At 65.8% G+C, this 88,086-nt stretch carries 80 protein-coding genes and 1 pseudogene; 44 read left to right on the forward strand and 37 right to left on the reverse strand.

Features of this window, described 5'->3' with window-relative positions; all coding sequences use genetic code 11:
- From DIE22_RS27990 to DIE22_RS28010, 5 genes are all read left to right on the forward strand, one after another.
- The coding region (locus DIE22_RS27990; protein WP_260426781.1) for an AHH domain-containing protein at positions 1 to 605 on the forward strand (605 nt) is incomplete at its 5' end.
- Positions 606 to 660: 55 nt separating this feature from the next.
- A complete protein-coding gene (locus DIE22_RS27995) occupies positions 661 to 1,191 on the forward strand; it encodes an imm11 family protein (protein WP_260426782.1) in 531 nt (176 codons plus the stop codon).
- Positions 1,192 to 1,240: 49 nt separating this feature from the next.
- Positions 1,241 to 1,609: a hypothetical protein gene (locus DIE22_RS38340; RefSeq protein WP_185640702.1), complete on the forward strand. Its 369-nt coding sequence runs from the start codon at positions 1,241 to 1,243 to the stop codon at positions 1,607 to 1,609.
- A 5-nt stretch (positions 1,610 to 1,614) separates the two neighbouring features.
- Positions 1,615 to 2,199 carry a hypothetical protein gene (locus DIE22_RS28005; RefSeq protein ID WP_124606548.1) on the forward strand — a complete coding sequence of 195 codons (585 nt, stop codon included), beginning with the start codon at positions 1,615 to 1,617 and terminating at the stop codon, positions 2,197 to 2,199.
- Positions 2,200 to 2,405: 206 nt separating this feature from the next.
- Complete coding sequence (locus DIE22_RS28010; RefSeq protein WP_124606549.1) at positions 2,406 to 2,723, forward strand: hypothetical protein; 318 nt, start codon at positions 2,406 to 2,408, stop codon at positions 2,721 to 2,723.
- Between the two features lie 87 nt (positions 2,724 to 2,810).
- Here the strand turns inward: DIE22_RS28010 and icmH are convergent, their stop codons facing one another.
- The 3 genes from icmH to tssJ form a co-directional block, all read right to left on the reverse strand.
- Positions 2,811 to 3,593: a type IVB secretion system protein IcmH/DotU gene (gene icmH / locus DIE22_RS28015; RefSeq protein WP_124500730.1), complete on the reverse strand. Its 783-nt coding sequence runs from the start codon at positions 3,591 to 3,593 to the stop codon at positions 2,811 to 2,813.
- A complete protein-coding gene (tssK, locus tag DIE22_RS28020; RefSeq protein WP_059449792.1) occupies positions 3,590 to 4,936 on the reverse strand; it encodes a type VI secretion system baseplate subunit TssK in 1,347 nt (448 codons plus the stop codon). The genes icmH and tssK overlap by 4 nt, the downstream gene beginning before the upstream one ends.
- Positions 4,937 to 5,038: 102 nt before the next feature.
- A complete protein-coding gene (gene tssJ, locus DIE22_RS28025; RefSeq protein WP_124500729.1) occupies positions 5,039 to 5,650 on the reverse strand; it encodes a type VI secretion system lipoprotein TssJ in 612 nt (203 codons plus the stop codon).
- 378 nt (positions 5,651 to 6,028) lie between these two features.
- On the opposite strand from tssJ, the gene DIE22_RS28030 reads away from it, so the two are divergent.
- From DIE22_RS28030 to DIE22_RS28100, 15 genes are all read left to right on the forward strand, one after another.
- The gene (locus tag DIE22_RS28030; RefSeq protein ID WP_124500728.1) at positions 6,029 to 6,670 is read left to right on the forward strand and encodes a M48 family metallopeptidase; all 642 of its coding nucleotides are present in this window, start codon (positions 6,029 to 6,031) and stop codon (positions 6,668 to 6,670) included.
- Positions 6,671 to 6,714: 44 nt separating this feature from the next.
- On the forward strand, positions 6,715 to 7,230 hold the full coding sequence (tssB, locus tag DIE22_RS28035) for a type VI secretion system contractile sheath small subunit (RefSeq protein WP_044845930.1): 516 nt from the start codon (positions 6,715 to 6,717) through the stop codon (positions 7,228 to 7,230).
- Positions 7,231 to 7,245: 15 nt separating this feature from the next.
- Entirely contained in the window at positions 7,246 to 8,736 is a 1,491-nt protein-coding gene (tssC, locus tag DIE22_RS28040) for a type VI secretion system contractile sheath large subunit (protein WP_039320274.1), read from the forward strand.
- 70 nt (positions 8,737 to 8,806) lie between these two features.
- Positions 8,807 to 9,310 carry an Hcp family type VI secretion system effector gene (locus DIE22_RS28045; RefSeq protein ID WP_006477093.1) on the forward strand — a complete coding sequence of 168 codons (504 nt, stop codon included), beginning with the start codon at positions 8,807 to 8,809 and terminating at the stop codon, positions 9,308 to 9,310.
- 62 nt (positions 9,311 to 9,372) lie between these two features.
- Positions 9,373 to 9,858, forward strand: coding sequence for a type VI secretion system baseplate subunit TssE (gene tssE / locus DIE22_RS28050; RefSeq protein ID WP_124500727.1), 486 nt, complete (start codon positions 9,373 to 9,375; stop codon positions 9,856 to 9,858).
- A 77-nt stretch (positions 9,859 to 9,935) separates the two neighbouring features.
- The gene (gene tssF / locus DIE22_RS28055; protein ID WP_124500726.1) at positions 9,936 to 11,771 is read left to right on the forward strand and encodes a type VI secretion system baseplate subunit TssF; all 1,836 of its coding nucleotides are present in this window, start codon (positions 9,936 to 9,938) and stop codon (positions 11,769 to 11,771) included.
- The gene (gene tssG / locus DIE22_RS28060) at positions 11,735 to 12,835 is read left to right on the forward strand and encodes a type VI secretion system baseplate subunit TssG (protein ID WP_124500725.1); all 1,101 of its coding nucleotides are present in this window, start codon (positions 11,735 to 11,737) and stop codon (positions 12,833 to 12,835) included. Before tssF ends, tssG begins: the two co-directional genes overlap by 37 nt.
- 44 nt (positions 12,836 to 12,879) lie before the next feature.
- Positions 12,880 to 15,549, forward strand: coding sequence for a type VI secretion system ATPase TssH (tssH, locus tag DIE22_RS28065; RefSeq protein ID WP_124606550.1), 2,670 nt, complete (start codon positions 12,880 to 12,882; stop codon positions 15,547 to 15,549).
- A gap of 39 nt (positions 15,550 to 15,588) precedes the next feature.
- On the forward strand, positions 15,589 to 16,710 hold the full coding sequence (tssA, locus tag DIE22_RS28070) for a type VI secretion system protein TssA (protein ID WP_124606551.1): 1,122 nt from the start codon (positions 15,589 to 15,591) through the stop codon (positions 16,708 to 16,710).
- Positions 16,711 to 16,776: 66 nt separating this feature from the next.
- Positions 16,777 to 19,338: a type VI secretion system Vgr family protein gene (locus DIE22_RS28075; protein WP_124606552.1), complete on the forward strand. Its 2,562-nt coding sequence runs from the start codon at positions 16,777 to 16,779 to the stop codon at positions 19,336 to 19,338.
- Positions 19,338 to 20,360, forward strand: a complete 1,023-nt coding sequence (locus DIE22_RS28080; RefSeq protein ID WP_124606553.1) for a DUF4123 domain-containing protein — start codon at positions 19,338 to 19,340, stop codon at positions 20,358 to 20,360. Before DIE22_RS28075 ends, DIE22_RS28080 begins: the two co-directional genes overlap by 1 nt.
- A gap of 13 nt (positions 20,361 to 20,373) precedes the next feature.
- On the forward strand, positions 20,374 to 21,177 hold the full coding sequence (locus tag DIE22_RS28085; RefSeq protein WP_124500720.1) for a DUF3304 domain-containing protein: 804 nt from the start codon (positions 20,374 to 20,376) through the stop codon (positions 21,175 to 21,177).
- Between the two features lie 188 nt (positions 21,178 to 21,365).
- On the forward strand, positions 21,366 to 22,142 hold the full coding sequence (locus DIE22_RS28090; RefSeq protein ID WP_124500733.1) for a DUF3304 domain-containing protein: 777 nt from the start codon (positions 21,366 to 21,368) through the stop codon (positions 22,140 to 22,142).
- Positions 22,135 to 24,426 (forward strand): DUF2235 domain-containing protein, encoded by a 2,292-nt coding sequence (locus tag DIE22_RS28095; protein WP_124500719.1) that lies wholly within the window; start codon positions 22,135 to 22,137, stop codon positions 24,424 to 24,426. The genes DIE22_RS28090 and DIE22_RS28095 overlap by 8 nt, the downstream gene beginning before the upstream one ends.
- Positions 24,427 to 24,542: 116 nt before the next feature.
- A complete protein-coding gene (locus tag DIE22_RS28100; RefSeq protein WP_124606554.1) occupies positions 24,543 to 25,349 on the forward strand; it encodes a DUF3304 domain-containing protein in 807 nt (268 codons plus the stop codon).
- Between the two features lie 191 nt (positions 25,350 to 25,540).
- On the opposite strand, the gene DIE22_RS28105 is transcribed toward DIE22_RS28100, so the two are convergent.
- From DIE22_RS28105 to DIE22_RS28125, 5 genes are all read right to left on the reverse strand, one after another.
- Positions 25,541 to 26,116, reverse strand: a complete 576-nt coding sequence (locus DIE22_RS28105; protein WP_124500717.1) for a DUF3592 domain-containing protein — start codon at positions 26,114 to 26,116, stop codon at positions 25,541 to 25,543.
- Between the two features lie 138 nt (positions 26,117 to 26,254).
- Positions 26,255 to 27,205 (reverse strand): OmpA family protein, encoded by a 951-nt coding sequence (locus DIE22_RS28110; RefSeq protein ID WP_124606555.1) that lies wholly within the window; start codon positions 27,203 to 27,205, stop codon positions 26,255 to 26,257.
- A gap of 4 nt (positions 27,206 to 27,209) precedes the next feature.
- Complete coding sequence (gene tagF, locus DIE22_RS28115; protein WP_124500715.1) at positions 27,210 to 28,199, reverse strand: type VI secretion system-associated protein TagF; 990 nt, start codon at positions 28,197 to 28,199, stop codon at positions 27,210 to 27,212.
- Positions 28,196 to 32,140, reverse strand: a complete 3,945-nt coding sequence (tssM, locus tag DIE22_RS28120; RefSeq protein WP_124606556.1) for a type VI secretion system membrane subunit TssM — start codon at positions 32,138 to 32,140, stop codon at positions 28,196 to 28,198. The genes tagF and tssM overlap by 4 nt, the downstream gene beginning before the upstream one ends.
- Before the next feature lie 301 nt (positions 32,141 to 32,441).
- Positions 32,442 to 33,287 carry a M15 family metallopeptidase gene (locus DIE22_RS28125; RefSeq protein WP_124500713.1) on the reverse strand — a complete coding sequence of 282 codons (846 nt, stop codon included), beginning with the start codon at positions 33,285 to 33,287 and terminating at the stop codon, positions 32,442 to 32,444.
- 121 nt (positions 33,288 to 33,408) lie between these two features.
- Between DIE22_RS28125 and DIE22_RS28130 the strand changes: the two genes are divergently transcribed.
- Together DIE22_RS28130 and DIE22_RS28135 are read left to right on the forward strand one after the other, a co-directional pair.
- Positions 33,409 to 34,359, forward strand: coding sequence for a phage tail protein (locus DIE22_RS28130; RefSeq protein ID WP_124500712.1), 951 nt, complete (start codon positions 33,409 to 33,411; stop codon positions 34,357 to 34,359).
- Positions 34,360 to 34,566: 207 nt separating this feature from the next.
- Positions 34,567 to 35,595 carry a transporter gene (locus DIE22_RS28135; RefSeq protein WP_124500711.1) on the forward strand — a complete coding sequence of 343 codons (1,029 nt, stop codon included), beginning with the start codon at positions 34,567 to 34,569 and terminating at the stop codon, positions 35,593 to 35,595.
- Positions 35,596 to 35,726: 131 nt separating this feature from the next.
- Here DIE22_RS28135 and DIE22_RS28140 read toward each other — a convergent pair whose 3' ends face one another.
- Positions 35,727 to 37,895, reverse strand: coding sequence for a M1 family metallopeptidase (locus tag DIE22_RS28140; protein WP_124500710.1), 2,169 nt, complete (start codon positions 37,893 to 37,895; stop codon positions 35,727 to 35,729).
- A gap of 645 nt (positions 37,896 to 38,540) precedes the next feature.
- On the opposite strand from DIE22_RS28140, the gene DIE22_RS28150 reads away from it, so the two are divergent.
- The 4 genes from DIE22_RS28150 to DIE22_RS28165 all read left to right on the forward strand — a co-directional run bounded on the left by DIE22_RS28150 (position 38,541) and on the right by DIE22_RS28165 (position 41,780).
- Positions 38,541 to 39,035, forward strand: coding sequence for an LEA type 2 family protein (locus tag DIE22_RS28150; RefSeq protein WP_124500708.1), 495 nt, complete (start codon positions 38,541 to 38,543; stop codon positions 39,033 to 39,035).
- Positions 39,036 to 39,201: 166 nt separating this feature from the next.
- Entirely contained in the window at positions 39,202 to 39,534 is a 333-nt protein-coding gene (locus tag DIE22_RS28155; RefSeq protein WP_124500707.1) for a YegP family protein, read from the forward strand.
- Between the two features lie 132 nt (positions 39,535 to 39,666).
- Positions 39,667 to 40,800, forward strand: coding sequence for a class I SAM-dependent methyltransferase (locus tag DIE22_RS28160; RefSeq protein ID WP_148092763.1), 1,134 nt, complete (start codon positions 39,667 to 39,669; stop codon positions 40,798 to 40,800).
- Positions 40,801 to 40,889: 89 nt separating this feature from the next.
- Positions 40,890 to 41,780: an SAM-dependent methyltransferase gene (locus DIE22_RS28165; RefSeq protein WP_124500706.1), complete on the forward strand. Its 891-nt coding sequence runs from the start codon at positions 40,890 to 40,892 to the stop codon at positions 41,778 to 41,780.
- 55 nt (positions 41,781 to 41,835) lie between these two features.
- Here DIE22_RS28165 and DIE22_RS28170 read toward each other — a convergent pair whose 3' ends face one another.
- Together DIE22_RS28170 and DIE22_RS28175 are read right to left on the reverse strand one after the other, a co-directional pair.
- On the reverse strand, positions 41,836 to 42,408 hold the full coding sequence (locus tag DIE22_RS28170; protein WP_124500705.1) for a DUF1415 domain-containing protein: 573 nt from the start codon (positions 42,406 to 42,408) through the stop codon (positions 41,836 to 41,838).
- Positions 42,409 to 42,490: 82 nt separating this feature from the next.
- Entirely contained in the window at positions 42,491 to 43,114 is a 624-nt protein-coding gene (locus DIE22_RS28175; RefSeq protein ID WP_124500704.1) for a TetR/AcrR family transcriptional regulator, read from the reverse strand.
- A gap of 217 nt (positions 43,115 to 43,331) precedes the next feature.
- On the opposite strand from DIE22_RS28175, the gene DIE22_RS28180 reads away from it, so the two are divergent.
- From DIE22_RS28180 to DIE22_RS28190, 3 genes are all read left to right on the forward strand, one after another.
- On the forward strand, positions 43,332 to 44,615 hold the full coding sequence (locus DIE22_RS28180) for an MFS transporter (protein WP_124500703.1): 1,284 nt from the start codon (positions 43,332 to 43,334) through the stop codon (positions 44,613 to 44,615).
- 158 nt (positions 44,616 to 44,773) lie between these two features.
- Positions 44,774 to 45,379: a nitroreductase family protein gene (locus DIE22_RS28185; protein WP_124500702.1), complete on the forward strand. Its 606-nt coding sequence runs from the start codon at positions 44,774 to 44,776 to the stop codon at positions 45,377 to 45,379.
- Positions 45,380 to 45,574: 195 nt separating this feature from the next.
- The gene (locus DIE22_RS28190; protein WP_124500701.1) at positions 45,575 to 46,825 is read left to right on the forward strand and encodes an Hsp70 family protein; all 1,251 of its coding nucleotides are present in this window, start codon (positions 45,575 to 45,577) and stop codon (positions 46,823 to 46,825) included.
- A 100-nt stretch (positions 46,826 to 46,925) separates the two neighbouring features.
- On the opposite strand, the gene DIE22_RS28195 is transcribed toward DIE22_RS28190, so the two are convergent.
- Complete coding sequence (locus DIE22_RS28195) at positions 46,926 to 47,129, reverse strand: cold-shock protein (RefSeq protein WP_006477070.1); 204 nt, start codon at positions 47,127 to 47,129, stop codon at positions 46,926 to 46,928.
- 419 nt (positions 47,130 to 47,548) lie between these two features.
- Here DIE22_RS28195 and DIE22_RS28200 point away from each other — a divergent pair, with 419 nt between their 5' ends.
- Positions 47,549 to 49,147, forward strand: a complete 1,599-nt coding sequence (locus tag DIE22_RS28200; RefSeq protein ID WP_124500700.1) for an APC family permease — start codon at positions 47,549 to 47,551, stop codon at positions 49,145 to 49,147.
- Between the two features lie 106 nt (positions 49,148 to 49,253).
- Here the strand turns inward: DIE22_RS28200 and DIE22_RS28205 are convergent, their stop codons facing one another.
- From DIE22_RS28205 to DIE22_RS28235, 7 genes are all read right to left on the reverse strand, one after another.
- The gene (locus tag DIE22_RS28205; RefSeq protein WP_124500699.1) at positions 49,254 to 50,045 is read right to left on the reverse strand and encodes a class III extradiol ring-cleavage dioxygenase; all 792 of its coding nucleotides are present in this window, start codon (positions 50,043 to 50,045) and stop codon (positions 49,254 to 49,256) included.
- 218 nt (positions 50,046 to 50,263) lie between these two features.
- On the reverse strand, positions 50,264 to 50,860 hold the full coding sequence (locus DIE22_RS28210; protein WP_124500698.1) for a UbiX family flavin prenyltransferase: 597 nt from the start codon (positions 50,858 to 50,860) through the stop codon (positions 50,264 to 50,266).
- A 13-nt stretch (positions 50,861 to 50,873) separates the two neighbouring features.
- Positions 50,874 to 51,185: a Grx4 family monothiol glutaredoxin gene (grxD, locus tag DIE22_RS28215; protein WP_011883132.1), complete on the reverse strand. Its 312-nt coding sequence runs from the start codon at positions 51,183 to 51,185 to the stop codon at positions 50,874 to 50,876.
- Positions 51,186 to 51,252: 67 nt separating this feature from the next.
- Positions 51,253 to 52,095: a peptide chain release factor N(5)-glutamine methyltransferase gene (gene prmC / locus DIE22_RS28220; RefSeq protein WP_124500697.1), complete on the reverse strand. Its 843-nt coding sequence runs from the start codon at positions 52,093 to 52,095 to the stop codon at positions 51,253 to 51,255.
- Positions 52,096 to 52,102: 7 nt separating this feature from the next.
- The gene (prfA, locus tag DIE22_RS28225; RefSeq protein ID WP_124500696.1) at positions 52,103 to 53,185 is read right to left on the reverse strand and encodes a peptide chain release factor 1; all 1,083 of its coding nucleotides are present in this window, start codon (positions 53,183 to 53,185) and stop codon (positions 52,103 to 52,105) included.
- A gap of 81 nt (positions 53,186 to 53,266) precedes the next feature.
- Positions 53,267 to 54,565, reverse strand: a complete 1,299-nt coding sequence (gene hemA / locus DIE22_RS28230; protein WP_124500695.1) for a glutamyl-tRNA reductase — start codon at positions 54,563 to 54,565, stop codon at positions 53,267 to 53,269.
- Between the two features lie 26 nt (positions 54,566 to 54,591).
- Positions 54,592 to 55,353 (reverse strand): response regulator transcription factor, encoded by a 762-nt coding sequence (locus DIE22_RS28235; protein WP_124500694.1) that lies wholly within the window; start codon positions 55,351 to 55,353, stop codon positions 54,592 to 54,594.
- A 171-nt stretch (positions 55,354 to 55,524) separates the two neighbouring features.
- Here DIE22_RS28235 and DIE22_RS28240 point away from each other — a divergent pair, with 171 nt between their 5' ends.
- The 4 genes from DIE22_RS28240 (at position 55,525) to DIE22_RS28255 (ending at position 58,846) form a co-directional block, all read left to right on the forward strand.
- Positions 55,525 to 55,779, forward strand: coding sequence for a hypothetical protein (locus DIE22_RS28240; RefSeq protein WP_124500693.1), 255 nt, complete (start codon positions 55,525 to 55,527; stop codon positions 55,777 to 55,779).
- 18 nt (positions 55,780 to 55,797) lie between these two features.
- Positions 55,798 to 57,612 (forward strand): aminopeptidase P family protein, encoded by a 1,815-nt coding sequence (locus tag DIE22_RS28245; protein ID WP_124606557.1) that lies wholly within the window; start codon positions 55,798 to 55,800, stop codon positions 57,610 to 57,612.
- A 62-nt stretch (positions 57,613 to 57,674) separates the two neighbouring features.
- Positions 57,675 to 58,226, forward strand: a complete 552-nt coding sequence (locus DIE22_RS28250) for a cysteine hydrolase family protein (RefSeq protein ID WP_057924700.1) — start codon at positions 57,675 to 57,677, stop codon at positions 58,224 to 58,226.
- On the forward strand, positions 58,223 to 58,846 hold the full coding sequence (locus DIE22_RS28255) for an HAD family hydrolase (protein ID WP_124500690.1): 624 nt from the start codon (positions 58,223 to 58,225) through the stop codon (positions 58,844 to 58,846). Before DIE22_RS28250 ends, DIE22_RS28255 begins: the two co-directional genes overlap by 4 nt.
- Before the next feature lie 125 nt (positions 58,847 to 58,971).
- Here the strand turns inward: DIE22_RS28255 and ettA are convergent, their stop codons facing one another.
- From ettA to gcvA, 3 genes are all read right to left on the reverse strand, one after another.
- Entirely contained in the window at positions 58,972 to 60,639 is a 1,668-nt protein-coding gene (ettA, locus tag DIE22_RS28260; RefSeq protein WP_124500689.1) for an energy-dependent translational throttle protein EttA, read from the reverse strand.
- A gap of 187 nt (positions 60,640 to 60,826) precedes the next feature.
- A complete protein-coding gene (locus DIE22_RS28265) occupies positions 60,827 to 61,135 on the reverse strand; it encodes a DUF3761 domain-containing protein (protein WP_124606558.1) in 309 nt (102 codons plus the stop codon).
- Between the two features lie 107 nt (positions 61,136 to 61,242).
- Positions 61,243 to 62,160 (reverse strand): transcriptional regulator GcvA, encoded by a 918-nt coding sequence (gene gcvA, locus DIE22_RS28270; RefSeq protein ID WP_124606559.1) that lies wholly within the window; start codon positions 62,158 to 62,160, stop codon positions 61,243 to 61,245.
- Between the two features lie 203 nt (positions 62,161 to 62,363).
- On the opposite strand from gcvA, the gene DIE22_RS28275 reads away from it, so the two are divergent.
- The 3 genes and pseudogenes from DIE22_RS28275 to gabP all read left to right on the forward strand — a co-directional run bounded on the left by DIE22_RS28275 (position 62,364) and on the right by gabP (position 65,608).
- Positions 62,364 to 63,626, forward strand: coding sequence for an MFS transporter (locus DIE22_RS28275; RefSeq protein ID WP_124606560.1), 1,263 nt, complete (start codon positions 62,364 to 62,366; stop codon positions 63,624 to 63,626).
- Between the two features lie 103 nt (positions 63,627 to 63,729).
- Positions 63,730 to 63,810: pseudogene (locus tag DIE22_RS28280) on the forward strand (MmcQ/YjbR family DNA-binding protein); the annotation flags it as partial.
- Between the two features lie 406 nt (positions 63,811 to 64,216).
- Positions 64,217 to 65,608 carry a GABA permease gene (gene gabP / locus DIE22_RS28285; protein ID WP_124500685.1) on the forward strand — a complete coding sequence of 464 codons (1,392 nt, stop codon included), beginning with the start codon at positions 64,217 to 64,219 and terminating at the stop codon, positions 65,606 to 65,608.
- 165 nt (positions 65,609 to 65,773) lie between these two features.
- On the opposite strand, the gene ychF is transcribed toward gabP, so the two are convergent.
- The gene (ychF, locus tag DIE22_RS28290) at positions 65,774 to 66,868 is read right to left on the reverse strand and encodes a redox-regulated ATPase YchF (protein ID WP_124500684.1); all 1,095 of its coding nucleotides are present in this window, start codon (positions 66,866 to 66,868) and stop codon (positions 65,774 to 65,776) included.
- Between the two features lie 248 nt (positions 66,869 to 67,116).
- On the opposite strand from ychF, the gene DIE22_RS28300 reads away from it, so the two are divergent.
- From DIE22_RS28300 to DIE22_RS28315, 4 genes are all read left to right on the forward strand, one after another.
- Positions 67,117 to 68,295 carry a UbiH/UbiF family hydroxylase gene (locus DIE22_RS28300; protein ID WP_124500682.1) on the forward strand — a complete coding sequence of 393 codons (1,179 nt, stop codon included), beginning with the start codon at positions 67,117 to 67,119 and terminating at the stop codon, positions 68,293 to 68,295.
- A 90-nt stretch (positions 68,296 to 68,385) separates the two neighbouring features.
- Positions 68,386 to 69,114, forward strand: a complete 729-nt coding sequence (locus tag DIE22_RS28305; RefSeq protein WP_124500681.1) for a DsbC family protein — start codon at positions 68,386 to 68,388, stop codon at positions 69,112 to 69,114.
- Between the two features lie 115 nt (positions 69,115 to 69,229).
- A complete protein-coding gene (locus DIE22_RS28310) occupies positions 69,230 to 71,029 on the forward strand; it encodes a M61 family metallopeptidase (RefSeq protein WP_124500680.1) in 1,800 nt (599 codons plus the stop codon).
- Between the two features lie 163 nt (positions 71,030 to 71,192).
- The gene (locus DIE22_RS28315) at positions 71,193 to 71,789 is read left to right on the forward strand and encodes an FMN-dependent NADH-azoreductase (RefSeq protein ID WP_124500679.1); all 597 of its coding nucleotides are present in this window, start codon (positions 71,193 to 71,195) and stop codon (positions 71,787 to 71,789) included.
- 112 nt (positions 71,790 to 71,901) lie between these two features.
- Here the strand turns inward: DIE22_RS28315 and DIE22_RS28320 are convergent, their stop codons facing one another.
- The 8 genes from DIE22_RS28320 to rpe form a co-directional block, all read right to left on the reverse strand.
- Entirely contained in the window at positions 71,902 to 72,816 is a 915-nt protein-coding gene (locus DIE22_RS28320; RefSeq protein WP_124500678.1) for a uracil-DNA glycosylase, read from the reverse strand.
- A 13-nt stretch (positions 72,817 to 72,829) separates the two neighbouring features.
- Positions 72,830 to 73,456 carry a CYTH domain-containing protein gene (locus tag DIE22_RS28325; RefSeq protein WP_124500677.1) on the reverse strand — a complete coding sequence of 209 codons (627 nt, stop codon included), beginning with the start codon at positions 73,454 to 73,456 and terminating at the stop codon, positions 72,830 to 72,832.
- On the reverse strand, positions 73,456 to 74,241 hold the full coding sequence (trpC, locus tag DIE22_RS28330) for an indole-3-glycerol phosphate synthase TrpC (protein WP_124500676.1): 786 nt from the start codon (positions 74,239 to 74,241) through the stop codon (positions 73,456 to 73,458). The genes DIE22_RS28325 and trpC overlap by 1 nt, the downstream gene beginning before the upstream one ends.
- 29 nt (positions 74,242 to 74,270) lie before the next feature.
- Positions 74,271 to 75,302, reverse strand: coding sequence for an anthranilate phosphoribosyltransferase (trpD, locus tag DIE22_RS28335; RefSeq protein WP_124500675.1), 1,032 nt, complete (start codon positions 75,300 to 75,302; stop codon positions 74,271 to 74,273).
- 13 nt (positions 75,303 to 75,315) lie between these two features.
- On the reverse strand, positions 75,316 to 75,915 hold the full coding sequence (locus DIE22_RS28340) for an aminodeoxychorismate/anthranilate synthase component II (protein ID WP_124500674.1): 600 nt from the start codon (positions 75,913 to 75,915) through the stop codon (positions 75,316 to 75,318).
- Between the two features lie 13 nt (positions 75,916 to 75,928).
- Positions 75,929 to 77,422 (reverse strand): anthranilate synthase component I, encoded by a 1,494-nt coding sequence (gene trpE, locus DIE22_RS28345; RefSeq protein ID WP_124500673.1) that lies wholly within the window; start codon positions 77,420 to 77,422, stop codon positions 75,929 to 75,931.
- A gap of 358 nt (positions 77,423 to 77,780) precedes the next feature.
- Complete coding sequence (locus DIE22_RS28350; protein ID WP_124500672.1) at positions 77,781 to 78,536, reverse strand: phosphoglycolate phosphatase; 756 nt, start codon at positions 78,534 to 78,536, stop codon at positions 77,781 to 77,783.
- Between the two features lie 4 nt (positions 78,537 to 78,540).
- Entirely contained in the window at positions 78,541 to 79,227 is a 687-nt protein-coding gene (rpe, locus tag DIE22_RS28355) for a ribulose-phosphate 3-epimerase (protein WP_006752695.1), read from the reverse strand.
- Between the two features lie 177 nt (positions 79,228 to 79,404).
- Here rpe and apaG point away from each other — a divergent pair, with 177 nt between their 5' ends.
- Positions 79,405 to 79,779 (forward strand): Co2+/Mg2+ efflux protein ApaG, encoded by a 375-nt coding sequence (gene apaG, locus DIE22_RS28360; protein ID WP_048249739.1) that lies wholly within the window; start codon positions 79,405 to 79,407, stop codon positions 79,777 to 79,779.
- A gap of 14 nt (positions 79,780 to 79,793) precedes the next feature.
- Here the strand turns inward: apaG and DIE22_RS38975 are convergent, their stop codons facing one another.
- Positions 79,794 to 79,937, reverse strand: a complete 144-nt coding sequence (locus DIE22_RS38975; protein WP_006758475.1) for a hypothetical protein — start codon at positions 79,935 to 79,937, stop codon at positions 79,794 to 79,796.
- Between the two features lie 28 nt (positions 79,938 to 79,965).
- Between DIE22_RS38975 and DIE22_RS28365 the strand changes: the two genes are divergently transcribed.
- Positions 79,966 to 81,090 carry a murein transglycosylase A gene (locus DIE22_RS28365; RefSeq protein WP_260426786.1) on the forward strand — a complete coding sequence of 375 codons (1,125 nt, stop codon included), beginning with the start codon at positions 79,966 to 79,968 and terminating at the stop codon, positions 81,088 to 81,090.
- A gap of 185 nt (positions 81,091 to 81,275) precedes the next feature.
- Here the strand turns inward: DIE22_RS28365 and paaK are convergent, their stop codons facing one another.
- The 5 genes from paaK to paaN form a co-directional block, all read right to left on the reverse strand.
- Entirely contained in the window at positions 81,276 to 82,574 is a 1,299-nt protein-coding gene (gene paaK / locus DIE22_RS28370) for a phenylacetate--CoA ligase PaaK (RefSeq protein ID WP_124500670.1), read from the reverse strand.
- A 38-nt stretch (positions 82,575 to 82,612) separates the two neighbouring features.
- Positions 82,613 to 83,065 carry a hydroxyphenylacetyl-CoA thioesterase PaaI gene (paaI, locus tag DIE22_RS28375; protein WP_124500669.1) on the reverse strand — a complete coding sequence of 151 codons (453 nt, stop codon included), beginning with the start codon at positions 83,063 to 83,065 and terminating at the stop codon, positions 82,613 to 82,615.
- 1 nt (position 83,066) lies between these two features.
- Positions 83,067 to 83,858, reverse strand: coding sequence for a 2-(1,2-epoxy-1,2-dihydrophenyl)acetyl-CoA isomerase PaaG (gene paaG / locus DIE22_RS28380; protein ID WP_124606561.1), 792 nt, complete (start codon positions 83,856 to 83,858; stop codon positions 83,067 to 83,069).
- A gap of 45 nt (positions 83,859 to 83,903) precedes the next feature.
- On the reverse strand, positions 83,904 to 85,106 hold the full coding sequence (gene pcaF, locus DIE22_RS28385) for a 3-oxoadipyl-CoA thiolase (RefSeq protein WP_124606562.1): 1,203 nt from the start codon (positions 85,104 to 85,106) through the stop codon (positions 83,904 to 83,906).
- A gap of 87 nt (positions 85,107 to 85,193) precedes the next feature.
- Positions 85,194 to 86,900, reverse strand: coding sequence for a phenylacetic acid degradation protein PaaN (gene paaN, locus DIE22_RS28390; protein ID WP_124606563.1), 1,707 nt, complete (start codon positions 86,898 to 86,900; stop codon positions 85,194 to 85,196).
- 129 nt (positions 86,901 to 87,029) lie between these two features.
- On the opposite strand from paaN, the gene DIE22_RS28395 reads away from it, so the two are divergent.
- Positions 87,030 to 87,806 (forward strand): enoyl-CoA hydratase, encoded by a 777-nt coding sequence (locus DIE22_RS28395; protein ID WP_006762438.1) that lies wholly within the window; start codon positions 87,030 to 87,032, stop codon positions 87,804 to 87,806.
- Positions 87,807 to 88,086: the final 280 nt, after the last annotated feature.

Raw genomic sequence — 88,086 nt, forward strand, 5'->3', positions numbered from 1 at the left:
GATTTCTTCATGACAAGGTCTCTCCTGCGGCCTTGCCACTAACTTTACAGTGGGATACTTCAGAGGGGAAAGGTCACTATGATTCGAGTATCGGACGGTTCGTATCGAAAGACCCGATCGGGCTCGCTGGCGGGATCAACGTCTATCAATACGCGTCGAACCCGGTCGAATGGGTCGATCCGTTGGGGTTGGCGCCCCGCCGTCCTGCCCATGAAGCCAGCATTCAGCGAAAAGTTACCTGCCTCAAGTCGCAGGGGTTCCAAGAGCACCACATTATCAGCGACAAGAATTCGCAGACGAAGAATCACCCTCTAATTGCGCTTGCAGGCTTTGACCTTCAATCTCAAGCCAACAAAATCTATCTCCCAGATGACGAAAGCCTTCATCCGACTCGCTCGATCCACAACGGGCGTCATCCGAACATTGTAAGCACCAACCTGTCCAGACAAATGAACGACGTTGTGGCGATAGGAAAGCAGCAGGGTTGGGGCCAGAAACAGTATGACGAGGCTCTGCGTGGAATCATTGCGCGAGAGCGGGTCGAGCTGAAAGCAGGGAACCGGATGCTCAACAAGAACCATCGACCATGGGCGTGTCCAAACTAAGCGAGGAAATATGACGAAAATCTGGACCACGGAGGCGGACTATCCGGAAAGTCGGATGGCACTCTACGATGAGGCAAAAAATGGGGTGGATCGCTTTGAGTTGCAGGCGGCAGCGCGCGTCGTAAGATCCGATCCGTTGGTATTCGAGCTTCCAAAAAATGGTCTGTCAAAGATTCAAGACTACGGTGTCATCTGGTCAGACATCCTGATTCCGCTCGTAAGTGAAGCGGTGCGTATCGCGATTGAAGCGCTGACGAATGACGATGACGTACAGTTCATCCCGGCAGTTATTGAATCGAACGGAAAAGCTATTGATGGATCGTACTTTCTTCTTAATCCGATGAGGAAAGTTGACGTGGTTGATCATGACGCTTCTGAGCCGATAGTGGTGAAAATCTCAGGATTTCCTGATGCCAAAGTCGGCTTCAAAAAGATGGTCTTGCGCTCAGATTTCTCTGCCAATGGCATTGGCCGGCAATATGACTCCCCGACATACATTGTCGTGGGGGACCGACTGGCCGACGCTGTATTGCGCGCCACGAAGAAGGGAGTCAGATTCACTACTGGTATCCCTCCGGCCGGTTGATGTCGAACTGATCGGCAGTACCCGAGCAGAGAGTAAGACGATGTCGTCCGTGAATCGACTGCATACGTTTATCCGTCAAATGTTGGAGTGGGAAACGAGCTTTCACGCTGAAAAGAGGAGTGATGCGTACAAGCAAGATCAGAATTGCCGGGAGCAAGTCAATCAAGATGCTAAGCTCAAATTGAAGGAGATTTTCTCTGAAAATCTCAGCGCGAAGGCGTTGAGTGCCTTGGGCGCGGCGAGACTCGATACTTTGGGGGCAGGGCAGCCACCAGAGTATGGCCAGATTGTTTTGGTTGACACCGAGGCATACGCGGGGAATAGGATCAATATCGAGGCGGTTATCATGGAGTTGAGGCAGGCGGTTGCCCGCTTTCTCCTGCCTCGCTATTTAATTCAGCTCGTACTTCGAGTCTAGTTGCTATGCGAACCATTCCCGTAATTTTTATCCTCTTGTCGCTTGCAACAGCATCGCATGCCGACGATTTTCGGCCGAGAGCTGCAGCAACCCCTGACCTGGCGCATCCGAAGCTCTTCAAGGCCAACGGTCTGAACTTCCAGTTTCCGGCCGACTGGAAGATCACGGCAAACGATCGACTCCAGGACACCGATGGCCGGGGAGTCAGTATCGAAGCCGACAAATCCGCATTCGAAGTTCTGAATTTGGACGTCGTCGTTCAGGTGCTGCGAACCAAGGTCGCGCCTTCTTTCGAAGGCACTGCGCAGTACCTGTACGAGCGCCAAGTGGACGACAAGCCCGCCCAGTACACGAAGCCGGACTTTGCACAGTTCATGCTGAACGACAAATCTCCGGCGCTTGCTTCGCGCTATACACACACGATCTTCAATCAAGACGAGCTCTACGCGCATCGTCTCGATCTTGTTACAAGCAAGGTCTGCGGCAAGGGTTGGACCTGCGTAGTCTTCTCGTCCGGATTGGCTGCGAACGAGAGCGCCGCTAAGCAGGGCATGGCCAAGATCTATGAAACGATCCGCTACGAACCCTGAAGGGCCGTCCGACGCGGGAAATTAGACGCAATCTCGAATGGTAGTATTGCGTCCGTTAACCGACGACAGCAACCACTGAGCCAACCTCGTGCATGCGGAATTGGCATAATCACGGCTCGCCGATACGATCGTCGAGGCGCAGGCACGTCGTGCAGCTGCCGCCGTTCCGGCGCATTGATTCCAGTCCAGTTACCGCCGCAATACCCATGTCGACCACCCCCACGACCACCGCGTCGCTGCAACACATTCTCGAGCACCCCGGCGATTTCTCCGGATGGCTCTGCCTGCCGCCAACGCCGTGGACGCTCGATACCGAGGGCGCATTCATCGAATACGCCGACAACACCGAAGCCGATACGCCACCCACCACCGCACCGCACCCCGGCTGGCGCGTCACGCTGAACATCGCGACGATCGAGGACATCGTGATCAATGCGCATGACCAGGTCGACGAACCGAGCGCTGCACAATTGTTCGACGCGTTCGTGTTCTACGTCGACAACGAGGAATACATCCTGCTGTGACAACGCACGTCACAGTAAAAAAGGACCGCTCGGCGGTCCTTTTCCCTGAAGCGGCGGCACTCGAGCGACGCGCGTCGCTCAAGCTACTCAAGGCAACGAAATCGTCAAATTCGCCGACTCCGGTCCCACCTTGATCACCTGCGAGTAAGGCGCCAACGCCTGCAGCGTCTTGTCCTTCAGATAGGTATTGAGCCCGAGATACCCAAGCAGCGCCACAAGCGCAAACACCGCCCCGATCGCCCAAACCGGCACTTCACGCTTCAACCGATGCGCGATCTGATCCGGCAACGGCCAATGCGGCGCGAACGGTGCGCGCTTGCCCTTCATATGCGCGATCTCGTCGCCCAGCCGTGCGGTGAGGTACGCGAGCTTCTCCGGCCCCTCGAGCAGATACTTGCCCTGGAACCCGAGCAGCAGGCACATATGAAACACCTCGAGCGACTGCAACCGCGCCGCGCCTTGCGCGCGACATTCCTCGAGATACTGAAAGAACTTCTCCCCCGCGAGCTGCTCGCCGAACAGCACGAGCTGCAGCGGCCGGCGTTCCCAGTCCGTCCGGATCTTGAACTGCGACGACAGCACCATTTCGTCGACGGCCGCACAGTACGCGAACTTCGCGCCGTACACGTCCTCGGCAGGAATATTGAGCTTCTTCGCCCCGCGCTCGAAATCCGACAGGAATTCCTGGATTTTCGTGCTGAACTCGCTCGCGCTGTCCGGCTCGCGGCCGTTCTTGAGCAGGAACAGCATGAAGAACCCGTCGTACAGCAGGTCGAGCAGCGAACGGGCCTGGAACGCGGCGTCGGTCGACGCCGGGGTCTGCAACGGGGCCGGCGTGTTGTCGCCGAACAAGGAGGGCGCGTAGCTCATGATGTGACCGCGATCAGTTCGAACTTCAGGTCATTGATGCCAGTCGGCGCGTAGATCATCGCGGACTGGGCCTGCAGCATGCGTTCGTACAGCGCGCCGCGCGAATCGAGCTGGAAATAGCACGCGCCGGGCCGCACCGGGATCGCGGGCGGTACCTGCGGCATGTACGACAGCCGCACGCCAGGCATCGCCGACAGCACGAGCTTGTCGACGTCGTCGGGCGCGCCGACCTTGAACCGGGCCGGCACCGCATCGATGAGCTCGACGTTCGGCATGTCGGCGGACACCGCCAGATAGAACTCGGTCTTGTCGTCGATCTTGCCGGAATCGAGGCGGCCGAGGTGGAACGACGGACGCACTTCGTCGAGCGTGATCGCGAAGTAGCGCGTCGAGATCACGGTGTCGAGCAACTCGCGCAGCATCAAATCGAGACGTGCGAAACTCGGGCCCGGATCGTCATGGCGATACACGGGCAGGTCGGCGAGCGTATAGCCCTTCGAGAACGTCATCAACTGGCCCGCCAGGCGCAGCAGTTCCTGGAACAGCCGCTCCGGATGCAGCGCCGCGTGCTGGTGCAGGTGCGCGAGCGTCGCGAACGCGGCGTTCGCGGTGTGCAGCAGCCAGAACGACGCGATGTCGCCCGAGCGGAACTCGATGATGTTCTTCGACGGCTCGCGGTGAAAACCGTACAGCGCGTTCACCTTCGCCTGCAGTGCGTCGATGAGCTGGCGCAGCCGCTGGTGCAGGATCGGCGACGCCTCGATCGCGAGGCACGGCGGCACGAAGCTGTCGTCGATCTCGAAACCGGAAGTCGCGGTGCGGCGCACGCGCACGAGCGGCACCGACAGCAGCTGGTCGCGCGGCTCGCTGTGCGCGATCAGCTTGACCTGCGTCTTCAGGAACGTGATGTCGGCTTCGGCCGCGTCGGTGAAGTTGTCGGCGACGCTCGTCTGCTCGCTGACGAAACGCGTCATGAAGCCGGCGGCCGGGTCGTCGCTGTAGTTGGTGCCGTTCTCGCGCAGCGGGTGCAGCGCGAGGTAGAACACGAATTCGTTGATGCCGTCGGGCAGCGTGTCGAGCGCGATCGGCGGCGGCAGGTCGTCGGCCTGCGGCGCGGCATACAGCGCGCCGTCCGGGAACACGAGCGCGAGCTCGGCCACGCGCAGCACGTTGCTGCCGAGCGCATCGCGGTCGATGCGCACCGAGCGCACGCCCCAGTTGTACGGCTGGATCGCCTGGATCGATTCGAACAGGCGCGCCTCGTGGTAGGCGTCCTGCCGCTGGAAGTGTTGAGGCCGGAGGAACAGCCCTTCCCCCCAAAGCACCTTGGCCGAATAACTCATGTCAAATCCGGTTAATGTGACGTTGCGATGTAATCGATTTGGTCGTGCCCGAATTAATCGCCAATTTGTTAACTCTTGTTAATTGACACTCGTGCGTCATGTTTAACCGCAGGTGATCGACGAAAGCAAATTCAGCGGTTGCGAAGGCGCACCCTGTTGCGGTGCGATGACGGAGCCATCGGTGACCGTCATCGCGCAATTATGCAGGCCGATGATTATGCCGGATTTCTCCGACTTCGCCGGGTCGAACGCCAGTTTCCATCGCTGGATTGCGGGATCGCGGAACAGCGCGACGATGCCGAAGGCCTGCGCTTCGCGCGATACCTTTTCGGTCGCCGTATAGCGCTGGCCCGGAATCAGCGTGATTTCACGCACGTTGAGCAGATCGGCGCCCAGCGCGGCCTTTTCCTTGGTCGGATCGGTGAACGCATCGAATGGCGCCTGCTGGAACGAAGTCGGATCCTTCAGTGCGTAGAGTCTTACCACTAATGCGAGCGGCTTGCGGTCGTTCGCGGCATTCAGGTTGGGCGCGGCGGCGAGCGTGAGCCCGATGTTGCGCGGCGGCTTCTGGGAATCCGGCAGTTCGGGCTTGCCGACGCCGGCCGCCTGCAGCACGGCGCTCGCGGCCGAGCCGAGCAGCGGGGCGGCCGCGCATCCGGCCAGGAGCGCGCAGGCGATCAGCGGCAGCGCATAGCGAATCATGGACGATCTCATCGTATTTCCGGCGTGCCGCCTTTAACTCCCCTGTCAAAACTACCGGGCTTTTCCGCGTTCGCCGCGCATGCCCGGCGGATATGCCGTTCAACTATTGAGCACACATGCGAGGCATCGCGTCTTCGGAAAATTTTTCCGTCATCCGGGCGATGCGTTACCCTGCAAGTAAAACTTGCGCTTCCCGATCGATGGAAAAGCTGCCGTCGGGCCGCAGCCAGACGCGTTTCGAGGGGGTAGCGCACGGTTTTAAAAGGAATTACTCTGCACGCAGCGATTGAATTATGAAAAATTGATCGGTACTATACCCGCGCGCTTCTTGCAAAGCAAAAGAACCAGATTCTCAACGATTTTAATACTCACGCGCCGGTGGATATAACGATGAAAGACCGTCTCTTCGCAAAACTTTCTGGGGTAGTGCTGGCTTGCGGCGTGATCGCCGGTTGTGCGAGCCAGCCGCCGGCGCCGCCGACTGCCGAGGTGTTCAACAAGTCGCTGGCCGATGCAGACGCCGTTGCGAAGTCGGGGGACCAGGACAAGGCGCTCGGCCTGTACCAGCAACTCGCGAAGTCGGATCCGACGCGCGAGGAGCCGTGGTCGCGCATCGCGCAGATCCAGTTTGCACAGAACCACTATGGCCAGGCGATCGTCGCCGCGCAGGAAGCACTGCAGCGCGATGCGACCGACCGCCAGGCGAAGAGCGTGCTCGCCGTTGCAGGGCTGCGGATCGCGACGCAGTCGCTCGGCGAATTGCGCCAGGATGCGTCGCTCGCGGGTGACGCGAAGTCCGATGCGCAGGCGCTCGCGAAGCAGTTGCGCGACACGCTCGGCGAGTCGGCGCTGTTCCCGCCGGAGCAGCGGGCCACGAAGGCGCGCACGCCGCGCCGCATCGTTCATCGTCCGAAGGCCGGCACCGCACCGGCCGCTGAGGCGGCAACGACCGCGCCGACGCCGTCTGCGCCGCCGCAGGCCGCCGCGGCGCAGAAGGGCGGCGCCGATCCGTTCAGCGCGCTGCGCAACTGACCGCAACTGACGCGATAACCACAACTAACCTGGGAGCCGTCGAGATGGCCAAGAAAGAAAGCATTCAGAAAAGCTTGCAGAAGATACGGCCGCCGCGCGTCCAGCTGACCTACGAGGTCGAGAAGGGCGACGCGATCGAGGTGAAGGAACTGCCGTTCGTCGTCGGGGTCGTCGGCGATCTGGCGGGCCAGTCGGAAGTCGAGCAGCCGAAGCTGCGCGACCGCAAGTTCGTCAACATCGACCGTGACAACTTCGACGACGTGATGAAGGCGATCGAGCCGCGCGCCGCGTTCCAGGTGGAAAACCGCCTGAGCCCGGAAGGCGGCAAGTTCGCGGTCGACCTGAAGTTCCGTTCGCTGTCGGATTTCAGCCCGGACGAAGTCGTCGAGCAGGTCGAGCCGCTGCGCCGCCTGCTCGAGGCGCGCTCGAAGCTCGCCGACCTGCGCAACAAGCTCGCCGGCAACGACAAGCTCGAGGATCTGCTGTCGGAAGTGCTGAAGAACACGCAGCAGCTGCAGGAGCTCGCGAAGGGCACGGGCGGCGACAAAGACGGCGAATGACGACGGAGTGTTGAGATGAACCAGCAAACGGCTGCGGCCCAAGCGAGCGGCGCGGAATACGCCGCCGGGACTTCGCTGCTCGACGACATCGTCGAGAAGAGCAAGGTCGCGAAATCCGATTCCGAGCATGCGCGCGCGAAGGACCTGATCGGCGAGCTCGTGCACCAGGTGCTCGACGGCACGGTGATCGTGTCGGACAACCTGTCGGCGACGATCGACGCGCGCGTCGCGGAACTCGACCGCCTGATCTCCACGCAGCTGTCCGCGGTGATGCATGCACCGGAATTCCAGCGCCTCGAGAGCACGTGGCGCGGGATGGACTACCTGGTCAAGGAAAGCAACACCGGCCAGACGATCAAGATCAAGGCGCTGCACGCACCGAAGCGCGACCTCGTGCGCGACTTCAAGGGCGCGAGCGAGTTCGACCAGAGTGCGCTGTTCAAGAAGGTCTACGAAGAGGAGTTCGGCACGTTCGGCGGCTCGCCGTTCGGTGCGCTGATCGGCGATTACGAGATCTCGCGCCAGCCGGAAGACATGTACTTCATCGAGCAGATGTCGCACGTCGCGGCGGCGGCGCACGCGCCGTTCATCGCGTCGGCGTCGCCGGAGCTGCTCGGCCTCGAGTCGTTCTCCGACCTCGGCAAGCCGCGCGATCTCGGCAAGGTGTTCGACACGGTCGAATACGCGAAGTGGAAGTCGTTCCGCGATGCCGAGGATTCGCGCTACGTCGGCCTCACGCTGCCGCGCTTCCTCGGCCGCCTGCCGTTCAATCCGAAGGACGGCCAGACCGCGGAGAATTTCAACTTCGTCGAGGACGTCGACGGCACCGAGCACGACAAGTACCTGTGGTGCAATGCAGCGTGGGCCTTCGCGGCACGCCTGACGGCCGCGTTCGACGACTTCGGCTGGTGCGCGGCGATTCGCGGCGTCGAAGGCGGCGGCCTCGTCGAGGATCTGCCGACCCACACGTTTAAGACCGACGACGGTGAAGTCGCGCTGAAGTGCCCGACCGAAATCGCGATCACCGATCGCCGCGAGAAGGAGCTGAGCGACCTCGGCTTCATCCCGCTCGTCCATTGCAAGAACTCGGATTACGCAGCGTTCTTCGCCGCGCAATCGGTGCAGAAGCCGAAAAAATACAGCACCGACAGCGCGAATGCGAATGCCGTCCTGTCCGCCCAGCTTCAGTACATCTTCTCGGTATCGCGCGTCGCGCACTACCTGAAGGCGATGATGCGGGACAAGATCGGCAGCTTTGCATCGGCGCAGAACGTGGAGACTTTCCTCAACCGGTGGATTTCGCAGTACGTCCTGCTCGACGATAACGCATCGCAGGAACAGAAGGCGCAATTCCCGCTGCGCGAGGCATCCATACAAGTGTCGGAGATTCCGGGCAAGCCGGGCTCGTATCGTTCGGTCGCGTTCCTGCGCCCGCACTTTCAGCTCGACGAACTCTCGATTTCTCTGCGACTTGTCGCTGATCTGCCCAAACCGGCAAATTCATAAGCGAGTAAATCGCCCGGGCGGGCCGCCTGGGTAGGACGTTAAAACCACCTCTTTGGGGAGTCGAAGGGCCATGTTACATATGCACTTGCAGTTTGGTAGTCCGGCGGTGAAGGGCGAATCCGCGGACAAGGACCATCAGGGCTGGATCGAACTGAAATCGTGGGATCACTCGATCGTTCAGCCGCGTTCGGCAACGGCATCGACCGCAGGCGGTCACACGATGACGCGCTGCGAGCACGGCGACATGATCTTCACGAAGGAAATCGATTCGTCGAGCCCGCTGCTGTACCAGCACGCATCGGGCGGCACCACGTTCGATGAAGTGACGGTCCATTTCTCGCGCGCAGACGGTGAAGGCAAGCGCGTGCAGTACCTGGAAGTGAAGCTCAAGTACGTGATCATCTCGAGCATCGCGCCGAGCGTCCGCGAAGAAGGTCTGCCGCTCGAGACGTTCTCGCTGAAGTACGCGGCCGTGCAGTGGAAGCAGACCCAGCAGAAGATCGGCGGCAACCAGGGCGGCAACACGCAGGGCGCCTGGAGCCTGACGAAGAACGACAAGACCTACGCGGTCTAAGGTCGGTTGCGGCAACGGGGCGTTCTGCGTCCCGTTGCCGTTTTCGCTGTACACGCCGGCCGATGAAACGATTCGAACCCAGTTTTCTCGACAAGCTGTTCGACGACGAACCGCATCTTCCGGCCTCGGCCGCGATGCGGCAATTGTCGCTGGACGAGCTCAAGAACACGGTCGCCCGCGACGTCGAGGCGATCCTCAACACCCGTATCGCGCACACCGAAATCGAACTGGCCGCGCTGCCGGAATGCCAGAAGTCGGTGCTGACCTACGGGCTGAACGATTTCGCGGGGCTGAGCCTCGCGAGTCACTACGACCGTGCGTTTATCTGCAAGTCGATCCAGCAGGCCATCGCGCGCCACGAGCCGCGACTGCAGCAGGTGCAGGTGACGTTCGAGCTGAACGAGCAGTCGACCAACGCGCTTTACTTCGCGATCCAGGCGCTGCTCGTCGTGCATCCGGCCGAGGAGCCGGTGAGTTTCGACGCGATGCTGCAGCCTTCGACGCTGCAGTATTCGGTCACGCGCGCACGCGCGGCAAGAATGCCGTAAATCAAGCCGCCGAGCGGGCCGGACCGCCCGGTGGTGGATCAGGGTCCGGCAGGAAATATTGAGGTTCGGGGTCGTCGATGGAAGAATTGCTGCCGTATTACGAGCGCGAATTATCGTTTTTGCGGCGCTATTCGCGAGATTTCGCCGAACGCTATCCGAAGATCGCCGCGCGGCTCGCGTTGTCCGGCGAGCACTGCGAGGATCCGCACGTCGAGCGGATGATCGAGTCGTTCGCGCTGCTCGGCGCGCGCATCAACAAGAAGCTCGACGACGACTACCCGGAATTCACCGAAGCGCTGCTGGAAGTGCTGTATCCGCACTACCTTCGGCCGTTTCCGTCGTGCTCGATCGCGCAGTTCACGCCGGCTTCGCCCGGCCAGCAGACCGAACCGGTCGTGATCGACCGCGGCACCGAACTGAAGAGCCGTCCGATCCGCGGCGTGCAGTGCCGCTTCCGCACCGCGTACGACGTGACGCTCGCGCCGATCCGCATTTCGGAAGCACGCTACACGCCGGTCGCGCTCGCGCCGAGCGCGACGGTGCTGCCGTCCAACGCGACGGGCGTGATCTCGATCACGTTCGAATCGCTCGCCGCGCAGCTCGATCTCGGCGCACTGAAGCTGCCGACGCTGCGCGCGCACCTGCACGGCGAACAGTCGTTCGTCGCCGCGCTGACCGACTGCCTGTTCGTCAACGTGCTCGGCGCGTATGTCGAGCCCGAGCGCAACGGCCGCTGGACGGCGCTGCGCAAGCTGCCGATCGCGCACGCCGGCTTCGACGAGGACGACGCGCTGATCGACTACCCGGCGAAGTCGCACCCGGCCTATCGCCTGCTCACCGAATACTTCGCGTTTCCCGACAAGTTCGATTTCGTCGATTTCGACCTTGCGGCGATCGCGCGCGCATCGGGCCGCTGCCAGCGCGCGACGCTGCATCTGGTGCTGCAGGACGTGCGCAGCGATTCGCACGTCGCGCGGCTGCTCGAGCTGCTGACGGCCAGCCATTTCCGGCTGTTCTGCACGCCGATCGTCAACCTGTTTCGCCAGCACGGCGAGCCGATCCGCATCACGCACCGCGCGGTGTCGTATCCGGTGATCGCCGAGGCACGGCGCGCGTTCGCGTACGAGGTGTACTCGATCGATTCGGTGAAGCTCGTCCGGCAGCAGGCGCACGAGGAATCGGTGATCGAGTTCAGGCCGTTCTATTCGCTGCATCACGGCGAAGCGGCGCGGATCGGCCACTACTGGTTCGCGCGCCGCAATGACTGGGTCGCGCAGAAGAGCCCCGGCTACGAAACCGAGATCTCGATCGTCGACATCGACTTCGAGCCGACATCGCCGCAGACCGACACGCTCAGCCTCGACCTCACCTGCACGAATCGCGATCTGCCGTCGATGCTCGCGTTCGGCCTCGAAGGCGGCGACCTGTTCCAGGAAGGCGGCGCGCAGACGAGCGGCATCTCGATGCTGCGCCGCCCGACGCAGAGCGTGCGCTTCGAGCGCGGCCGCGCCGCGCACTGGCGGCTGGTGTCGCACCTCGCGCTGAACCACGTGTCGCTGGTCGCGCACGGGCTCGCGCCGCTCAAGGAAATGCTGACGCTGTACGACCTGCGGCGCACCGCCGTATCGATGCGCCAGATCGACGGCCTCGTCGGCGTCGAGCAGCGCGGCGCCGTGCAGTGGCTGCCGGGCAAGCCGTTCGCGACCTTCGTGCGCGGCATCGAGATCCGCCTGACGATCAACGAGGAACACTTCGTCGGTGCGAGCCTCGCGTCGTTCGTGCGCGTGCTCGACAGCTTCTTCGGGCTATATGTCCACCTCAACAGTTTCGTTCAACTAGTCGTGGTGTCGAAGCGCACCGGCGAGGAGATCATCCGATGCAAGCCCCGGACCGGCGAATCGATCCTGGCGTAGTCGACGCGCTGCTCGACGAGCCGCACCGCTTCGAGTTCTTCCAGGCGGTGCGCGTGCTCGAGGGGCTGTTCGCGCGGCAGGCGTCCGATGCGCCCGGCGCATGGCGGCAGGGCGACGTCGTCGCGCAGCGCATCGCGTTCCGCAACACGCTGTCGCTCGGCTTCCCGCCGAGCGAGATCGAAGGCGCCCGCTCGTTCGACGACGGCGGCACGCTGCTTGATTCGGGCGATGAACGCGGTGCCGCGCTTGCGGCCGGCGAGCTCGGTCACGTCGAGCTGACGCCCGCGTTCTTCGGGCTGCTCGGCGGTCAGGGCGCGCTGCCGCTGCACTACACCGAGCAGATCGTCGCGCGCGAGCACCTGAAGCGCGACCACGCGGCACGCGCGTTCTTCGACGTGTTCTCGAACCGCGCGACCGCGCTGTTCTACGCGGCGTGGAAGAAATACCGGCTGCCGTTCCATTACGAACTCGATCGCGACGAGCGCTATTTGCCGCTGCTGCTCGCGATCGCCGGCGTGCCGAGCGACGAGGTGCGCGACAGCCTCGCGGCCGGCGCGGGCGGCGTGCTCGACGAGGCCGTCGCCGGCTACGCGCTCGCCGCGCGGCACCGGCCGATGTCGGCCGCGTACCTGCAGCGCACGCTGTCCGATTACTTCCGTGTGCCGGTGAAGATCGACCAGTTCGTCGGCAAGTGGTACGAGGTGCCGCCCGACCAGCTGAGCGTGCTCGGTGAGGTCAACGCAGTGCTCGGTGCGACGGCACTCGTCGGCGAACGGGTGTGGCAGCGCGACATGCGCGCGCGGATCGTCGTCGGCCCGCTGTCCAAGCGCGACTACGAGGCATTCCTGCCCGGCGCCGCGCACGCGATCGCGCTCGAACGGATGCTGACGCTGCTCGCCGGCGTCACGCTCGAATACGAGGTCAAGCTCGTGCTGAAGCGCACCGAGGTCGGCGCGAGCGTGCTCGGCGCGGGCTCGCGGCTCGGCTGGGACGCGTTCCTCTGCACGCGCGACGCGGTCGACGACCGCTCGGACGCCCGCTACGAACTGCACGTGATTCACTGATTCCGAACGACAACAAACACGCATTCGAACCTGAGATCGACGCCATGAGCACGCCTCTGAAGACCCTGATCACGAAACTGAATCCGCTGTGCCGGCACGCGACCGAGCGGGCGGCGAGCGCGTGCCTGGCGCGCGGCCATTACGAGGTCGATCTGGAGCACCTGTTCCTCGCGCTGCTCGAGGAAGCGACGGGCGACCTGCCGCTCGCGCTGCGCGCAAGCCGCGTCGATCCGCATGCGCTGCGCGCCGATCTCGAGCGCGAGCTCACGCGCCTGAAGACGGGCAATACGCGCACGCCGGTGTTCTCCGTGCACCTGATCGCTCTGTTCGAGCAGGCGTGGCTGATCGCGTCGCTCGATTCGCAGCTCGGCCGCATCCGCTCGGGGCACCTGCTGCTCGCGCTGCTGACCGCGCCCGATCTCGCGCAATTCGCGCAGCGCATGTCGTCGCAGTTCGCGGAAATGAACGTGACGGATCTGAAGCACAAGTTCGACGAGATCATGGCCGGCTCGAGCGAGGCCGAACCGCGCCAGCCGGATGCGGAAGGCGGCGACGTCGCGCCGGCCGCCGACGGCGCCGCACCCGTGGCGGGCCCGTCGAAGACGCCCGCGCTCGACACGTACACCACCAACCTCACGCAGCGCGCGCGCGATGGCAAGATCGACCCGGTGATCGGCCGCGAAGCGGAGATCCGCCAGGCGATCGACATCCTGATGCGCCGCCGCCAGAACAACCCGATCATGACCGGCGAGGCCGGCGTCGGCAAAACGGCGGTCGTCGAGGGTCTCGCGCTGCGGATCGCGGCCGACGACGTGCCGCCGCCGTTGCGCGGCGTCGCGCTGCACGTGCTCGACATGGGGCTGCTGCAGGCCGGCGCGAGCGTGAAGGGCGAGTTCGAGAACCGCCTGAAGAGCGTGATCGACGAGGTGAAGAAGAGCGCGCACCCGATCATCCTGTTCATCGACGAGGCGCACACCATCATCGGCGCGGGCGGCCAGGCCGGCCAGAACGACGCGGCGAACCTGCTGAAGCCGGCACTCGCGCGCGGCGAGTTGCGCACGATCGCCGCGACGACGTGGAGTGAATACAAGAAGTACTTCGAGAAGGATGCGGCGCTCGCGCGGCGCTTCCAGGTCGTGAAGGTCGAGGAGCCGAGCGAGCCGCTCGCCGCGGCGATGCTGCGCGGGATGTCCGGACTGATGGAGAAGCACTTCAACGTGCGGATCCTCGACGACGCGATCACCGAGGCCGTGCGCCTGTCGCATCGCTACATCAGCGGCCGCCAGCTGCCGGACAAGGCGATCAGCGTGCTCGACACCGCGTGCGCGAAGGTCGCGCTCGCGCACAGCGCAACGCCGGCGGCGATCGACGACACCAAGAAGCGCATCGAGCGCATCGACGCGGAAATCGCGTCGCTGGAGCGCGAAGCGGCGGGCGGCGCGTCGCACGACGAGCGGCTCGGCGAACTGCGCGGCGCGCGCGACACGGCGCTCGCGCAATTGACCGAGGACGAGGCGCGCTATGAGGCCGAGCGCGTGATCGTCGCCGAGATCAGCGAATTGCGCGACACGCTCGACAAGGCGCGCGGCCCGTCGGAAGACGGCGAGCCGGTCGATGTGCCGGCCACGCGCGAGAAACTGGCCGAACGTGTCGCGGCGCTGCACGCGCTGCAGGGCGGCGAGCCGATGGTGCCGCTGCAGGTCGACGGCCACGTCGTCGCCGAGATCGTCGCCGCGTGGACGGGCATTCCGCTCGGCCGGATGGTGAAGGACGAGATCGACACCGTGCTGAACCTGCAACCGCTGCTGACCGCGCGCGTGATCGGGCAGGACCATGCGCTCGACGCGATCGCGCAGCGCGTGCGCACGGCGACCGCGAACCTTGAGGATCCGAACAAGCCGCGCGGCGTGTTCATGTTCGTCGGGCCGTCGGGTGTCGGCAAGACCGAGACGGCGCTCGCGCTGGCCGACATCCTGTACGGCGGCGAGCGCAAGATGGTCACGATCAACATGAGCGAGTACCAGGAAGCGCACAGCGTGTCGGGCCTGAAGGGTTCGCCGCCGGGTTACGTCGGCTACGGCGAGGGTGGTGTGCTGACCGAGGCCGTGCGTCGCAACCCGTATTCCGTCGTGCTGCTCGACGAGGTCGAGAAGGCGCACCCGGACGTGCTCGAGATGTTCTTCCAGGTGTTCGACAAGGGCACGATGGACGACGCCGAAGGGCGCGAGATCGACTTCCGCAACACGCTGATCATCCTGACGTCGAACGTCGGCTCGGCCGCGGTGATGCAGGCGTGCCTGAACAAGCCGGCCGAGGAACTGCCTGATCCGGACGCACTTGCCGAGGCGCTGCGCCCGCAGCTGTACAAGACGTTCAAGCCGGCGTTCCTCGGCCGGATGAAGGTCGTGCCGTACTACCCGATTTCCGACGACGTGCTGGCCGAGATCATCGACCTGAAGCTCGAACGGATCCGCCGTCGCATCGAAGCGAACCACAAGGCCGCGTTCGAATGGGACGAATCGCTCGTCGATGCGGTGCTCGCGCGCTGCACCGAGGTCGATTCGGGCGCCCGCAACGTCGACCATATCCTGAACGGCACGCTGCTGCCGGAGATCGCGGGCCACGTGCTCGGCCGGATCGCCGACGGCGCGGCCATCGCGCGCATCGCGGTGCGCGCGGACGAGGCCGGCGAATTCGCGTACACCGTCGAATGAGCGCGGCCGCGCAACACGCACAGATGAACTGACCGAACCATGCCGATCAATCTCCCCGAGCTGCTGACGCCGATCAGCGATGCGTCGCCCAGCGGCGACGACCTGCTGTTCTCGAACGAATTCGACGCGATCCAGGACGCGCGCCGCTATGACGATCCGACGCTCGACCAGGGCGAGTGGGTAACCGAGATCAAGGAGGCCGACTGGGGCTTCGTCGTCGATCACGCGGGCGAGCTGTTGCGCACGCGCACGAAGGACCTGCGGCTCGCCGTGTGGCTGACCGAGGCGCTCGCGCTGGAGGACGGCATCACCGGCCTCACCGAAGGCTATGCGCTGCTGGAAGGCCTGTGCCGCGACTACTGGGACACGGTGCATCCGCTGCCCGAGGGCGACGACGTCGAATACCGGCTCGGCAACGTCACATGGCTGTCCGGCCGCACGGCCGAACTGCTGCGCGGCATTCCCGTGACGGAAGGCGCGTCGAACGCGTTCACCACGCTCGACTGGGAGGTTGCGCAGCACGTGGCGCAGGCCGTGAAGCGCGACCCCGAACACGCGGACGACATCGCGCGCGGCAAACCGTCGGTCGAGCAGGTCGATGCGTCGCGGCGCGTGACGCCGATCGCGTTCTACACGGCGCTGCTCGCGAACCTCAAGGCGTTCGAGATTGCGCTCGACGCGTTCGAGGAGCGGCTCGTCGAACGCGCGGGCGATTCGGCGCCGAGCTTCCGGCAGACGCGCGACGCGTTCGAGACCGTATACCGGCTCGCCGAGCGCTTTGCACGCGAGCAGGGCTATACGGGCAGCGCGCCGCATGCGCCGTCGGCACAGCAGGCGCAGCCCGAGCGCATCGAGCCGAGCTTCGGCGATGCGTTCCATACCGAGGAGACCCATGTGCAGCCGCAGACCGCTCCGCGTCCGCCGGTGACGCAAATGATCGCCGGCATCCAGAACCGTGCGCAGGCCGTCGACCAGTTGCGTGCGGTCGCGCGTTATTTCCGCCAGACCGAGCCGCACAGCCCGGTCGCGTATCTCGCGGACAAGGCTGCCGAATGGGCCGACATGCCGCTGCACAAGTGGCTCGAGAGCGTCGTGAAGGACGACGGGTCGCTGTCGCATATCCGTGAGCTGCTCGGGGTGAGGCCCGACGAGCAGTCCTGAACGACGGAACCTTGACCTGAGAGCGCGGGCCCGGTGCGGCTCGCGGCAACAAGAACAGGAAAACGCATGAACGTGACCGAACTGGCACAGGCGATCCGCGGTGGCCTGATTCAGCAGGACCGCCTGCTGAAGACGGACATCCCGTCGCTACCGAACAATGCACTCGTGCCGCGCCGCGCCGTGACCCGTTCCGAGCTCGGCCGCGATTTCAGCGTTGCACTCGATCTGGTGTCCACCGCGAGCGACGTCGAGCTCAAGACGCTGATCGCGCAGCCGATCACGCTGTGGATCCAGCAGGCGGACAAGTCGTATCTGCCGATCAACGGCTATATCCACACGGCGCGGCGGCTCGGCGCTGACGGCAGCCTGTCGAGTTACCAGCTGCGCTTCGCGTCGTGGATGCACTTCCTCAAGTTCCGCAGCGACATGCGGTACTGGCAGGACAAGCCGGTCGACGAGATTCTCGCCGACGTGTTCGATACGCATCCGCAGGCCAAGGGCCAATACCAGTTCGCGCTGTCGCAGCCGTTGCCGTCCCGGTCATACTGCCGCCAGAGCGAAACCGACTGGAACTTCGTGCACCGGCTGATGGAGGACGAAGGGCTGTTCGGTTTCTGGCGGCACAGCGAGGACGGGAAGGCACATACGCTCGTCATCACCGATGACCTGCATGCGGTCGATGCGCTGTCGCCGAATGCCGTCACGTTCGACCGCGCGGGCATGGGCACCGAAACGGCCGGTTTCACGCAATGGGCCGCGTCGCGGACGTTGCAGAGCACGCAGCACACGACGCGCACGTTCGACTACAAATCGCCGTCGTCGGCGGGCAGCCCGAACGGCACGACGTTGCCGACGAAGGCCGGCCAGGGCGATCTGCCCAACCAGGCGGAAATCTACGAATACACCGGCGCGTACACGTATCCGGGGCAGGACCGCGGCGAACACCTGTCGAAGATTCGCCTCGAGGAGTGGGAGTCGCGTGCGAAGCGCTTCTTCGGCGCGGGTGGCGCGCGCGCGATCGATGCCGGCCGGCGTTTCACGCTGACCGGCCATCCCGAGCACGACCGCGATTCGGCGGGCGATCGCGAGTTCGCGGCCATTGGCGTCACGCGGTTCATTGAGAACAATCTGCCGATCTCGGACCACGAAGCGAACTTCCCGCATAGCCTGCAGGATCAGCTGGCACGCGTGAAGGCCGGTCACGGGGAAGCGGCTGCGTTCGAGGTCGGGCATGACGACGGCTCCGCCGGGTTTTATCTCGTCGAGGTCGAGGCGCAGCGGGCAAGCGTGCCGTACCGCAGCCCGTTCGAGCACCGCAAGCCCGCGATGCAGCTCGAGACCGCCGTCGTCGTCGGGCCGAAGGGCGAGGAGGTCTATACCGACGAACTGAACCGGATCAAGGTCATGTTCGTCTGGGACCGGCAGAGCGAAGGCCGCGAGAATGCGTCGTGCTGGATGCGCGTCGTGCAGTCGGATACCGGCGCGGGTTATGGCGGCGTGCATATTCCGCGGGTTGGTGAGGAAGTGCTGATCGGCTACATCGGCGGCGATTGCGACCGGCCGATCGTCATGCATCGCGTCTACAACGGTGCCGCCAAGCCGCAATGGCATAGCGACGGGATCCTGTCGGGCTTCCGGTCGAAGGAATATGCGGGATCGGCGCACAACGAGATGGTGCTCGACGACGCGACCGGGCAGAACCGCGCGCGCCTATTCAGCAGCAGCGCGAATTCGCTGCTGCATCTCGGCTACCTGATCGAGCAGAACGGCAACACGCGCGGCGCGTATCTCGGGTCCGGATTCGATCTGCGCACGGACGCGTATGGCGCGATGCGTGCCGGGCAGGGCTTGTATGTGACGACGCATCCGAAGCAGGCGAACAGCCAGCCGCTCGACGTGAGCGAAGCGAAGCAGCAACTCGTCAATGCGAAGGGGCTGATCGAGTCGATGTCGCAGGTCAGCGAGACGCATCAGGCGGAGAGTCTCGGCAGCGGTCACGATGCGCTGAAGCAATTCACCGATGCGACGCAGAACGGCGTGCCGGGCGCGACGGCGGGCGGCGGCAGGACAGCCGGCGGCGGGACGGGCAATGCGAATGCGTTCAAGGAGCCGGTGATGCTGTTCGCGAGTCCGGCGGGGATCGGGGTGGCGTCGCAGCAGTCGGTGCATCTGGCCAGCGACCGGCAGACCAATATCGTCAGCGGGGAAAGCACGTTCATCACCAGCGGGAAGTCGCTGATCGCCGGCATCCGGGATCGCATCAGCCTGTTTGCGCAGAACGCCGGGATGAAACTGTTCGCCGCGAAGGGCAACGTCGAGCTCCAGGCGCATGCGGACAACATCGAACTCACCGCGCAGAAGAGCGTGAAGATGGTGGCGGCGACCGACGCCGTCGACGTGGCCGCGAAGCAGGAAATCCTGCTCACGTCGGGTGGTGCCTATATCCGGATCAAGGGCGGCAACGTCGAGATTCACGCGCCGGGGAAGATCGATTTCAAGGGTGCTCAGCACCAGTTCAGCGGTCCGACGAGCATGCAGTATCCGCTGCCTGCGTTGCCGGGCGGTACGTGCAAGCAATGCGTGCTGAATGCGCACAGCGGTCGTGAATCGATGGTCGAGGCGGATTGATGGACGAAGTCAACGATACGGATGACACCGTCCAGATGGCCGCGGATCTGCCGAATCCTCGCGAGCCTGAATGGCCGGCATTCGTGGAAACGCTGAAGGCGTCGCTGGAGCGCGAGGCCGACGACGGCCGCGCGCTGCGGCTTTACGTGCTTGTCGACACGCGCGGCTATCAGGAGCTGGACACGCAGCTCGCAGCCGTGCGCGGACTGCGCCACGCGTCGCTTTGGACCGACACCGGGCTGGATGCCTATACGGATATCGCGCCATACCTGATTGCATTCGACCGTCAGGCGCTCGACGACGAGGATGCCGAGCAGCATCGTGTGCTGCGCCAGTTGTGGCTGGATGCGGTCGATCTGCATGCTGTGACGTGGTTATGCTCGGCGTGGTCGTTCGACGCGCTCGATGCGCATTTGCGCCAGTACGTGAAGTACACGCTGCCGAACGGTCGCGCGTACTACCTGTTTTTCTTCGACAACCACGTATTCGGGCGGCTTCGACAGGTGTGGAGCGACACGCAGGCGCAGCAGTTCGTCGCGCCGTTCGGCGAGATCCGGTATCGCGACCGGCGGCTTGACGAGGTCGTGTGGCGCAATGACACGCCGGTGATCGAAGGCGCGATGCCGACGGGTGATGCGCCGGGCCTCAGCGAGCGACAGCATGCGCAACTGATCGAGCTCGGGTATCCGGACAAGCTCGTGCTGAAGTTTCGCGAGACGATGGGGGCGATGGTTGATCACCTGTCCGATGCGGAACTGCATGACCAGGTCGTCGAGCAACTCGATCGTGCTGCGGCGCACGGGATTACCGATGAAGCGGAATTGCAGCGCTACGTGATGACGGGCTTGCTGGTCTCGCCGCGATTCGACGAGCATCCGGCCGTGCAGGCGTGTCTTGGAGCCGTGGCTCACGGCCAGACGACGCTCAATGATGCGCTGGCGACGATCGACGATTCGGCGTGGGATGCGATTCGCGATGCGCATGAGCGGGAATCGCTGGAGGCGCTTCGTGGCGTGGCGTAGGTCCGTACTGGGAATGTTCCTGCTTGCGACCGCTTTGAGCGCGTGCGGGAAATCGGAACCGGTGTATAGCGGGATTTCGGTAATGGGCCGGAATTATCTGCCGTACAACATGAGCGGTTTCACCGTGACCGACGCGTTTGGAAACAAGGCAAGCGGAGGCGGGGACGACCCGCCGGGCGCGGGTGGTGGGAGCGTGACGTGCTGCTACCGACTCAAGGGCTCCGAGTTCACGGTCCAATGGAAGTATTACGACGCAGACCGATGGAGGATGGACGATGCGCACGAGCTGCAAGTCGAGAAAAAAGTTGTGATGCCGCCGTCACCCCTTCCCGAGAAGGTTGGCAGCCGTATTCTCGAAGTTCATTTCTATCCGGATCGTCACGTCGAACTTCAGTTTCCTGGTGAACTTCTCGACAGTTCGCGTATTCCGATCGTCGACGTTTCCCGATGGATGGCGACTCGCTACCAGGCGCAACTGGACAGGAAGTTTGCAGATACGGACGGGCAGTCGCATCGACGCATCGCGCGTGCAGTGGCCGCTGCGTGGCTGAAATACCGACTGACCGATCGGCGTGATCTCGAGCAATACGCGTACTTCGACCTGCTTGTGAACAGCCGATTCGATTCGCACCCGACGGTTCAGCGCATCTTGCAGACTGCTGCCGGGCAACCTGGTACGTTCGCGAAGTCGATGCACGCCCTGCCGAAGAACGTGTTGTCCGCGTTGGCGAGCGGCAGCTTCGAACCCGTGGCTGTCCCGGCAGTTCCCGACGGCCTGCTACCGTCACCACGTGTGGACGAGGCGCGGCATGGTTGATTGCGCGGAGAGCGGTTCGGGGAACAACAGAAGGGCGCCTTGCGCGACGGGCGGAATGATACCGATGCACTGGATACGCCGGTAACGCATGCTGGACAATATTCGGAAGGAAAATATCAGTGAATAGAGCAACGAAATTTTCGAGTCTGGCGAGTCGTGTTCTGACGGGGTGTCTGCTCGTGACGACCATGGCGGCGTGCGGTAAAGCGGAGCCGACATATAGCGGTGTTTCCGTTATCGCTCACAACTATCTACCGTACAACCTGGACGGATTTACGATCACCGATGCCCATGGAAACAAGGCAGGCGGAGGGAATAGTTTGCCGGGGGGCGGAGGCGGGGTGACGTGTTGCTACAAACTCCAAGGAACCGAGTTCACGGTCAAATGGAATTATGTCGACGTCGACCAGTGGCACAAAGGCAACGAGGAAACGCTTCACGCCGAGGCAAAGGCTACGTTGTCTCCGTCGCAGGTTCCAGAGAAGGTAGGTGATCGAATTCTCGAGGTTCATTTCTATCCGGATCGCCACGTCGAGCTTCAGTTTCCTGGCGCGCTGATGGATGAATCGCGCGTTCCGATGATCGATGTGTCGCGCTGGATGGCGAGCCGGTATCAGGCGCAATTGAGCAAGCGGTACGACGAGCGTGAAGACCAACAGTTTCGTCGTGTTGCGCGAGTTGTCGCAATGGCATGGCTGAAATACCGCCTCACCGATCTCGACGATTTGAAGCAGTACGCCTACTACGATCTGCTCGTGAATAATCGCTTTGACTCGCATCCGGAGATCCAGCGCATGTTGCAAGCGGATGCCAGCAAGCCGGGCGCTTTTGCGAAGTCCATGCAATCGTTGCCGAAAAATATCCTGGCCGAATTGACGAGTGGCAAGTTCGAACCGGTTGCAGTGCCGTCCATACCTGACGGACTGGTTCCGCCGCCGCGCGTAGAGGAGAAAAAGCATGGCTGAAAGAGTCAAACTCGATCCGGATGATGCAACACCGACATCCGTCTACGCACAAATCGCCAACCAGAACGCGACGATGTACCCGAAGGGCGATTGCATGCCGTGCGGGGCGACGATTCGGATGGGCTTTTTCTTCGATGCATTCGGACGCCATCGCGATATCGACGATCAATCGAGTTCGCAGTACTCCAATATCGCCCGGCTTTGGGAGGCGCATCGCGACCTCAAGGATCCGAGGCGGCCCGCGAATCAGTTCTGGTTCCGCTTCTATTATTCGGGATTGGGCACGCCGCTTAACGAGTCAGCCAAGGCCAATGAATGGATCAATGCAGGCGTAGCCGCAGGCAAGATGGCGGGCAAGAAGGCATTAAGCGGAGCGGAGTCGGTCGCCAAGTCGTTCACTCGCGTCAATAAGCCGATCAAACAGGCGAGCGTGAAACAGCGTGTCGACGACGTCAAGAAGCAACTCCTCGACGGGTTTCTCGAGGGAGATTTTTCGCTTCGACCGATTGATAAGGCATTCCAGGATCTTCGGAAGGATATCGAGCACATCCCCGCTCAGGCGCGGCGTGTGATGAACGTGTTGAATGCATCGCAGGAGCGTTACTGGGAACGAACCAAGGCGACCGGAACGCTGCTGTGGCGCAACGCGAAGAACGACTTCAAGAACAACGTCAAAGGCGCGCCGATGAAGGCGGGCTGGGCGGTTGCGCGAAGTCTTTTTGTCGGCATAGCGATGGAGAACGTGCCGATCGTGCGTGACAATTCCGTCATGGCCAAGGCGTTTGGAACGGGTGTCGATACCCGGTTGATCGCAGCGAAGGACCAGTTCAAAGCTGCGTACGAGGCCGTGAAGAAACAGATGCCGAAAGTTCGGGCCATCGAGGTATCGGTGTTTGGTGCGGACCGGGGGTGCGTGCTTGCACGCGCGTTCATCAACGATCTGGCGGAGAAATACAAGCGTAGGGACGACACGGATCTCGCTATTGAAGGCGTGTCGATCCAGATCAAGTTCGTCGGATTGCTCGATGCCGTTTCGTCCGTCATGTCGGAGGAAGCCGGAGAGCTGATCGGAATGGTGCCTTATCTGGGTATGCTGAAGACCAGCTTCAAGGATCGTCCTCTCGCGATACCGGCCAGCGTGCAGCGTTGCGTCCATTTCGCCGCAGCACATGAGATGCGTTTCTATCAGCGTCTCGACAGTCTCGAGAAAACCCGTGGCGAACAGTTTCTCTATCCGGGCACGAGCTGTGATGTCGTTGGTGGCGCGCCGAGCGGATCCCTGGGGCTCAACGCGGAGCTGATGAGAGTTCCGCTGCAAGACATGCTGCTGGAGGCGATCAAGGCGGGTGCCGTCATGGACACCATGGAGGATCTGTACCTGTATAACGCCCCAGTGTTCAAGCGCTTCAAGCTCTCGGATCCGATCAAGTACGGTGGTAAGGAATTTCGAATCAAAGCGCTGGTCAACGCCTACCGCACCCTCGTCCCCCGCAAACCCGGCGCCGACTTCATGGAGCATTCGAAAGTCTTCATGCGCTGGATCTCGGCCCGCTACATGGATCCCGACTTCCGCCGCACGATCTCCGACCCCGTCGCCGACTGGAAGCGCAACATGAGCGACGCCGATCTACAGCGCAAGACGGCGAAGTCGCAACTCGACTGGGAGTTGCAGCGACAAGGCATCAACATGAGCATGCTGGCCAGTCGCAGCGCGGAGGATCAGGCGAAGCTGCGGGGAATGAAGGCGGCAAGCGACGCGGCGCAAAAGCGCTATGAGAAGCTGATCGCGGAAGCACCGAAGGACTATTCGACGGTCTGGGAGCGTCTCGAGAAGGAGGCGGCAACGAAGCTGCGCCGCGCGCCGTACCAGGAGGGCTTGAAGCAATCCGCCGAGCGCATCCGCAACATGCCGGATTCGTGGGATTCCAATAACAAGGCCAGTGCGGACGCGGTCGAGGCGGCCATGCTGCCTGAAGCCGAGATGGAGCTCGTGTCGGCCTGGAAGGAAGGCATCGAGGGCAAGCATCCGCTTCCGCCGGAGGTCATGGCGCTATTCGACATGCTGGTCCACGATACCTTGTTGACGAGCTGGCAGGACCACGTGCTCGCACCGTCGCTGTACTTCCGTACGCGGGACAAGGACGAATTCGGTTCGACCAATTTCAACAAGGAAGCGGCACGGCGCAAGAAGGACGACCGCGTCGCCGCACGCATCGACCAGGCCGCCAAGCAGAGCCAGGAATGGGCGAAAAGCTACAAGGGAGGCGCGACATCCACGCATTGAAGGAGAGCGTCAGATGAAGGCCGTCAGCCGCGCAGATGCTGTACCGTTTCGCCTTCGTCGCCTCGGCGTAGGCCGCTTTTTTTGTCGTGACGTGCCACCGAATCGCGGCCGCAAGCATGTTGTGCGTGTCGTCGGCCGCGTGCAGCCATCCTGATCCGATCTACACGCACGTCTCGACGGAAGCGTTGAATTACCTGCCGTACAACCTTGTTCGGTTCACGATCAGCGACCGTTTCGGAAACAAGGCACGCGGTGGTGGTGATCTGGAACCCGGCGCTGGAGAGGGCAGTATCGCCTGCTGTTACGCGCTGAAAGGGACTGATTTCAAGGTTCGGTGGACGTATTACGACGCAGACGACTGGCGGCCGGGCGAGCAAGTGAAGAAGCTGCAGGCGGAGGCGGACGTATCGTTGCTGCCCACCAGAGCGCCGGATTCGATCGGATCACGCATTCTCGAAATTCACTTCTACCCTGACCACCATATCGAACTGGCATTCCCTGGGCAGATGCTTGGAAGTACGCGATTGCCGATCGTGGATGTGTCGCGCTCTCTGGCAAAACGATATGGAGAGCAGCTCGGTACGAAATTCGACGACAACGATGCCCAGTTGCATCGTCGAATTTCGCGAGCTGTCGCGGAAGCCTGGCTCAAGTACCGCTTTATCGATCGCAGCGACCTTGAGCAATACGCGTATTACGCGCTGCTGGTGAATCCCCGATTCGATACCCACCCGGAGGTGCAGCACCTCATTCAGTCGAGCAACGGGAAGCCGGGTGCATTCGCGAAGGCGATGGCAGCCCTGCCCCCGGCGGTTGCAAAGTCGCTTGTACAGAGCCGATTCCAGGCAGTTGCTGCACCGTCGATTCCGAGAGGGCTATTGCCGCCGCCACGTGAAGAGAATGGCCATGGCCGGGACCAGTGACGGAAACGCCATTCGACTCGGTCCAGACAATGCCACGCCGCAGAGTGTTCGTCAGTGAAGGGTAAGAAGTTACCTAGATACATCGCTGACACATCGAGTCCCGGCTAATACAACTACACACTACGGCGATCAGCCGCCTCACATGGGTGGAGTCGACCAAGCGTGATCCGAAACCAGTCTGCTCGTATGCGTCATGAACTGCTGACGCGATTGCGTACTCGCCGCGCTTTCCGCTTCACCGCGTGCCTTTTGCGATCCTCGATCCATGGCAGCAGCGAAATACCGACCGCACACAGCATCAACCCACTGACCAGGGCGAACAGACCGAATCCGATTTCACGTACCCATGCCCCGCCCATAACCGCTTCGTTGCGCCGGGCAATACCCGGAAACATCGGCGAAACGCGCAGGCCGTCGTTTGCGGCCGCGCTGCAATACGTCTTCGTGAACGCGGCGAACTGTTCGCGACTGATGTTCGATGCGGCCGAACGCGAATAAACAGGCGACTCCGCAGGCTGCCACGTCGTATCGTAGTGCTGCGCCTGCCCTGCACCATAACGAAAGACAGCGCGCGCCTCCCATGTCACGTCGGATTTGCCATATCGCAGAGACAATTCACATTGCTCGACAAAGGCGGGGACATGAGGCCACGCGCGAGCGCGAACGAGGATGGCTGAATTGACGGCGCCCGCTGCGCCCGCCAGCACCAAGAACGCACCGGCAAGCAGGAGAATGGCAGATCGCAGGCAGCGCAGTGCGAATTTCACCGGAATGGCTGGATTCAGGAGTCGGTCAGTGAGGTGACCGGCTTATCGACGATGCGGGAGCTGACGGGGCCCGCGCGATCCGCGGGATGTATCCCGCCAGTATCGTGCGCCCGGCTCGCCATGCCCCCGAATCCGCGCTTACTGCCCCACCCTGAACTCGATCCGTCGATTCCTCGCCCGCCCATCCGCCGTATCATTCGGCGCGATCGGCTGATCCGGCCCGACGCCCGTCGTCGTCATCTGCTGCGGCGGGATGCTCTTCGTGATCAGATACCCCTTCACCGCATCCGCGCGCGCCTGGCTCAGTGCGATGTTCGACGTCCGGTTCCCCGAGTTATCGGTGTGGCCGATGATATCGACCGTGCGGTTCTGCATCCTCGACAACGCGGCCGCCATCTGGTCGAGAATCTGCTTGCCTTGCGGCGTGAGCGTCGCGCTGCCCGTCTCGAACTCGATCGTCCGGTTCGCGAGCGTCTGGTCGAGCACGCCTTGCTCGGACGCCGACACGCGCAGCCCGTTCTTGATCGTATACGTCGGATTCAGCGTGTTCGCCATGTCGCTCGCGAGCTGCTGCCGCTGCGCCTCGTTGTGCACCTCGCCCTTCATCTCGATCTGCGTGCCGTTGATCTTCAGCTGGCCCTTGCTGATCTGCTTGAGCTGCGCGCCGAGCAGCTTCTGCACGTTCGCGCTCCAGTTCGGCGGCGTCGCGACGTCGCCGACCTCGATCTGGTCGACCACGTTTGCCGCGCCGTAGGTGTCGCGCAGCTTCTGCAGCACGGCGGACTTGGTCGCCTCGTCGGGCACCTTGCCGCCGACCACCACCTGGCCGGGCGTCGCGTTCGCGGGCGGCGGCGCGATCGTGCCGGCCGTGCCGTGCACCACCGTGCCGGACGCCGTGGCCGGCGCGGTGCCGGGGCTGGTGTTCGCGGGCAGGGCGGCGGTCGCGACCGTGCCGTTGCCGACCGGCGTGACGGTCGCACCACCCTTGTTCTGCGCGTAGGCCGCGCCGCTGGCAATGAGGCCGGCGGCGACGAGGCCGGCAACGAAAGGCGACAAGCGTGCGCGCTGGACGTGAATCGTGCGTTGCATCCCGTCAGCCTCCGATGAACGCTTCGCGGAATGCGTCGATGGCGACGCGCAGCGAGAGTTGCGGTTGGTCGAGGTAGCTGACGAGCTTGCTGATCTGGTGATCGTTTTGCGCATGGGCGTCGATCCACTCGGGATCGTCGATGTCGATGTTGTGGGCGGCGTAGGTCTGCGGGTCGACGACGCTCAGCAGCGTCTTCGACGACGCGCCGTTGAAGCCGATGATCAGCCGTTCGCGTTCGGCGATCGTGCCGATGAAGATCGCGAGCTCGAAGTCGGCCTGCGCGACGAACGGTGCGATCAGTTCGAGCCAGAACGCGGCGACGAGGCTGCGATAGAACGGGTCCACCGGTAGCGGCAGCGTCAGGCCGCGCTCGATGTGCGACGAGCCGCTCTGCATCACGGGCCGCAACAGCGAGCCGAGGGCGAGCATCGCGCCGCGCAGCCGGACCGGATGGCCGCTTTCCAGCAGCATCTGCTGCAGGCCGAACAGCGACTGGTGTTCGATGAAGTCGTTGAAGGTGCCGTCATGCGACGTGCCGGGGCCGCCGACGTCGATCGGCACCTGCGTGTCGCCGAGCGCCTGCAGCGCGCCGGGCGGCTCCTCCTTCGCGAGCAGCGGCGGCATCTGCGCGGCGACGCGCGACCACAGCCGCGCGAACGCGAGCGGGCTGCGCGCGAGGAACGCAAGCGGCCGGTCGACCTCCAGCGCGGTCGCGCCGAGGAACGGGAAGCGGCGCATCGATACGTCGTGGCTCGCGACCATGTGGCCCGCGATCGCGAGCTTGCTGCGCGAGCCGAGGAACGCGAAATGCATCGGCTTCGCATCCTCGTAGACGATCTTCCAGCGCGGATCTTCCGCGAGGAGTTCGAGCGCCTGCGCGATCCAGCGATCGAGCGTCTGCAGCAGCTGCGGATTGTGCGGGCTCTTCACGAAGTCGCCGCGCGACGGAATCTTGCCGAAGTAGGCGATCTGTGCCTGAACGGTTTGCGTCATTGCGCCCCCTGTGCATTCGTTGCGGTGGCGGCCGTGACGGCCGGTGCGGCGGCCGGCGCGCCCGTGCCGGCCTGCGTCGCGTTCTGAGCGGCGCCCGCGCTCGCGTCGGCGACCGACGATGGCAGCTGCAGGCCGCGCAGGCTCTGCTGCTGCGGTTGATCGCCGCCGCCGCTCGTCGGCTGCGACGTGCTGATGATGCGCATCGTCACCGACACGTTCACGCTGCCCTGGACCCACGTGAGGTCGAAGGTGCCGTCCGGGCGGCGCTTGCGCTGTGCCGAGTTGATCAGCTTCTCGAGACCGTAGCGGCCCGGCTCGTTGACGAGCTGCACCGTGCGGCCGTCGAAGGTCGTCGCGGACAGCGTCGCGCCCGGCGAACCCTGCGGGTTCGGCCACACGAAGTTGGTCCACTGCGGCGGCGTGTTGCGGTAGCGCAGTTGCTGGCCGTCGATCGCGATCGTGTATTCCGTCGTGCCCGTGCTCGGCTGCGGCAGGATCTGGAACACGGTCTGCGGTTCGGACGCCGCGGCTGCACCACCTGCGGCGCCGCCTGCGAGCGGGGCGACCCAGCGCGCGAAGCCGTTCGTGAAGTCAGGCGTGAGGCCGATGCCCATGTCGCCCCACGTGCGGGCCGCGAGCGTGTCGCCGCGGCGCACCGCGAGCGGGCCCAGCGTCGTGCCGACGAACTTCGCGATTGCACCGTCCGGACCGAACACCTGGGCGATTTCGCCGGCGCCGGCCTCGACCTTCGCATTCGCGGCGAACGGGTACTTCGTCGCGAGCGAGCTCTGGAACGGCTGGTAGACCTGCGCGTTCCACACCTTGTTGACTTCGGCGCTGGCCGGCTGGATCACCACCGAGAACGCCTGCATCAGCGGGCGCACCAGCAGCGGACGCAGCGACTTGCGTTGCGAATCGGTGAGGCCGGTCAGCATCTGCTCGTCGACGAACTTCAGCGAATCGGCGAGTTCCGAGCCGTTGCCGTCGAGCGTCTGCTGCATCAGCTGGCGCGCGCCGGGGCCGGGGTCGCCCTGGTTCTTGATCACGTTGAAGCGCGTACGGACCTTCGACAGCGAGTCCATGTAGCCCTTGAGCATCGACGTGCCGTCGTGCGTCGCGACGATCCGCGCGAGCCCGATGAACTCCTGGCCGATCGGACCCATCGGCACCTCGGCCGGATTGCCGTTGATGTCGATGTTCGCGGCCGCCACCTGGCCGGCCTGCGAGCGCGTGAACAGTTGCTTGACCCAGTTCACGACGCCGGTCTGCGCCTTCTTGATCGTCACGTTCGCCAGCGACGGGTTGTCCCACGACGTCTGGTCGTACGCGGTCTCGAGGATCTTGCGGATCGGCGAATCCTGCGGGTCGCCGAGGCGGTTCATCCCGTCGACGGCCTGGCCGAAGCTGCTGAAGCCCTGCACAGCGATGCCCTGCATGAACTTCTGCCAGTGCTGCGCGTACTCGGTCTTGTACATCCCGACGAGCGTCTTCTGGATCTGCTCGGGGCTGCCTTCCAGCGTCAGGTCGTCCTGCGTCGACGTGTTCAGCACCCAGTCCTTTGCCTGCAGTTCCTTGGTTGCCGCGTCGCGGATCGCCGGCTGCACGTAGTCGAACCATGCTTCACGCGTGAACGTGCCCGGAATCGCGTAGCTGCCGGCGACCAACCCCTGGCTGCCGTCGCCGACGATGCGCGCGATGGTCATCGGCGCGAAGCGGGTCGACGCGCGCGCCTTGATTTCCTCATAGACGCGCTGGCGGGCCGGCATGCCGCGCACGACGCGGCGCAGGTTCTCGCGGGTCTGGTCGACGAGCGCGAGGTTCGCGTCGATCATCGGCCAGTCGTTGTCGTTCACGCGCGACAGATAGAACGAGATCATGCGCTCGGCGCTCTTGATCATCTCGTCGCGCGGCATGTTGCCGCGATTCGTCTCGAGCCAGCCGCGCCAGAAGCGTGCGAGCTGGTCGGTCAGGTGCGCCTGTTCGACGTGACGCTTGTCGGACAGCATCAGGTAGGTCTTCAGCGCGTTGTACGCGTCCTGCACGTTGGTCGGCGACGCGTCGCTGTAGAGGCCGCCCTGCGGTGCGGACGGCTGCTGCGGCGCGGCGGCCGGCGCGGTGCCGGACGCGGCCAGTGCGGCACCGGCCTGCGGCGCGGCGCCTGCCGCGTTCGTCGAGACCGGAATCGCGCCGCCCTGCACGGCGCCCGATTCGGGCGGGCGCGTCATCGGCACGAGCTGTTCGGGGTGCGCGTTCACGTCCTTCATGAACGACGCGAGGTTCTGCGAGACCGGCGCCAGCAGGATCTGGCGCACGCCGTTGTAGTACTCGGTCAGCAGGTGCTGCTCGAGACGGTCGCCCTGGTACAGGCCGAGCGACACCGACACCGGCTTGTCACGGCGGAACTGTTCGAGCTGTTCGATCCGGTCTTCGAGGATGTCCATCGCCTGCAGGCGCGACTGCAGGTCGTTGCGGCCCTGCTGCAGGCGCGTGACGTTGTCGAGGTCGGCCTGCACGTTCGCGACGAGCTGCTGGTTGCCGATCGTCGACCAGGTCCAGCCGCCGAGCGCGAGCGCGAGCGCCGCGACGAAGCCGAAGAAGGTCGCGTAGCGCAGCCGGGTCTTGGTCGGGCTCGCGAACTGGCGTACGGTCTGGCGGTCCGCGAAGATCACCTTCGAGAACAGGTCGCGCAGGAAGAAGCCGTTCTTCGAGAACGCGCTGTGCGGTTTCGGCAGCGCGCTCGCGTCGAGCCCGAAGCGGTGCGCGATGCGCTGCGCGGCGGCGCTGTTGGTTTCGCCTTCCTGCAGTGCGCTGGTGAAGTAGAAGCCGCGGAAGATCGGCTTGTACTGGAACGGGTTGTTCTCGAACAGCGTCGCGAGGAACGCGCGCAGCGACGGCTTGATCGTCGAGAATTCGAGCGGGAAGCTCAGCTGGCCCGGCGACAGCTGGTTGCCGCGCGACAGCGACAGCTGCGCGACGCTGATCTCCTTCAGCCCTTCGTAGAGTTCCTCGAAGTGCGTGTCGAACTGTGCGACGACGTCGCGCTTGTCGTCGGGCTCGTAGGGCAGGGTGGCGCCCCACACGCGGTCGTACTCGTGCTTGTCGCTGCTGCTGAAGAATTCGGTGAAGCCGGTGATCAGGTCGGCCTTCGTGAACATCACGTAGACCGGCGCGAACACCTCGAGCTTTTCCGTCAGCTCCTGAACGCGCTGGCGGAGGTTCTTCGCGAGGTTGATCGCGAATTCGGGGCGGTTGCCGGTGAGTTCGGCGATGCTCGCGGTGACGATGATGCCGTTGATCGGCGCCTTCGGACGGTAGCGCTTCAGCAGGCCGAGGAAGCCGAGCCATTCGCTGCGGTCTTCTTCGTGCACCGAGTAGCGGCCGGCCGTGTCGAGCAGGATCCCTTCGGTCGTGAAGAACCAGTCGCAGTTGCGCGTGCCGCCGATGCCGTGGATCACGGCGCTGTTCTTGTCCGCGAACGGAAACTGCAGGCCGGAGTTCAGCACGGCGCTGCTCTTTCCCGCGGCCGGGTTGCCGATCACGATGTACCACGGCAGCTCGTACAGCGCGGAGCCGCCCGACACCTGGCCGATCTTCGACGTCTTGATCGTCTTCACCGCGTCGGACAGGCGCGTGCGCAGCACGTCGAGATCGGCGGTCTTCGTGTCCGGCGCAAGCGCGGCCGCGGCCGGCGCGGCGATCTTGCCGGTTTCCGCCTGCTCTTCCAGCATCTGGCCGAGCTGCTGGTTCGCGCGCTTCACGCGCCAGCGGCGCCACAACGCGACGCCGAGCCACAGCACGAGGATCGCCGCGAAGGCGACCGCCGCCCACAGGAGCGGCAGCTGCAGCATGTCGGCGACGATGAAGAGAATCGCCGCTAGCGCGACGATCCCGACAATCGAGAGCGTACGCGGATGAGTCAGCACGTTGAGGATGCGTTGCATAGGACGTTCAGGTTCCGGTGCGATTCAGTGAGGCGACGCAGGCGCGCCGAGCGGCAAGGGTGGCGCTGCGATGTGTCGCCATGCTGTCAAACAGGATGAAGGGGGCTGGCATCAATGCGCCCGCGGCATCGGAGAAGGCGCGCGCAATAATGAAAGGACGCTGTGAGAATTAAAACGGAAGCGGCGGCCTGAAAAAATCGCGCAACGGAATGCCCGATCGATTGCGCCGCCCAAATCGTTTCCTGCCGGGTGATTAAAAAGCCCCATGCCGCCCTCATTATTTCTTGTCCGGCAGCCCTGACTAGCTGCCGCGTCCCAGTTTAAAACCGGGTTTATGGTATTCCACGTGCCCGAGGTCCATCATTTTCCATCGGCCTCCCCAGGTCAGGCCGACCTGCTCGGCGACCTGTCCGTACAACTGGTAGCCGCGCATCGCCCAGGGATCTTTCTCGGAAATGACCAGCTTGCCGTCGCGCAGGAACGCGTTGTCGGCCGCCAACCCGAACTGGTGATAACTCTGGAAGGCCGCCGCATTGGTCACGTTGGTGCCCATCTGCGCGAGCCGGTTCTGTCGTTCCGGGCTCCGATAACCTTCCAGCAGCGCCATCTCGTAACCATATTGTTCGTGCATGATCTTGTAGACCAGCAGCAAACGCGTACGGAAATCGGGATCCAGCAGGTTCCAGTCGCGGCTCGCATCCTTCAGCGCCGGCCGCACCTGTTCGACTTCCTTCGTGGCAAAGACTTCCGGCGGCAACGGCGGCGGCGGCACGAGTTGTTCGCCCTGCAGCAGCGCGGCGATCTTCTCGTCGGGCACGCGCGCCGTGTCGTCGTACTGAAACAATTGCCGACCGCGTAACGCAATGGCCACCAATGGCGGCGTCGCAAGAATACCTGCCGACACCATAATCATCAAGCGTCGCCGGATCAGTAAATTTTGCACATCGCTTAATGCGCCGCGCGTAGCGGTTGCCGATTTAACAATTTGACTTCGCGTGCGTGCGGCGCGATCGTTCGCACGGCGCGTCAGGCGGCCGTGAAACTGGGCGATGGATTCGAAAACGGTCGCCCGGATACCCGGTAAAAGCAACAGTGCCGCAACCGCGACGGCAAGGGCGAAATAGGCGACGAGTGCGACGGCAATCAATGAAATCCCCGGAAATTGGAATTGATTGTGTTTTGCAATGCTTGCTCTTAGAATCAGGCTGCTTTGAGAGGCCGGGCTATATTATCGCGGTGAATTAAACCAGGATTCAATGAGACGCTGAATGAGTGCGCCGGAAAATTCAAATTCGAAAACCCCGCCCAGCCTGCTGTCCGATACCAAACCGGCAGGCGAGGGTGGACCTCAGCAGTCGCGCATTCTCGCGAATCTGGAAGGACGTGTCACGCCGCCAGCCGAAGCGCCGCGCCGTTCGCTGAAGGGCCCGATCGCGGCCGTCGTCGCGCTCGTGGTCGCCGTCGGCGGCTGGGGCGCCTGGCGCTGGCAGCAGCAATCGGGCGAGCAGGCCGTCGTGGCCGCCGTGCCCACGCAGGCACCCGCGCAGGCCGAGGCAGCCAGCGGCGCCGCCGTGCAGGTCGCGCAGAATGCAGCATCGGCGGCGCCCGCCGCGCAACCGGCGACGATCGTCAATGACGATGCAGCGTCCCAGACCGTTGCGTCCGCATCGTCCGCGTCGGACGCGGACAGCAGCCGCTTGTCGCGTGCGCTCGCGAGCGGTGCCGACGATGCGTCGGGCGCAGCCACGGCAGGCGCCGTCGCCACGACGGCCGCCGCGGCGGCGGCGGCGAAAACCGCGAAGGCCGATGCCGCGAAGGGCGACAAGGTCGCCGCACGCAGCAAGGCCGAAGCGAAGGCGGAGGCCCGCAAGCATCACAAGGAACAGCAGGCGGAGCTCGCGCAGGCGAAGAAGCGTCGCGAAGCGACGACCCGCACCGCGAGCGCGAAGGCGTCCGGGAAGGACGACCCGGATGCGGACCTGCTCGCCGCGCTCGTCGCGCGCACGAAACCGGCCGACAAGAAGGCCGCCGCGCAGAAGGGGCAGGTCGTGCCGACCAAGACGGCCGCCACGACGGGCGGTTCGCTCGCCTCGCGCGTGAAGGATTGCTCGGAACGCGGCTTCTTCGAGGATCAGCTGTGCCGCTGGCGCGTCTGCGACGGCCACTGGGGCAAGGATCCGGCATGCCCGACCGCCGCGCAGTCGGAGACGCGGCAGTAAGCTGCGGCTTCGAGCCGACCCGCTGATCGCACCTGCGCCGCCCAACGGGCGGCGCGTTGCTTTTCGGGCGCATGACGCGCGGACGGTCATATGTGACAGTGTCACGAAAGCGTCACATGCGTCGGGCATACGTTTCCCTTCATTTCCCGGCGTGACGCCGCGAGGCGCGATGCGCGGCGCGGCGCGCGCCGCACGACCTTCGACACGATGGACCTGATCGTACAGACTTACGGCGCCGACACGTCCGGCATGGTGTGCGGATTCCGCTTCGTCCCGGGCGGATCGGGCGCGATGCTCGATGCCGACGCGGCCGCCGCATGGCTGCGCGCGTGCCGCGAGCGCGATGCGGCCGCATCGGACGATTTCGTCTGGCTGCACTTCAATCTCGCGCACGGCGCGAGCGAGCGCTGGATGCGCACGCACCTCGGATTGCCCGACAGCTTCTTCGAATTCCTGCACGAAGGGTCGCGCTCGACGCGCATCGAACAGGAGGACGGCGCGTTGCGCGCGATCGTCAACGACGTGATGTTCAACCTCGAACTGACGCCGTCGGAAATCGCGACGCTGTTCGTCCACGTCGAACGGCGCATCATGGTCACCGCGCGGCTCAAGCCGCTGCGCTCGGTCGACACGCTGCGCGCGTGCGTGCGCGACGGCGAGCAGTTCCGGTCGCCGGCCGAACTGCTCGTGCACCTGCTGCGCGACCAGGCCGACCTGCTGATCCAGATCATGCGGCGCACGAGCGTCGACGTCGATCGCATCGAGGATCGCTTCCTGTCGCAACGGCTCACGTCGAGTCGCATCGAGCTCGGCGCGATGCGCCGCACGCTGACGCGGCTGCAGCGCATGCTGGCGCCCGAGCCCGGGTCGATCTTCCGGCTGCTCGCGAAACCCCCCGCGTGGCTGCATTCCGAAGACGTGCAGGAGCTGCGCGAGTCGACCGAAGAGTTCTCGCTGGTGCTGGCCGACCTGTCGGGACTCAACGAGCGGATCAAGCTGCTGCAGGAAGAGATCGGCTCGCGGCTCGACGAGCAGAACAACCGGACGCTGTTCACGCTGACGCTCGTGACCGTGATCGCGCTGCCGATCAACATCGTCGCGGGCTTCTTCGGGATGAACGTCGGCGGCGTGCCGTTCTCCGAGAACAAGCACGGCTTCTGGCTGATGGTGCTGCTGGTCGCGGGCTTCACCGCGCTTGCCGCGTGGTGGGCGTTTCGCCGGCGCGACGATCGCTAGCCAGGCATCGGCAGGTGCTGCGCGAACGGCAGCAAAAAAACAGGCCCCGCATGCGAGGCCTGCCGAAGGACGTGAAGGTTTGAGCGCCGGCCGGCGCCGCGTGCCGCGCGACACCGGCCGGCCGGACCACGTTACTGAGCCACGGTCTTGCGCGGCTTGAACATGCCCTGGTAGCGCAGCGACGGACGTTCCTTCACCGTCGGCGCGATGCCGCCGAAGCTCGGCGTCTGGCGCAGCTTCATCGCGGCCGGCGAAGCGACCGAGCCGATCGACGTCGAACGCGAAGCCGGCGCGAGGTTGTTCGCGACGAGCAGCGCGGCCTCGCTCTTCAGGTTCGCGAGCAGCACCGGATCGGTCGAGCTGTTGACCTGCGTGAGCAGGCCGCTCCACGCGGCGTCGCTGTAGTTCACGACGTAGTAGTCGAGACCGCTCGGATCCGCGACCACGCCCGTGCAGCCGTCGATCCGCGTCTGCGTCTGCGTATCCTTCAGCGCGAGCGTCGTGTGTTTCGCGAGACCCTGGCCATACGCGAGCGTGATCGGTACCGTCCACTGCAGGCCCGGATACGCGTTCTTGTTCGGGAACGGCTGCTGCTTCAGCGTGATGACCGTCTGGTTCTTCGTCATGTCGCACTGCGTGTCGAGCGAGATCAGCGGCACGCCCGTCTGGCGCACGTAGCTGTCGCCGATCGGGCCGACCGGCTGGCCGCTCGCCTTCGATAGCGCATCCCACAGGCGCTTCGGCGTGCCGTTGCCGAACGAGTAGTCGATCAGGTACTGCTGCAGGCCGTTGCGTAGCGTCTGCTCGCCGAGATAGTTCTCGAGCGTCTTCAGCACGTGGCCACCCTTGTCGTACGTGAACGCGCTCGCGCTCAGCACGAAGTCGTTCGACGCCCAGTCGTTGAAGTTCGGCGCGACCGGGAACGCGTTCGGGCCGATGTCGCGGTTGATCACGCGGTACTTGTTCTTCACCTGGTCGAGCCAGCTGAACTCGTCGGGGAAGAACTGGATCGTCGTCTTCGTCTCGAAGAACGTCGCGAACGACTCGTTGAGCCAGACGTTGTCCCACCAGTCGTTCGTGACGAGGTCGCCGAACCACTGATGCGCGACTTCGTGCGTCAGCACCTCGTTACCGTAGCGCGACATCGGCTGGCCCGGCTGCGGCAGGATGTCGTCGGCGAACTCGAGGATCGACCCCCAGTTCTCCATCCCGCCGAAGTTCAGGTCCTTCTGCTCCTTGAACGCATCGTTCGCGGCGACCGTGTCGAACTTCGTGAGCGGCAGCGGGATGCCCGTGTAGCGGTAGTAGTAGTCGAGCGCCTGCTTGGTTCGGTCCATCGCCGGCTTCGCCCAGTCGCTCATGCCCGGCGGCGTGAACACGCGCAGGTGCAGGCCGCCCTTGCCGCCCGGCAGCGGGCTCGAGAAATCGTCCTCGTAGGTGTCGAACAGGCCGCCGCCGAAGAACAGCAGGTACGACGGCATCGGCGGGGTCTTCTCGAACTGCACGAGCTTGTAGCCGCCGCCGACATTCGTCGACGGCTTCTCGGCCGCGTTCGACACGACGCGCCAGTTCTGCGGCACTTCGGCCGTCACTTCATAGGTCGGCCGGAACGCCGGCTCGTCCCAGCCCGGGAACCACTGGCGCGACAGGTTGGTTTCGCCCTGCGTGAGAATCGCCCCGCTCGTCGTGCCGTCGGTGCTCTTCAGGTCGACACGGAACACGCCTTCCGCGGCCGAGCAGCCCGGATACGGATCGTCGCCGCAACTGCCGCCGGTCTGCGTGGCCGGATCGTCGTACGACTTGAAGTTGATGATGCCCGACCACTCCATGTGCAGCGAATAGTTGCCCGGTGAAATCGTGCCGGCCACGGGGCGCAGCTGGTAGAAGTCGCCCTTGTCCTGCGGCGTCGCGATCAGCTGGATGTTGCCCGGCTGCAGCGTGATGCGGCCGTTCGTGAACTTGATCCGGTGGCCGGCGATCACGATGTTGTTGACCGGCTTCAGCACCTTGATTTCGACATCGGCGCGCCCGTCGAACGCGTTCAGCGCGTCGTTCGGGCGGAACCACAGCCGGTAGTTGACCGGTACCACGGTGTCCGGCAGCTCGACAGGCGGCACGCTCTTGTCGACGTTGGACGCGGCCGGCGGCGTGTTGCCGGCGGGCGACGAGCTCGAATGCGGCGCGCCGGCGGAGCTGAGTGCGGAAGCCGAGCCCACGCCGCCGTCGTCGCCGCCGCACCCGGCGAGTGCGAGCGCGGCAACCAGCGGCAGATAACGCATCTTGTGAATGTTGATCGACATGACTGAAACCTCGATTGTTGAAAGAATCGTTCAGTGCTGCGAAAGCGCCGGCAAAAGCAATCCCTCGCCGTTAATCAACAGCGGTGAGAAATGCCAATGGCGGATTATTCGAAAAGACGGCCGATCGACTACGTGAAGGTAATCATGGTTTACTGCCCCCTCTGTGTTTCCGGATGTCGGTTAACTTGCCGGTTCAAAATGGCCGGGCGCGTGTTGTACTGAATTGATTTCGCGCGCCCGACACGGGGCCGCCCGCCCTGCGCGGGCGTGCATTCCCTTTGAACCGACGACCCACGGGGCTGGCCGTACCAGGCCGCAGGACGGAAGGACGGCGTGTCGCCGTTCCGTAAAATCGCCGTCATGCGGCATCAAGGTTTGTCGGCCTGCTCGAAGGATGCGTAAATATACTTGATGGTTTTGGGTAAAGGAAACGAAAAAAGTTAGAAGGTGAATCTATTGATTTTTTTGCGTGCCATTGAATGCCGGAAGGCATTAATTCACTTTCAGTTTAGTTGTCTGTTTCCGTAGTTTTAATCTATTAACGATCTCGGCGGTTCGCGAAAACTACGAACCAGGGCGTCGCGGAGCGCGCTCGGTACAATGCATCGACGACCCGTTGACCGATTGCCGCAAGGAGGCCAGCCCATGCCACGAGCCCTGTTCCGTATCGCGCCGCTGCGCGCCGTGCTGCTGCTGTTCGCCGCCGCCTTCGTGCTCGGCGGCTGCGCGGGCCTGACGCGCGAGCCCGTGAGCGTGTCCGTCGCCGGGCTCGACCCGCTGGCCGGGCAGGGCCTCGAGATGCGCTTCAGCCTGAAGCTGCGCGTGCAGAACCCCAACGACACGCCGGTCGAATACGACGGCATTTCGGTCGCCCTCGACCTGAACGGCACGCCGTTCGCGAGCGGCGTCAGCGATCGCTCGGGCGTCGTGCCGCGCTTCGGCGAGGCCGTGATCGACGTGCCCGTCTCGGTATCGGCGTTCGCTGCCGCGCGGCAGGCGTGGAACCTGCCCGGCGCGGCCGCGAACGGCGAGTTGCCGTACGCGCTGCGCGGCCGGCTCGCGGGTGGCGTGCTCGGCACCGTGCACTTCCGCGATGCGGGCACGCTGCGTCTGCCGGCAACGCCGGGATGGGGCGGATAGTCGATGGCTGCGCGATGCCGGATGCGATGGCGGGGGACGCGGCGCAATCGCGGTGTCGTCTGACGATCCCTGACGATTGAATTGCGCACGCCTTACGTTTGTCGCCGCGATCGCGTTTAGACTGCTCCAGTCCGGAGGGCCGGACAACTTTTCCGAGAGGGGCACCATGGCAGCGAAATTCGTCATCAAGAAAGCGAACGACGGGCAGTTCCTGTTCCACCTGAAGGCAGGCAACGGCGAGATCATCCTGCGCAGCGAGCTGTACAAGACCAAGGCGTCGGCGGAAAACGGCGTCGCGTCGGTGCGCAAGAACGCGCCGGACGACGCGCGCTATGAGCGCAAGACCGCGAGCAATGGCCAGTTCATGTTCAACCTGAAGGCCGGCAACCACGAGATCATCGGCACGAGCGAGCTGTACAAGGCTGAAGCGGGCCGCGAGAACGGCATTGCGTCGGTGAAGCAGAACGCGCCCGGCGCGGCGCTCGACGACGAGAGCTGAAACCGCGCGAGCATCGCGCGGGTGGCGGCACCGGCGGCTGCCCGCGCTTTGCTGCGCAGGCAAAGCGCGGTATGGTGTCGTCCGCGCGGCGTATTCCGCCGCCTGTCCGATGCCAACCGTAGCCGAGCTCGCGTGACCGATTTCCCCGTTTTCCACTGGACCGACGCCGACGGCGCGGAACATGCCGTGCGCTGGCGCTCCGAAGCCGGCGTGCAGCCGCCCAGACGCGCGGTGTCTGCCGACGACCGCCTGACCGCCGATGCGGCGTATCGCCTCGCGTGCGAGGGCACCGCGCTCGTCTGGCAGGGTGACTTCCAGAATGCGCGCCAGCTCGTGCAGGCGATGGCGCGCCGCGTCGAGCGCAAGCCGAAGAAGGCGAAGGCGGCGGCCGGCGTCGATGCATTCAACCTGCACCGGCTCGCGCAGTCGCAGCGCGCGCGCACGCTCGGGATGCTGCTGATCCCGCTCGATGCCGACTACACGATCCCGCTGCGCCGCGCGCCCGACGTGCGGGCCGCATGCGAGGAGGCGTACGGGCCGGGCGGCGCGCCGTCGGTCGTGTCGCTGCGCGAACTGCTCGGCCTCGTTGGCGCGCACGAATGGCGCAAGAAGGGCGTGCCGATTCCGGCGCTCGGCGGCGCGCCGATCCATCCGCATTACGGCGTGTTCTCGCCGGTGCGCGGCGAATACGTCGAACTCGTCGCGCGCGCGCCGCTGCCGGCGACGTCGCTTGCGTTCGACATCGGCACCGGCACCGGCGTGCTCGCGGCCGTCCTGGCATCGCGCGGGGTCGAGCGTGTCGTCGCGACCGACCAGGATCCGCGCGCGCTTGCGTGCGCACGCGAGAACGTCGCGCGGCTTGGCCATGCCGATCGCGTCGACGTCGTCGAAGCCGACCTGTTTCCGGCTGGCCGCGCGCCGCTCGTCGTCTGCAATCCGCCGTGGGTGCCGGCCCGTCCGAGCGCGCCGATCGAATACGCGGTCTACGATCCCGACAGCCGCATGCTGCGCGGCTTCCTCGCCGGCCTCGCCGACCATCTCGAAGCGGGCGGCGAAGGCTGGCTGATCCTGTCCGATTTCGCCGAGCATCTCGGCCTGCGGCCGCGCGACACGCTGCTGAAATGGATCGAGGAAGCCGGTCTCGTCGTGCTCGGCCGCGAAGACATCCGCCCCGCCCATCCGAAGTCGGCCGACGCGGACGACCCGCTGCACGCGGCGCGGCGCGCCGAGGTCACGTCGCTCTGGCGGCTCGGCGCGCGGGCCTGATCGCGCATTTTCGGTAAACTGTCGCCATTCCTCACGAATTCCCGTCGCCGGGCCGTGGTCGACCGACCGTGGCCCGGCGCCGCATCACGATGTCGAACAAGACCTACGAAATCCGTCCGGAGCAGTCCGTCGAGCTGCTGAAGGAACTGCACATCCTGACCCGCGACGGCAAGCTGAACCAGGACAGCCGCCGCAAGCTGAAGCAGGTCTATCACCTGTTCCAGTTCATCGAGCCGCTGCTTGCGAGCGTGCAGGCCGACAAGGGCTGCGTGACGCTCGTCGATCACGGCGCCGGCAAGTCGTATCTCGGCTTCATCCTGTACGACCTGTTCTTCAAACAGCAACCGGGGCACGGCACGCCGGCGTTCGCGTCGCACGTGTACGGGATCGAGACGCGCGAGGAGCTCGTCACGCGTTCCGCCGAACTCGCCGCGCGACTCGGGTTCGGCGGGATGTCGTTCCTGAACCTGTCGGTCGCCGACTCGATCACGTCGCCGAAGCTGCCCGAAACGGTCGACGTCGTCACCGCGCTGCACGCATGCGATACGGCGACCGACGACGCGATCCGCTTCGCGCTCGCGAAGCGCGCGCAGCACATCGTGCTGGTGCCGTGCTGCCAGGCGGAGGTCGCGGGCGTGCTGCGCAGGAACAAGGGCAAGTCGCTCGCGAATGCGCTGACGGAAGTGTGGCGGCATCCGCTGCATACGCGCGAATTCGGCAGCCAGATAACCAACGTGCTGCGCTGCCTGCAACTCGAGGCGCACGGCTACCAGGTCAGCGTGACCGAGCTGGTCGGCTGGGAGCATTCGATGAAGAACGAGCTGATCATCGCGCAGTACAAGAACCTGCCGCGCCGCAAGCCCGGCGAGCGGCTGAACGAGATCCTCGGCATGTTCGGGCTCGCCGAACTGAACGAGCGCTTTTTCGTGCCGCCGCCTGCGGCGGCAGCCGGCGCGGCCGGCGTGCCTGAGGCCGACTGAGGCCGACTGACGCGCGGCTCGTCTGCCGCGCGGTAGCCGGCCGTCGCGCGACGCGTCAGACGTCGTCGCCCGGCTGGCGCATCCATTCACGCCAGCCGTCGTGGCCGAGGCGGCGCAGCGTTTCCTGGTTTTTTTCGTAGATCGCGGACGCGTCCGGAAACGCGTCGACCGCGCGCGCGATGCTGCTCTCGCGCAGCAGGTGCAGGATCGGATACGGCGCGCGGTTCGTGTAATTCTCGATGTCGTCGGCCTCGCTGCCTTCGAACCGGTAGTCGGGATGGAAGCTCGCGATCTGCAGCACGCCGTCGAGGCGCAGCTGCTGCACGAGCCGGTCGGCGAAGAACAGCGCATCGTTGTAGTCGACGAAATCCGCGAAGGCGCGCGGATAGATCACGAGCGTCGTGTCGACCTGCTGCGGGTCCGCCGCCTCGAGCGCGCGCAGCTCGGTTTCGAGGTCGGCGAGTGCGTCCTCGAGCGTCGCCGCTTCGCTGATCGCATAGCGCACTTGTTCCTTCACGTAGACGCTCTTCGCGAACGGGCACAGATTGAGCCCGATCACCGCGCGCGCGAGCCAGTGCCGCGTGGCGGCGAGGATGTGGTCGTGCGAGTCGGGGCGGGTATCGGTCATGGCGAAGGCAATCGGGCGAAGCGGCAGCGAGGGCCGCATTGTAGCCGGAGCGGATGTGGGCGGTTCGGGCGTGCGTCGCCCGTCACGCACAGGCGGCTTCGATCAGCTGCGTGACCAGCGCGGGCGCGGCGCTGATCGGCGTTTCGCCGTGCCGGTAGGTCTGGCTGGCCGCGTAGATGCCTTCGATCACGAGCGCGAGCGCATCGGCGAGCGCTTTCGGCTGCCGTGCGCCGGCGCCTTCGCACAACGCGACGAGCCGCTTCATCAGCTGTTCCTTGTTCTGCGCGACGCGCTCGCGCGCCGGGTGCGACGTATCCGGGAATTCGGCCGCGACGTTGACGAACGGGCAGCCGCGATAGTCCTTCTGCGTCGCGCGCTCCGCGAGATCGACGAAATACTGGATCAACTGCGCCTTCGGCTGGCCCGGATGCTTCGCGACACTCGAATCGAAACGCTCGAAGAAGCACGCATCCATCCGTTCCAGATACGCGAGGATCAGCTCATCCTTCGACGAAAACTGGCGGTACAGGCTCATCTTGTTGACGCCCGCGAGTTCCACGACCGCCTCGACACCGACCGCGCGCACCCCTTCCTTGTAAAACAGTTCCTCGGCGGCGCGCAGCAGGTGTTCCTGCGCGGCGGCCGCGGCGATCGGCCGCCGCGTGCGGCGTGCTGGCGGCTTGTTGGCGGCCTCGATGCCCGACATGATGACCCTCGACTGTGTGATGGATTGCTTGACATGTTACCGACTGGTAACTACGATCGCAACACACTTGTGACCGACCGGTAACAATGCCGGTCGGATCGACAGACAAATGCCACGTGTCGGCCCGGGTCAGCCGACGCAGCGTGCGGCGGAGGTGGCCTGGTGGTGAGGCGGGGCGGGCGCGCGGGCGCCGGGCCGCCAACTGGAGAACGAGAACATGAACTGGGCAGTGACACGAATCGGCGGGCGTTTCCACTACGGATGGCTCGCGGCGGCGGTGGTTTTCCTGATCCTGCTGGCGGCGGCCGGCACACGCGCGACGCCGAGCGTGCTGATGGTGCCGCTCGAGCGCGAACTCGGCTGGAGCCGCGCGGCGATTTCGCTGGCGATTTCGGTGAACATCGCGCTGTACGGCCTGACGGGCCCGTTCGCGGCCGCGGCGATGCAGCGCTTCGGGCTGCGGCCGACGATCCTGACCGCGCTGGTGACGATGAGCGCGGGCGTCGCGCTGTCGTCGATGATGACGCAGAGCTGGCAGATGGTGGTGATCTGGGGGCTGATGGTCGGCTGCTCGACCGGCGTCGTCGCCTTGACGCTGTCCGCGACCTTCGTCACGCGCTGGTTCCATGCGCGGCGCGGCCTCGTGATGGGCATCCTGACCGCGAGCACGGCCACCGGCCAGCTCGTGTTCCTGCCGATGCTCGCGGCGATCGCGCAGCGCCACGGCTGGCGGCCGGTCGTGCTGGTCGTCGCGGTGGCGGCCGCGATCGTGATTCCGTTGGTCGCCTTCCTGCTGCCCGAGCGGCCGGCCGACGTGAAGCTGCGCCCGTACGGCGAGCCGGCCGATGCGCCGGCCGCGCCCGGCGCGACGAAGGAGAACCCGCTCGCGGTCGCGTTCCGCACGCTGCTGATGGCGAGCCGCTCGCGCGACTTCTGGCTGCTGTTCTTCAGCTTCTTCATCTGCGGCGCGAGCACCAACGGCTATGTCGGCACGCATCTGATCGCGATGTGCAGCGACTACGGGATGACCGAAGTGCAGGGCGCCTCGCTGCTGGCCGCGATGGGCGTGTTCGACCTGTTCGGCACGACGCTGTCGGGCTGGCTGTCCGACCGCTACGACAACCGCGTGCTGCTGTTCTGGTACTACGGGCTGCGCGGGCTGTCGCTGATCTACCTGCCGCATGCGTTCGGCATCGATTTCTTCGGGCTGCCGCTGTTCGCGATGTTCTACGGGCTCGACTGGATCGCGACCGTGCCGCCGACCGTGCGGCTCGCCACTGACGTATTCGGCAAGGCCGCGGCACCGGTCGTGTTCGGCTGGATCGTCGCCGGCCACCAGCTCGGCGCGGCATTCGCGGCGCTCGGCGCGGGGTTGCTGCGTGCGAGCCTCGGCACCTATACGATCGCATCGATGATCTCGGGCGGACTCTGCATCGTCGGTGCGCTGATCGTGCTGCGGATCAACCGCGGCCCGTCCCGCGCGGCCGCGCAGGCAGCCTGAGCGTGACAATCCGGCCGGCCCGTGCGCGGGGGCGGCCGGTCCATGCGGGATCGGTGATTTGCATTGCGCGGGATGATCGGGCGCGTGGCGGCTCAAGCGGTTATGCTTGCGGTTGGCCGGGCGTTCGCGCCCCTTCATCGATGTCAGCGAGGAACCGCATGTCCGTCAAACCTGCTCCCACCACTGTTTCGATTCACGACCTGATCGCGGGCCGCTGGAGCCCACGCGCGTATTCGGACGAGCCGATCGGCGCCGCCGATCTGCACGCGGTGCTCGAAGCCGCGCGCTGGGCGCCGTCCGCGTATAACGCGCAGCCGTGGCGCTTCATCGTGTTCGATCGCACGCAGGACGAACCCGCGTTCAAGCGCGCATTCGCGACGCTGGTGCCGTTCAACCAGGGCTGGAACGCACCGGCGCCGGTGCTCGTCGCCGTCACCGCGCACACGCTCACGCCGAAGGGCGAGCCGGCGCCGACCGCGTTGTACGACGCGGGCGCGGCCGCGATGTCGCTGGTGCTGCAGGCGCACGCGCTGGGCCTTGCCGCGCACCAGATGAGCGGCTTCGACGCGAAGGCGTTCCGCGACGCATTCGAGATTCCGGCCGACGTCGCGATTCCGGCGATCATCTCGCTTGGCCACTACGGCAACGTCGACAAGCTCGATCCCGTGCTGCGCGAGCGCGAAAAGGCGCCGCGCACGCGCCATGCGATCGGCGAGGTCGTCTATGCGGGCGCCTGGAAGAAGAGCTTCGACGCCGCGGCCTGATTCCCCCGAGCGGGCGGCGGGGATGCGCTTCGCACCCCGTCCGCACCTGCCGCCGGCGCGCCGCCGTTGCGCCCGATCACCGTCCCGGGCCGGTTGCGCGGTACCGGTGGCCGGCCCCGGTTGTGATCCGACGGGCTTCATGTTAAAAAGCCCGTCCTTTCCGTTTTCGCGCCGGCCATGCTGCGGCACCTTCCCATGACTTACTGCGCGATCGATTTCGGCACGTCCAATTCCGCCGTGGCGCTGCCCGGCGGCGACGGCATGCGCCTCGCGCCCGTCGAGGGCGACCACCTGACGCTGCCCACCGCGATCTTCTTCAATAACGACGAGGAGACGGTCGAATTCGGCCGCGCGGCGCTTGCGTCCTATATCGACGGTTTCGACGGCCGGCTGATGCGCTCGATGAAGAGCATCCTCGGCTCGCCGCTCGCGGAAACCACGACCGATCTCGGCGACGGCAGCGCGATGGCGTACACGGAGATCATCGCGCGCTTCCTGACGCACCTGAAGTGCAAGGCCGAAGCGCGCGCCGGCGCGCCGATCGCCCGCGCGGTGCTCGGCCGGCCGGTGTTCTTCGTCGACGACGATCCGCGTGCCGACCGCCTCGCACAGGACCAGCTCGAAGCGGCCGCGCAGTCGGTCGGTTTCACCGACGTCCATTTCCAGTACGAACCGATCGCGGCCGCGTTCGACTACGAGTCGCGCCAGCAGGCCGAACGGCTCGTGCTGGTCGCCGATATCGGCGGCGGTACGTCGGACTTCTCGCTGGTGCGCGTCGGGCCGGAGCGGATGGCGCGCCTCGAGCGCAAGGACGACGTGCTCGCGCACCACGGCGTGCATGTCGCCGGCACCGATTACGACCGCCGCGTCGAACTGGCGGCGATCCTGCCGGCGTTCGGCTATCGCTCGCTCGATCCCGAGGGCCGTGAGCTGCCGAACCGGATCTACTTCGACCTGGCGACCTGGCACCTGATCAACACGGTCTACACGCCGAAGCGGCTGGGCGAGCTCAAGCTGATGAAGCACCTGTACCAGGACGTGCGGCAGTACGACCGGCTCACGCGCGTGGTCGAGCAGCGGCTCGGACATGCGCTGATGGCACGTGCGGAAGAGGCGAAGATCGGCGTTGCGGCGGGCGGGGAGACGATGATCGACCTGAACGACGTGGAAGAGGATCTGCAGATCGCGTTCGACGCCGAGCGCCTCGTCGATGCGAGCGTCGACGACACCGCGCGCATCGTCGACGCCGCACGCGAAACGGTGCGGCTGGCGGGCGTCGCGCCGCGCGACGTCGGCGCGCTGTATTTCACCGGCGGCTCGACCGGGCTCGCGTTCCTGTCGGGTGCGCTCGCCGGCGCATTCCCGGACGCGCAGCCGGTGTTCGGCGATCGCCTCGCGAGCGTCGCGACGGGGCTCGGCATTCACGCGCAGCGGCTGTTCGGCTGAACGAAGGTTATCCGGACGGGCGGCGGCGCATGGCTGCCGCGCCGACAAACAAAAAGCCCCGCCGAAGCGGGGCTTTTTTACACGAAATATCGCGCCGAACTTAGACCGGACGGATGTTCGCAGCTTGCAGACCCTTCGGGCCCGTCTTCACTTCGAATTCAACCTTCTGGTTTTCTTGCAGCGTCTTGAAACCTTCGACGCGGATTTCCGAGAAGTGCGCGAACAGATCGTCGCCGCCGCCTTCCGGGGTGATGAAGCCGAAGCCCTTTGCGTCATTGAACCACTTGACGGTACCGGTTGCCATGTTACTTGTTCCTAAAAAGATAAAACGGGGCCGAGGCCCATGGGTGCGGAAAATCAAGGAAGGGGGTAATAGGACCAACCGGAGTACCGTTGATGGGCGAACTACGAAAGAACCAATTCACTCGCCGCTTGAAATCCTGCAACGTTGTTTATACGGCTAATCGCTCGCGCGGTCAACCGGATTTCCATGCACTCAGGGTTATTGCGGGGTTCAGGTTTACAAACCTTGCAAATGGCGCGAATTTTTTGTAGGGGCTGAACGATTTTGGCGCCAACTTGCAGGTGCAACCCGTTAAACTACGCGCCGCTGGACGGGTTGCTCCGATCGGGTGATCCGTCCCCCCAAAATGGCGTGCGCGGTGCTGTCCGAGCCGATCCCGGACCGCAGGCCGACCCGCTTTTTGAGACACAGGAGAGGATGTGAAGAGTTCTATTCAACGGAACATCGGCCCGTTTGCACTGATGCTGACGGGGCTGGGTTCGATTATCGGCTCGGGCTGGCTGTTCGGCGCCTGGAAGGCCGCGAAGATCGCCGGTCCGGCGGCGATCTGCGCATGGATCATCGGTGCGGTCGTTATTCTCGCGATTGCGCTGACGTATGCCGAGCTGGGCGCGATGTTCCCCGAGTCGGGCGGCATGGTGCGCTACGCACGTTACTCGCACGGTTCGCTGGTGGGCTTCATCAGCGCGTGGGCGAACTGGATCGCGATCGTATCGGTGATCCCGATCGAGGCGGAAGCGTCGATCCAGTACATGAGCACGTGGCCGTATCCGTGGGCGCACGCGCTGTTCGTCAACGGCGAGCTGACGACACCGGGCCTGCTGCTGTCGGCCGTGCTGGTCGTCATCTACTTCCTGCTGAACTACTGGGGCGTCAAGGCCTTCGCGCGGGCGAACACCGCGATCACGATCTTCAAGTTCCTGATTCCCGGTCTCACGATCCTCGGCCTGATGCTGACGAGCTTCCACTCGGAGAACCTCGGCACCGCATCGAATGCGAGCTTTGCGCCGTACGGCTGGTCGGCCGTGCTGACCGCGGTCGCGACGAGCGGCATCGTGTTCGCGTTCAACGGCTTCCAGAGTCCGGTGAACCTGGCCGGTGAAGCGCGCGATCCGTCGCGCAGCGTGCCGTTCGCGGTGATCACGTCGATCCTGCTCGCGCTCGTGATCTACGTGCTGCTGCAGATGGCGTACATCGGCTCGGTGAATCCGGCCGACGTCGCGAAGGGCTGGGCGCACTTCAACTTCTCGTCGCCGTTCGCGGAACTCGCGATCGCGCTGAACCTGAACTGGCTGGCGATCCTGCTTTACGTTGACGCATTCATCAGCCCGAGCGGCACCGGTACGACCTACATGGCGACGACCACCCGCATGATCTACGCGATGGAGCGCAACAACACGATGCCGAAGATGTTCGGCAACGTGCACCCGATCTACGGCGTGCCGCGCCAGGCGATGTGGTTCAACCTGCTCGTGTCGTTCATCTTCCTGTTCTTCTTCCGCGGCTGGAGCTCGCTCGCGGCGGTGATCTCGGTCGCGACGGTGATCTCGTACCTGACCGGCCCGATCAGCCTGATGGCGCTGCGCCGCGCGGCGACCGACATCGAGCGTCCGCTGTCGATCCCGCTGATGAAGCTCATCGCACCGTTCGCGTTCGTCTGCGCGTCGCTGATCCTGTACTGGGCGAAGTGGCCGCTGACCGGCGAAATCATCCTGCTGATGATCGTCGCGCTGCCGGTGTACTTCTTCTTCCAGGCCAAGGCCGGCTGGACCGGCTGGAGCGCCGACCTGAAGGCCGCATGGTGGCTGGTTGCGTACCTGCCGACGATGGCCGTGCTGTCGCTCATCGGCAGCAAGGAGTTCGGCGGTCACGGCGTGCTGCCGTACGGCTGGGACATGCTGATCGTCGCGGCAATCTCGCTGGTGTTCTACTTCTGGGGCGTGAACACGGGCTACCGGACCACGTATCTCGACGAGCGCGAGTCGCACGAAGAGATCCTCGAACGGGTCGGTGCCTGACGCCTGACCTGCCACCGGAATCGGCGGTGGCGGAAAGCACGAGAAGCCCGCCCGAGCGATGCTCGGGCGGGCTTCTTGTTTGTGGTCGCCGGTTGTGCCGCGCGACTCAGGCGGCCGCGCTCGCGAACACGTAGTTCGTCATCGCGAGCACGCGTTGGTACGTGCCGAGCGACTGGATGCCGAGCCGATAGTCGTCGTCGGCCGCACCGAGCGCGGTGAACACCGGCAGCAGATGTTCGTCGGTCGGATGCATCAGTGCGGCGTGCGGCGCCTGCCGGCGATAGTCGAGCAGTGCATCGACGTCGCGCGCGGCGAGCTTCGCCTCGAACCAGCCGGTGAATTCGGCGACGCGCGGGTCCGCATCCTCGGGCGCCGCGCCGAAATCGGCCGCGCGCAGGTTGTGCGTGATCTGGCCCGAGCCGATCACCATCACACCTTCGTCGCGCAGCGGCCGCAGCGCACGGCCGAGCGCGAAGTGATGGGCCGCATCCGCGCGCGGCTGGATCGACAACTGCGCGATCGGCACGTCGGCTTCCGGAAACATCAGCAGCATCGGCACCCACGCGCCGTGGTCGAGGCCGTGCTCGGTCGTCGCGGTCGCGATGCCGGCTGCGTTCAGCAGCGCCGCCGCCCGTTCGGCGACCTCGGGCGCGCCCGGTACCGGATAGCGGATCTCGTACAGCGCGCGCGGGAAGCCGTAGAAGTCGTGGATCGTTTCCGGGTGTGCGGCCACGCTCGCGACCGGCTGCTGCGTGCCCCAGTGCGCGGACAACATCAGCACCGCGCGCGGGCGCGGCAATTCGGCACCGAGGTGCGTGAACGCGCCGGACGGCAGCGTCGGGTCGATCGGCAGCGTCGGCGCGCCGTGGGACAGGTAAAGCGAGGGCAAGCGGTTCATGGTGGGAGCCTGCAAAAGGGTTTGCCTGTGACTATAGGCGCGCACCGCGCGTTGATAAACCGGCTGCGTGGAATTTGATTGAATCTCGCTGGTTGATAATGCGGCAGGTTCCGCGTGCGCGAGAGCAGGTGGAGCTTGAGAGGAGTGGATCGAGCCGGAAGGCGGCTGAATCGACGAAGATGCGTGAAGAACCGAGCGGATGCGTCGCGTCGAACGGCTTACTGCGCGGGCCGGATGCCGGCCCACGGCGTCGTCATCGGCGCACTGAGCGCGAACAGGTCGAGCACGCGCGTGACGGTCTGGTCGACGAGTTCCTCGATCGTCTTCGGCATTGCGTAGAACGCGGGCAGCGGCGGAAACACGATGCCGCCCATTTCGGTCACGGCGGTCATGTTGCGCAGATGCGCGAGGTTGAACGGCGTTTCGCGCACCATCAGCACGAGTCGGCGGCGTTCCTTCAGCGTGACGTCGGCCGCGCGCGTGATCAGGTTGTCCGACAGCCCGTGCGCGACGCTCGCGAGCGTCTTCATCGAGCAGGGTGCGATCACCATCCCGTCGGTTGCGAATGAACCCGATGCGATCGTCGCGCCGACATCGCGCACCGAATGCACGACATCCGCCCGCCTTTCGACCTCGGCCTTCGACAGCTTCAGTTCATGCTGGATATTGAGCCAGCCGGCGTTCGAAACCAGCAGATGCGTTTCGACGCCGCCGGCGGCGCGCAGCAATTCGAGCAGCCGCACGCCGTAGACCGCGCCGGTGGCGCCGGTGATCGCGACGATCAGCCGGCGCGGCGGCGCGCTGGGGGATGCCATCGGGGAGGGGACGTTACGCGGCGGCGAACAGTTGCTGCAGTTCGCCGGACTGGTACATCTCCATCATGATGTCCGAGCCGCCGATGAATTCGCCCTTCACGTACAGCTGCGGGATGGTCGGCCAGTTCGAGAATTCCTTGATGCCCTGGCGGATTTCGTCGTCCTCGAGCACGTTGACCGTCTTGAACTGGTCGACGCCGCAGGCTTTCAGCACCTGCACGGCGCGGCCGGAGAAGCCGCACATCGGGAATTGCGCGTTGCCCTTCATGAAGAGCACGACCTGGTTTTCGTCGACGATTTGCTTGATACGTTGTTGGGTGTCCATGACTGACCTTGCGTTTGCGGGGCGTTGGAACGAAATGATAGCGGATTTCAACCGGGCGGGCCGGCCATCAGCCGGGCCGGCGGCCGCCTGTCGTGCGTTCGATCGCGGCCAGATCGGTGAGCGATTCGACCGCGACGAAGCCGCGCGACACGAGCAGCGCGCGGACCGCTTCGGCTTGGTCGTAGCCGTGCTCGATCCAGAGCGTGCCGCCCGGTTTCAGGTAGGCGCCGGCGCCCGCGACGATCGTGCGGATCGCGCTCAGGCCGTCGGCGTCGTCGGTGAGCGCGCCGCGCGGCTCGAAGCGCAGGTCGCCCTGCGCGAGGTGCGGATCGTGCCGTGCGATGTACGGCGGGTTGCTGACGATCGTGTCGAACGCGAGCGCCGGGTCGAGCGCGGCGTACCAGTCGCTCTGCAGCCAGTGCAGCGGGCCGCCGGGGCGGCGCGCGTCGAGCAGCTTGTCCGCGTTGCGCTGCGCGACGTCGAGCGCGGCCGATGAACGGTCGAGCGCCCAAACGCGTGCGTCAGGCCGTTCCGCCGCGATCGACACGGCGATCGCGCCGCTGCCGGTGCCGAGATCGAGCACGGCCGGATGCGGCCGTCCGTCGATCGCGTCGAGCGCGGCTTCGACGAGCAGCTCGGTTTCCGGGCGCGGGATCAGCACGTCGGGCGTCACGTCGAACGGCCGGCCGAAGAACTCGCGCATCCCGACGAGCTGCGCGACCGGCTCGCCGGCCACGCGGCGCGCTTCGAGTGCGCGGAAGCGCTCGATCGCGGCGGGCTCGAGCGGGGCGTCGCCGCGCGTGATGAGTTGCGTTCGGGTCCAGCCGAGCGCGTACGCGAGCAGCACGCGTGCATCGACCGGGTCGAGCGGCGATGCGCGCAGCAGGTCGTCGGCGGTGGTGTCGGGCATCGCGGCCTCAGTCGGTGTCGCCGAGCGACGCGAGCAGTTCGGCCTGGTGCTCGCTGACGAGCGCGCTGATCAGTTCGTCGAGATCGCCGTCCATCAGCGCCTCGAGCCGGTACAGCGTCAGGTTGATCCGGTGGTCGGTCATCCGGCCCTGCGGGAAGTTGTACGTGCGGATCCGTTCCGAGCGGTCGCCGGAACCGATCAGGCTCTTGCGCGTCGCCGCTTCCTTCGCGTGCTGCTCGTGATACTGCTTGTCCTTGATCCGCGCGGCGAGCACCTTCAGCGCGCGATCCTTGTTCTTGTGCTGCGAACGGTCGTCCTGGCACTCCACGACGATCCCGGTCGGGATGTGCGTGACGCGCACCGCCGAGTCGGTCTTGTTGATGTGCTGGCCGCCCGCGCCCGACGCGCGGAACGTGTCGATCCGCAGGTCGGCCGGGTTGATCTCGACCTCGCCGATCTCGTCGGCTTCCGGCATCACGGCGACCGTGCAGGCGGACGTGTGGATGCGCCCCTGCGTCTCGGTTGCCGGCACGCGCTGCACGCGATGGCCGCCCGATTCGAACTTCAGGCGCGAGTACGCGCCCTGGCCCGCGATCCGCACGATCACTTCCTTGTAGCCGCCGAGATCCGACGGGCTTTCCGACATCATCTCGACCTGCCAGCGCCGGCGTTCCGCGAAGCGCAGGTACATGCGCAGCAGGTCGCCCGCGAACAGCGCCGATTCGTCGCCGCCGGTGCCCGCGCGAATTTCGAGGAAGATGTTGCGGTCGTCGTTCGGGTCCTTCGGCAGCAGCATCTTCTGCAACTCGCCTTCCAGACGGATCATGCGCTCACGTGCGCTGCGAATCTCGTCTTCGGCGAAATCGCGCATCGATGCATCGGAGACCAACTCCTGCGCGGCCGTCTCGTCGCTGCGCGACTGGCGCCACAGCGCGTACTGCTCGACGACCGGGCCGAGTTCCGCGTGTTCGCGCGTCAGCTTGCGGTACTGGTCGAGATCGGCCGTGACGTTTTCGCGGCTCAGCAGGTCGTTCAGTTCGGCCAGCCGGATAGACAGCTGGTCGAGCTTGCGTTGCATGCTCGTCTTCATGGTGTGGAGCGGCGCTCCCGGGCAAGGGTATTCGGAAAGGATAGGCCGGCTCGCGGCCGGCGGCAGGGCAACCGGCCGGCGCTAGTGGCCGGACTGGTCGTTCGAGCGCGGCGCGTGCTGGTAGAAGCCGCGCATCATGTCGATCAGCGAATCGCGGTCGGTGCCGTTCACGCGGTTGAGCGCGCTCGTCGGGCCGTGGATCAGCTTGTTGGTGAGCGCCTGCGACAGCGCTTCGAGGACGGCGGCCGGATCGTCGCCGCGCGCGAGCAGCTTCTGCGCCTTCTCGACTTCCGCGCGGCGCAGCGCGTCGGCCTGCGTATGCATGTGACGGATCACCGGCACGACGCTGCGCGTGTCGAGCCATTGCATGAAATTCTGTACACGCGTCTCGATGATCGTCTCGGCCTGCGCGACCGCGGCCTGGCGCGATGCGTTGCCTTCGCGCACGATCGCGCCGAGATCGTCGACGGTGTAGAGGAATATGTCCTTCAGCTTGCCGACTTCCGGCTCGATGTCGCGCGGCACCGCGAGGTCGACCATGAAGATCGGCCGGTGGCGGCGCGCCTTCACCGCGCGCTCGACCGCGCCGAGGCCGATGATCGGCAGCGTGGACGCGGTGCACGACACGATGATGTCGAACTCGTGCATCCGGGCCGGCAGGTCCGACAGCGGCATCGCGTGGCCGTTGAAGCGTTCGGCGAGCCGCTGGCCGCGTTCGGCCGTGCGGTTCGCGATGACGAGTTCGCGTGGGCTCTGCGCGGCGAAGTGCGTCGCGCACAGCTCGATCATCTCGCCGGCGCCGATGAACAGCACACGCTGATCCGACACCTTTTCGAAGATGCGCTGCGCGAGACGCACCGCTGCGGCGGCCATCGACACTGACTGCGCGCCGATCTCGGTCGTGCCGCGCACTTCCTTCGCGACGGCGAACGTGCGCTGGAACAGCTGGTTCAGATAGGTGCCGAGCGCGCCGGCTTCCGTCGCGGTGCGCACGGCGTCCTTCATCTGGCCCAGAATCTGTGTTTCGCCGAGTACCATCGAATCGAGGCCCGACGCGACGCGGAATGCGTGCCGGACCGCTTCCGACTGTGGCAGCGCATAGACGTGCGGCGCGAGTTCGTCGACCGGAATCTGGTGGTACTCCGACAGCCAGCGAATTGCCCCCTCGCGCGCGGCCCGATCGTCGGTCGCGCAGTAGAGTTCGGTGCGGTTGCAGGTCGAGAGGATCGCCGCTTCGGGCGCATTGGGCGCCTGGGGGCCGAGGAATACGTTCTTGAACGTGACGAGAGCCGGCTTGATTTGCTCGAGCGGAAACGCCACGCGTTCGCGCAGGGCGACAGGCGCAGTGTGGTGATTGATTCCGATCGTGAGGAGTTGCATATCGAGGGCTATCGTTTAGCCCCATATTATAGCGTTTCAGCGATTTCCTCACTCGCTGCATACCGGGCATCAGCGTGGCGTGGCCTCGAATTCGGGGGCTCGATCGGCACGCGGTCGAGCTGATAGCCGTAGCCGTAGAGCGGCAGAAGCCGGTAGCCACGCTCCGGAAGCAGCTGCAGCTTGCTGCGCAGCCGCGACGCGTGGGTGTCGAGCGTGCGCGACTTCATGTCGCGGCGGCGGGCCCAAACGGTTTCGAGGATATGAGCGCGCGACACGGGCCGGGACAGGTTCGCGAACAGCAGCTGCGCGAAGCGGAACTCCTTCGGCGTGAGCGCGACGACCGCGTCGCCGAAGCGCACGAGGCTGTGGGTCGCATCGAATGCGTATTCTCCATACATTTCGCGCGAGCGATTCGGCGGCCGCCGGACTCCGGCGCGCCGGCTCAGCGCATTGACCCGTGCGAGCAGCTCGGGCCCGCTCACCGGGCGCACGAGACAGTCGTCGGCGCCCGCGTGCAGGCACGACACGACTTCGCTTTCGCGCGGCAGCTGCATCACGGCGATGGCCGGCAGCCCGGGCAGGATCGCCTGCGCCCGCGGAATGACTTCCTCGGCCGGCTGGTCGCCGGCCCAGTTGCCGGTGATCAGCATGTCGCAGGTATCGGTGGCGAGCCACTCGAAGAACGCCGCGCTGGACGGAAACGCGTGGCACACATGACCGCCGGCGAAGAGCAGGCGGTTCAGGAGCGCAGCATGACGCGCCTCCGGATCGATCAGGGCGATTCGCATGAGGATTTCTTCAATACGGCTGCCGGTGCGCGCTTGCCATAACGTCGGGACGGCCCCTACACTCGAATGTTCGCGGCGCCCGGCTGGTCTCGGGTTCGATGGATGAATCGATGCTAGCCGCTGGCAACGTTCACGCCTATGGGACGAATCTGAATTTATGGAAGGCGTCGAATGAACTGGTTTGGAATTCTTGTCCTGGGAGCGTCTGTCGGGCTGTTCGGCCGGTGGCTGCATCCGATGCGGCGCACGGGCCGGCCGGCATGGTGGATCGTGGTGCTGGTCGGCATCGCAGGCGCCGCCGCCGCGCGCATGGCCGGCAACCTCTCCGGACTGTTTTACGATGGCGAAACGCTCGAATGGCCGGTCTGCACCGCTGTCGCGTTCCTCGCCGTAGCCGTGACGGTCGCCCTGTCGGCCCGTCGCTGAAAGCTCTCAGGTGAAATCATGAATGCCCGTCTCCCCGAAGTCTCGCCGGTGCCGGCACGCCTCGCGCTGCTGCGCGGCGCGATGGTCCGCGAGGACCTGGCCGCCTATCTCGTGCCGTCCGCCGATCCTCACCTGTCCGAGTATCTGCCCGAACGCTGGCAGGCGCGCCGCTGGCTGTCCGGTTTCACGGGCTCGGTCGGCACGCTGGTCGTGACCGCGGATTTCGCGGGCTTGTGGGTCGACAGCCGTTACTGGGTGCAGGCCGAGGCCGAACTCGCCGGCACGGGCGTCCAGCTGATGAAGATGACGGGCGGGCAGCAGAGCGCGCCGCACGTCGACTGGCTCGCGCAGAACGTGCTGGCCGGTGCGACGGTCGGCGTCGACGGCGCCGTGCTCGGTGTCGCGGCGGCACGCGCGCTGACGGCCGCGCTGAGAGCGCGCGGCATCGCGCTGCGCACCGATCTCGACCTGCTCGACGCGATCTGGCCGGAGCGCCCGGGGCTGCCGGGCGACGCGGTGTTCGAGCACGTGGCGCCGCAGGCCGACGCGACGCGCGCGAGCAAGCTCGCCGAAGTGCGCCGCGCGATGCACGCGCAGGGCGCGCAATGGCATTTCGTGTCGACGCTCGACGATCTCGCGTGGCTGTTCAACCTGCGCGGCGCCGACGTCAACTTCAATCCCGTGTTCGTCGCGCACGCGATGATCGGCGCCGATCGCGCGACGCTGTTCGTCGCCGACGGCAAGGTGTCGCCGGCACTGGCCGCGTCGCTCGCGCGGGACGGCGTCGAGGTCCGCGCGTACGACGCCGCGCGCGCATCGCTCGCGGCGCTGCCCGACGACGCGACGCTGCTGATCGATCCGCGCCGCGTGACCTTCGGCACGCTCGAGGCCGTGCCGGCCGGCGTGAAGCTGGTCGAGGCCGTGAACCCGTCGACGTTCGCGAAGTCGCGCAAGACGTCCGCCGAGATCGAGCACGTGCGCGTGACGATGGAGCACGACGGCGCCGCGCTCGCCGAATTCTTCGCGTGGTTCGAGCAGGCAGTGAACCGCGAGACGATCACCGAGCTGACGATCGAGGAAAAGCTCACCGCCGCGCGTGCACGGCGCCCCGGCTATGTGTCGGCGAGCTTTGCGACGATCGCCGGCTTCAATGCGAACGGTGCGATGCCGCATTACCACGCGACGCCCGAGTCGCACGCGACGATCGCCGGCGACGGCCTGCTGCTGATCGATTCGGGCGGCCAGTACACGACCGGCACCACCGACATCACGCGTGTCGTGCCGGTCGGCACGATCGGCGACCTGCAGCGCCGCGATTTCACGATCGTGCTGAAGTCGATGATGGCGCTGTCGCGCGCGCGCTTTCCGCGCGGCATCCGCTCGCCGATGCTCGATGCGATCGCGCGCGCGCCGATGTGGGCGGCGGGGCTCGACTACGGCCACGGCACCGGCCACGGTGTCGGTTACTTCCTGAACGTGCACGAGGGCCCGCAGGTCATCTCGCACTACGCACCGGCCGAGCCGTACACGGCGATGGAAGAGGGGATGATCACGTCGATCGAGCCGGGCGTGTACCGGCCCGGCAAATGGGGCATCCGGATCGAGAACCTGGTCGTGAACCGCGCGGGCGGACAGACCGAGTTCGGCGACTTCCTCGCATTCGAGACGCTCACGTTGTGCCCGATCGACACCCGCTGCGTGCTGATCGAGATGCTGCATGAAGAAGAGCGCGCGTGGCTGAACGCGTATCACGCGACCGTGCGCGAGCGTGTCGGCCGGCACGTGAGCGGCGACGCGAAGGCGTGGCTCGACGCGCGGACGCAGCCGATCTGACGCAACGCGCAAAGCGCGAAACCGGCCGCATGACGGCCGGACCATGACCGAGAGGGCAAGCGATGGCAGATACCGCAGTGATCGTGATCGACATGCAGCGTGGGCTGGTGCAGCGGGCGCGGCCCGCGTACCGGCTCGACGACGTCGTGTCCGGCATCAACCGGCTGACGGCGGCGGCGCGCGCGGCGAACGCGCCCGTATGCTTCGTGCAGCACGACGGCGATGCGGACGACGACATCGTGCCCGGCACGCCCGGCTGGGAACTGCATGAGGCGCTGATCGTCGGCCGCGCCGACTGGCGCATCCGCAAGCAGATGAGCGATTCGTTCCACGACACGCCGCTCGCCGCGCAACTCGACGGGCGCGGCATCCGTTCGGTGCTGATCTGCGGCTATGCGACCGAGTTCTGCGTCGATTCGGCCGCGCGCCGCGCGGCACTGCTCGGCTACCGGACGACCGTCGTCTCCGACCTGCACACGACGAACGAGCGCACGCACCTGTCGGCCGCGCAGATCGTCGCGCACCATCACTTCGTCTGGGAAAACAACACGCTGTCGGGCAATGCGGTGACGCCGCGTCCGCTCGCCGACGTGCTCGCCACGGAGTTCGCATGACGATCAAGGCGGTGGTGTTCGATTTCGGCGGCGTGCTGATCGACTGGAGCCCCGAGTACCTGTACCGGCAACTGATTCCGGATGAAGCCGAGCGCCGCTGGTTCCTCACGCACGTGTGCGCGATGGACTGGGTGATCCGCCAGGACGGCGGGCAGACGATCGACGAGGGAACGCGCGAGCTCGTCGCGAAGTTTCCGGAGCACGAGGCGCTGATCCGCGCGTTCTACACGCGCTGGCACGAGATGATCGGCGGCGTGCTCGACGAAGGCGTTGCGCTCGTCGACCGGCTCGACGCGCAGGGGATGCCGCTCTTCGGGTTGACCAACTGGTCCGCGCAGACCTTTCCGTACGCATGGGACAACTTCGCGGTGCTGCGGCGCTTCAAGGAGATCGTCGTGTCGGGCCGCGTGAAGCTCGTGAAACCCGATCCGGCGATCTACCGCGAAATGCATGCGCGGATCGATCCGCATCTGCCGGGCATCGCGCCGCATGAACTCGTGTTCATCGACGACAACGCGAACAACGCCGCGGCCGCGACGGCGCTCGGCTGGCACGGCATTCATCACACGAGCGCGGCGGTGACCGAGGCGCGCTTGCGCGAACTGGGCGCGCTCGCGTAGGCGGCTGCCGAATCGCTGTCAGATAAAAAAAGCGGGCCATCGAGCCCGCTTTTTCATTTTGCCGATCCGGAAGCTGCCGCTTTCGGCATCCGGCACCGCATTGCCGGATGCCCGGGCCGCAACGTTCAGCGGCTGATCGGCTTGTAGCGCAGGCGCTTCGGCTTCGCGGCTTCCTCGCCGAGGCGTGCACGCTTGTCGGCTTCGTATTCCTGGTAGTTGCCGTCGAAGAACGTGACCTGCGAATCGCCTTCGAACGCGAGGATGTGCGTCGCGATCCGGTCGAGGAACCAGCGATCGTGCGAGATCACCATCACCGAACCCGCGAACTCCAGCAGCGCGTCTTCCAGGGCACGCAGCGTTTCGACGTCGAGGTCGTTCGACGGTTCGTCGAGCAGCAGCACGTTGCCGCCGGAGATCAGCGTTTTCGCGAGGTGCAGGCGGCCGCGTTCGCCGCCGGACAGGTTGCCGACGATCTTCTGCTGGTCGCCGCCCTTGAAGTTGAAGCGGCCGATGTACGCACGCGACGGCGTTTCGTACTTGCCGACCGTCAGCACGTCGGCGCCGCCCGAGATTTCCTCGAACACCGTCTTCGAGCCGTCGAGCGCGTCGCGGCTCTGGTCGACGTACGCGAGCTTCACGGTCGGGCCCATCACGACTTCGCCCGAATCCGGCTGTTCCTTGCCGGTCAGCATCTTGAACAGCGTCGACTTGCCGGCGCCGTTCGGGCCGATGATGCCGACGATCGCGCCGGCCGGGATCTTGAAGTTCAGGTTGTCGATCAGCAGGCGGTCGCCGAACGACTTGCTGACGTTCTTGAACTCGATCACTTCATTGCCGAGGCGGTCGCCGACCGGAATGAAGATTTCCTGCGTTTCGTTGCGCTTCTGGTATTCCTGGCTGTTCAGCTCCTCGAAACGCGCGATACGCGCCTTCGACTTCGCCTGGCGGCCCTTCGGGTTCTGGCGCACCCACTCCAGTTCCTTCTTGATCGCCTTCTGGCGTGCCGATTCCGACGCTTCTTCCTGCTTCAGGCGCTCTTCCTTCTGGTCGAGCCAGCTGCTGTAGTTGCCCTTCCACGGAATGCCGTGACCGCGGTCGAGTTCGAGGATCCACTCGGCTGCATTGTCGAGGAAGTAGCGATCGTGCGTGACGGCGACGACGGTGCCCGGGAAGCGCACCAGGAACTGCTCGAGCCAGTCGACCGATTCGGCGTCGAGGTGGTTGGTCGGCTCGTCGAGCAGCAGCATGTCGGGCTTTTCGAGCAGCAGCTTGCACAGTGCGACGCGGCGCTTTTCGCCGCCCGACAGGTGCTCGATCTTCGCGTCCCACGCCGGCAGGCGCAGCGCGTCGGCGGCCACTTCGAGCTGCTGCTCGGGGCTGCCGCCGTCGCTCGACGCGAGGATCGCTTCGTATTTCGCCTGCTCGGCGGCGAGCGCGTCGAAGTCGGCGTCCGGTTCCGCATACGCGGCGTAGATTTCCTCAAGCTTCTTGTTCGCCTGGAACAGGTCGCCGAGGCCGTCCTCGACGGCTTCGCGCACCGTCTTCGTCGGGTCGAGCTGCGGTTCCTGCGGCAGGTAGCCGATGTTCAGGTTCGGCATCGGCGTCGCTTCGCCTTCGATGTCCTTGTCGACACCCGCCATGATGCGGATCAGCGTCGACTTGCCCGAGCCGTTCAGGCCGAGCACGCCGATCTTCGCGCCGGGAAAGAACGACAGCGAGATGTCCTTCAGGATCTGGCGCTTGGGCGGCACGATCTTGCCGACCCGGTTCATCGTGAAAACGTATTGGGCCATTTGGTGTGAAAGTCAGAAGTGGTTGAGACTGCTGCGCAGCGCATGGGCGTGCGTGGCGTCGGGTGATTCGGTACGGAGCGTGCCGCGCGGGCGCGGCAGTGTCGCCGCGGGTTGGCGGCGCGAGCGCGTATTGTACTTCGCCGCCGGCTGCCGCTGGCACCGCGCAGGCCATTCGGCCGACCCGCGTTCACAGCCACGCGGCGACGCCGCCGTGCCCCGAGCAGGTGCCGTGCCGACGGCGGCTGAAGCTGTACGTGCCGTCGCGGCAGCGCGCGCTCGCGCCCTCGGGCACGCGGCCCGATTTCGAATGGGCCGGCGCATGGACGGTGTCGCCGTCGCGATTGCGGTACGTGTCGTGCCGGTCGAGGTCGGCTTCGTTGCCGTAGCCGGGCGACGCGCGATACGCGTGCACCGGAGGCGGCAGGGCGGCGCACGCAACGAACAGCGCGGCCGACAGGGTCGCGATGCGCGTCGTGCGGCGGAGCAGGGCAGGCATGGTCTCTCCGGATGTTGTTATCTGCTGTCGATCGCGGGTCGACGTCCCGGGCCGCATGTTAGCCGATCGGCTGAAGATCGGTGCCGCTGCCCTGCGGTGCGGCGAGGCTACGCCGCGCCGGTCATCGATGCCGCGCCGTCGGCCTGCGCGGCGTCGAGAATCCATCGGCGGAATGCCGCGACTTTCGCGCGCTCCGCATGATGCGGCGGATAGACGAGGTAGTACGCGAAGTCGTCGAGCCAGGCGACGTCGGCAAGCTGCACGAGCCGGCCGCTCGCGAGTTCGTTGCGTACCATCGCCGCCGGCAGCAGGCCGGCGCCCTGGCCGGCGAGGATCGCCTGCAGCAACAGGCCGGAATCGTCGAACGCGGGGCCGCGCGGCGGACCGAAATCGTCGATCCGCTGCGCGTCGAACCAGATGTGCCAGCCCTTGCGCTCGGCGTCGTGCAGATGCGGCCATCCGGCCAGGTCGGCGGGCGTGGCCGGCAGGCCCAGCCGTGCGACGAGTGCCGGCGCTGCAAGCGCGACGATCTCCACCGTCAGCAGCCGTTCGCTGCACAGCCCGATGTAGCGGCCGAGGCCGTGGCGGATCGCGACGTCGACGCCGTCGCGCGAGAAGTCGGCGAGTGCGTGGCTCGCGACGATCTGCAGGTCGACGTCCGGGCACGCGTCACGGAACTGCGCGAGGCGCGGCACGAGCCACGCGGACGCGAAAAACGGCGTGACGCTCACCGTCAGCACGCCGCTGTCGGCGGTGCCCGACACGCGCTGCGATGCATCGGCGATCTGCCGGAACGCGTTGCGCACGGGCGGCAGGTAGTCGCGGCCCGCGGCGGTCAGCAGGATGCCGCGGTTCACGCGCTCGAACAGTTGCACGCCGAGGTGGGTCTCGAGCGTGCGGATCATCTGGCTCACCGCGCCGGGCGTGACCGACAACTCTTCCGCTGCAGACTTCACCGACAGGTGGCGGGCGGCCGCCTCGAACGCACGCAGCGCGTTGAGAGGCGGCAGACGGGAACGGTTCATTCAGTTTTTCTAAAGTGAAAGGCCGACGAAATATCGTTTGAGGCGACGCGTACGCGCGAGTACCGTTACCGCAACGGATGGCATTGGATCGCATTCGTCGCGGCCGTCTTGCAGCGGTCGCTGCGATCAACATAGTTCAACTATATCCATGAGGCAATCCGGGCGCCGCGCGGCGTCCGGCGGAACCTGAGAGGAGCATCGTCATGAGCTGCCCGCGCGCATCGCGCGTCTTCTACGGCTGGTATGTGGTGGCGGCCGCGTTCGCCGTCACGTTCGTCGGATTCGGCAGTGCGTATACGTTCAGCGCATTCGTCGAATCGCTGCAGCGGGATTTCGCCGCCTCGCGCGGGCAGATCTCGCTCGTGTTCTCGCTGGCCGGCTTCCTGTATTTCGGCTTCGGCATCGTCAGCGGCCCGCTTGCCGATCGCTTCGGCTCCCGGCGGCTCGCCGTCACCGGCATGTTGCTGACGGCCGCCGGTTTCGCGGCGGCCGGTGCCGCGCATACGCTGCTGCAGGTCTATGTCGCGTACGGGCTCGGTGTCGGCTTCGGCGTCGGCTGCGCGTATGTGCCGGCCGTCGGCGCCGTGCAACGCTGGTTCGTGCGGCGGCGCGGCTTCGCGTCGGGGCTCGCGGTCGCGGGGATCGGCGTCGGCACGCTCGTGATGCCGCCGCTCGCGTCGGCGCTGATCGCGCACGTCGGCTGGCGCGGCGCGTATGTCACGCTCGCGGCGCTCGCGCTGGTGATGGGTGCGGGCATGTCGCTGCTGATCGAGAACGATCCGCGCGGACGCGGCTTGTTGCCCGACGGCGATGTGGCGCATACGCAATCGGGCGCCGCGCCGCCCGGCGCCGCTTCATCGGTACCGGCCGGTGCGACCGTGCGCGAGGCCGTTACGTCGCGGCCGTTCGCGAGCCTCTACGCGGCGTGTCTCGTGTGCTCGTTCGGCGTCTTCGTGCCGTTCGTGCACCTTGTGCCGTACGCGCTCGATCACGGCGTCGCGCCATCGACGGCCGTCCTGCTGCTCGGCGCGATCGGCGTCGGCAGCACGGCAGGGCGCTTCTTCCTCGGCGGCCTCGCCGACCGCTTCGGCCGCCGTGCGTCGCTGCTCGCGATGTTCGCGGGCATGGCCGTCGCGCTCGTTGCATGGGCCGGCGCCGGGGGCGTCGCGACGCTGGCCGCGTTCGCACTCGTGTTCGGCGTGTTCTACGGCGGCTGGGTCGCCGTGCTGCCCGCCGTCGTGATGGACTACTTCGGCGGCCGCAACGTGAGCGCGATCATCGGCGTGCTGTACACGAGCGTTGCGTTCGGCACGCTGATCGGGCCCGCGGCGGCCGGTTTCATCTACGACGCGGGCGGCGGCTATCTCGTGCCGATCCTTGCCAGCGCAGTTGCCAATGCGATCGCGTTCGCGATCGTCGCCACCACCGGACGCGCGCCGGTGACCGCGCGCGCGGCCGGCCGCTAGGCATGCGCCGCCGGTGCGCGGCCAGACGCCTCGCGGCCGGGCGTCATCCACGATTCCCGATACGGTGTCCAGGGCGTCGATCATCGACGGGCGAAGGCGCATCGTGACATTCGACGAAGTTCGGCAGATCGCGCTGGCATGGCGCGGTGTCGAGGAGGGTACGTCGTACGGCACACCCGCGATGCCGGGCGAGCCTGCATCGCCTTCAATCGCCCGATCCGGCGGCGCCCAAGCGGACGCCGAACCGGACCAGGCGTTGCATCGGTTCGCATCGATGCAACAAGTGGTCCCATCGAAATTCTTCAATTGGTTCTTAGTGAAGAACCGTTTGGTGCTTACACTCCTTCGCTTCGAAGGCGGCTGACCGACAGCCGACGGAAAGGGCGCACGCGATGCGCCGGCATCCTTGAGCGCCGCATCGCACTCGCAGCTTCGCAGACTGCGTCGCGCACCGACCGGAACAGGCTCGATCCGGTTCCGCCCGCATGCCGCGCACGCGCGGCGGGCTGCCGGGTTCAACAACGACAACTCCCCGCGCCGCCTTCACGCGACACCCGGTCGTACCGGAACCGTTTTTTGGAGAGAGACACATGAGTGGAAGCAACACAGGCCTCGGCACGGGTCTGAAGCAGCGTCACGTGACGATGATGTCGATTGCCGGCGTCATCGGCGCGGGCTTGTTCGTCGGCTCCGGCCACGCGATCGCGGAGGCCGGTCCGGCTTCGATCCTTGCGTATGCGATCGCGGGCGTGCTGGTCGTGCTGGTGATGCGCATGCTCGGCGAGATGGCCGTCGCGCATCCGGACAGCGGTTCGTTCTCGACCTATGCCGATCGCGCGATCGGCCACTGGGCCGGCTTCGCCATCGGCTGGCTGTACTGGTGGTTCTGGGTGCTCGTGATCCCGATCGAGGCGACGGCCGCCGCGACCATTCTCAATGCGTGGTTCCCCGGTGTCGCGACCTGGATCTTCGCGCTCGGCATCACGCTGCTGCTGACGATCACCAACCTCTTCTCGGTCAAGAACTACGGCGAATTCGAATTCTGGTTCGCGCTGATCAAGGTCGTCGCGATCGTCGTGTTCCTCTGCATCGGCGGCGCGGCGATCGTCGGCATCGTGCCCGCGCCGGCCGTATCGGGCGTGTCGAACCTCTTCGTGCACCAGGGCTTCATGCCGAACGGCGCCGGCGCGGTGCTCGCGGCGATGCTGACGACGATGTTCTCGTTCCTCGGCACCGAGATCGTGACGATCGCGGCCGCCGAGTCGGACAACCCGCAACGCCAGATCGTGCGCGCAACGAACTCCGTCATCTGGCGCATCACGCTGTTCTATCTCGGCTCGATCCTCGTCGTCGCGGCCATCGTGCCGTGGAACGATCCGCTGCTGCCGAAGCACGGCTCGTACCAGCGCGCGATGGAGCTGATCGGCGTTCCGAACGCGAAGGCCATCATCGACGTGATCGTGCTCGTGTCGGTCGCGAGCTGCCTGAATTCCGCGCTGTACACCGCATCGCGGATGCTGTTCTCGCTGTCCAGGCGCAAGGACGCGCCCGCGTTCCTGCACGGCACCGACTCGACCGGCACGCCGCGTGCGGCCGTGCTCGCATCGACCGCGTTCGGTTTCTTGACCGTGATCGCGAACTACCTGATGCCGGAGCAGGTGTTCGGCTTCCTGCTGGCAACGTCGGGTGCGATCGCGCTGCTCGTGTATCTCGTGATCGCGATCTCGCAGCTGCGCATGCGCAAGACGCTCGAATCGGGCGGCGCCGACCTCGCGTTGCGGATGTGGCTGTTCCCGTGGCTCACGTGGGCGGTGATCCTGTTCATCTGCGGCACGCTGACCGTGATGTTCGTCAGCGAGGAACACCGGATGGAAGTGGGGGCGACGGCCGTGCTCGCGCTGATCGTGCTGTTTGCCTCGTGGCTGAACAAGCGCGGTCGCGATGCGCAGGCGCATGCGGGGCGGCGCGTTTCGGCGACGTGATGGACTGACGAGCCGAAGGCGGGCGGTGCTCGCCTTCGGCTGGCGGGGCAGGTCCCGTGATGAAAAATGGGCCGATTGGCGTTTGCCAATCGGCCCATGTGCTTTTCGCGCAAGCGGCGCATCATGCGATGCCGAGCGTATCGCACGGCATCGGCAAGGCACGTATCAAACGTTGAACAGGAAGTTCATCACGTCCCCGTCGTGCACGACATATTCCTTCCCTTCCGCGCGCATCTTGCCGGCTTCCTTCGCACCCTGTTCGCCCTTGTACGTGACGAAGTCGTCGAAGGCGATCGTCTGCGCGCGAATGAAGCCGCGCTCGAAGTCGGTATGGATCACGCCGGCCGCTTGCGGCGCCGTGTCGCCGACGTGGATCGTCCACGCGCGCACTTCCTTCACGCCCGCGGTGAAGTAGGTCTGCAGGCCGAGCAGCTTGAAGCCCGCGCGGATCACGCGGTCGAGGCCCGGCTCTTCCATGCCCATGTCGGTGAGGAACGCTTCCTTGTCCGCATCGTCGAGATCGGCGATTTCCGCCTCGATTGCCGCGCACACCGCGACCACCGGCGAGTTCTCGGCTTCCGCGTACTTGCGTACCGCGTCGAGGTGCGGGTTGTTCTCGAAGCCGTCGTCCTTCACGTTCGCGACGTACATCGCCGGCTTCGCGGTGATCAGGCAGAACGGCTTGAGCAGCGCCTGCTCGTCGTCCGACAGATCGAGGCCGCGCACGGCCTTGCCCTGGTCGAGGTGCGCGCGCACCTTCTCGAGCACCGCGGCGAGCTTGACCGCTTCCTTGTCGTTGCCCGACTTCGCGGCCTTCGAGTAGCGCGTGAGCGCCTTCTCGACGGTGCCGAGGTCGGCGAGCGCGAGTTCCGTGTTGATCACTTCGATGTCGTCGATCGGGCTGACCTTGCCGGCGACGTGGATGACGTTGTCGTCCTCGAAGCAGCGCACGACGTGCGTGATCGCATCGGTTTCGCGGATGTTCGCGAGGAACTGGTTGCCGAGGCCTTCGCCCTTGCTCGCGCCCGCTACGAGGCCCGCGATGTCGACGAATTCGACGACGGCCGGCACGATGCGTTCCGGGGTGATGATTTCGGCGAGCGCCTTCAGGCGCGTGTCAGGCACTTCGACGATGCCGACGTTCGGCTCGATCGTGCAGAACGGGTAGTTCTCGGCGGCGATGCCGGCCTTGGTCAGCGCATTGAACAGGGTGGACTTGCCGACGTTGGGCAAGCCGACGATGCCGCATTTGAGGCTCATGGAATCCTTCGGACGGGTGAGGCGGCGCGGCCGGACGAAGCGCGGCGGCGCGGGAAAAATAGGGACGGCCGGCGCCTGGGGCGCGGCGGGCCGACGTTCAAAGGCGCTATTGTACCGTGCCGGCGCCCCGGTTTCCGGCCTTCCCCCGAACGCCCGATGCGACGGGCCGCCGCGCTGCCGGGCCCGTCAGCGATTCTGCTGATTTCCCGCAAAGTCCGGCCGCGTAAGGGATTGGCCCCGCAGCTATAATGCCCGCCATGACTGCCCACCACACCTTCGACGTCGCCGTGGTCGGCGGCGGGCTCGTCGGCAAGACGGCCGCGCTCGCGCTGACCCAGTCCGGCTACAAGACTGCCTTGCTCGCCCAGCCGGCCACGCCGCGCCCCGCCGATCTCGCGTTCGACACGCGCATCTACGCGCTGTCGTCCAGCTCGCAGGCATTGCTGGAGCGGCTGCGGGTCTGGCAGGCGCTCGACCATGGCCGGCTCGCGCCGGTCTACGACATGCGCGTGTACGGCGATGCGCACGCGGAACTGCATTTCTCCGCGTACCAGGCCTCCGTGCCGCAACTCGCGTGGATCGCCGAATCGTCGCTGATCGAGACGTCGCTCGACGCCGCGCTGCGGTTCCAGCCGAACCTCACGTGGTTCGACGCGCGCGCGCAGGGCTTCGACGTGCGCGACGACGCGGCCGTGCTCACGCTGTCGTCGGGGCAAGTGCTCGAAGCGGATCTCGTGGTCGGCGCGGACGGCGCGCATTCATGGGTGCGCGCTCAAATGGGGGCCAAGGTCGAGCGGCGCGATTACCGGCAGACGGGCGTGGTCGCGAACTTCAAGGCGTCGCTCCCGCACCGCGAGACCGCCAGCCAATGGTTCCGCGACGGCGAGATCGTCGCGCTGCTGCCGCTGCCGGACGGTCATGTATCGCTCGTGTGGTCCGCGCACACCGCGCACGCGGACGAACTGCTCGCACTCGATCCCGCGCAGCTCGCGGCCGAGGTCGAGCGCGTGTCGCACGGCCAGGTCGGCACGCTCGAATGCGTGACGCCCGCCGCGGGTTTCCCGCTCGCGCTGCAGACCGTCGACAGGCTGATCGCCCCGCGCGTCGCGCTCGTCGGCGATGCCGCGCACCTGATCCACCCGCTCGCGGGGCAGGGGATGAACCTCGGGCTGCGCGACGTCGCGGCGCTCGCCGATGCGATCGCGAACAAGGAGAGCTTCCGCAACCTCGGCGACACGGTGCTGCTGCGTCGCTACGAGCGTTCGCGCCGCGAGGACATCCGCGCGCTGATGGTCGCGACCGACGGGCTGCAGCGGCTGTTCGCGGTGCCGGGCTCGTTCGCGAAGGCGGTGCGCAACGCGGGCATGGCGTTCGTCGGCGCGCAGCCGCTCGTGAAACGCTGGTTGGTGTCGGCCGCGCTCGGCTGATCGAACCTTCGCTCGCTCGGCCTGTCGGACAGGGTCCCGTTACGGCGTACACTGTGACGTGCACTCCGATTGAGCTGAAGGAACGACTAGATGAAAAAAACGATCCGCATCGCATCGCTGGCGCTGGCCGTCACGATGGCGACGCTCGGCTGCACCGCGCAGGCCGACCAAACCACCGACAAGCTGAAAGCCACGCTGCAATCGCGTCTCGGCAGCGACGCGCCGATCAAGAGCGTGTCGAAATCGCCGGTCGCGGGCCTGTACGAAGTCAACCTCGGCACGCAGATCATCTATAGCGATGCAGCCGGCGACTACGTGCTGCTCGGCGATCTCGTCGACACCAAGACGCACAAGAACCTGACCGACGCACGCCTGTCCGACCTCAACAAGATCGACTTCGCGAGCCTGCCGCTCGCCAACGCGATCAAGGTCGTCAAGGGCAACGGCGCACGCAAGATCGCGGTGTTCTCCGATCCGAACTGCCCGTACTGCAAGAAGCTCGAGACGACACTGCAGTCGGTCGACAACGTGACCGTCTACACGTTCCTGTACCCGGTGCTGTCGCCCGATTCGACCACGAAGTCGAAGGCGATCTGGTGCGCGACCGACCGCGCGAAAACCTGGGAGGGCTGGATGCTCGACCATCGCGTACCGTCCGGCGCCGGCACCTGCGATACGACTGCGCTCGACAAGAACCTCGCGCTCGGCCGCGGGATGAACGTCACGGGCACGCCGACGATCTTCCTGCCCGACGGCCGTCGCCTGCCGGGCGCGGTGTCGGCCGACCAGCTGAACCAGGCGCTGGCGTCGAGCAAGTAACCGACCGATACGCCGGGCCGCATGGCCCGGCCAGCGAGGGGCGCCCGCGATATCCGCCGGCGCCTCTCTTCGTTTCCGCCGCCGTATTCCGTCCGATTTTCGACCGATTGCCACGATGACCCAGCCGATCCGTTATTCGATTGCCCCGAAAGATCTTGCCGCGCACCTGTTCGAAGTGTCGGTGACGGTCGCCGATCCCGATCCCGAAGGCCAGCGTTTCTCGCTGCCGGTCTGGATTCCGGGCAGCTATCTCGTGCGCGAGTTCGCGCGCAACATCGTGACGCTCGCCGCGTTCAACGACGCGGGCCGCAAGGTGCGGATCGCGAAAACCGACAAGAACACGTGGCAGGCCGCGCCGGTGAACGGCGCGCTGACGCTGCGCTACGACGTGTACGCATGGGACCTGTCGGTCCGCTCCGCGTATCTCGACGAATCGGGCGGCTTCTTCAACGCCACGGCCGTGTTCCTGAGCGTCGCCGGCCGCGAGGATGCGCCGTGCGAAGTCGACATCGCGAAACCGGCGGGCCCGGCGTTCCGCACGTGGCGTGTCGGCACGTCGCTGCCCGAGGCGCGCGGTACCAAGCGCTACGGGTTCGGCGCGTATCGCGCATCCAACTACGACGAGCTTGCCGACCATCCGGTGACGATCGGCGAATTCGCGCTGGCGACGTTCGACGCGCACGGCGTGCAGCACGACATCGTGATCGCCGGGCGCGTGACGCAGCTCGACATGGAGCGCCTGCGCACCGACCTGAAGCGCGTGTGCGAAGCGCAGATCGCGCTGTTCGAGCCGAAATCGAAGCAGGCGCCGATGGAGCGCTACGTGTTCATGACGCTCGCGGTCAGCGACGGCTACGGCGGCCTCGAGCACCGTGCGTCGACCGCGCTGATCTGCAACCGCACCGATTTGCCGGTGAAGGGCCGGCCGGAAACGACGGAAGGCTATCGCACGTATCTCGGCCTGTGCAGCCACGAGTATTTCCACACGTGGAACGTGAAGCGCATCAAGCCGGCCGCGTTCGTGCCGTACGACCTCGCGCGGGAAAACTACACGTCGCTGCTGTGGCTGTTCGAGGGCTTCACGTCGTATTACGACGACCTGATGCTCGTGCGCGGCGGGCTGATGTCGCAGGACGAATATTTCGCGGCGCTCGGCCGCACGGTCGGCGGCGTGCTGCGCGGCACGGGGCGCCTGAAGCAGAGCGTCGCGGAAAGCTCGTTCGACGCGTGGGTCAAGTATTACCGCCAGGACGAGAACGCGACCAACGCGATCGTCAGCTACTACACGAAGGGTTCGCTCGTCGCGCTCGCGTTCGATCTCGCGATCCGCGCGCAGACGCGCAACCGCAAGTCGCTCGACGACGTGATGCGTCTGCTGTGGCAGCGCTACGGCCGCGAGTTCTATCGCGGCAAGCAGGCGGGCGTCGAGGAACACGAGGTCGAGACGCTGATCGAGGAAGCGACGGGCGTTGCGCTCGGCCGGCTGTTCGCCGACGCCGTGTACGGCACGCGCGACCTGCCGCTCGCCGAACTGCTCGCGCCGTTCGGCGTGACGCTCGCGCCCGAGGTTGCAAATGGCGCGACCGCGAAGCCGACGATCGGCGCGCGCTTGCGCGGCGGTGCGGACTGCACGCTGGCGGCCGTCTACGAAGGCGGCGGCGCGCATCGCGCGGGGCTGTCGTCCGGCGACACGCTGATCGCGCTCGACGGGCTGCGGGTTACCGGCACGAATCTCGACATGCTGCTCGCGCGCTACCGGCCGGGCGACAAGGTCGAGGTGCACGCATTCCGCCGCGACGAGCTGCGGACCGCGAAACTGAAGCTGGACGGGCCGGAAGTCACGCGCTACCGGCTCACGGCGGCCGCGAAACCGGCCGCCGCGCACAAGGCCCGGGAAGCCTGGCTGAAGGGCTGAAGGGCTGAAGGGCTGAGCAGGTGCGAGCGGGATTCGGGGCGTGATCATGGATTGTTCTGTTGCTGCAACAATCCGTCGCCCGTAGCCCGCTTTTTCGCGATCATGCGGCCACGCACAATGGCGTCACTCGCGCTACCGAAGCGCAACCTAACTGGAGCCTGACATGACGACCATTCTGCAAATCAATTCCGCGGCGCGCTCGCAAGGTGCGCAGTCCACGCTGCTGGCCAACGAACTGACGGCGAAGCTGCAACAATCGAACCCCGGCGCGAAGGTCGTGGTTCGCGACCTGCTGGCCGACGCGCTGCCGCACCTCGACGAATCGGTGCTCGGCGCGTTCTTCACACCGGCCGACCAGCGCAGCGCGGAACAGAATGCGATCGTCGCGAAGAGCGATGCGCTGATCGCCGAACTGCAAGCCGCCGACATCATCGTGATCGGCGCGCCGATGTACAACTTCGGCATCTCGTCGCAACTGAAGACGTATTTCGACTGGATCGCCCGCGCAGGCGTTACGTTCCGCTACACCGAGAACGGTCCGGAAGGCCTGATCAAGGGCAAGAAGGTTCACGTGGTGACGGCCCGCGGCGGCAAGTACCTCGGTACGCCGAACGACAGCCAGACGCCGTATCTGCGCACGTTCCTGGGCTTCGTCGGCATGACCGACGTGAGCTTCATCCATGCTGAAGGCCTGAACCTCGGGCCGGATGCGCAGAGCGCCGCGCTCGCAGGCGCACGCGAAGCGATCGCTGCCGCGTAAGGCCGACGCGGGTGCGTCGCACCCGCTGCGTCGTCCGATGCAAAAACGCCGCGTCCCGAAAGGGGCGCGGCGTTTTTGCATGATGGGGACGAAAGCGGGAAGCGGAACCCGGTTACGCGAGCGTTTCGGCCACCTCCGGCAGGCGCCAGTCGATCGGCTCGCGGCCCGCTTCGACGAGATAGTCGTTCGCGAGCGCGAAGTGGCGGCAACCGAGGAAGCCGCGGTGTGCGGACAGCGGCGACGGATGCGGCGCCTCGAGTACGCAGTGCGCGCTCGCATCGAAGAGGGCGCGCTTTGCCTGCGCATGCGCGCCCCACAGCATGAACACAAGCCCGCGATGGCGGCTGGCCAGTTCGCGGATCAGCGTGTCCGTGCATTGCTCCCAGCCGCGTTTCGCGTGGCTCGCGGCCGCGCCGCGCTCGACCGTCAGCACGGTGTTGAGCAACAGCACGCCCTGGCGTGCCCAGGTGTCGAGGCAGCCATGACGCGGCGTGTCGTGGCCGAAATTCGCGGCGATTTCCTTGAAGATGTTGCGCAGCGACGGCGGCGTGCGGACGGCCGGCGGCACCGAGAATGCAAGGCCATGCGCCTGCGGCGTGCCGCGGTCGTCGCCGTGGTACGGGTCCTGGCCCAGGATCACGATCTTCACGTCGTCCGGGCTCGTCAGGCGCAGCGCGCGGAACACGTCGGTCGGGTAGACCGACTTGCCGGCCGCGCGCTCGTCGTCGACGAAACGGCACAGCGGCGCATACGCGTCGCTGTCGGTGAAGGGTTTCAGCACGTCGCGCCAGACGGCCGGCAGCGCGTCGAACTGCGCGGCGAGGTGGGGGACGTTCGCGACAACGGCCTGCGGCGCGTTGGAAACCGGGGCGGCTGCCGCGCCCTTCTTTACGGGCTTGCGCCCCGTCGCGTTGGGTGCGGCCGGCGCGGACGCCGGAGCGGGAACATCGTCCTGCGCCGTTTCCGGCACGGGATCGTCGAACAGCGACGCCTGCTGCGGCGTGCGGAGAGTCTTGCGGGTTGCCATGCGTGATGCGGGTTTATTGCGCGCGCAGCCGATAGCCGCGTTGCGCCTTGCTGATGTTTTCGGGGGCGAGGCCCGGTAGCGCCTGCTGCAGTTCGGCGGCGAGCGTCGCGAGCGCCGCTTCCGGGCCGTCGATCAGTTCGAGTTCGATTTCGCTGATCGGTTCGCGGCGCGTATCGTTTTCCGCCTGGACGACGATCTCGCCGACGTCCACCGCGGCCTCGACGGTTGCACCGCCGATTGCGATACGCCACAGCGTACGCGAAAAATCCGTCCGGAACAGCGCGTGCAGCGCGGGCGCCGCGTCGCGCAGCGCGGTGGCCGCGTCCGGCACGTCGCACGCGGCCACGAGCGCATCGATTTCGAGCGCATCGCCGGCAACCGGCAACTCCCATTCATGGCGGCGATGCAGGCCGGCTTCCGCGCTGCCGACGGTCTTGAAGGTCTGCAGCCAGCCATGCGGCGTGCGGCGCACCCGCACTGCGCTCTTCGAACGGGCCAGCGCGAGATCGGGCGTGTCGTAGTAGATGTTCGCGAGCGCGATGATGTCGCCGGCTTCGCCGGTCAGCGTCTCGAAGAAGCGCCGCGCCGCATCGGCCTGACCGGCCGGCAGCGCGAGCTTGATTTCCTTTTCGATCGCCATCAGAAGAACATCCGCGCGAGTTCCTCGCCCGGCTGCTCGGCGCGCATGAACGCTTCGCCGACGAGGAACGCGTTGACGTTCGCCGCGCGCATCGTGTCGACGTCGGTGCGTGACAGGATGCCCGATTCGGTCACGACCATGCGGTCCGGCGGAATCATGTCGAGCATGTCGAGCGTGGTCTGGATCGTCGTTTCGAACGTGCGCAGGTTGCGGTTGTTGATGCCGAGCAGCGGCGTCTTCAGCGTCAGCGCCTGTTCCATCTCGTCGCGGTCGTGAACCTCGACCAGCACCGCGAGACCGAGCGAGTGCGCATACGCCTCGAGATCCTGCATCAGCGGCGTGTCGAGCGCGGCCGCGATCAGCAGGATCGCGTCGGCGCCCATCGCGCGCGCTTCGAGGATCTGGTATGCATCGACGATGAAGTCCTTGCGCAGCACCGGCAGCGTGCAGGCCGCGCGCGCTTCCTCGAGATAGCGGACGCTGCCCTGGAAGAACTGCTCGTCGGTCAGCACCGACAGGCATGCGGCGCCGTGTGCCGCATACGAGCGCGCGATGTCGGCCGGCACGAAATGCTCGCGCAGCACGCCCTTCGACGGGCTCGCCTTCTTCACTTCGGCGATCACCGCCGCGTTGCCGGCCGCTTGCTTCGCGCGCAGTGCGCCGACGAAGTCGCGCAGGTCGCGCGCGGATGCTTCCAGTTTCAGTGCCTCGAGCGGCGTGCTGCGCATGGCCGCCGCGACTTCTTCGCGCTTGACGGCGATGATTCGGTCGAGAATGTCGCTCATGTGGGTTCCTGCTTGATTCGTAAGGGGGGTCAACGCTTGAACTGCTGCGTGAAGCGCACGAGTTCGTCGACTTTCGCGCGCGCCTTGCCGCTCGCGATCGCTTCGCGGGCGAGCTGGATGCCGTCCGCGATCGATTCGGCGATATTGGCCGCATAGAGCGCCGTGCCGGCGTTCAGTGTGACGATCTCGCGTGCGACGCCCGGCTGGTTGTCCAGCGCGCCGAGCAGCATCGTGCGCGATTCCTCGGCATTTTCCACCTTCAGCGTGCGGTTCGACACCATCTGCAGGCCGAAGTCCTCCGGATGGATCTCGTACTCGTGCACCTTGCCGTCGCGCAATTCGCCGACGAGCGTCGCGGCGCCGAGCGACACTTCATCCATTCCGTCCTTGCCGTACACGACCAGCACGTGCTGCGCGCCGAGACGCTGCATCACGCGCACCTGGATGCCGACGAGGTCCGGGTGGAACACGCCCATCAGCTGGTTCGGCGCGCCGGCCGGATTGGTCAGCGGGCCGAGGATGTTGAAGATCGTCCGCACGCCGAGCTCGCGGCGCACGGCCGCGATGTTCTTCATCGCCGGATGGTGGTTGGGCGCGAACATGAAGCCCATGCCGGTTTCGGCGATCGACGCGGCAACCTGGTCCGGCTGCAGGTCGATGTTCACGCCGAGCGCCTCGAGCACGTCGGCGCTGCCGGACTTGCTCGACACGCCGCGGTTGCCGTGCTTCGCGACCTTCGCGCCGGCCGCCGCGCTGATGAACATCGACGCGGTCGAGATGTTGAACGTGTGCGCGCCGTCGCCGCCCGTGCCGACGATGTCGACGAAGTTCGAGTTGTCCTGCACCTCGACGTGATTCGCGAATTCGCGCATCACGGTCGCGGCGGCGGCGATCTCGCCGATCGTTTCCTTCTTCACGCGCAGCCCGGTGATGATCGCGGCCGCCATCACGGGCGACATGTCGCCTCGCATGATGAGCCGCATCAGGTGCAGCATCTCGTCGTGGAAGATCTCGCGGTGCTCGATCGTGCGTTGCAGCGCTTCCTGCGGGGTAATCGTCATCGTGCGTCTCCTGTCAGGCAGCCGGCGCGGCCGCGCGGGCCGCTGTGCGATTCTGCTTCAGGAAATTCTCGAGCAGCGCATGGCCGTGCTCGGACAGGATCGATTCCGGGTGGAACTGCACACCTTCGATCGGCAGCGTCTTGTGGCGCACGCCCATGATCTCGCCGTCGTCGGTCCACGCGGACACCTCGAGGCAGTCGGGCAGCGATTCGCGTTCGATCGCGAGCGAATGGTAGCGCGTGACGTCGAAATGCTTCGGCAGGTCGGCGAACACGCCACGGCAGTCGGTTTCGATCCGGCTCACCTTGCCGTGCATGATGGTCTTCGCGCGCACGACACGGCCGCCGAACGCTTCGCCGATCGCCTGGTGGCCGAGGCAGACGCCGAGGATCGGCTTCTTGCCCGCGAATTCGCGCAGCACGTCGAGCGTGATGCCCGCGTGCTGCGGGTTGCTCGGGCCGGGCGACAGGCAGATGGTGACGGGATTCAGGCGCGCGATCTCGTCGAGCGTGATTTCGTCGTTGCGGTACGTGCGCACGTCCTCGCCCAGTTCGCCGAAGTACTGGACCAGGTTGTAGGTGAACGAGTCGTAGTTGTCGATCATGAGCAGCATGGTCAGTCTCCGGTCAGAAGTCGCTATCGAGGCCGTCCTGGACCTGTTCGGCCGCACGCAGCACCGCGCGCGCCTTGTTCTCGGTCTCTTGCCATTCGGATTCGGGCACAGAGTCGGCGACGACGCCGGCCGCCGCCTGCACATACAGGTTGCCGTTGTGGATCAGGCCCGTGCGGATCGCGATCGCGAGATCCATCTCGCCCGAGAACGACAGGTAGCCGACGGCACCGCCGTACAGCCCGCGCTTGATCGGCTCGAGCTCGTCGATCAGTTCCATCGCGCGCACCTTCGGCGCACCGGACAGCGTGCCGGCCGGGAACGTCGCGCGCAGCACGTCGTAGTTCGTCATGCCGGGCTTCAGCTTGCCTTCGACCGAGCTGACGATGTGCTGCACGTGCGAGTACTTCTCGATCACCATCTTGTCGGTCACCTGGACCGAGCCGATTTCCGCGATGCGGCCGACGTCGTTGCGCGCGAGGTCGATCAGCATCACGTGCTCGGCGATTTCCTTCGGATCGTTCAGCAGTTCGGTCGCGAGTTCCGCGTCGCGCTCGGGCGTGTTGCCGCGCGGACGCGTGCCGGCGAGCGGCCGGATCGTGACGATCTGGTCATCGCCGCGCTTTTCCTGGCGCACCAGGATTTCCGGCGACGCGCCGACCACATGGAAATCGCCGAAGTTGTAGTAATACATGTACGGCGACGGATTCAGCGAACGCAGCGCGCGATACAGCGACAGCGGATTGTCGCGGTACGGCTTCGTCAGCCGCTGGCCGACCTGGATCTGCATCAGCTCGCCGGCCGCGATGTATTCCTTTGCCTGGCGCACGGCGGCCAGATAGTCTTCCTTCCTGAACTCGCGGAACGTCTCGGTGCGCACGCTCGCCGACGTGACGGGCGGCTGCACGGTCGTGCGAAGGCGCTGCTTCAGCTCGCGCAGGCGCTGTTTCGCCTTCGTGTAAGCCTCGGGCTGGGCCGGATCCGCGTAGATGATCAGGTAGAGCTTGCCGGCGAGGTTGTCGATCACCGCGACTTCCTCGGTGAGCAGCAGCTGGATGTCGGGCAGGCCGAGATCGTCGCGCGGCGCGGTGTTCGCGAGCTTCTTCTCGATGTAGCGCACCGCGTCGTAGCCGAAATAGCCGGCGAGGCCGCCGCAGAAGCGCGGCAGGCCCGGACGCTGCGCGACCTTGAAGCGCGCCTGGAACGACTCGATGAATTCGAACGGGTCGCCGTCGTGCGTCTCGACGACCTGGCCGTCGCGCACCACTTCGGACACGCCGTTGCGGGTGCGCACCAGCGTGCGGGCGGGCAGGCCGATGAACGAATAGCGGCCGAAACGTTCGCCGCCGACCACCGACTCGAGCAGGAACGAGTTGGCGCCCGCGCGTTCAGGCTGGGCCAGCTTCAGGTAGAGGGACAGCGGCGTTTCGAGGTCGGCGAGCGCTTCCGCGATCAGCGGGATGCGGTTGTAGCCTTCGTTCGCAAGCGATTGGAATTCGAGTTCGGTCATGTTCCGGTCCTGTTCGGGACGAGCGGCGGAGTGCGCCAGGGATCACTTGACGCTGCGCGGGCTGCCGTCGGCGAAAGGGCGGTCGATCGAGAAGTGCCTGTTGCCGGCCGGCACTCCGGGCGTGAACGTCGCGAGCCTGCGGCCGATCCTGAACACAAGCGTTCGGACGCGGTGGAACTCGAGGTAGTGCGACGATCGGCGCGCGGATGCGCAGCGAGATAAAAAACGGCGCTGAAGACGTGCCTCAGCGTACCTCATCGAAGAGGTTAGCGCGACCAGCGACGCCAGGGCCAGGCTCCCCGGTCGATGCTGCTCAGACTCCGTTTTTTATTCAGAAACATGCGGATGGAAGAAATAATCAGATGGTTGGCCGGCCGGCGTTGTGCGCGGTGATCGCGCGTGCTGCGACCAGCAGCGAATCGACTATACCATCCGAATTTATCGTTTGTATAGCTTTGCCGTGGTTGTAGCCGTACGGCACGGTCAGCGTCGCCATGCCGGCCGCGCGGCCCGCCAGCGCGTCGTTTTCCGAGTCGCCGATCGCGACCGCAGCGTCCGGCGCGACGCCGAGCGCGTCGCAGGCCGTCAGCATCGGCAGCGGATCGGGCTTCTTGCGCGCGACGCTGTCGCCGCCGAGCACGATGCCGAAGCGATCGATCAGCCCGTATTGCTCGAGCAGCTCGACTGCGAAGCGGTGCGGCTTGTTCGTCACGCACGCGAGCCGGATGCCGGCCGCCCGCAATGCATCGAGACCGGCCGCGACCTCGGGATAGAGGCGCGTGTGACGGCCGTTGATCTTCGCGTACTCGGTCTGGTAGATCGCAAGCGCGTCGCTAAAGCGCGCGTGTGCTTCGTCGGGCGTGAAGCGCGGCTTCAGCACGCTCTGGATCAGATGCTCGGAGCCCTTGCCGACGTAGCCGATCACCTCGTCGCGCGACGTGGCTGGCGCGCCGAGCTGCGCGAGCATCCCGTTCAGTCCGGCCGTGAAGTCGTCGGCCGTGTCGACCATCGTGCCGTCGAGGTCGATCAGCGCCGCGTCGATGCGCGGCGTCGCGAATCGGATCGTGCCGTCGGCTTCGGCCGGCGCCTGACCGGCCAGCGAGGAATCGGCCACGGCGTCAGCTCCGTTCGACGGTGGCGAGCGCGGCGCGCATCTCGTCGATCACCGTGCGGTAGTCGGGCTTGCCGAAGATCGCCGAACCCGCGACGAAGGTGTCCGCGCCGGCTGCCGCGATTTCCGCGATGTTGTCGGCCTTCACGCCACCGTCGACCTCGAGCAGGATCTCGCGGCCGGTGCGCTCGGTGTACGCGTCGATGCGGGCGCGCGCCTCGCGCAGCTTGTTCAGCGTTTCCGGAATGAACGACTGGCCGCCGAAGCCGGGGTTCACCGACATCAGCAGCACGAAGTCGAGGCGGTCCATCACGTGGTCGAGATAGTTCAGCGGCGTGGCCGGATTGAACACGAGGCCGGCCTTGCAGCCGTGATCGCGGATCAGCGACAGCGTACGGTCGATGTGGTCCGAGCCTTCCGGGTGGAAGCTGATCAGGTTCGCGCCGGCTTTTGCGAAATCGGGCACGATCCGGTCGACCGGACGCACCATCAGGTGCACGTCGATCGGCACCTGCACGTGCGGGCGGATCGCCTCGCAGACGAGCGGGCCGATCGTGAGGTTCGGCACATAATGGTTGTCCATCACGTCGAAGTGAATCCAGTCGGCGCCGGCGGCGACCACGTTGCGGACTTCTTCGCCGAGCCGTGCGAAGTCGGCCGACAGGATGCTGGGAGCGATGCGGAATTGAGTCATGACAGGGGAGCGGGGACGCTGCGGCGCAAAACCGCCATTCTACCGTCCGGCGACCCGGTGCGCGGCGACGGGCCGTGCGGTGGCGGCCCGATTGCGCATAGAATGCCGAACCAATGCGGCGCGCCCGCGGCCTGGCCGCTCGAGTCGGCGCGGGCGGTTACCTACAGCGGAAACACCATGAGTCAGTATCAGTTCACCGTTTCGGTGAAAACCAGCTACTTGCCGGAACAATCCGACCCCGATCGACGTCAATACGCATTCGCGTACACGCTGACCATCCGCAATACCGGGCAGGTCGCGGCGCAGCTGATCGCGCGTCACTGGATCATCACCGACAGCGAAAGCCACGTGCAGGAAGTGAAGGGGCTCGGGGTCGTCGGGCACCAGCCGCTGCTGCAGCCGGGCGAACAGTTCGAATACACGAGCTGGGCCGTGATCGCGACGCCGGTCGGCACGATGCGCGGCGCGTACTTCTGCGTGGCGGAGGACGGCGAGCGGTTCGACGCGCCGGTCGACGAGTTTGCGCTGCACATGCCGCGCACGCTGCATTGAGCGTGCGGGGCCGGTCAGCGCGGCTGGCGGTCGTTGCCGCGGGCGTGCTTCTTCCTGCCCGACGACGTCCACACGACGATGAAGATCAGCAGGGCAAGCGCTACGAAAGCTTCGAGCGCGAAGATGAGCATCGGATATTGGTCGAGAAAATCTGACATGGCGGTTTCCATCAAGAACGGACATTGTATGTGGTTTGGGCCCCGGGTAGCCGGCTGGGTTGCGGCGGCCGCGACGGCCGCGCTGCTTGCCGCGTGCGGCGGCGCGCCGACGCGGACGTCGACGCTCAAGCCGCCGACCGGCGCGGCGATCGTGCCGGGGCAGGTCGCCGCGAAGCGGCTGACGCCGGTCGCATGGCAGCAGGTGCCGGGCTGGCAGGACGATTCGCTGATCGGCGCGACGGCCGCGCTGCGGCAGAATTGCGCGCGGCTCGCACGCCAGCCGGCGTGGCAGCGCGCCTGCGCGGCTGCCGATCGTCTTGACGAACTCGACGTCAGCAGCGCGCGCGCATTCTTCGAGACCTATTTCACGCCGTTTCAGCTGGCGAATACCGACGGCACGCTCGACGGTCTCGTGACCGGCTATTACGAGCCACTGCTGCACGGCTCCCGCGTGCGTCGCGGTCCTTACCAGTACGCGCTGTACCGCTGGCCGGCCGGCTATCGTGCCGGCGCCGCGCTGCCCGCTCGCGCGCAGCTCGAACGCGCCGGCATCCTGAACGGCAACGAACTCGTGTGGGTCGACGATCCGATCGAGGCGTTCTTCCTGCAGGTGCAGGGTTCGGGACGCGTGCTGCTCGACGACGGTTCGGTGATGCGGGTCGGCTTCGGCGGGACCAACAACCAGCCGTACCGTTCGATCGGCAAGTGGCTGCTCGATCGCGGCGAGCTGACGCCCGCCCAGGCGACGATGCAGGGCATCAAGGCGTGGGCGAAGGCGAACCCGGCTCGCGTCGACACGTTGCTCGACACGAATCCGCGCTTCGTGTTCTTCCGCGACATGCCGACCAAGGAAGATGCACCGCACGGCGGCGCGGACGGCCCGATCGGCGCGCTCGGCGTGCCGCTCACGCCGGAGCGTTCGATCGCGGTCGATCCGTCGTCGATCCCGCTCGGCACGCCCGTGTTCCTGCAGACCACGCGTCCGCTGACGAATACGCCGATGAACCGGCTCGTGTTCGCGCAGGATACGGGTTCCGCGATCCGGGGCGGCGTGCGGGCCGACTATTTCTGGGGGCTCGGCGACGACGCCGGCGACCAGGCAGGACGGATGAAGCAGATCGGCCGGATGTGGCTGCTGTTCCCGAATTCGTGATGCGCGGTGGTGCCGGCGTGCACGTGTAGCCGGGCATCGAAACGAAACAGCCCGATCAGTTCATGAAAAACACCCCAAAGGTTGGATCGATATCCAACTTTTGGGGTGCAGTTCACGTTGGCCGGTCGGGCTGTTTTTTGAGCGCGCGATCGCTGTTGCGCGCGGTGCTCGGGCAGCGGCGGGTATCAGCCCTTGCGCTTGTCGATTACGCGACGCGCCTTGCCGACCGAACGCTCGATCCCGTTCACGGGCAGCACGTTGATCACGGCCGTCACACCAATCAGCGACTTGATGTCGTGCGCGAGCGCCTGCCTGGCCGCGTGGATCGCCGCCGTGTCGGGGGCCGTTTCGGGACACGGCTCGACGTTGAGCGTCAGCACGTCGAGCGGACCTTCCTTCGTCAGCACGATCTGATAGTGAGGCGCGAGCGCGCGCTGCTTCAGCAACTGTTCCTCGATCTGCGTCGGGAAGACGTTGACGCCCCGCACGATCATCATGTCGTCCGAACGCCCGGTGATCTTTTCCATCCGGCGCATCGTGCGGGCGGTGCCGGGCAGCAGGCGCGTGAGGTCGCGGGTCCGGTAGCGGATGATCGGCAGCGCTTCCTTCGTCAGTGACGTGAAGACCAGCTCGCCGAGTTCGCCGTCCGGCAGCACTTCGCCGGTGTCGGGGTCGATGATTTCCGGATAGAAGTAGTCTTCCCAGATGGTCGGGCCGTCCTTGGTTTCGACGCATTCCGACGCGACGCCCGGGCCCATCACCTCGGACAGCCCGTAGATGTCGACCGCGTCGATCCCCATCCGCTGCTCGATGGCCACGCGCATGTCGTTGGTCCACGGTTCCGCGCCGAAGATGCCGATGCGCAGCGAGCTTTGCGCGGGATCGAGGCCCTGGCGCTCGATCTCGTCGGCGATCGACAGCATGTAGCTCGGCGTCACCATGATGATGTCGGGCCGGAAATCCTGGATCAGCTGCACCTGCTTCTCGGTCTGGCCACCGCCGAACGGGATCACCGTCAACCCCGCGCGCTCGGCGCCGTAGTGTGCGCCGAGCCCGCCGGTGAACAGCCCGTAGCCGTAGCTGACGTGAACCTTGTCGCCGCGCCGTGCGCCGGCCGCGCGGATCGAGCGCGCGACGAGATTCGCCCACGTGTCGATGTCGCGCGCCGTATAGCCGACGACGGTCGGCTTGCCGGTCGTGCCCGACGACGCGTGAATGCGCGAGATCTGGTCCTGCGGCACCGCGAACATCCCGAACGGATAGCTGTCGCGCAGGTCGCTCTTGGTCGTGAACGGGAAGCGCGACAGATCCGTGAGCGTCTTCAGGTCGTCGGGGTGCACGCCCGCTTCGTCGAATTTGCGGCGATAGACGGGGGAATGATCATATGCATGCCGGAGCGACCATTTCAGGCGTTCGAGCTGCAGCGCGGTCAACTCGTCGCGTGAAGCGGTCTCGATCGGCTCGAGCGGTAGCGGGGTAGTCATGCCTGTCTCCAGTGATTGTTATGAGCGAGCCGTGGACGTCAGCGGTCTTCCGGGAGAACCGTGCCCTTGATCTGGGCCGATTTGCCGCGAAACATCGCGACCGTTTCGCCCGTCTGGTTCGTGACGCGGATGTCGTAGACGCCGTGCCGGCCGCTGCGCGCCTGTTCGATCGCCTCGGCCGTCAGCAGGTCGTTGCCGTGTACGGGACGCAGGTATTCGATCGAGCAGCCCGCCGCAACGGTATTCAGGTTGTATGAGTTGCACGCGAACGCGAACGTCGAGTCGGCGAGCGTGAAGATGATGCCGCCGTGGCAGGTCTGGTGTCCGTTCAGGAATTCCGGCCGTACGCGCATCTGCAGGCGTGCGTAGCCGGCGCGCACTTCGGCGATTTCCATGCCGAACGCGCGGCTGCAGGCGTCCGCGTCGTACATGGCTCGCGCGGTGGCCCGGGCGAGCGCATCGGGGTCGAGCGTGTCGGTGGACGTGGTCATGTCAACGCCCCTCGAAGCGCGGCGCGCGCTTCTCGATGAACGCCTGCACGCCTTCCGCGTAGTCGTACGACTGGCCGAGCTTGCGCTGCAGGTCGCGCTCGAGGTCGAGCTGCTGGTCGAGCGTATTCGTCACGCTGTCGCGCATCGACTGCTTGATCGACGCGATCGCGAGCGTCGGCTGCTGCGCGAGCTGGTTGGCGACCTGGCGGGCCGACGCGGCGAGTGCATCGTCGTCGACCGCGCGCCAGATCAAGCCCCATTGTTCGGCCTGTTCGGCGCCGAGCTTGTCGCCGGTCAGTGCGAGTCCCAGCGCGCGTGCCATGCCGACGCGTTGCGGCAGGAACCATGTGCCGCCCGAATCGGGCACGAGCCCGATCTTGACGAAGGCCTGGATGAAACTGCTCGAACGCGCGGCGAATACGATGTCGCAGGCGAGCGCGAGATTCGCGCCGGCGCCGGCCGCCGTGCCGTTGACGGCGGCGATCACCGGAATCGGCATGCGTTGCAGGCGGCGGATCAGCGGGTTGAAATGCGCTTCGATCAGCGTGCCGAGGTCGGTGGACGCGCCAGGTGTGAAGTCGAGGTCGGCCAGGTCCTGGCCCGCGCAGAAGCCGCGCCCCGCACCCGTCAGGATCAGCGCACGCGCGCCGGCCGCTTCGACTTCATCGAGCGCCGACTGCAGTTCGCGATGCATCGCCCGCGTGAAGCTGTTCAGCTTGTCCGGACGGTTGAGGGTGATCGTGGCCACGCGGGCAGCCTGATCGATATCCAGCTGGATCGCCTGATATGACATGCAGTGTCTCCTTCATGACTTCGTTATAGGCGCGCGGCGCGTCGGTTACACGCGCTCGATGGCGAGCGCGATACCCTGGCCGACGCCGATGCACATCGTGCAGAGCGCAAAGCGGCCGTCTGTACGTTCGAGCTGGTGAAGCGCCGTGGTCACGAGCCGGGCGCCCGATGCGCCGAGCGGGTGGCCGAGTGCGATCGCACCGCCGTTCGGGTTCACGCGCGGATCGTCGTCGGCGACACCGAGCATGCGCAACACCGCGAGACCTTGCGACGCGAACGCTTCGTTCAGCTCGATCACGTCGAACTGGTCGATCGACATGCCGAGCTGGCGCAACAGCTTCTGCGTGGCCGGTGCCGGGCCGATGCCCATCACGCGCGGCGCGACGCCGGCGGTCGCCATGCCGATGACGCGCGCGCGGCGGCGCAGCCCGTATTGATCGGCGGCTTGCGCGTTGGCGAGCAGCAGTGCGCATGCGCCGTCGTTGACGCCCGATGCGTTGCCGGCCGTCACCGAGCCGTCGGGACGCACGACGCCCTTCAGCTTCGCGAGCGCTTCGAGCGACGTTTCGCGCGGATGCTCGTCACGCGACACGACGAGCGCGTCGCCCTTCTTCTGCGGAATCGTCACCGGGACGATTTCTTCGGCGAGCGTGCCGTCCTGCTGCGCACGCGCGGCCTTTTGCTGGCTGCGCAGCGCGAACTGATCCTGGTCGGCGCGGCTGATGTTGTAGTCGACCGCGACGTTTTCGGCCGTCTCGGGCATCGAATCGACGCCATGCAGCTGTTTCATCAGCGGATTGACGAAGCGCCAGCCGATCGTCGTGTCGTAAATGTCGGCCTGGCGCGCGAACGCGCTGGCGGCCTTGCCCATCACGAACGGCGCGCGCGTCATGCTCTCGACACCGCCCGCGATCATCAAGCGTGCCTCGCCCGCCTTGATCGCGCGCGCGGCGGTGCCGACGGCGTCCATGCCCGAGCCGCACAGCCGGTTCAGCGTCGTGCCCGGCACGGCGGTCGGCAGGCCCGCGAGCAGCGCGGACATGCGCGCGACGTTGCGGTTGTCCTCGCCGGCCTGGTTCGCGCAGCCGTAGATCACGTCGTCGATCGCGGACCAGTCGACGTTGCGGTTGCGTTCGATCAGCGCCTTGAGCGGCACCGCGCCGAGATCGTCGGCACGAACGTCTTTCAGGGTGCCGCCGTAGCGGCCGATGGGGGTGCGAATCGCGTCGCAGATGTAGGCGTCGGTCATGGATGTGTCGATGTGCAACGAACCCGCCGGCTGGCGGATTCGTTCATGGTAGAGAACGTGACGGCGTTTGCACGTCGGCCATTCGGGTTATGCCGTCTGGCCGGCTTCCGCAGGCACGGCCTTCGGCGCAACATGGACGCGGCTTTGCACCACGCGGAACCGGTTGGCGACGAACGCCGGGTCGGCCAGCGCCGCGTTGGCGGCCGGGTTCGCACCGGTGCCGTGGAAGTCGGAGAACGCGGCCGACTGGTTGACGAACACACCGCCCGTCAGGTTGATCGACAGCGCGACGCCGCCACGCACCGCTGCATCGTGCGCGGCGTCGAGAATCTTGTCGTCGGTGCTATAGATGGAGAGCGTCAGCGCGCCATGCTCCGCGGCGATTTCGCCGGCGAGATCGAGCGACTGTGCGGTCGAGTCGGTCGCGATCACGAACGAGATCGGACCGAACCACTCCTGCGTGAATTTCGCGCGGTCGGCCACGTCGAGCCGCAGCACGAGCGGTGTGCGCACGCGAGCGTCAGCGAACGCCGGGTGCTGGAGCGTCTGGCTGTCGGCGAGCACGCGGCCGAGCTTGCGGGCGTCGTCGATGCGCGCGGTCACGCCGTCGTTCTGGATCGCGCCGATCAGTTCGACCGAGCGCGCCGGGTCGCCGGTCAGCTTCTGCACGGAGACCGCGATCGCCTGGGCGACTTCGTCGAAGCTCGCATGACCGTCCGCCGTCCGGATGCCGTCGCGCGGCACGTAGATGTTCTGCGGTGCCGTGCACATCTGGCCGGAGTACAGCGCCAGCGAGAACGCGATGTTCTTGGCGGCTGCCTTCAGGTCGTCGGTCGAGTCGATCACGATCTGGTTGACGCCTGCCTTCTCCGTATATACCTGGGCCTGATGGGCATGACGTTCGAGCCACGTGCCGTTTTGCGTGCTGCCCGTGAAGTCGATCAGCTTGATTTCAGGACGCAGCGCGAGGTCCTGCACGAGGGCGCCGTCGTTCGGCTCGGTCGCGAGGAGCGTGACGACGTTCGGATCGAAGCCGGCTTCGCGCAGCACGTCGCGGGCGATGCGAACCGTGATCGCGAGCGGCAGGATCGCGCCCGGGTGGGGTTTGACGATCACCGTGTTGCCGGTTGCCAGGTCGGCGAACAGGCCGGGGTAGCCGTTCCAGGTCGGGAACGTGCAGCAGCCGAGCACGAGGCCGGTGCCGCGCGGGACGATCGTATAGCGCTTGTGCATCGCGAGCGGCGGGTTCTTGCCTTGCGGCTTTTCCCAGTGCGCGTCGGCGGGGATGCGACGCAGTTCGTCCCATGCATAGGCGACCGCTTCGAGCGCACGATCCTGCGCGTGCGGGCCGCCGGCCTGGAAGGCCATCATGAACGCCTGGCCCGTGGTGTGCATCACGCTGTAGGCAATCTCGAAGCTCGCTCGGTTCAACCGAGCGAGGATTTCGAGGCTGACACCGATCCAGGCGCTCGGACCGGCTTCGCGCCACGTACGCTGGGCAGCGGCGGCCGCGGCGATCAGTTCGTCGGGCGTCGATTTCGGATAACGGATGCCGAGCTTGATCCCGTACGGCGACTGCTCCGCGCCGACGGTGCCGCCGGACGCCGGCTGGTCGAGCGCGAACGTGTTGTCGAGGCGCGCCTTGAACGCGGCCTCACCATCGGCGTTGGCGCTTTCCCCGTACACTTTGGGACTCGGCATTTCCGCGAACGGGCTCCAGTACCCGCGGCTCTCGATGGCGGCGAGGGCGTGTTTCAGCGTGTCTTCGTGCTTCGTGAACAGTGCATGGGTCATGACGGCAGCCTGATTGACGTTGAGAGGGATTGGATCGATTAATTAACCGACCGGTTGGTCGGAGAATGGTAGCATCAAACTATTCGCGTGTGCGAGGCGTTTCTCATTTCATTGATCGAGGAGAAATAGATGTCTTACGAGAACATCCTGGTGGAGACCCGGGGGCGAGTCGGGCTGGTCACGCTGAACCGTCCGAAGGCGCTGAATGCGCTGAACGATGCGCTGATGGATGAATTGGGCGCTGCGCTGAAAGCGTTCGACGCGGACGACGAGATCGGCGCGATCGTCGTGACGGGGAGCGAGAAGGCGTTCGCGGCCGGGGCCGACATCGGCATGATGGCGACCTATTCCTATATGGATGTGTACCGTGGCGACTACATCACCCGCAACTGGGAGACCGTCCGCGAGATCCGCAAGCCGATCATTGCGGCCGTGGCGGGCTTCGCGCTCGGCGGCGGCTGCGAGCTCGCGATGATGTGCGACATCATCTTCGCTGCAGATACGGCCAAGTTCGGCCAGCCCGAGATCAAGCTGGGCGTGATGCCGGGCGCGGGCGGCACGCAGCGCCTGCCGCGCGCGGTATCGAAGGCGAAGGCCATGGACATGTGCCTGACCGCGCGCTTCATGGATGCGGCCGAGGCGGAACGGGCGGGGCTCGTGTCGCGTGTGTTGCCGGCCGACAAGTTGCTTGACGAAGCGATTGCCGCAGCGACGACGATCGCCGAGTTTTCGCTGCCGGCGGTCATGATGGTCAAGGAGTCGGTGAACCGCGCATACGAGACGACGCTGGCCGAAGGCGTCCATTTCGAGCGCCGACTGTTTCATTCGCTGTTCGCGACCGAAGATCAGAAGGAAGGGATGGCGGCATTCGTCGAGAAGCGCAAGCCGGTATTCAAGAACCGCTGATTCGGCCGCGGCAGGCGAGGCGCCGGCGAGCGACGGGCGTCAGTCGCTGGCATGATCGCTCGGTGCAACGAACCCCAGCCCCCGTGCGCGGCAGCGCACGGGGGCTTTTTCAAAATATTTTCACAAAGGGGGTTGCGGAGACGGTGGCGGGTGCATAGAATCACGCCTCTTTCGCGCTAACGGAAACGCGGCGCGGGGGAAGAAGGGAAGCGGTGCGGTCGGGTTGGCGGTAGGGACCCGGGCGGCACTGGAAGTTGAGCCCCGGTCGTCGCAACGAAGC

The sequence above is a fragment of the Burkholderia sp. Bp9142 genome (assembly GCF_003853415.1).
GTDB lineage: Bacteria > Pseudomonadota > Gammaproteobacteria > Burkholderiales > Burkholderiaceae > Burkholderia.

Bases quoted from the DNA above. Each gene is read 5' to 3' on its own strand.
- DIE22_RS27995 (WP_260426782.1), top strand. From the start codon at position 661: ATGGCACTCTACGATGAGGCAAAAAATGGGGTGGATCGCTTTGAGTTG.
- DIE22_RS28005 (WP_124606548.1), top strand. From the start codon at position 1,615: ATGCGAACCATTCCCGTAATTTTTATCCTCTTGTCGCTTGCAACAGCA.
- DIE22_RS28010 (WP_124606549.1), top strand. From the start codon at position 2,406: ATGTCGACCACCCCCACGACCACCGCGTCGCTGCAACACATTCTCGAG.
- icmH (WP_124500730.1), bottom strand. From the start codon at position 3,593: ATGAGCTACGCGCCCTCCTTGTTCGGCGACAACACGCCGGCCCCGTTG.
- tssK (WP_059449792.1), bottom strand. From the start codon at position 4,936: ATGAGTTATTCGGCCAAGGTGCTTTGGGGGGAAGGGCTGTTCCTCCGG.
- tssJ (WP_124500729.1), bottom strand. From the start codon at position 5,650: ATGAGATCGTCCATGATTCGCTATGCGCTGCCGCTGATCGCCTGCGCG.
- DIE22_RS28030 (WP_124500728.1), top strand. From the start codon at position 6,029: ATGAAAGACCGTCTCTTCGCAAAACTTTCTGGGGTAGTGCTGGCTTGC.
- tssB (WP_044845930.1), top strand. From the start codon at position 6,715: ATGGCCAAGAAAGAAAGCATTCAGAAAAGCTTGCAGAAGATACGGCCG.
- tssC (WP_039320274.1), top strand. From the start codon at position 7,246: ATGAACCAGCAAACGGCTGCGGCCCAAGCGAGCGGCGCGGAATACGCC.
- DIE22_RS28045 (WP_006477093.1), top strand. From the start codon at position 8,807: ATGTTACATATGCACTTGCAGTTTGGTAGTCCGGCGGTGAAGGGCGAA.
- tssE (WP_124500727.1), top strand. From the start codon at position 9,373: ATGAAACGATTCGAACCCAGTTTTCTCGACAAGCTGTTCGACGACGAA.
- tssF (WP_124500726.1), top strand. From the start codon at position 9,936: ATGGAAGAATTGCTGCCGTATTACGAGCGCGAATTATCGTTTTTGCGG.
- tssG (WP_124500725.1), top strand. From the start codon at position 11,735: ATGCAAGCCCCGGACCGGCGAATCGATCCTGGCGTAGTCGACGCGCTG.
- tssH (WP_124606550.1), top strand. From the start codon at position 12,880: ATGAGCACGCCTCTGAAGACCCTGATCACGAAACTGAATCCGCTGTGC.
- tssA (WP_124606551.1), top strand. From the start codon at position 15,589: ATGCCGATCAATCTCCCCGAGCTGCTGACGCCGATCAGCGATGCGTCG.
- DIE22_RS28075 (WP_124606552.1), top strand. From the start codon at position 16,777: ATGAACGTGACCGAACTGGCACAGGCGATCCGCGGTGGCCTGATTCAG.
- DIE22_RS28080 (WP_124606553.1), top strand. From the start codon at position 19,338: ATGGACGAAGTCAACGATACGGATGACACCGTCCAGATGGCCGCGGAT.
- DIE22_RS28085 (WP_124500720.1), top strand. From the start codon at position 20,374: ATGTTCCTGCTTGCGACCGCTTTGAGCGCGTGCGGGAAATCGGAACCG.
- DIE22_RS28090 (WP_124500733.1), top strand. From the start codon at position 21,366: ATGGCGGCGTGCGGTAAAGCGGAGCCGACATATAGCGGTGTTTCCGTT.
- DIE22_RS28095 (WP_124500719.1), top strand. From the start codon at position 22,135: ATGGCTGAAAGAGTCAAACTCGATCCGGATGATGCAACACCGACATCC.
- DIE22_RS28100 (WP_124606554.1), top strand. From the start codon at position 24,543: ATGTTGTGCGTGTCGTCGGCCGCGTGCAGCCATCCTGATCCGATCTAC.
- DIE22_RS28110 (WP_124606555.1), bottom strand. From the start codon at position 27,205: ATGCAACGCACGATTCACGTCCAGCGCGCACGCTTGTCGCCTTTCGTT.
- tagF (WP_124500715.1), bottom strand. From the start codon at position 28,199: ATGACGCAAACCGTTCAGGCACAGATCGCCTACTTCGGCAAGATTCCG.
- tssM (WP_124606556.1), bottom strand. From the start codon at position 32,140: ATGCAACGCATCCTCAACGTGCTGACTCATCCGCGTACGCTCTCGATT.
- DIE22_RS28130 (WP_124500712.1), top strand. From the start codon at position 33,409: ATGAGTGCGCCGGAAAATTCAAATTCGAAAACCCCGCCCAGCCTGCTG.
- DIE22_RS28135 (WP_124500711.1), top strand. From the start codon at position 34,567: ATGGACCTGATCGTACAGACTTACGGCGCCGACACGTCCGGCATGGTG.
- DIE22_RS28140 (WP_124500710.1), bottom strand. From the start codon at position 37,895: ATGTCGATCAACATTCACAAGATGCGTTATCTGCCGCTGGTTGCCGCG.
- DIE22_RS28150 (WP_124500708.1), top strand. From the start codon at position 38,541: ATGCCACGAGCCCTGTTCCGTATCGCGCCGCTGCGCGCCGTGCTGCTG.
- DIE22_RS28155 (WP_124500707.1), top strand. From the start codon at position 39,202: ATGGCAGCGAAATTCGTCATCAAGAAAGCGAACGACGGGCAGTTCCTG.
- DIE22_RS28165 (WP_124500706.1), top strand. From the start codon at position 40,890: ATGTCGAACAAGACCTACGAAATCCGTCCGGAGCAGTCCGTCGAGCTG.
- DIE22_RS28170 (WP_124500705.1), bottom strand. From the start codon at position 42,408: ATGACCGATACCCGCCCCGACTCGCACGACCACATCCTCGCCGCCACG.
- DIE22_RS28175 (WP_124500704.1), bottom strand. From the start codon at position 43,114: ATGTCGGGCATCGAGGCCGCCAACAAGCCGCCAGCACGCCGCACGCGG.
- DIE22_RS28180 (WP_124500703.1), top strand. From the start codon at position 43,332: ATGAACTGGGCAGTGACACGAATCGGCGGGCGTTTCCACTACGGATGG.
- DIE22_RS28185 (WP_124500702.1), top strand. From the start codon at position 44,774: ATGTCCGTCAAACCTGCTCCCACCACTGTTTCGATTCACGACCTGATC.
- DIE22_RS28190 (WP_124500701.1), top strand. From the start codon at position 45,575: ATGACTTACTGCGCGATCGATTTCGGCACGTCCAATTCCGCCGTGGCG.
- DIE22_RS28195 (WP_006477070.1), bottom strand. From the start codon at position 47,129: ATGGCAACCGGTACCGTCAAGTGGTTCAATGACGCAAAGGGCTTCGGC.
- DIE22_RS28205 (WP_124500699.1), bottom strand. From the start codon at position 50,045: ATGAACCGCTTGCCCTCGCTTTACCTGTCCCACGGCGCGCCGACGCTG.
- DIE22_RS28210 (WP_124500698.1), bottom strand. From the start codon at position 50,860: ATGGCATCCCCCAGCGCGCCGCCGCGCCGGCTGATCGTCGCGATCACC.
- grxD (WP_011883132.1), bottom strand. From the start codon at position 51,185: ATGGACACCCAACAACGTATCAAGCAAATCGTCGACGAAAACCAGGTC.
- prmC (WP_124500697.1), bottom strand. From the start codon at position 52,095: ATGCCCGACACCACCGCCGACGACCTGCTGCGCGCATCGCCGCTCGAC.
- prfA (WP_124500696.1), bottom strand. From the start codon at position 53,185: ATGAAGACGAGCATGCAACGCAAGCTCGACCAGCTGTCTATCCGGCTG.
- hemA (WP_124500695.1), bottom strand. From the start codon at position 54,565: ATGCAACTCCTCACGATCGGAATCAATCACCACACTGCGCCTGTCGCC.
- DIE22_RS28235 (WP_124500694.1), bottom strand. From the start codon at position 55,353: ATGCGAATCGCCCTGATCGATCCGGAGGCGCGTCATGCTGCGCTCCTG.
- DIE22_RS28240 (WP_124500693.1), top strand. From the start codon at position 55,525: ATGAACTGGTTTGGAATTCTTGTCCTGGGAGCGTCTGTCGGGCTGTTC.
- DIE22_RS28245 (WP_124606557.1), top strand. From the start codon at position 55,798: ATGAATGCCCGTCTCCCCGAAGTCTCGCCGGTGCCGGCACGCCTCGCG.
- DIE22_RS28250 (WP_057924700.1), top strand. From the start codon at position 57,675: ATGGCAGATACCGCAGTGATCGTGATCGACATGCAGCGTGGGCTGGTG.
- DIE22_RS28255 (WP_124500690.1), top strand. From the start codon at position 58,223: ATGACGATCAAGGCGGTGGTGTTCGATTTCGGCGGCGTGCTGATCGAC.
- ettA (WP_124500689.1), bottom strand. From the start codon at position 60,639: ATGGCCCAATACGTTTTCACGATGAACCGGGTCGGCAAGATCGTGCCG.
- DIE22_RS28265 (WP_124606558.1), bottom strand. From the start codon at position 61,135: ATGCCTGCCCTGCTCCGCCGCACGACGCGCATCGCGACCCTGTCGGCC.
- gcvA (WP_124606559.1), bottom strand. From the start codon at position 62,160: ATGAACCGTTCCCGTCTGCCGCCTCTCAACGCGCTGCGTGCGTTCGAG.
- DIE22_RS28275 (WP_124606560.1), top strand. From the start codon at position 62,364: ATGAGCTGCCCGCGCGCATCGCGCGTCTTCTACGGCTGGTATGTGGTG.
- gabP (WP_124500685.1), top strand. From the start codon at position 64,217: ATGAGTGGAAGCAACACAGGCCTCGGCACGGGTCTGAAGCAGCGTCAC.
- ychF (WP_124500684.1), bottom strand. From the start codon at position 66,868: ATGAGCCTCAAATGCGGCATCGTCGGCTTGCCCAACGTCGGCAAGTCC.
- DIE22_RS28300 (WP_124500682.1), top strand. From the start codon at position 67,117: ATGCCCGCCATGACTGCCCACCACACCTTCGACGTCGCCGTGGTCGGC.
- DIE22_RS28305 (WP_124500681.1), top strand. From the start codon at position 68,386: ATGAAAAAAACGATCCGCATCGCATCGCTGGCGCTGGCCGTCACGATG.
- DIE22_RS28310 (WP_124500680.1), top strand. From the start codon at position 69,230: ATGACCCAGCCGATCCGTTATTCGATTGCCCCGAAAGATCTTGCCGCG.
- DIE22_RS28315 (WP_124500679.1), top strand. From the start codon at position 71,193: ATGACGACCATTCTGCAAATCAATTCCGCGGCGCGCTCGCAAGGTGCG.
- DIE22_RS28320 (WP_124500678.1), bottom strand. From the start codon at position 72,816: ATGGCAACCCGCAAGACTCTCCGCACGCCGCAGCAGGCGTCGCTGTTC.
- DIE22_RS28325 (WP_124500677.1), bottom strand. From the start codon at position 73,456: ATGGCGATCGAAAAGGAAATCAAGCTCGCGCTGCCGGCCGGTCAGGCC.
- trpC (WP_124500676.1), bottom strand. From the start codon at position 74,241: ATGAGCGACATTCTCGACCGAATCATCGCCGTCAAGCGCGAAGAAGTC.
- trpD (WP_124500675.1), bottom strand. From the start codon at position 75,302: ATGACGATTACCCCGCAGGAAGCGCTGCAACGCACGATCGAGCACCGC.
- DIE22_RS28340 (WP_124500674.1), bottom strand. From the start codon at position 75,915: ATGCTGCTCATGATCGACAACTACGACTCGTTCACCTACAACCTGGTC.
- trpE (WP_124500673.1), bottom strand. From the start codon at position 77,422: ATGACCGAACTCGAATTCCAATCGCTTGCGAACGAAGGCTACAACCGC.
- rpe (WP_006752695.1), bottom strand. From the start codon at position 79,227: ATGACTCAATTCCGCATCGCTCCCAGCATCCTGTCGGCCGACTTCGCA.
- apaG (WP_048249739.1), top strand. From the start codon at position 79,405: ATGAGTCAGTATCAGTTCACCGTTTCGGTGAAAACCAGCTACTTGCCG.
- DIE22_RS38975 (WP_006758475.1), bottom strand. From the start codon at position 79,937: ATGTCAGATTTTCTCGACCAATATCCGATGCTCATCTTCGCGCTCGAA.
- DIE22_RS28365 (WP_260426786.1), top strand. From the start codon at position 79,966: ATGTGGTTTGGGCCCCGGGTAGCCGGCTGGGTTGCGGCGGCCGCGACG.
- paaK (WP_124500670.1), bottom strand. From the start codon at position 82,574: ATGACTACCCCGCTACCGCTCGAGCCGATCGAGACCGCTTCACGCGAC.
- paaI (WP_124500669.1), bottom strand. From the start codon at position 83,065: ATGACCACGTCCACCGACACGCTCGACCCCGATGCGCTCGCCCGGGCC.
- paaG (WP_124606561.1), bottom strand. From the start codon at position 83,858: ATGTCATATCAGGCGATCCAGCTGGATATCGATCAGGCTGCCCGCGTG.
- pcaF (WP_124606562.1), bottom strand. From the start codon at position 85,106: ATGACCGACGCCTACATCTGCGACGCGATTCGCACCCCCATCGGCCGC.
- paaN (WP_124606563.1), bottom strand. From the start codon at position 86,900: ATGACCCATGCACTGTTCACGAAGCACGAAGACACGCTGAAACACGCC.
- DIE22_RS28395 (WP_006762438.1), top strand. From the start codon at position 87,030: ATGTCTTACGAGAACATCCTGGTGGAGACCCGGGGGCGAGTCGGGCTG.